The sequence below is a fragment of the Sporosarcina sp. genome (assembly GCF_029257255.1).
Classification (GTDB): Bacteria; Bacillota; Bacilli; order Bacillales_A; family Planococcaceae; genus Sporosarcina.
Genome location: NZ_JARICI010000009.1, coordinates 55,169 through 152,259, shown reverse-complemented (window position 1 = coordinate 152,259; position 97,091 = coordinate 55,169). Strand labels below are relative to the sequence as shown.

106 protein-coding genes, 4 pseudogenes, 3 riboswitches and 1 other annotated feature (1 of these 114 cut by a window edge) are annotated in these 97,091 nt (G+C 42.4%); of the genes and pseudogenes, 75 read left to right on the top strand and 35 right to left on the bottom strand.

The window, feature by feature from the left end:
- Positions 1 to 275: 275 nt before the first annotated feature.
- The 3 genes from Q1J64_RS02870 to hutG form a co-directional block, all read right to left on the bottom strand.
- On the bottom strand, positions 276 to 1,442 hold the full coding sequence (locus tag Q1J64_RS02870) for an IS256 family transposase (protein ID WP_301107587.1): 1,167 nt from the start codon (positions 1,440 to 1,442) through the stop codon (positions 276 to 278).
- A 138-nt stretch (positions 1,443 to 1,580) separates the two neighbouring features.
- The gene (gene gltS / locus Q1J64_RS02865; protein ID WP_301107586.1) at positions 1,581 to 2,771 is read right to left on the bottom strand and encodes a sodium/glutamate symporter; all 1,191 of its coding nucleotides are present in this window, start codon (positions 2,769 to 2,771) and stop codon (positions 1,581 to 1,583) included.
- Entirely contained in the window at positions 2,768 to 3,727 is a 960-nt protein-coding gene (hutG, locus tag Q1J64_RS02860; RefSeq protein WP_301107585.1) for a formimidoylglutamase, read from the bottom strand. The genes gltS and hutG overlap by 4 nt, the downstream gene beginning before the upstream one ends.
- A 147-nt stretch (positions 3,728 to 3,874) precedes the next feature.
- Here hutG and Q1J64_RS02855 point away from each other — a divergent pair, with 147 nt between their 5' ends.
- Positions 3,875 to 4,753 (top strand): DMT family transporter, encoded by an 879-nt coding sequence (locus Q1J64_RS02855; RefSeq protein ID WP_301107584.1) that lies wholly within the window; start codon positions 3,875 to 3,877, stop codon positions 4,751 to 4,753.
- Positions 4,754 to 4,820: 67 nt separating this feature from the next.
- On the opposite strand, the gene Q1J64_RS02850 is transcribed toward Q1J64_RS02855, so the two are convergent.
- Positions 4,821 to 5,042 carry a DUF2187 family protein gene (locus tag Q1J64_RS02850; RefSeq protein WP_301107583.1) on the bottom strand — a complete coding sequence of 74 codons (222 nt, stop codon included), beginning with the start codon at positions 5,040 to 5,042 and terminating at the stop codon, positions 4,821 to 4,823.
- A gap of 247 nt (positions 5,043 to 5,289) precedes the next feature.
- Here Q1J64_RS02850 and Q1J64_RS02845 point away from each other — a divergent pair, with 247 nt between their 5' ends.
- The 11 genes and pseudogenes from Q1J64_RS02845 to Q1J64_RS02795 all read left to right on the top strand — a co-directional run bounded on the left by Q1J64_RS02845 (position 5,290) and on the right by Q1J64_RS02795 (position 13,102).
- Positions 5,290 to 5,553 carry a metal-sensitive transcriptional regulator gene (locus tag Q1J64_RS02845; protein WP_301107582.1) on the top strand — a complete coding sequence of 88 codons (264 nt, stop codon included), beginning with the start codon at positions 5,290 to 5,292 and terminating at the stop codon, positions 5,551 to 5,553.
- Positions 5,554 to 6,108: 555 nt separating this feature from the next.
- Positions 6,109 to 6,585 carry a DsrE/DsrF/DrsH-like family protein gene (locus tag Q1J64_RS02840; RefSeq protein ID WP_301107581.1) on the top strand — a complete coding sequence of 159 codons (477 nt, stop codon included), beginning with the start codon at positions 6,109 to 6,111 and terminating at the stop codon, positions 6,583 to 6,585.
- Between the two features lie 11 nt (positions 6,586 to 6,596).
- Positions 6,597 to 6,893 (top strand): rhodanese-like domain-containing protein, encoded by a 297-nt coding sequence (locus Q1J64_RS02835; RefSeq protein WP_301107580.1) that lies wholly within the window; start codon positions 6,597 to 6,599, stop codon positions 6,891 to 6,893.
- Between the two features lie 46 nt (positions 6,894 to 6,939).
- The gene (locus Q1J64_RS02830) at positions 6,940 to 7,500 is read left to right on the top strand and encodes a sulfurtransferase TusA family protein (RefSeq protein ID WP_301107579.1); all 561 of its coding nucleotides are present in this window, start codon (positions 6,940 to 6,942) and stop codon (positions 7,498 to 7,500) included.
- A 13-nt stretch (positions 7,501 to 7,513) separates the two neighbouring features.
- Complete coding sequence (locus Q1J64_RS02825) at positions 7,514 to 7,909, top strand: DsrE/DsrF/DrsH-like family protein (RefSeq protein ID WP_301107578.1); 396 nt, start codon at positions 7,514 to 7,516, stop codon at positions 7,907 to 7,909.
- A 77-nt stretch (positions 7,910 to 7,986) separates the two neighbouring features.
- On the top strand, positions 7,987 to 9,114 hold the full coding sequence (locus Q1J64_RS02820; protein ID WP_301107577.1) for an MBL fold metallo-hydrolase: 1,128 nt from the start codon (positions 7,987 to 7,989) through the stop codon (positions 9,112 to 9,114).
- A gap of 58 nt (positions 9,115 to 9,172) precedes the next feature.
- Positions 9,173 to 9,400 (top strand): sulfurtransferase TusA family protein, encoded by a 228-nt coding sequence (locus Q1J64_RS02815; protein WP_301107576.1) that lies wholly within the window; start codon positions 9,173 to 9,175, stop codon positions 9,398 to 9,400.
- 65 nt (positions 9,401 to 9,465) lie between these two features.
- Entirely contained in the window at positions 9,466 to 10,245 is a 780-nt protein-coding gene (locus Q1J64_RS02810) for a sulfite exporter TauE/SafE family protein (RefSeq protein ID WP_301107575.1), read from the top strand.
- A gap of 27 nt (positions 10,246 to 10,272) precedes the next feature.
- Positions 10,273 to 10,500: a sulfurtransferase TusA family protein gene (locus Q1J64_RS02805; protein WP_301107574.1), complete on the top strand. Its 228-nt coding sequence runs from the start codon at positions 10,273 to 10,275 to the stop codon at positions 10,498 to 10,500.
- Between the two features lie 35 nt (positions 10,501 to 10,535).
- Positions 10,536 to 11,244 (top strand): annotated as a pseudogene (locus tag Q1J64_RS02800) (sulfite exporter TauE/SafE family protein).
- A gap of 96 nt (positions 11,245 to 11,340) precedes the next feature.
- Positions 11,341 to 11,449: riboswitch (SAM riboswitch) on the top strand.
- Between the two features lie 363 nt (positions 11,450 to 11,812).
- Positions 11,813 to 13,102: an O-acetylhomoserine aminocarboxypropyltransferase/cysteine synthase family protein gene (locus Q1J64_RS02795; protein WP_301107573.1), complete on the top strand. Its 1,290-nt coding sequence runs from the start codon at positions 11,813 to 11,815 to the stop codon at positions 13,100 to 13,102.
- A 48-nt stretch (positions 13,103 to 13,150) separates the two neighbouring features.
- On the opposite strand, the gene Q1J64_RS02790 is transcribed toward Q1J64_RS02795, so the two are convergent.
- Together Q1J64_RS02790 and Q1J64_RS02785 are read right to left on the bottom strand one after the other, a co-directional pair.
- Positions 13,151 to 14,641, bottom strand: coding sequence for a glycine betaine uptake BCCT transporter (locus Q1J64_RS02790; RefSeq protein WP_301107572.1), 1,491 nt, complete (start codon positions 14,639 to 14,641; stop codon positions 13,151 to 13,153).
- 201 nt (positions 14,642 to 14,842) lie between these two features.
- Positions 14,843 to 15,328, bottom strand: a complete 486-nt coding sequence (locus Q1J64_RS02785; protein WP_301107571.1) for a QueT transporter family protein — start codon at positions 15,326 to 15,328, stop codon at positions 14,843 to 14,845.
- Positions 15,329 to 15,487: 159 nt separating this feature from the next.
- Here Q1J64_RS02785 and Q1J64_RS02780 point away from each other — a divergent pair, with 159 nt between their 5' ends.
- From Q1J64_RS02780 to Q1J64_RS02720, 13 genes are all read left to right on the top strand, one after another.
- Positions 15,488 to 15,664: a phospholipase D-like domain-containing protein gene (locus Q1J64_RS02780; RefSeq protein ID WP_301107570.1), complete on the top strand. Its 177-nt coding sequence runs from the start codon at positions 15,488 to 15,490 to the stop codon at positions 15,662 to 15,664.
- A 210-nt stretch (positions 15,665 to 15,874) separates the two neighbouring features.
- Positions 15,875 to 16,063, top strand: a riboswitch (cobalamin riboswitch).
- A gap of 139 nt (positions 16,064 to 16,202) precedes the next feature.
- The gene (locus tag Q1J64_RS02775; protein ID WP_483315942.1) at positions 16,203 to 16,775 is read left to right on the top strand and encodes an ECF transporter S component; all 573 of its coding nucleotides are present in this window, start codon (positions 16,203 to 16,205) and stop codon (positions 16,773 to 16,775) included.
- Positions 16,776 to 17,417: 642 nt separating this feature from the next.
- A complete protein-coding gene (locus tag Q1J64_RS02770; RefSeq protein ID WP_301107569.1) occupies positions 17,418 to 18,023 on the top strand; it encodes a TerD family protein in 606 nt (201 codons plus the stop codon).
- A 31-nt stretch (positions 18,024 to 18,054) separates the two neighbouring features.
- Positions 18,055 to 18,633, top strand: a complete 579-nt coding sequence (locus Q1J64_RS02765; protein WP_301107568.1) for a TerD family protein — start codon at positions 18,055 to 18,057, stop codon at positions 18,631 to 18,633.
- 73 nt (positions 18,634 to 18,706) lie between these two features.
- Positions 18,707 to 19,285 (top strand): TerD family protein, encoded by a 579-nt coding sequence (locus Q1J64_RS02760; protein WP_301107567.1) that lies wholly within the window; start codon positions 18,707 to 18,709, stop codon positions 19,283 to 19,285.
- Positions 19,286 to 19,363: 78 nt separating this feature from the next.
- On the top strand, positions 19,364 to 20,125 hold the full coding sequence (locus tag Q1J64_RS02755; RefSeq protein WP_301107566.1) for a TerC family protein: 762 nt from the start codon (positions 19,364 to 19,366) through the stop codon (positions 20,123 to 20,125).
- Positions 20,126 to 20,199: 74 nt separating this feature from the next.
- Positions 20,200 to 21,390 (top strand): HpcH/HpaI aldolase/citrate lyase family protein, encoded by a 1,191-nt coding sequence (locus Q1J64_RS02750; RefSeq protein ID WP_301107565.1) that lies wholly within the window; start codon positions 20,200 to 20,202, stop codon positions 21,388 to 21,390.
- Positions 21,341 to 22,711 carry a phosphoribosyltransferase family protein gene (locus Q1J64_RS02745; RefSeq protein WP_301107564.1) on the top strand — a complete coding sequence of 457 codons (1,371 nt, stop codon included), beginning with the start codon at positions 21,341 to 21,343 and terminating at the stop codon, positions 22,709 to 22,711. The genes Q1J64_RS02750 and Q1J64_RS02745 overlap by 50 nt, the downstream gene beginning before the upstream one ends.
- A gap of 13 nt (positions 22,712 to 22,724) precedes the next feature.
- Positions 22,725 to 23,840, top strand: coding sequence for a cysteine protease StiP family protein (locus Q1J64_RS02740; RefSeq protein ID WP_483315941.1), 1,116 nt, complete (start codon positions 22,725 to 22,727; stop codon positions 23,838 to 23,840).
- A complete protein-coding gene (locus tag Q1J64_RS02735) occupies positions 23,837 to 24,643 on the top strand; it encodes an HAD hydrolase family protein (protein WP_301107563.1) in 807 nt (268 codons plus the stop codon). The genes Q1J64_RS02740 and Q1J64_RS02735 overlap by 4 nt, the downstream gene beginning before the upstream one ends.
- Before the next feature lie 56 nt (positions 24,644 to 24,699).
- A complete protein-coding gene (locus tag Q1J64_RS02730) occupies positions 24,700 to 26,328 on the top strand; it encodes a YceG family protein (RefSeq protein ID WP_301107562.1) in 1,629 nt (542 codons plus the stop codon).
- On the top strand, positions 26,325 to 27,404 hold the full coding sequence (locus tag Q1J64_RS02725; RefSeq protein ID WP_301107561.1) for a toxic anion resistance protein: 1,080 nt from the start codon (positions 26,325 to 26,327) through the stop codon (positions 27,402 to 27,404). The genes Q1J64_RS02730 and Q1J64_RS02725 overlap by 4 nt, the downstream gene beginning before the upstream one ends.
- Positions 27,405 to 27,426: 22 nt before the next feature.
- A complete protein-coding gene (locus tag Q1J64_RS02720) occupies positions 27,427 to 28,041 on the top strand; it encodes a TerD family protein (RefSeq protein WP_483315940.1) in 615 nt (204 codons plus the stop codon).
- 226 nt (positions 28,042 to 28,267) lie between these two features.
- On the opposite strand, the gene Q1J64_RS02715 is transcribed toward Q1J64_RS02720, so the two are convergent.
- From Q1J64_RS02715 to Q1J64_RS02705, 3 genes are all read right to left on the bottom strand, one after another.
- Positions 28,268 to 28,705, bottom strand: coding sequence for a hypothetical protein (locus Q1J64_RS02715; RefSeq protein ID WP_301107559.1), 438 nt, complete (start codon positions 28,703 to 28,705; stop codon positions 28,268 to 28,270).
- Positions 28,706 to 28,795: 90 nt separating this feature from the next.
- Entirely contained in the window at positions 28,796 to 29,239 is a 444-nt protein-coding gene (locus Q1J64_RS02710) for a GNAT family N-acetyltransferase (RefSeq protein ID WP_301107558.1), read from the bottom strand.
- A 101-nt stretch (positions 29,240 to 29,340) separates the two neighbouring features.
- Positions 29,341 to 29,526: a hypothetical protein gene (locus Q1J64_RS02705; protein ID WP_301107557.1), complete on the bottom strand. Its 186-nt coding sequence runs from the start codon at positions 29,524 to 29,526 to the stop codon at positions 29,341 to 29,343.
- Positions 29,527 to 29,799: 273 nt separating this feature from the next.
- Here Q1J64_RS02705 and Q1J64_RS02700 point away from each other — a divergent pair, with 273 nt between their 5' ends.
- From Q1J64_RS02700 to Q1J64_RS02655, 10 genes are all read left to right on the top strand, one after another.
- Complete coding sequence (locus Q1J64_RS02700; RefSeq protein WP_301107556.1) at positions 29,800 to 30,489, top strand: response regulator transcription factor; 690 nt, start codon at positions 29,800 to 29,802, stop codon at positions 30,487 to 30,489.
- A gap of 156 nt (positions 30,490 to 30,645) precedes the next feature.
- Complete coding sequence (locus Q1J64_RS02695; protein ID WP_301107555.1) at positions 30,646 to 32,847, top strand: sensor histidine kinase; 2,202 nt, start codon at positions 30,646 to 30,648, stop codon at positions 32,845 to 32,847.
- Between the two features lie 150 nt (positions 32,848 to 32,997).
- Positions 32,998 to 33,348 carry a hypothetical protein gene (locus tag Q1J64_RS02690; protein ID WP_301107554.1) on the top strand — a complete coding sequence of 117 codons (351 nt, stop codon included), beginning with the start codon at positions 32,998 to 33,000 and terminating at the stop codon, positions 33,346 to 33,348.
- A gap of 60 nt (positions 33,349 to 33,408) precedes the next feature.
- Positions 33,409 to 33,870, top strand: coding sequence for a DinB family protein (locus tag Q1J64_RS02685; RefSeq protein ID WP_301107553.1), 462 nt, complete (start codon positions 33,409 to 33,411; stop codon positions 33,868 to 33,870).
- A gap of 210 nt (positions 33,871 to 34,080) precedes the next feature.
- Complete coding sequence (locus Q1J64_RS02680) at positions 34,081 to 34,428, top strand: lmo0954 family membrane protein (protein ID WP_301107552.1); 348 nt, start codon at positions 34,081 to 34,083, stop codon at positions 34,426 to 34,428.
- 14 nt (positions 34,429 to 34,442) lie between these two features.
- Positions 34,443 to 35,078 (top strand): PspA/IM30 family protein, encoded by a 636-nt coding sequence (locus Q1J64_RS02675; RefSeq protein ID WP_301107551.1) that lies wholly within the window; start codon positions 34,443 to 34,445, stop codon positions 35,076 to 35,078.
- A 50-nt stretch (positions 35,079 to 35,128) separates the two neighbouring features.
- Entirely contained in the window at positions 35,129 to 35,830 is a 702-nt protein-coding gene (gene liaF / locus Q1J64_RS02670; RefSeq protein ID WP_301107550.1) for a cell wall-active antibiotics response protein LiaF, read from the top strand.
- A complete protein-coding gene (locus Q1J64_RS02665) occupies positions 35,827 to 36,870 on the top strand; it encodes a sensor histidine kinase (protein WP_301107549.1) in 1,044 nt (347 codons plus the stop codon). Before liaF ends, Q1J64_RS02665 begins: the two co-directional genes overlap by 4 nt.
- Complete coding sequence (locus tag Q1J64_RS02660; RefSeq protein ID WP_301107548.1) at positions 36,845 to 37,477, top strand: response regulator transcription factor; 633 nt, start codon at positions 36,845 to 36,847, stop codon at positions 37,475 to 37,477. The genes Q1J64_RS02665 and Q1J64_RS02660 overlap by 26 nt, the downstream gene beginning before the upstream one ends.
- Positions 37,478 to 37,746: 269 nt before the next feature.
- Positions 37,747 to 38,577 carry an undecaprenyl-diphosphate phosphatase gene (locus Q1J64_RS02655; protein WP_301107547.1) on the top strand — a complete coding sequence of 277 codons (831 nt, stop codon included), beginning with the start codon at positions 37,747 to 37,749 and terminating at the stop codon, positions 38,575 to 38,577.
- Positions 38,578 to 38,772: 195 nt separating this feature from the next.
- Here Q1J64_RS02655 and Q1J64_RS02650 read toward each other — a convergent pair whose 3' ends face one another.
- From Q1J64_RS02650 to Q1J64_RS02640, 3 genes are all read right to left on the bottom strand, one after another.
- Positions 38,773 to 39,507, bottom strand: a complete 735-nt coding sequence (locus Q1J64_RS02650; RefSeq protein WP_301107546.1) for an MBL fold metallo-hydrolase — start codon at positions 39,505 to 39,507, stop codon at positions 38,773 to 38,775.
- Positions 39,508 to 39,680: 173 nt separating this feature from the next.
- A complete protein-coding gene (locus Q1J64_RS02645; RefSeq protein ID WP_301107545.1) occupies positions 39,681 to 40,823 on the bottom strand; it encodes a YycP family beta-propeller protein in 1,143 nt (380 codons plus the stop codon).
- Positions 40,824 to 40,941: 118 nt separating this feature from the next.
- Positions 40,942 to 41,712, bottom strand: coding sequence for a YiiX/YebB-like N1pC/P60 family cysteine hydrolase (locus Q1J64_RS02640; RefSeq protein WP_301107544.1), 771 nt, complete (start codon positions 41,710 to 41,712; stop codon positions 40,942 to 40,944).
- Positions 41,713 to 41,918: 206 nt separating this feature from the next.
- Here Q1J64_RS02640 and Q1J64_RS02635 point away from each other — a divergent pair, with 206 nt between their 5' ends.
- The gene (locus Q1J64_RS02635) at positions 41,919 to 42,401 is read left to right on the top strand and encodes a helix-turn-helix domain-containing protein (RefSeq protein ID WP_301107543.1); all 483 of its coding nucleotides are present in this window, start codon (positions 41,919 to 41,921) and stop codon (positions 42,399 to 42,401) included.
- A gap of 1 nt (position 42,402) precedes the next feature.
- Here the strand turns inward: Q1J64_RS02635 and Q1J64_RS02630 are convergent, their stop codons facing one another.
- Positions 42,403 to 42,876 (bottom strand): DUF5626 family protein, encoded by a 474-nt coding sequence (locus Q1J64_RS02630; protein ID WP_301107542.1) that lies wholly within the window; start codon positions 42,874 to 42,876, stop codon positions 42,403 to 42,405.
- Positions 42,877 to 43,103: 227 nt separating this feature from the next.
- Here Q1J64_RS02630 and Q1J64_RS02625 point away from each other — a divergent pair, with 227 nt between their 5' ends.
- The 11 genes from Q1J64_RS02625 (at position 43,104) to Q1J64_RS02575 (ending at position 54,695) form a co-directional block, all read left to right on the top strand.
- The gene (locus Q1J64_RS02625; RefSeq protein WP_301107541.1) at positions 43,104 to 44,003 is read left to right on the top strand and encodes a PhzF family phenazine biosynthesis protein; all 900 of its coding nucleotides are present in this window, start codon (positions 43,104 to 43,106) and stop codon (positions 44,001 to 44,003) included.
- 339 nt (positions 44,004 to 44,342) lie between these two features.
- Positions 44,343 to 44,768 (top strand): type II 3-dehydroquinate dehydratase, encoded by a 426-nt coding sequence (locus tag Q1J64_RS02620; RefSeq protein WP_301107540.1) that lies wholly within the window; start codon positions 44,343 to 44,345, stop codon positions 44,766 to 44,768.
- A gap of 65 nt (positions 44,769 to 44,833) precedes the next feature.
- Positions 44,834 to 45,883: a TAXI family TRAP transporter solute-binding subunit gene (locus Q1J64_RS02615; RefSeq protein ID WP_301107539.1), complete on the top strand. Its 1,050-nt coding sequence runs from the start codon at positions 44,834 to 44,836 to the stop codon at positions 45,881 to 45,883.
- An 82-nt stretch (positions 45,884 to 45,965) separates the two neighbouring features.
- Positions 45,966 to 47,870, top strand: a complete 1,905-nt coding sequence (locus Q1J64_RS02610; RefSeq protein ID WP_301107538.1) for a TRAP transporter permease — start codon at positions 45,966 to 45,968, stop codon at positions 47,868 to 47,870.
- A gap of 37 nt (positions 47,871 to 47,907) precedes the next feature.
- The gene (gene eda, locus Q1J64_RS02605) at positions 47,908 to 48,966 is read left to right on the top strand and encodes a bifunctional 4-hydroxy-2-oxoglutarate aldolase/2-dehydro-3-deoxy-phosphogluconate aldolase (protein WP_301107537.1); all 1,059 of its coding nucleotides are present in this window, start codon (positions 47,908 to 47,910) and stop codon (positions 48,964 to 48,966) included.
- Between the two features lie 34 nt (positions 48,967 to 49,000).
- On the top strand, positions 49,001 to 50,008 hold the full coding sequence (locus Q1J64_RS02600; protein WP_301107536.1) for an NAD(P)-dependent oxidoreductase: 1,008 nt from the start codon (positions 49,001 to 49,003) through the stop codon (positions 50,006 to 50,008).
- 71 nt (positions 50,009 to 50,079) lie between these two features.
- Positions 50,080 to 50,532, top strand: coding sequence for an HIT family protein (locus tag Q1J64_RS02595; RefSeq protein ID WP_301107535.1), 453 nt, complete (start codon positions 50,080 to 50,082; stop codon positions 50,530 to 50,532).
- A gap of 38 nt (positions 50,533 to 50,570) precedes the next feature.
- The gene (locus Q1J64_RS02590) at positions 50,571 to 51,368 is read left to right on the top strand and encodes a 5-deoxy-glucuronate isomerase (RefSeq protein ID WP_301107534.1); all 798 of its coding nucleotides are present in this window, start codon (positions 50,571 to 50,573) and stop codon (positions 51,366 to 51,368) included.
- Between the two features lie 29 nt (positions 51,369 to 51,397).
- On the top strand, positions 51,398 to 52,156 hold the full coding sequence (locus Q1J64_RS02585) for an SDR family oxidoreductase (RefSeq protein ID WP_301107533.1): 759 nt from the start codon (positions 51,398 to 51,400) through the stop codon (positions 52,154 to 52,156).
- A gap of 48 nt (positions 52,157 to 52,204) precedes the next feature.
- Positions 52,205 to 53,620 (top strand): gluconokinase, encoded by a 1,416-nt coding sequence (locus tag Q1J64_RS02580; RefSeq protein ID WP_301107532.1) that lies wholly within the window; start codon positions 52,205 to 52,207, stop codon positions 53,618 to 53,620.
- Between the two features lie 124 nt (positions 53,621 to 53,744).
- Positions 53,745 to 54,695 carry a phosphoglycerate dehydrogenase gene (locus Q1J64_RS02575; RefSeq protein ID WP_301107531.1) on the top strand — a complete coding sequence of 317 codons (951 nt, stop codon included), beginning with the start codon at positions 53,745 to 53,747 and terminating at the stop codon, positions 54,693 to 54,695.
- 699 nt (positions 54,696 to 55,394) lie between these two features.
- On the opposite strand, the gene Q1J64_RS02570 is transcribed toward Q1J64_RS02575, so the two are convergent.
- The gene (locus Q1J64_RS02570; RefSeq protein WP_301107530.1) at positions 55,395 to 56,078 is read right to left on the bottom strand and encodes a GntR family transcriptional regulator; all 684 of its coding nucleotides are present in this window, start codon (positions 56,076 to 56,078) and stop codon (positions 55,395 to 55,397) included.
- A 424-nt stretch (positions 56,079 to 56,502) separates the two neighbouring features.
- On the opposite strand from Q1J64_RS02570, the gene Q1J64_RS02565 reads away from it, so the two are divergent.
- The 5 genes from Q1J64_RS02565 to Q1J64_RS02545 all read left to right on the top strand — a co-directional run bounded on the left by Q1J64_RS02565 (position 56,503) and on the right by Q1J64_RS02545 (position 62,056).
- On the top strand, positions 56,503 to 57,696 hold the full coding sequence (locus Q1J64_RS02565) for a class I SAM-dependent rRNA methyltransferase (protein WP_301107529.1): 1,194 nt from the start codon (positions 56,503 to 56,505) through the stop codon (positions 57,694 to 57,696).
- A 95-nt stretch (positions 57,697 to 57,791) separates the two neighbouring features.
- Entirely contained in the window at positions 57,792 to 58,178 is a 387-nt protein-coding gene (locus tag Q1J64_RS02560; RefSeq protein WP_301107528.1) for a hypothetical protein, read from the top strand.
- Between the two features lie 16 nt (positions 58,179 to 58,194).
- Entirely contained in the window at positions 58,195 to 58,689 is a 495-nt protein-coding gene (locus Q1J64_RS02555) for a DUF1648 domain-containing protein (RefSeq protein WP_301107527.1), read from the top strand.
- Positions 58,690 to 58,750: 61 nt separating this feature from the next.
- On the top strand, positions 58,751 to 60,448 hold the full coding sequence (locus Q1J64_RS02550; protein ID WP_301107526.1) for a DUF2207 domain-containing protein: 1,698 nt from the start codon (positions 58,751 to 58,753) through the stop codon (positions 60,446 to 60,448).
- Positions 60,449 to 60,643: 195 nt separating this feature from the next.
- A complete protein-coding gene (locus tag Q1J64_RS02545; RefSeq protein ID WP_301107525.1) occupies positions 60,644 to 62,056 on the top strand; it encodes a cryptochrome/photolyase family protein in 1,413 nt (470 codons plus the stop codon).
- Here Q1J64_RS02545 and Q1J64_RS02540 read toward each other — a convergent pair.
- Entirely contained in the window at positions 62,053 to 62,934 is an 882-nt protein-coding gene (locus Q1J64_RS02540; RefSeq protein ID WP_301107524.1) for a MerR family transcriptional regulator, read from the bottom strand. The genes Q1J64_RS02545 and Q1J64_RS02540 overlap by 4 nt on opposite strands.
- Before the next feature lie 130 nt (positions 62,935 to 63,064).
- On the opposite strand from Q1J64_RS02540, the gene Q1J64_RS02535 reads away from it, so the two are divergent.
- The 4 genes from Q1J64_RS02535 (at position 63,065) to Q1J64_RS02520 (ending at position 65,556) form a co-directional block, all read left to right on the top strand.
- Positions 63,065 to 63,511 (top strand): hypothetical protein, encoded by a 447-nt coding sequence (locus Q1J64_RS02535; protein ID WP_301107523.1) that lies wholly within the window; start codon positions 63,065 to 63,067, stop codon positions 63,509 to 63,511.
- 111 nt (positions 63,512 to 63,622) lie between these two features.
- A complete protein-coding gene (locus Q1J64_RS02530) occupies positions 63,623 to 63,778 on the top strand; it encodes a hypothetical protein (protein ID WP_301107522.1) in 156 nt (51 codons plus the stop codon).
- Between the two features lie 38 nt (positions 63,779 to 63,816).
- A complete protein-coding gene (locus Q1J64_RS02525) occupies positions 63,817 to 64,887 on the top strand; it encodes an ABC transporter permease (protein WP_301107521.1) in 1,071 nt (356 codons plus the stop codon).
- 3 nt (positions 64,888 to 64,890) lie between these two features.
- A complete protein-coding gene (locus tag Q1J64_RS02520) occupies positions 64,891 to 65,556 on the top strand; it encodes an ABC transporter ATP-binding protein (protein WP_301107520.1) in 666 nt (221 codons plus the stop codon).
- A gap of 221 nt (positions 65,557 to 65,777) precedes the next feature.
- Here Q1J64_RS02520 and Q1J64_RS02515 read toward each other — a convergent pair whose 3' ends face one another.
- The 9 genes and pseudogenes from Q1J64_RS02515 to Q1J64_RS02480 form a co-directional block, all read right to left on the bottom strand.
- A complete protein-coding gene (locus tag Q1J64_RS02515; protein WP_301107519.1) occupies positions 65,778 to 66,002 on the bottom strand; it encodes a hypothetical protein in 225 nt (74 codons plus the stop codon).
- A gap of 61 nt (positions 66,003 to 66,063) precedes the next feature.
- Positions 66,064 to 67,080 carry a ThiF family adenylyltransferase gene (locus Q1J64_RS02510; RefSeq protein ID WP_301107518.1) on the bottom strand — a complete coding sequence of 339 codons (1,017 nt, stop codon included), beginning with the start codon at positions 67,078 to 67,080 and terminating at the stop codon, positions 66,064 to 66,066.
- The gene (locus tag Q1J64_RS02505; protein WP_301107517.1) at positions 67,077 to 67,850 is read right to left on the bottom strand and encodes a thiazole synthase; all 774 of its coding nucleotides are present in this window, start codon (positions 67,848 to 67,850) and stop codon (positions 67,077 to 67,079) included. Before Q1J64_RS02505 ends, Q1J64_RS02510 begins: the two co-directional genes overlap by 4 nt.
- A complete protein-coding gene (gene thiS / locus Q1J64_RS02500) occupies positions 67,847 to 68,059 on the bottom strand; it encodes a sulfur carrier protein ThiS (RefSeq protein WP_301107516.1) in 213 nt (70 codons plus the stop codon). The genes Q1J64_RS02505 and thiS overlap by 4 nt, the downstream gene beginning before the upstream one ends.
- Positions 68,060 to 68,662, bottom strand: coding sequence for a thiamine phosphate synthase (locus Q1J64_RS02495; protein WP_301107515.1), 603 nt, complete (start codon positions 68,660 to 68,662; stop codon positions 68,060 to 68,062).
- An 86-nt stretch (positions 68,663 to 68,748) separates the two neighbouring features.
- Positions 68,749 to 68,857: riboswitch (TPP riboswitch) on the bottom strand.
- A 66-nt stretch (positions 68,858 to 68,923) separates the two neighbouring features.
- Positions 68,924 to 69,613 (bottom strand): Crp/Fnr family transcriptional regulator, encoded by a 690-nt coding sequence (locus tag Q1J64_RS02490; RefSeq protein ID WP_301107514.1) that lies wholly within the window; start codon positions 69,611 to 69,613, stop codon positions 68,924 to 68,926.
- Positions 69,591 to 71,117: pseudogene (locus tag Q1J64_RS02485) on the bottom strand (heavy metal translocating P-type ATPase); the annotation flags it as partial. The pseudogene Q1J64_RS02485 and the gene Q1J64_RS02490, both read right to left, overlap by 23 nt.
- A 12-nt stretch (positions 71,118 to 71,129) precedes the next feature.
- On the bottom strand, positions 71,130 to 71,492 hold the full coding sequence (locus Q1J64_RS16640; RefSeq protein WP_367183379.1) for a hypothetical protein: 363 nt from the start codon (positions 71,490 to 71,492) through the stop codon (positions 71,130 to 71,132).
- A gap of 14 nt (positions 71,493 to 71,506) precedes the next feature.
- Positions 71,507 to 71,728 carry a heavy-metal-associated domain-containing protein gene (locus Q1J64_RS02480; protein ID WP_301107513.1) on the bottom strand — a complete coding sequence of 74 codons (222 nt, stop codon included), beginning with the start codon at positions 71,726 to 71,728 and terminating at the stop codon, positions 71,507 to 71,509.
- 167 nt (positions 71,729 to 71,895) lie between these two features.
- On the opposite strand from Q1J64_RS02480, the gene Q1J64_RS02475 reads away from it, so the two are divergent.
- The 12 genes and pseudogenes from Q1J64_RS02475 (at position 71,896) to Q1J64_RS02420 (ending at position 80,229) form a co-directional block, all read left to right on the top strand.
- Positions 71,896 to 72,576 (top strand): phosphoribosylaminoimidazolesuccinocarboxamide synthase, encoded by a 681-nt coding sequence (locus tag Q1J64_RS02475; RefSeq protein WP_301107512.1) that lies wholly within the window; start codon positions 71,896 to 71,898, stop codon positions 72,574 to 72,576.
- A gap of 603 nt (positions 72,577 to 73,179) precedes the next feature.
- Entirely contained in the window at positions 73,180 to 73,704 is a 525-nt protein-coding gene (ectA, locus tag Q1J64_RS02470; protein WP_301107511.1) for a diaminobutyrate acetyltransferase, read from the top strand.
- 64 nt (positions 73,705 to 73,768) lie between these two features.
- A complete protein-coding gene (gene ectB / locus Q1J64_RS02465) occupies positions 73,769 to 75,049 on the top strand; it encodes a diaminobutyrate--2-oxoglutarate transaminase (protein WP_301107510.1) in 1,281 nt (426 codons plus the stop codon).
- Between the two features lie 12 nt (positions 75,050 to 75,061).
- On the top strand, positions 75,062 to 75,451 hold the full coding sequence (locus Q1J64_RS02460) for an ectoine synthase (RefSeq protein WP_301107509.1): 390 nt from the start codon (positions 75,062 to 75,064) through the stop codon (positions 75,449 to 75,451).
- Between the two features lie 322 nt (positions 75,452 to 75,773).
- Positions 75,774 to 76,364: a superoxide dismutase family protein gene (locus tag Q1J64_RS02455; protein WP_301107508.1), complete on the top strand. Its 591-nt coding sequence runs from the start codon at positions 75,774 to 75,776 to the stop codon at positions 76,362 to 76,364.
- A 201-nt stretch (positions 76,365 to 76,565) separates the two neighbouring features.
- A pseudogene (locus Q1J64_RS02450) lies at positions 76,566 to 76,706 on the top strand (phosphoribulokinase); the annotation flags it as partial.
- A gap of 75 nt (positions 76,707 to 76,781) precedes the next feature.
- Positions 76,782 to 77,540, top strand: coding sequence for a sulfite exporter TauE/SafE family protein (locus Q1J64_RS02445; protein ID WP_301107507.1), 759 nt, complete (start codon positions 76,782 to 76,784; stop codon positions 77,538 to 77,540).
- Between the two features lie 93 nt (positions 77,541 to 77,633).
- Positions 77,634 to 78,005 carry a VOC family protein gene (locus tag Q1J64_RS02440; RefSeq protein ID WP_301107506.1) on the top strand — a complete coding sequence of 124 codons (372 nt, stop codon included), beginning with the start codon at positions 77,634 to 77,636 and terminating at the stop codon, positions 78,003 to 78,005.
- A gap of 121 nt (positions 78,006 to 78,126) precedes the next feature.
- Positions 78,127 to 78,330, top strand: a pseudogene (locus Q1J64_RS02435) (cyanophycinase); the annotation flags it as partial.
- Positions 78,331 to 78,649: 319 nt separating this feature from the next.
- Complete coding sequence (locus Q1J64_RS02430) at positions 78,650 to 79,228, top strand: GNAT family N-acetyltransferase (RefSeq protein WP_301107505.1); 579 nt, start codon at positions 78,650 to 78,652, stop codon at positions 79,226 to 79,228.
- A 280-nt stretch (positions 79,229 to 79,508) separates the two neighbouring features.
- Entirely contained in the window at positions 79,509 to 79,757 is a 249-nt protein-coding gene (locus Q1J64_RS02425) for a hypothetical protein (protein ID WP_301107504.1), read from the top strand.
- The gene (locus tag Q1J64_RS02420; protein WP_301107503.1) at positions 79,744 to 80,229 is read left to right on the top strand and encodes a hypothetical protein; all 486 of its coding nucleotides are present in this window, start codon (positions 79,744 to 79,746) and stop codon (positions 80,227 to 80,229) included. Before Q1J64_RS02425 ends, Q1J64_RS02420 begins: the two co-directional genes overlap by 14 nt.
- Positions 80,230 to 80,250: 21 nt before the next feature.
- Here the strand turns inward: Q1J64_RS02420 and Q1J64_RS02415 are convergent, their stop codons facing one another.
- The 4 genes from Q1J64_RS02415 to Q1J64_RS02400 all read right to left on the bottom strand — a co-directional run bounded on the left by Q1J64_RS02415 (position 80,251) and on the right by Q1J64_RS02400 (position 82,673).
- Positions 80,251 to 80,523, bottom strand: a complete 273-nt coding sequence (locus tag Q1J64_RS02415) for a translation initiation factor 2 (RefSeq protein WP_301107502.1) — start codon at positions 80,521 to 80,523, stop codon at positions 80,251 to 80,253.
- A 203-nt stretch (positions 80,524 to 80,726) separates the two neighbouring features.
- Complete coding sequence (locus Q1J64_RS02410) at positions 80,727 to 81,017, bottom strand: DUF2653 family protein (protein WP_301107501.1); 291 nt, start codon at positions 81,015 to 81,017, stop codon at positions 80,727 to 80,729.
- Complete coding sequence (locus Q1J64_RS02405) at positions 81,002 to 81,448, bottom strand: hypothetical protein (protein WP_301107500.1); 447 nt, start codon at positions 81,446 to 81,448, stop codon at positions 81,002 to 81,004. The genes Q1J64_RS02410 and Q1J64_RS02405 overlap by 16 nt, the downstream gene beginning before the upstream one ends.
- A gap of 97 nt (positions 81,449 to 81,545) precedes the next feature.
- Positions 81,546 to 82,673, bottom strand: coding sequence for a CAP domain-containing protein (locus tag Q1J64_RS02400; RefSeq protein ID WP_301107499.1), 1,128 nt, complete (start codon positions 82,671 to 82,673; stop codon positions 81,546 to 81,548).
- A gap of 268 nt (positions 82,674 to 82,941) precedes the next feature.
- On the opposite strand from Q1J64_RS02400, the gene Q1J64_RS02395 reads away from it, so the two are divergent.
- Both Q1J64_RS02395 and Q1J64_RS02390 read left to right on the top strand, forming a co-directional pair.
- A complete protein-coding gene (locus Q1J64_RS02395) occupies positions 82,942 to 83,403 on the top strand; it encodes a hypothetical protein (RefSeq protein ID WP_301107498.1) in 462 nt (153 codons plus the stop codon).
- A 20-nt stretch (positions 83,404 to 83,423) separates the two neighbouring features.
- The gene (locus Q1J64_RS02390) at positions 83,424 to 83,597 is read left to right on the top strand and encodes a hypothetical protein (RefSeq protein ID WP_301107497.1); all 174 of its coding nucleotides are present in this window, start codon (positions 83,424 to 83,426) and stop codon (positions 83,595 to 83,597) included.
- Positions 83,598 to 83,649: 52 nt separating this feature from the next.
- On the opposite strand, the gene Q1J64_RS02385 is transcribed toward Q1J64_RS02390, so the two are convergent.
- From Q1J64_RS02385 to Q1J64_RS02355, 7 genes are all read right to left on the bottom strand, one after another.
- Positions 83,650 to 84,858 carry an MFS transporter gene (locus Q1J64_RS02385; protein ID WP_301107496.1) on the bottom strand — a complete coding sequence of 403 codons (1,209 nt, stop codon included), beginning with the start codon at positions 84,856 to 84,858 and terminating at the stop codon, positions 83,650 to 83,652.
- Positions 84,859 to 84,919: 61 nt separating this feature from the next.
- Positions 84,920 to 85,193 (bottom strand) — a binding site (T-box leader).
- A 117-nt stretch (positions 85,194 to 85,310) separates the two neighbouring features.
- Positions 85,311 to 86,027 carry a ferredoxin reductase domain-containing protein gene (locus tag Q1J64_RS02380; protein WP_301107495.1) on the bottom strand — a complete coding sequence of 239 codons (717 nt, stop codon included), beginning with the start codon at positions 86,025 to 86,027 and terminating at the stop codon, positions 85,311 to 85,313.
- 199 nt (positions 86,028 to 86,226) lie between these two features.
- Positions 86,227 to 86,529, bottom strand: a complete 303-nt coding sequence (locus Q1J64_RS02375) for an ATPase (RefSeq protein ID WP_301107494.1) — start codon at positions 86,527 to 86,529, stop codon at positions 86,227 to 86,229.
- A gap of 104 nt (positions 86,530 to 86,633) precedes the next feature.
- A complete protein-coding gene (locus Q1J64_RS02370) occupies positions 86,634 to 88,781 on the bottom strand; it encodes an MMPL family transporter (RefSeq protein ID WP_301107493.1) in 2,148 nt (715 codons plus the stop codon).
- Positions 88,782 to 89,087: 306 nt separating this feature from the next.
- Positions 89,088 to 89,288, bottom strand: coding sequence for a cold-shock protein (locus Q1J64_RS02365; protein WP_009766462.1), 201 nt, complete (start codon positions 89,286 to 89,288; stop codon positions 89,088 to 89,090).
- Positions 89,289 to 89,447: 159 nt separating this feature from the next.
- Entirely contained in the window at positions 89,448 to 90,446 is a 999-nt protein-coding gene (locus Q1J64_RS02360) for an inorganic phosphate transporter (protein WP_301107492.1), read from the bottom strand.
- Between the two features lie 13 nt (positions 90,447 to 90,459).
- Positions 90,460 to 91,080 (bottom strand): DUF47 domain-containing protein, encoded by a 621-nt coding sequence (locus Q1J64_RS02355; RefSeq protein WP_301107590.1) that lies wholly within the window; start codon positions 91,078 to 91,080, stop codon positions 90,460 to 90,462.
- A 242-nt stretch (positions 91,081 to 91,322) separates the two neighbouring features.
- Here Q1J64_RS02355 and Q1J64_RS02350 point away from each other — a divergent pair, with 242 nt between their 5' ends.
- The 5 genes from Q1J64_RS02350 to fumC all read left to right on the top strand — a co-directional run.
- Positions 91,323 to 92,021: an ABC transporter ATP-binding protein gene (locus Q1J64_RS02350; RefSeq protein ID WP_301107491.1), complete on the top strand. Its 699-nt coding sequence runs from the start codon at positions 91,323 to 91,325 to the stop codon at positions 92,019 to 92,021.
- The gene (locus tag Q1J64_RS02345) at positions 92,011 to 93,318 is read left to right on the top strand and encodes an ABC transporter permease (RefSeq protein ID WP_301107490.1); all 1,308 of its coding nucleotides are present in this window, start codon (positions 92,011 to 92,013) and stop codon (positions 93,316 to 93,318) included. The genes Q1J64_RS02350 and Q1J64_RS02345 overlap by 11 nt, the downstream gene beginning before the upstream one ends.
- A 148-nt stretch (positions 93,319 to 93,466) precedes the next feature.
- Complete coding sequence (gene chrA, locus Q1J64_RS02340) at positions 93,467 to 94,636, top strand: chromate efflux transporter (protein ID WP_301107489.1); 1,170 nt, start codon at positions 93,467 to 93,469, stop codon at positions 94,634 to 94,636.
- 72 nt (positions 94,637 to 94,708) lie between these two features.
- Positions 94,709 to 95,926: a multidrug effflux MFS transporter gene (locus tag Q1J64_RS02335; RefSeq protein ID WP_301107488.1), complete on the top strand. Its 1,218-nt coding sequence runs from the start codon at positions 94,709 to 94,711 to the stop codon at positions 95,924 to 95,926.
- Between the two features lie 208 nt (positions 95,927 to 96,134).
- A protein-coding gene (gene fumC / locus Q1J64_RS02330) for a class II fumarate hydratase (RefSeq protein ID WP_301107487.1) crosses the window boundary here: on the top strand, positions 96,135 to 97,091 show its 5' portion. The gene runs 429 nt beyond the window's last position; 957 of the gene's 1,386 nt are visible here — the first part of the coding sequence; it begins with the start codon at positions 96,135 to 96,137; the stop codon falls past the right edge of the window.

Sequence of the window (97,091 nt, the reverse complement as noted above, 5' to 3'; positions counted from 1 at the left end):
AAAAGTCAAGTCCTTGTTTATGTGTAAAAGATAATACAATGGTTTTCAAGTTAAAAATTATTACAAAATATTCCATTATAGATACATGTGAATGCCTAGGATCTATCTGAAGACTGTGGCGTGACCTAGAACTTCTTGTCCTCACATTTTTTCGGACCCATATCCATGAGTTAAATTCTCTGTATCCAGTGAAGGTTGTCAAGAGCGGGTTCCTCTTGACAACTTTCGCTGGATGCAGGACACTCCATGGATGGATATGGTTCTGAACCTCCAACTTAAAGACTATATCTCTTATTTTTTGTACGTAATTGTTTGTCGTACTCCATGAGCACCGCACCAATTAATCGAAAAGCAGATTGATGGTTCGGGAAGATCCGTATCACTCTTTCTCTTCTTCGTACCTCCTGATTAAGTCGTTCTAGAGAATTGGTGCTTCGGATATGAACACGCACCTTACTTGGGAAATTCATGAATTGTAGGGAATCTTCGAATCCTTCATCTAGAATCTTTAACCCCTTTTGATACTTAGGATCCTCTGAGAAGCTGTCGAAAAGCTCTTGCTTCAATGTACGCGCCTCTTCTGGTGTATCTGCATCAAAAATACGTTTTAACAGTTTCCGCGCCTCTGTCGAGTCCTTTTTAGGAAATGTAGTGACGATATTCCGCTTAAAATGAACGTTGCAGCGTTGCCAAGAAGTACCGATAAATTCTCTTTCAATTGCCTTCACCAGTCCTTTATGAGCGTCAGAAATAGTTAGTTTTGGTGAGGATAAACCTCTAGATTTCAGCAGTTGAAAAAACTTACTCCAACTTTCAAAACTCTCTACATGATCAATATGTAACCCAATCACATACCGATATCCTTGATCGTCTAGTGCTGTGGCAATGTAGACAGCTTTTGACACCACTTTATTGTATTCACGCACCTTAATGTACATCGCATCCACAAAAAGATACTCAAATACAAATGTATTCAGCGGGCGATTCACCCACTCATTCACCAGCGGATCCAATTTACTAGTCAGAGAAGATACGAACGATTTCGAGACGTCTTCTCCACAAAGAGTCTGGACGATCGCTGAAACTTTCCGAGTGGATACTCCATTTACAAACATTTCAAGCATAGAAAGAACCATCGCTTGATCGCAGCGGGCATACTTTTCGAAGATGGAAGGTGAAAAATCTCCAAACCGGGTTCTTGGAACCCGTAACCTGATCTTCCCAATACTGATCATAAGATCTCGTTCGTAATAGCCATTGCGGTAGTCCGTGCGTTCGATGGACCGTTCGTGCGATTGAACCTGTAAATAATCATCACGTTCTTTTTCCATGAATTCATTTAACACAAGAACCATGGCAGATTTCATCACATCGTCTAAATTGGATTTCATTAAAGAGTCTTTTAAAGTATCCATATTTAAGTTAAAATTAAGCTGGGTCATATTTACCTCTCCTTAGATGTTTATCGTGGTTGAAAACATTGTATCATGAGGGTAAATATTGGCCCTTTTTCTTTTTACACAATTATATGGACTTTATCATAAAAAAGCTGCCTGGATGTAATTCCAGGCAGCTTCATGTCAGCTAAATATATTAATCGTCGTGATGATAATCGGCATCGATACGACATCGATTAGGAATGCACCAACGATCGGTACAATTAAGAATGCTTTACGCGAAGGACCATAACGGCTGGTGACTGCGGCCATATTCGCCATCGCATTCGGTGTTGCACCAAGTCCGTGGCCTGCAAAACCCGCGATCATTACTGCTGCATCGTAATCTTTGCCGAGTAGACGGAACAAGACGAAAATCGAAAAGAGCACGACGAATATGACTTGCACGAAAACGATGATCAGCAATGGCAATGCTAAATCAGCGACTTCCCATAGCTTGATGCTCATGAGTGCCATTGATAAGAAAATCCCCAGCGATACATCGCCGATCAAATTGATACTCTTCATGTGCACAGCATCTTCTTTAACGCGGTCAACGACATTACGTACGATAACCGCAACAAACATCGCACCCACGTAGCCAGGCATGACAAAACCGGTCGCATCGGAGAACAGATCGCCGATGAACGTACCGCCTGCGATACAGAGCGTAATCAACAAAACTTGGGTCAAGAAGTTATCCGTGTGGATCGGTTCCTCAAGTGCCTCTGGAGAATATGCTTCCTCATGCTCGGTTTCCGTTGACTTCAAGTCATACTTGTTAATCAAGTATTTGACGATTGGACCACCGATCAGACCGCCCGCTACGAGTCCGAATGTAGCGGCTGCAATCCCGACGGACAGGGCCGAATCAATTCCGAGACTTTCAAGCGTTTCTCCGTAGGCTGTCGCACCGCCGTGACCGCCTTCCATCGAAACGGCTCCTGCCATCATTCCGATAAGCGGATGCAGATTAAACAGATAGGACATCGATACACCGATCGCGTTTTGAGCCAACGCCAAAAAACTACAGGCGACCCAATAAATGATCAGCAGTTTTCCGCCGAGACGAATAAGGCGGAAACTTGCACCTAAACCGACTGTAGTGAAGAACGTCAGCATGAATAGGTTTTGCAAAGATGTGTCTAATTTGAAGCTCACCAAATCGAAATACTTCAAAATAGTCGCTAAAAGGGCAAAAAGTAACCCGCCTACAACAGGGGCGGGTATACAGAATTTTTGGAGAACTCTGACTTTACGTACGAGGAGAGTTCCTATTGTCAGTAAAGCTAATGCCAGAAAAAGCGTAGTAATTTGATTTAACTCAAACGTCATGTGTTTCTTCCTCCCATCAATGCAACGATTGCTTCATTTGTTAAGTAGGCGCCCAGTTTGACCGTCTGATTGTGATGATCAAGTGCTGGATTTATTTCTGAGATGTCGAATGAAAGGGTTTTCTCGTGGGAAGCTACGGTTTGAATAAATGTTCGTACAATGAGCGGATCCAATCCAAATGGAGAAGGAGCACTCACACCTGGAGCTACTGCCGAATTCAATACATCTGAGCATAATGTTAACAAAACATAGTCCTGTTTATCAATGAAAAAACTGATTTTCTGCAAAGTTTCGTCCAATATACCTGATGTGATATCTTGTTCTAATACATAGGTTACACCTTTAGCATCAGCTTCATTAAATAGAATGTCAGTATTGCCAAACTCCTGAATACCGAGCACCAAGTATTCCACGTTTTGATCCGAATCGAGCATTTGCTTGAACATCGTGCCGGAAGAAGGCTGTTCTTCGTAGCTGCGCAAGTCAAAATGCGCATCGATATTTATTACACCAAGTTTTTTGTCGGGACCAATGAATTCGCGGACACCTAAGTAATGGCCGTAAGCAGTTTCATGACCACCGCCTAAAATAACGGGTTTACTCTGTTTTGACAGGCTGTCGCATACGGTAGCACCGAGCTCAGCCTGGGCCTGTTCAAGCTGATTGCCTTCACATACGACGGTGCCTGCGTCTATCAACTGACAGTCAGCTGGCATGCGCCAAGGCAGTTTTGCAAGCTCGCTGCGCAGAGCATTCGGGCCTTCTGCAGCACCCAGTCTGCCATTATTTCGACGTACACCTTCTTCAGATGAAAATCCAATTAATGTACAAGTTCTATTGGAAACGCTTTCCTTTGGAGCGGAAAGCTGTACAATTTGATGCATGCGAAATGCGGCTCTCTCCGTTTCGCTATCTGTCCGGCCTGACCAGAATTTTTCATTTGTTTGAATTAACAATATACTTCATCCTTTCAAGCATGATACTCTATATTGTAATGCTTTATATTTCGTAACTCTAATACTTCTTATTTATGGATTCATGCCTGAAAGTTATAGATAAGACAAAATTAGCGAGTTGTCGGTCATGGGAAAGGAAGTGAACATATGAATAAATTTTTATTTGGATTTCTGGTTATTGTGACGACAGCGCTGATGGGTTCGTCGTTTGCCGTCGGTAAAATCGGTCTCGAATATTCCTCACCGCTATTACTGGTGGCGCTTCGCTTTACAATTGCCGGCGTGATTATGGCGATTGTCGTCAAGATTTTGAAGAAGCCGCACCCTAAAAAGCTTGGAGAGTGGAAGTGGCTCGTCCTGATCGGCTCACTGCAGACGGCTGCCGTTATGGGCTGTATCTTTATCGCCTTGCGGACCATCACGTCTGGTGAAACATCTATATTGACGTTTACGAATCCTCTGCTGGTTGTCGTCATCGGCACACTTGTATTGCGCATACGCTATCGGCTGCAGCAATGGATCGGCGTAATCTGTGGACTTTTCGGCGTTTTCATTACGATGGGAGCGCATCTCGACCTGAGGATCGGGACAGTGCTGGGTTTTATGTCGGCTATTGCCTGGGCGTGCTCGACATTGATTGTCAAACTACACGGCTATCGTTTTGATACATGGGTGATGACCGCTTATCAGATGCTGTTCGGTGGTTTGATTCTATTTATCGCGAGCTTTTTATTGGAAGAACCATTCTTTGAAATGAATGCATTATCCCTTGGTATACTGGCCTGGTTGGCAATTGCGGCTTCAATTATTCAATTCTCAATTTGGTTTTATTTGCTGCAGACCGGCAATCCTGAGAGAACAAGTGCTTTTTTATTTCTGGCACCGTTTTTCGGCACGCTGAGCGGCTGGGTGCTGCTGGATGAAAAGCTATCCTATTCGCTGATTACAGGAGGACTGTTGATCAGCCTGGGTATATTCCTCGTTAATTGGCGAAGTAAACGGGAGCTCAGCCGGCTGCTTGTGTGAAACGCTCCATTCTGCCAGTTTTCTGCAAAAAAATAGCCCTGCAGACTGCTGCAAGGCATGTTGAGGGTTACATCACCGTATAATTTTTATGTGCGACAACAGTCATATTGGATGCTGCTCCAATTTGTTCTGCGTCTGAATCAGAAATCTTAACAATGACGGAGTTTTCGAGAATCTTGTGAATCGTTCCGGAAACCTCGTGTTCATTGCGGTTGAAGGAAATGACTTCATCTACATATCTTGAGGCCACGAAATCGGAAATCGGACGATCTTTGCGCGGAAATGCCAATCGAATCAACTCCTTCAGTAGTAATATCTCGTCAGTTTCACATGTTGCAGCGAAAAGACGGAAGACGTACAATAGCTTACTATAAGTAGTATAACATATATCGGGAAAAATTTCAGAATAGTAGAAACCTGTCGAATGGTAGGTGACTTCATATTGACATTAGATATAGCATATAGAGTCATGCAGTTGATTTGACAATATACCTCGTGGGGTATAATCTGGAGGTAATAAAAGGGCGGTGAAACTTATGGAATACGATGATAAAGTGAAGAATCGTTTGAAGCGTATTGATGGGCAGATTAAAGGTGTGCTGCGTATGATGGAAGAGGGCAAGGACTGTAAAGAAGTCATTACACAGCTGTCTGCAAGCCGTTCAGCCATTGACCGCACAATCGGCGTAATTGTCAGTTCCAATTTAATTGCGTGCATGGAAAACTTGGATGAAACAGACGACAAAACACATGAATCAATTATTAGCGAAGCGGTGGAATTGCTGGTAAAGAGTCGATAAGCATTTGTGCTTGACTCTTTTTTTATTCATTGCATTATACCCCGTTATGTATATAGAGTGGCGAGTTGAGAGTAAACGTTTGAACAGAAGAAATCAGTAAACGCAGTAATCAGTAGTGACTATGATAAAGCATTCGGCATGATACTACCTAGAGGTACTGGCGCCTGGAACTTGAAATATTTTTGCTAAAAGAGAGTAATCTTTCTAGTTGACTTTATACCCCTAGGGGTATAAAGTGTGAATAGTAACTGCAACGAAGAAGTTGACCAAATGATTACGAAGCGAAAACAAAAAGCCTTATTTAAGAGAGAGAAGGCTAATTGCGAGGGATTTTACGTCTCGTGGGAGAAGGAAAGAAATGTAAAGATTTCATTCCCGACATTCTTCTGCTCGTGCTGGTAAATCGTATAATCAGCGTCATCGTAAGTAGAATGTTAATAATACTCAAATCCATGAAACTGTAAATGTACTACTATGGAAAAGTCGCTAAAAGCAAGCGCTTAATATTGTTCAAAATAGAGTACCAATAGTATAGGTATTTAAAGGGAGACGAATATGGAAAAGAAAAGAACAACGATCGTTTTATTTAGCGGAGATTATGACAAGGCAATGGCAGCTTATATAATTGCTAATGGAGCGGCGGCTTATGATCATGAAGTAACCATCTTCCATACATTCTGGGGTATCAACGTCCTGCGTAAACAAGAGCCGGTAGTAGTGAAGAAAGGCATTCTTGAAAAATTGTTTGCCAAAATGATGCCGCGAGGGGCGGAACAGCTGGGCTTATCGAATATGCATATGGCTGGTATGGGACCAAAAATGATTAAACATGTAGTGACCAAGCACAATGCCCTAACGTTAACGCAACTAATTGACATGGCGCAGGAGCAAGAGGTTAAAATTGTGACATGTACAATGACAATGGATTTATTAGGCCTACAACAAGAAGAATTAGTAGATGGAATTGAATATGCTGGTGTGGCTGCTTATCTAGCTGACGCAGAGGATGGGAATGTGAATTTATTTATCTAGGAGGAGTAATGATGAAAGAAATTACAGCAAAAGCACTTCAAGAAAAAATAACAGCTGGTGAGCAAGTAAATGTAATCGATGTTCGTGAGGCAGCAGAAGTCTCAGAAGGTCATATCCCTGGTATTAACAATATTCCCCTGGGATTACTTGAATTTCGTATGCATGAATTAGATAAAAGTAAGCCCTACATCATGGTTTGCCGTTCGGGTGCCAGAAGTGGTCAAGCTACCAACTTTTTAACATCACATGGTTATGACGTAACAAACATGGTCGGCGGTATGTTGGATTGGGCTGGAGACGTACAATAAATTTTTAACTAAAAATATACCCCGTGTGGTATGAGGAGGAAGACCGTTGGTAGTAAAAGCAGATGTGCAACTAGATGCAAAGGGTTTAGCTTGTCCCATGCCGATCGTTAGAACAAAAAAAGCGATGAATGAGCTGGAAGAAGGTCAAGTATTAGAGGTACAAGCTACGGATAAAGGATCAAAAGCGGACTTAGCGGCTTGGGCAAAAACAGTGGGCCACCAATATATTGGGACATCGGAGGTAGGGGAAATTTTATTCCACTACATTCGTAAGTGCAATCCTGAGACGTCTGAGCAAGAGGAAAAAACATTTGAGGCAACCATTGCTAATGAAGAAATCGTAAATCGAGATGGACTTATTTTAGATGTCCGTGAAGCAGCAGAGTTCGCGTTTGGTCATGTGCCAGGTGCAAAATCCATACCAATGGGTGAATTAGAAATGCGCATGAAAGAACTGGATATGAATCAAGAGATTTACGTCATTTGTCGTACAGGTACGCGTTCTGATATGGCGGCCAAGACACTGGCTAAAGCCGGCTTCACAAAAGTATATAATGTTCTGCCTGGTATGACGGGCTGGACAGGCGAATTATCAAAAGAACTGTAATGGAGGAAATATCATGTCAAAAAAAGTAGCAATTATCGCATCAAACGGTGGATTATTCGACGCTTATAAAGTATTCAATATTGCAACAGCAGCAGCAGCTTCAGAGAAAGAAGTGGAAATTTTCTTCACATTTGAAGGCTTAAACTTAATTCATAAACAAGGCATGCAAGCATTAGAAATGCCGGCAGGGAGAGAACATTTCGCTGAAGGTTTTGCGAAAGCACAAATACCAACTATCCCCGAATTAGTGGAAATGGCGCAGGAGCTTGGTGTGAAATTCATTGCTTGTCAAATGACGATGGATGTGATGGGCTTAACTGAAGCTGATCTTGTAGAAGATATTGAAGTAGGCGGAGCTGTGACGTTCTTAGAATTTGCAAAAGACGCAGCACCAACATTAACGTTCTAACTTGCTTGTTTGGAGGGGTGATCCTCTCTGCCAAGAAAAAATTTTACACAATTATATACCTATGGGGGTAATTAGTGATGACAGTAAACATGTGGAAAGCGGCAGATGTAGCCCGAAAAGTAATCGATAATAAGGAATTATTCATTTTAGACGTACGTAACGCAGATGCATTTGAAGACTGGAAAATTGAAGGGCATCAATTCGATTACTTAAATATCCCGTATTTCGAGCTTTTAGACGGTGTAGAAGAAATTTTACCTCGAATTCCAACTGACAAAGACGTGTTAGTGGTTTGTGCCAAGGAAGGTTCATCCGTTATGGTAGCAGAAATGTTATCAGACGCGGGTCTAACGGTTGGCTACCTTGAAGGTGGCATGAAATCCTGGTCCATGTACTTAGAGCCGATTAAAGTAGGTGACCTAGCGGATGGGGGCGAGTTATACCAATTCGTGCGCTTGGGCAAAGGATGTCTATCTTATATGGTAGTTTCAGGAGACGAAGCAGCCATTATTGACGCGGTTCGATTCACAGAGGTCTTTACGAAGTTTGCGGAAGAAAAGAATATTACCATCAAACACGTATTTGATACGCACTTACACGCGGATCACATTTCAGGCGGACGTGCGATTGCTGCAGCAACGGGTGCAACGTATTATTTACCACCAAAAGATGCAGAAGAAGTAGTATACGACTATACGCCACTTGAAGATGGCTTAACAGTAAAAGTCGGTACATCTCAAATTAACGTCGGCGCTGTATATTCACCAGGTCATACAATTGGATCTACTTCATTCGTAGTAGACGGCAAATATCTTTTGACAGGTGATATCCTATTCATCGATTCGATCGGCCGTCCTGACTTAGCAGGTTTAGCAGAGGACTGGGTAGCAGATTTACGTGAATCATTATATGTTCGTTACCGTGCTTTAGCGGAAGACTTAATTGTTTGTCCGGCACACTTTATGATCATTGATGAATTAAATGAAGATGGTACTGTGGCTAAACGTTTAGGTGACTTATTTGCTGAAAACCACGGTTTAAATGTAGAAGACGAAAAGGTGTTCCGTTCAATGGTAACAGACAATTTACCACCGCAACCTCACGCATACCAAGAAATTCGCCATGTCAACATGGGTAAAATTATGCCTACGGATGAAGAACAAACGGAAATGGAAATTGGACCCAATCGTTGCGCAGTCCGTTAATCTAGTTACGGAAAAAGTATGCTTATACAAAAAAACATATTGAAAAGAGGACATAATCATGAACATTACAAAAACTTTAGATGCAAAAGGGTTAGCATGCCCAATGCCAATCGTACGTACAAAGAAAGCAATTGATACAATCCAGTCTGGGGAAATATTAGAAGTATTAACTACAGATAAGGGTTCGTTAAATGACATTAAAGCTTGGTCGGCAGCAGGGGGCCACACCGTTTTAGAACAAAAAGAAGAAGCGGGCGTACTGTACTTCTATATTCAAAAAGCATAAGACAATTAAATAACGAGTAGCGTGCATCTACTTGCCTTTCTTAATACAGAAAGAAGGAACGAACTATGGATTTACTATTTATACTTGTGATTTTTGGACTTGGATTTATCGGGTCATTTATTTCGGGCATGCTCGGAGTGGGTGGCTCGATTATTAAATACCCGATGCTGTTATACATTCCACAATTATTCGGATTAGCCGCATTTACAGCGCATGAAGTTTCAGGAATTAGTGCTGTACAGGTATTATTCGCTTCGATTGCAGGGGTTTGGGCCTATCGTAAAGGTGGCTATTTAAATAAATCACTCATTATCTACATGGGTGGGTCGATTCTAATCGGTAGCTTCATTGGTAGCTATGGTTCAAGGTTTTTATCGGAAGAGGGAGTCAACATTGTTTACGGAGTTCTCGCATTAATCGCGGCAGTGATGATGTTTATTCCGAAAAAGCAAGTCGATGATAAACCGCTGCATGAAGTAACGTTTAACAAGGGGTTAGCAGCTTCATTAGCTCTGATTGTCGGAGTTGGTTCAGGTATCGTAGGGGCAGCTGGTGGCTTTTTACTAGTGCCCATCATGCTTGTCGTCTTAAAAATTCCAACGCGAATGACGATTGCTACAAGTTTAGCTATTACCTTTATTTCATCGATTGGCAGCAGTTTCGGTAAACTGATGACGGGGCAAGTTGATTATTGGCCGGCATTTATTATGATTATCGCAAGTATCATCGCAGCACCACTAGGAGCAAAGATGGGGAAAGAGATGAATACGAAGGTGCTCCAAATCATTTTAGCTGTGCTGATTGGGGCAACGGCGATCAAAATTTGGGTCGACATTTTACTATAATTTTATACGCAAAAGGAGAAGATACACATGAGTTCAACAGTATTTTTAGATGCAAAGGCGCTGGCTTGTCCAATGCCTATCGTACGGGCGCGAAAAGCGATGAAAGATCTGCAGACAGGAGATATCCTCGAAGTTCATACGACTGATAAAGGGTCGGTCGCGGACTTTACTGCCTGGTCAGCGGCAAGTAACCATGTAATGAAAGACCAGCAACAAGAGGCAGATGTCTTTAAATTTTGGATTCAAAAAGGGTAAACTAAGCAAATAGAACAGGAAGAAGGAAGAAAGTCATGAGCTTACCATTCATCATCACGATCTTCCTCATTGGATTCGTCTGCTCATTTCTTTCCGGCATGATGGGTATGAGCAATTGTCAAATACCCTATGCTGTTATTTATTCCTGCCGTGCTAGGTTTTACTACTTTTTCACCGCATGAAGTATCAGGGATTACAGCGGTGGAAGTGTTCTTCTCTTCACTTTCGGGTGTATTAGCTTATCGAAATAGCAATTTAATCTTGAAGCCGCTTGTTTTGTACATGGGAATCAGTGTACTAACCGGAAGTGTTATCGGGGGAGCGGGTTCAAGCTATCTTTCTGAAGATGCCGTTAATATTGTTTATGGTGTGCTAGCTGTATTGGCAGCTATTATGATGTTCATTCCGAAAAAAGGGCTCGACGATCAGCCAATAGAAGAAATTACATTTACTAAATGGGTTGCTTCAATCGTTGCCTTTTTAGTGGGGTTAGCGGCTGGAATTGTCGGTGCCGGGGGCGCATTTATTCTAGTGCCGATTATGCTGGTCATATTGAAAATCCCGACGCGTGTGACGATTGCGACATCGTTGGCTATCACGCTATTGTCATCTGTAGGATCCGCTTCAGGAAAGATTTTTACCGGTCAAGTACCGTATATGCCTGCTCTAGTAATGATTACGGCAAGTATCCTGGCGGTCATGATCATGGGATCTGCGATCAAAATCTGGATAGATATATTTTAGAAAAAATGGTTATTTCCAAAGATTCTATTAATAATTCTTGCAATAGCAGAAAATTAGCTTTATACTATTTTTCAAGATGGAAAATGAATAGACGAACTCTTATCAAGAGCGGCGGAGGGATTAGGCCCTGTGATGCCCGGCAACCGGCTTAATAAGCAAAGGTGCTACTTCCTACAGACTGTTTTATCAGTTTGGAAGATAAGGGAGGAATACGCGAATTCTTGCGGGACCCCTCTTCTTATTTAGGAAGAGAGGCCCCGTTTTTGTATATTCAGACGCTTTTCATTGTCTAGCTGCAGAGGGCAGCTGCTCGGGACGTTTCGGTCTTGTCGAAAAGGTGAAGACCGCACCTTGTCGTCAAGCCTTCCAACGCCTGTCGCAGCAAACCGCCCTCTTTCGCTTTTCATTGTCTAGCTGCAGAGGGCAGCTGCTCGGACGTTTCAGTCTTGTCGAAAAGGTGAAGACTGCACCTTGTCGTCAAGCCTTCCAACGCCTGTCGCAGCACCCGGCCCTCTTTCGCTTTTCATTGTCCATTCACAGAAAATACATGTTGGAAGGGGAAATAGTAATGACGAATTTTCAGCCAGAAACAGTATTATTGCACGGAGGACAGCAACCTGATCCCGTAACCGGTTCACGTGCTTTGCCGATTCATCGTACGACTTCTTATGTATTCAGAGATACAGAACATGCACAGAATTTATTTGCTCTGCAAGAGGCGGGCAATATTTATACACGGATCACGAATCCGACAGTAGCCGTTTTTGAAGAGCGGATGGCGGAGCTTGAAGGAGGATCTGCTGCAGTGGCTTTATCTTCCGGAATGGCAGCCATTGCATTCTCTATCATGAATATCGCAGGCGCTGGAGATGAAATTGTAGCGGCAAGCAATCTATACGGCGGAACATACAATCTATTTGTCGTTACATTGCCGCGTTACGGCATCACAGTGAAATTCGTAGATGCATCCGATCCGAAGAATTTCGAAGCGGCGATTACAGATAAAACAAAAGCTTTATTTGCAGAAACTATCGGAAATCCAAGCCTGCAAGTGTTAGATATTGAAGCAGTAGCAAAAGTTGCGCATGATAACGGTCTGCCGCTACTAGTCGATAACACATTCCCGTCTCCATACGGTTTGAACCCGATTGAATTCGGAGCAGACGTGGTCATTCACTCTGCAACGAAATGGATTGGTGGACACGGAACGACAATTGGCGGAGTAGCGGTTGACGCGGGGAAATTTGACTGGACGCAGGGCAGATTCCCTGGATTCACGGAGCCTGATAATTCCTATCACGGATTGCGTTACGGAATTGACACAGCCGGCGCTGCATTTGCGACGAAGCTGCGTGTTCAGTTATTGCGTGATTTTGGGCCTTGTCTAGCACCTGATAGTGCATTCAACTTATTACAGGGACTGGAAACGCTTCATTTGCGTGTTCCTCGTCATAATGAAAACGCACAGAAAGTAGCCAATTTCCTGAAAGAACATCCGGGGGTAGAGTGGGTGACCTATACAGGACTGGAAGATCATCCGACACATGATCTCGCTCAGAAGTATTTGAAAAACGGATACGGATCAATTATCGTATTCGGCATCAAAGGCGGACGTGATGCAGGTCGTGAAGTAATTGATAACGTAAAAGTCTGGTCGCATGTTGCGAACGTAGGTGATGCGAAGTCGTTGATCATTCATCCGGCATCGACTACTCACCAGCAACTTTCTGCAGAGGACCTAAAGAACTCTGGTGTAAGTGAAGAGTTGATTCGTCTGTCTGTAGGATTGGAATCTGCAGATGATATTATTGCAGATCTGAAGCAGGCAATTGAGAAAGCTGTTAAGCAACCCGCATAATAAATAAAGAGGAGAACCATTTCAACTGCGGAATGGTTCTCCTCTTTTTTACGGCCTATTAATCCTCTTACGTTCTTCTTTCAACGATTTGAACAAGGAAACAATCATCATAATCAAAATGACGGAAAATGGTAGGGCTGCGATGATAATGACGTTTTGCAGTGCACCCAGACCGCCAACGAATAGCAGAATAATCGCTATAGATGACTGAATGATTCCCCAAACAATCTTCAGATTATTAGGTGGTGTCAACGATCCGTGGGAGGATTGCATACCAAGTACGAAGGTAGCTGAATCCGCGGATGTGATGAAAAATGAAATGATCAGCAAAACCGCAATCATGGAAATGGCGAATGACCACGGCAATCCGCTGAACATCTCAAAAATCGCCAACTCTGATGCCTTTGAAGCTAAATCAATAACGCCGGCTCTTTGAGTCTCGATTGCTGTCGTGCCAAACGCTGCGAACCAAATGGCACTCAATACTGTCGGCACAACTAGCACGCCGATCATGAATTCACGGATAGTCCGGCCTTTCGAGACACGCGCAATGAACATACCGACGAACGGTGACCAGGCTATCCACCAAGCCCAATAGAAAAGTGTCCAGTCGTTTAGCCATGAACGATTTTCTGGAGTCAGCGGCGCTGTCCGGAAGCTCATCCTGATCAGATTCTCTAAATAGCCGCCAATGGAATCCGTGAACATATTGAAAATCAGCAGTGTAGGACCGAGTGCAATGACGAAAAACAATAACGCGAGCGCCAGAACCATATTGGTGTTGGATAAAATTCGAATACCTTTACCCAGTCCGCTCCAAGCGGAGATTAAGAACAATACCGTTACAATCGCAATGATGACCAGCTGCGAAATGAAACCGACAGGGATGCCGAATAAGTAATGAAGCCCCGCATTAATCTGCACCGCCCCGAAGCCGAGCGAGGTAGCGACGCCGAATACTGTAGCGAAAATGGCGAATACGTCAATAACTGTTCCAAGGTGCCCATCTACTTTATTACCGAAGATCGGACGCAAGGTAGCGGATACTAACCCCGGCTGTCCTTTGCGGAACTGGAAATATGCAAGCGCGAGAGCAGTCATACCGTAAACAGCCCACGCATGGAAACCCCAGTGAAAAAATGTTGCCCGCATCGCTTCTTTATAAGCAGCTTTCGTTTCAGGAGCAGCGGTAGAAGGGGCAACTGCATAATGAGATAAAGGTTCTGCAGCTCCGTAGAACACTAAACCAATACCCATGCCTGCAGAGAATAGCATCGCAAGCCACGAAACCATGGAGAACTGTGGCCGGTCACTGTCTTTTCCTAAGCGTATTCTGCCAAGTGGGCTGAATATTAGAAAGACGGAAACAAAAAACAGCATGGAGACAGTCAGTAAATAATACCAGCCGAATGAATCTGCAATGAAGTTTTTGGCGGCTGTTGTAATTTCTTCAAAATGCTTTGGTGCAATTACGCCGTATCCAACAGCCAGGATGACGGCGGCAAGCGTAATATAAAATGTGTTAGATATCTTTTTCATATATCCTCCTGATCTGAATTACTTATGATAAACTGCTGGCATGAAATAGCCTGACTCAGCTACAGCAGATTATTGCGCATATACACTTGATTTTACCCAAGAATCACAAGTTACAAACGGCAACTCAGTTAGACAGCATAGTAAATTTCATTAAATAAAAAACAGAAGGAGTGTACCTCCAGTCTGTTCTGATCATAAACTTTAAATTAACCTAGCAAAATTCAATCGTTTATTCAGCGCCTTCATCACTGGAATTCCGATCGCCATGACAGCAAACTCTCCGATTGCCACGTAAAGCCAAGTTAGAAGAAACGGCAGGTGCAGCACGATATTTAATTCCCAGGCAATCAAGAACATCGTGGTGGTGAAAATGAATGTATTGAATACCATCCGCGCCATTGTATTAGAGACGTACCGGCAAAAAAGAATCGTCAGCGAAAGCGCGATGATAGATTGTCCCACACCAAATACGAGATCAATCGGTCCAAGCTCGGACAATAATAAATTGGAGACAAATACACCTACGACGATGCCGAAAATGTAACGGGGATTAAAAACGACCAGATGATTGAACATTTCAGATATCCGAAATTGAATATTAGTAAAGCCGAACGGAAGAATCGCCAGCGTGATAGCTGTATAGAGAGCTGCAATAATTCCGCTGATGGCCAGTGTTTTTACATTCATTGGGAAGACTCCTTTAAGAAAATATAGAAAACCTAGTACAGTATACACGAGTTAGGCCGATCGTTTCTACAGTAACGTTCTATTTCCATTGTTCACGTAATTATTCTAAGCGTCTGCGTGTTATACTATAGAAACAAACTTGATAAGGAGATGATTTTCATGCAATATTCACAGCCAAAAATGCTTCAGCTGGTAAAGGAAAGTCCTGAGTTGAACCGACAGTTAAAATCAATTATGAAAGAGCATGAACTGGAGAAGAGCTATGCTCTGAAAGCTCTGTATCATGCGGAAGTAAAAGACGGAGGTAAATATCAGCGGGATTATCAGGAATTGTGATGTGATTTCTGTAGTAGTACATTACCATTTCAAATATGAAGTCGGCTAACGCAATTTTATTGAAGAAGCCAATTCGCTAGATATTTATGGTTCTATAATAAAATAGACAATAAATCAGAAGGTTGATGAGTGGACATATTCATCAACCTTTTTTCCTATTCTTTTAAATAGTAAGAAATCTTATTTGACGCTGTGATATACTAGATTGAAAGTTTAATAGAATATTTTGGTTCTTTGTTTAATTTACAAAGATGAAAAAGGAAACAGGTGAAAATCCTGTACGGTCCGGCCACTGTAAATGGGGGACATCTTTAAAATTGCCACTGGTGAGTAACTGGGAAGGCGGAAGATGTGCTATTACCCATAAGTCAGGAGACTTGCAAAAATAACATGCGTAACGCCTTCCGGAGAAAGGTCTGCATAGTATATTGGATTATGTCCTTGATAAAATCTGCCTATACATAATGCCCTTGTCTCTTTTCGGAGGCGGGGGCTTTTTGTGTTCAATTAACGGCATCTAGGTGATGACAGCCTGACATTGATTCCATTCTTTGCGCGATTTGAATGGAAGGAAGTGGCGGGACGCGAAGTGGTGCTGCTCGCGATGCTTGCTGCGATTGCCGCAGTCGGCCGTGTGCCATTCGCAGGACTGCCGAGTGTCCAGCCTACTTCGTTTATCATCATTATGGCGGGATTGGTGTTTGGCGCGGAATCCGGCTTTATTGTTGGCGCCGTTGCTGCAATTGTCTCAAACTTCTTCCTTGGACAAGGTCCGTGGACGCCCTGGCAGATGTATGCATGGGGCATGATGGGGATGAGTGCGGGATTTTTGCACAATACATGGTGGATGAAAAAACTGTGGGGGAAACTGATCTTCGGCTTCATCTGGGGCTATTTATTCGGTTGGTTTATGAATATGTGGATCATCGTCAGTAACATGGAAGCATTATCATGGGAGTTTTTCGCAGGTATCTACATTTCGAGTATTTACTTCGATTTGGCGCATGCGCTGTCGAATGTATTTTTCCTACTTGTGTTTGGCGCCAGTTGGATTAAGATTCTGCAGCGGATCCAGCGAAAGTATGGATTGCTTGAACAGCGAACTGAATAAAAAGAGTAGCCAAAACTGGCTACTCTTTTTATGTCCATTAACCACTGCGGCGGCTTACTTTGATTCAATAGTTTAATAAGTGGTATGATGTTAGAATGAATAATTAGAACCTCTTCTTAACTTGATATGTATTAAGTTTTATAAGAAGTAAGACTTTACGGTTATAGATAAAATTCGGAAAGAAAGATAAGAAGCTTGTAATCAGTTGAATTAAATGGGGTTAAAATGAGTATATAGGTTTATATAATTAATAATTTATTGGTAATTTAGACATAAATGTGTCTGTAAAAATAAAACAGATAAGTTAATTTTGTTTTGTGATCTGTATATATATGTTGTATAATGTAGAAGAATGGCGGATTATTTGAGTTTATTGGAAAGTGACTATATTTATAATTTGAATTTAGGAATAGAAGATAGTCATGCTTCAGGGAAATTTGGTCTTTGCTATTCGATTAGATTCTAAACTATTTGTCTAATACAAATTAAAAATCAGGTGGATGCCATGGACTTTGAGAAGTATTAATTGAGCAGGCATATTCAGTTTCATTTAAGAACTTATCGTAGTCATACCGCTGAGTACTTAATGAAACAATAATAATAATAATAATAATCTTGTTAAATTGTGAAGGAGTGATTGATGTGGCAATTGTTTTACAGAAGGGTCAAAGAATTGATTTAACAAAAGGTAATCCTGGACTTCGGAAGATTGTTGTTGGTCTTGGTTGGGATCCAATCCAGAAAAAAGCAGGCGGGTTACTTGGTGGTCTTTTTGGTGGCGGAGGCGGCGCGAATATGGATATAGACGCTTCAGTGATCATGCTTCAGGATGATAGGTTTGTAAGTAATGATAACCTGATTTACTTTGGTAACTTAAAAAGCAAATGTCGGAGTGTACTACACACTGGAGATAATATTACGGGTGAAGGTGACGGAGATGATGAGCAGGTGATTGTCGAGTTGAACAAAGTACCCGAAAAGATTAATAAACTTATTTTTGTTGTTAATATCTATGATTGTATTAAGCGAAAGCAAGATTTTGGACAAGTAGAAAACGCATATATCCGTGTTGTAAATTCAGCGAGTAATGAAGAATTACTAAAATTTAACCTATCTGAAAACTATTCAGGTTCAACAAGTTTGACGGTAGCTGAAATTTATCGTCATGGCAGTGAATGGAAGTTTGGCGCACTTGGAGCAGGTTCAACAGATCCAGGTCTCAGTGAAATCGTTAGACGTTTTAACTAAAATTAAAAACATTAGAGAAGAGGTTGGCTAAATGGCTATTTCACTAAGCAAAGGTCAAAAGGTTGATTTAACAAAAAGTAACCCTGGACTAACAAATATCACGGTTGGTGTGGGTTGGGATACAAATAAATATGACGGCGGAAAAGATTTCGACTTGGATTCATCTGTATTTTTATTAAACGCAACAGGAAAATGTGAAACAGAAAAGGACTTTGTCTTCTTCAATAATCTTGAAGGTGGAAATGGTTCGGTTGTTCACACTGGGGATAACTTGACAGGCGAAGGTGATGGGGATGATGAGCAAGTGAAAATCAGCTTATCTACTGTGCCGGGCACTATTGATAAAATTGCATTTACGATTACCATACATGAAGCAGAAGAACGTAACCAAAATTTCGGACAAGTATCGAATAGCTATGTGCGTATTGTTAACGATGCATCGGGCGAAGAGCTAATTCGCTATGACCTTGGTGAAGATTTCTCCATTGAAACCGCTGTTGTTGTAGGAGAGCTATATAGACACGGAAACGAGTGGAAGTTCAATGCAATTGGTAGTGGTTATCAAGGTGGATTGGCTTCGCTTGTGAAAGATTATGGTCTGCAGGCTTAATTTTAAATGTTATTTGAAGGCTTTACGTCATTATTGACGTGCTGGTTCCAATAAATGAACAGGAGTGATTCAGTTGGCAATTACATTATCCAAAGGTCAGAAAATAGATTTAACTAAAACAAATCCTGCGATGGTTAGAGGAGTTATTGGACTTGGCTGGGATACAAATAAGTATTCGGGCGGACAAGAGTTTGACTTAGATGCTTCAGCGTTCTTGGTGGATGCGAACAATCGCTGTCAGAATGATCATGATTTTATTTTCTATAACAACTTAGAACATCCAAGCGGTGCTTTATTGCATACGGGCGATAATCGTACAGGGGAAGGTGACGGCGACGATGAGCAGGTAATTGTTGATTTCTCTAAAATACCTGCTTACGTTGATCGGATTGGCATTACGGTAACCATACATGACGCGGAGTCGCGAAGCCAGAACTTCGGCCAGGTATCGAATGCTTTTGTTCGATTGACGGATGAAGCAACAGGTGAAGAACTGCTTAGATTTGATCTGGGTGAAGACTTCTCAATTGAAACGGCTGTTGTGTTCTGTGAATTGTACAGACATGGTAACGAGTGGAAGTTTAATGCAATTGGCAGCGGGTTCTCGGGTGGCCTGGCAGCACTTTGCAAGAATTACGGATTGGAAGTTTAATATTTAATTTTATTTGATAATTTACGAGCTGCTAAAGGATAATTGTATCCTTTACTGTTTTAACAACAGGAGGAACAAATGGACATAATCAATGGAATATTAGATACGTATGCCGCTTTTTTTGACTGGGACATGTGGGCGCAAGTGTTAACCGATCCTGTTAGTTGGGGCTTGATTGGTACACTTATAATTCTTGAAGGATTATTATCAGCTGATAATGCACTTGTTCTTGCTGTTATGGTTAAACATTTACCGGATAAGCAACGGAAAAAAGCATTGTTCTACGGGTTACTGGGTGCCTATTTATTCCGCTTTCTTGCAATTGGTGTCGGTGTATTCCTCATTAAACTTTGGTGGGTCAAAATACTCGGTGCAGGCTATTTAGCTTGGTTGGCAATACAATACTTCATTCAGAAATCTCAGGGTGGAGACACAGAAGAAGAAATTGAAGATGTGAAAGCAAAAGGCGTATTAATCCGTATGTTTGGTACGTTCTGGGGAACAGTCATAGCCGTTGAGATTATGGATATCGCTTTCTCCGTTGATAGCGTCTTGGCCGCATTTGGTGTCAGTGAACAAATTTGGGTGCTTTTACTTGGTGGAATGCTCGGTGTCTTGATGATGCGTGGAATTGCAGGTGTGTTCTTAAGATTAATTGAACGTGTACCGGAATTAGAAACCACTGCGTATTTACTTATTGCGCTGATTGCAATAAAAATGGGTCTGAGTGTAATCGGATTTGATCTTGGTCACTTTACATTCTTTATCATTCTTATCGTTATGTTTATTGGGACATTTATTATCCACAATATTAACAATAAAAAGCCAGTCTATAATTAACAATAAAAAAGAAGGACGTGTCCTTCTTTTTTATTTACCCTTTTACCGAATAAACATTAGAAGTAGGTGACAGATTGAGGTATTTTAATGACTTTTCGACAGAACATAAAAAAGTTCTATTCTATAGCCAACCAAAAACTATTACAAAAAGAACGGATAAAAATTTGTTGTCCTATAGTCTAGGCGCTGTTTTGTATATGCCGGCGACACGATTAGATATAGCGGACTTGATTATTTCTACCAAATTCAAAGAGCTTGTGACATTAGTCATTTGTTTAGAGGACGCAGTCGGAGATTTAGAGGTAGAGCGAGCAGAAAAACTTCTTATTACACATATGAAAAATGTAAGTACTGCAATCACTGACGGCAGACTGACTGAAGAAATGACGCCGCTCATTTTTGTGCGCGTAAGAACAGCCGAACAAATGGCGGATATCGCTGAGAGGCTTGGCGATTCGCTCAATCATCTAGTTGGTTTTGTGTTTCCTAAGTTTTCATCGGAAAATGCACAAGACTTTCTATCGGAACTTCATCGTATAAATGAACAGGCAGAAACGGTTCTCTATGGCATGCCGATTCTTGAATCCCGACATGTATTGTATAAAGAACTTCGTATGGATGAGTTATTAAAACTAAAGAAGATTGTGGATCGCTATGCGGACAGTGTGTTGAATATTCGAATTGGTGCTACCGATTTGTGCGGTTTGTATGGGTTGAGACGTGATAGTGAAACGACGGTGTATGAAATTTCTATTGTTAATGAACTCATCACAGATATTGTCAATATTTTCAGTAGAGAACCAGAGGGGTATGTGGTATCAGGTCCTGTATGGGAACATTTTGCGTCAACCGATCGTGTATTGAAACCACAGTTACGCCAGACTCCGTTTCAAGAGCAATTTGGTTCAGAGGGAATTCTGCTTAGAAAAGAATTGATTCGCAAAGATTTTGACGGATTAATACGAGAAACGTTGTTGGATAAAGCAAACGGTTTGGTAGGGAAAACAATCATCCATCCAACACATCTATTGCCAGTTCAAGCATTACATGTAATATCAAAAGAAGAGTATTTGGATGCCCTGAGCATCGTCAATCAAGCAAATGGTGAAAAAGGCGTGTTCAAAAGCGAATTTAATAATAAAATGAACGAGATTAAGCCGCATTTAAACTGGGCAAAGAAAGTATTAATTAAGTCAGATATATACGGGGTGTATAATGAAAGCAACACATTCATCGATTTATTATCCGAAAAAGTACACACATGAAATCGGCGACTCCATGAAAGTGGAAGTACAAATAGATGCGAATCCATTGGGTTTATCATTAGAAACAATGTATGAGATGGCAGCGCGTATTAATAAAAAGCGTTCATTTCTATTTGTAAGCAAAGTACTGGGTAAACATATTCCCCTTCGACCCCATGTGCCTTTACTGGCGTCTGCATTACTCGCGGCTTGTTACTATGAAGAGAAGACAGCGACACAAGTGGCAGGTAAAGGTGTCTTGGTTGATGCTTTGATGGATACATCAGAAGGTAAATTGAAAAAGGCCTATTCGATTGTACAAAGTTGGCATTTTGGACTTGGAGAGCCAGGCGTGTTCATCGGATTTGCTGAGACTGCAACAGCACTTGGACACGGCGTTTTTGATTGCTTTTCAGATGCCGTATATATTCATTCAACTAGAGAAGTACTGGTCGATCAAGAAGTAACGTTGTTTTTTGAAGAAGAGCATTCTCACGCAACAGATCAGCGCTGCTATGTACCCGAACAGTATCTTGCAAATGAACACACCATATGCCTGGTGGATGATGAAATTACAACAGGCAAGACAGCGTTAAATATAATTGAATCTATTCAAAAACATTTTCCTCGAAAGAATTATGTTGTGTTATCGCTTTTGGATTGGCGCAGTGAAGAGGATTGCCGGAAACTGAAAGTATTTGAGCAAACACACGGCGTGAGTATTCAAACGTTTTCGCTACTGTCTGGTACGATCCAGGTTGAAGGAATACCAGATTTACCTTCAGCAACTAAAATTGAAGTGCCTGCTGAAAAGGTCAATTATCATACGATTAATCTCTCCTCGTTCCCTGCTCCATTTGAGAATAAGTCTTATGTATCTGTTGATGCGCTTGGCATTTTAAATAATGCACCTTATTCCCCGCTGACTGGAAGATTCGGTCTAACATCAGCTGCTAATGAACGGGTGGAAAACTACTGCGAACAAATAGGGAGTCATTTACAGACATTGCGAAAGGGCAAGAATACTCTATGTCTTGGAACAGGAGAATTCATGCATATACCGATGAAAGTTGCTGTCTATATGGGCGAAAGTGTATCTTTTCATTCCACAACACGTAGTCCGATCTTTCCGATGGATCAAGAAGGTTATCCTATAAGAAGCTGTTTCAGTTTTGAAAGTCCGGAAAATCTTGCGATTATGAATTACGCTTATAATATTACAGAAAAAGAATATGATGAAGTATTTCTGCTCTTCGAACGGCATATAGAAGCTGGCAGACTGGAGCCAATGTTACAACAGTTCAGTAGAATACCTGTTATTCACATTGTATTTTTTAGTTGAAAGGAATGGTTGTGTGCTGCAAAAAAAAGTACAAATGCTCACAGGTAGTTATGCGTCCGATGATGTCATTTTTTTATTAAAAGATCTTTCAGGTATTCATATTGAGAAAAGTTTGAATGAACGGGAGCAAGCCATTCAAAAGGGTGTTCATTATTCGGAAATGCTGCCTGTTGAATATGAACCATCTGCAGAGTATTTGGAGCTTTTCTATGAATCTCTACATTTATACAAACAAAAAGTAGCGGTGGCAGTTGGAACGGTTGCTGAACTTATAATCGAGAAGAAGGGACAAGATATCGTATTAGTTTCATTAGCAAGAGCAGGTACGCCAATCGGTATTCTTATCAAGCGATATCTTCAAATGAAATATAATCTGAGCGTACCTCACTATAGCATTTCCATTATTCGCGGGCGTGGCTTGGATGAAAATGCGATGATGCATATTGTGAATGCGCATCCTGAAAAACAAATTACTTTTATAGACGGCTGGACTGGAAAAGGGGCAATTTCTAGAGAACTTACGGAGTCGGTAAATATTTTCAATGAAAAACACGGCGATGTTCTGGATGATGAATTGGCTGTTTTGGCTGACCCGGGGCATTGTTCCTCTTTGTTTGGTACACGTGAAGATTTTTTAATACCAAGTGCTTGCTTGAATTCAACGGTATCTGGCTTAGTCAGCCGTACGGTCTTAAATAGTCAGTGGATTGGTGAAACGGATTTTCATGGAGCGAAAGTATACAATGAACTTCAAGACGAGGATGTATCCAATTATCATATTGATGAAATTGTATCTGAATTTGAAGCAGCCGTTCCGCTGGTTGCAGAAGCAAAACTTGTATTGAAAGAATCGGATATGACTCCTACTTGGAAAGGGTTGCATTCCATCCAATCTATTCAGGAAAATTTTGGTATTACAGATATAAACCTTGTTAAACCGGGCGTAGGTGAAACAACGCGTGTTTTATTGCGTCGGGTCCCGTGGAAGATTCTTGTGAAAGACATAGATAATCCGCGTTTAAAACATATTATTCAGTTGGCAAAAGAAAGACAAGTAGCTGTGGAGGTTTATGATCAAATGTCTTATACTTGTTGTGGACTTATTAAACCATTGGAGCCAAGCGTATGATGTTTGCAAGTGATTTAGATCGGACGCTGATTTATTCGCATAAGTTTTTTGAATCGGAACAAATTAGCGGGCATGTGCGCAATGTTGAAAAACTTAATGGTAAAGAAATCTCTTTTATGACAGAAAAAGCAATCGTTCTCTTACAAGAGTTAGCAAAGGAAATGATGTTCGTTCCTGTAACAACGAGGACAATCGAACAATATAATCGCGTCACACTGTTTCAGCACGAAATCCGCCCATTCTATGCGATTACATGTAACGGCGGAGTAGTATTGGAAAACGGTGAAGTTGATCGGTATTGGCAAGATCATATCAAGAATAAAATAAAGAACGGTGCAATTTCCGTAGAAGATGTCAAACGTAAAATAGAGGAAACATCAGACGCGTCGTGGCTGAAATCGATTCGTGTAGTGGATCAGTTTTTTGTTTATCTTGTGATAAATACTGAGTTAACTCCACACGAGCTGATGGGATATTATTCGAAATGGGCGGCAGAGCATGGGTGGATCTTTTCTTTACAGGGCAGAAAGGTGTATTTCATTCCATCGTTTATAAATAAATGGGATGCAACTCGATATGTGGCTGATAAAGAGGGGAAAAGTAGAGTCTATACAGCGGGGGACTCCAATTTGGATGTTTGCTTGATTGAGCAGGCGGACTTTGGAATAATTCCTCGGCACGGTGAAGCGGCTGTGGATTTCAGTCATCTAGAATTGACAAAGAAAACAGGTGTTTTAGCGTCGGAAGAAATTATTGAAACGATTCTTTCGAAGCGACGGAATTTAATTATGACTCACCGTTAACTAGATCTGCCCGACCTCCTTCCATGTGCGTAGAAATATGTAAAGGGGGTGCTGGGATGATAAGAAAACCGATACTAAAAACTATCGATTATACAAATTGGCACACTGAAATCATTAAGCCTATCACGGTACGTTCGGATTATCAGCTGGACAGCGGTAGTGTGCAGTATAGCCGTATGACAACTCGTGTACTCGGTACAGGATTTGACGAAACGGATTATTTGATGGAATTATATACAGTCAGTCAGGCGGCACATGTTTATGTGTTATCTGAAACACTGGATAAAACATTATCTTCTGAACGTTTTCAGGCGATCCAACAAATTTATACTCTTATTCAGGAGCAACCGAATCTATCTATTAATCGGTTTGTCGCATTTTTAGAGGGATCTCAGTTACTGCCTAAGTACGGAACAGATCCGGACCTTAATAGACTTATCCGTACAGCTCTTATTGAAGTGTTCGGATTATTTCAAAAAAATCATACGGGTGCATTCAACCATCCAGAGTTCCGGCGGGTTTTTCTCGATATCATTAAGTGGACTTGGAACCATCTGGATCCGTGGATGAATGAAATACCAATTGTTGAGGATATACCCCACATTTTGTGGTATGGGGATTTGAATAAAAGTCAGTTATACTTTTTATACTATTTGACTTTGTTGGGACTGGATGTTGTCATCCTTCATCCGGAAGGAAAAGACTATTTTAAGGAAATTGATCCTGAAAACATGTGGTCCACTGTAGTGAGCTATCCGACAACAATGAAAACTTTGCCTTTCCCAATAGATGAACCGCAGCGACAAGGGACAGTAGCGTATCGGGCATCGAAAGAAATCGATCACGTGCTGCATCATGAGGGATCTGCGTTTTATAAACCGTGGCAATTTAGAAATCACATTCCAATGCCTGTTACGTTAAAAACAACATATGATGAAATTTTCTTATTAGCGAAGGAAAAGGCACTCATCCGTCCCAACTTTTCTGCAAATGTAACGGAAGTAAAGATTCCTTCATTATTCGCGAAGATCTCTGGCGTGTCGACAGATAGAAAAGCCTATTGGGATAAAATGCACAGATTAATAAATCAACCGAATACGGTAATTGTGAAAAGCTTTCCTTTTATGCAGGAACAGAAGTCGAACAATCAGTTTCACTATCAGCATGCACTTGGAAAAGACGGGAAATTAGATCCGGAAAAAATGATGAAAGGTAACTGGTGGAAATACCAGAACCTTCATGATGGTTTACAAAAAGCAATTGCGTCAGCGATTTCAAGAATGTGCGTGAACGTGCGTATGAAAGCGCAGCATGAAGAAAGTAAGGAACAGGTTCGTTTGTATCTATTTACGCAAGCGACCACTATTCCAGATGTATTTCTCAATCTGATGCAGACATTTGATTACTCGCAAGAGATACCTAAGGTTATTTTATACAACAACGAAAATAATGGTACGCTATCTAAAGCAGATGCAGCGATCTTGCTGCTGTTAAATGAATTGGGCCTTGATATTGTTTTATATAATCCGCCTGGACACAATGATCTGGAACTTTTTATCGATAAAAAGGATTTCGATCATCATCTGTTGGAAGATATGGTATTCGACTTAGCGTTTCAAGAGCGAAAAAAAGACGGTTCAATAGTAAGTGGGTTTTTAAATCGATTTTTTAATGGGAAGGGATGAGTAGTTTGAATGAAATAAAAAATTACGATGTTGAAGTATTAACGGAGAATAAAGCGGAACAAATGCGTAACGAGCTAAGACAGAGTCCTGAGGTATTGAATCTGGTTCGTACGATTGATACAAGAAATCAAATGAGCCTGCTCGATTTTGGTAAAGAACCTGCAGTCGAGATTTCTACATTCGCAGACCGTATTTTATCTACAATGAGTTCATCAAGTGTTACCGATTCTGGTGAGATGCTCAGACAACTGGGTAAGACGATGGACAAGTTTGATAAAAATGATTTTGATGAGCCAAAAGGTTTCTTGGGAAAAATTTTCAAGCGTGGAGACAAGTTGATTGAAAAAGTGTTTGGTAAATATCAAACAATTGGTAAAGAGATTGAAGGGATACATATTGAAATATCCAAGTATAAAGATGAGATGATTCGTTCCACACACAATATGGATGAGATGTATGAACAAAACTTTAATTATTATATGGCTTTAGAAAAGTATGTAGTGGCCGGTCAAATAAAAGTAGAAGAGTTAAGAACACTGACACCAGCTCTTGAACAGCGTGCAACAAATGGTGATCAGTTGGCACAGATGGAATTAGATACAATGAATAATGCCATCCAGTCATTGGATGAGCGTATATATGACTTGGAAATGGCGCGTATGGTAGCATTACAAACGGCACCCCAACTGCGTTTATTACAACGAGGTAACACCAAACTTATCGGTAAAATTAACTCAGCCTTTATCATAACAATTCCTATCTTCAAAAACGGCATCATTCAGGCGGTAGCGGCGAAACGGCAGAAGTTGGTTGCTGACTCTATGAATGAGCTGGATAAGCGTACAAATGAAATGTTGCTTAGAAACTCGCAAAATATTGCTTCACAAAGTGCGGATATTGCTCGTCTGGCAGGCAGCCCGAGTATTAAGATTGAAACGATTGAAGAAAGCTGGAATACGATTGTAAAAGGGCTTGACGAAACAAGGGCAATTGAAGAGGAAAATAATCGTGCTAGACAGGACGGCATGAAACGGATTGCTCAATTGCAAGAGTCGATGAAAAACTACGGTAAATAACTAAATTGGGGGAATGAAGATTTTGATCGAACTTAAGAAAAAAGGACAATCCATCAATCTATCCAAAAAGGGTAATGATGTTGGTGAAATACTAGTTAACCTCAAATGGAATCAGCACACTAAAGCGGCTAAAAGTGGTGGGTTCTTATCTTCGTTATTTGGTGGTGCACCTAAGAATTTGGATCTGGATCTAGGATGTCTTTATGAAATGACATCTGGTGAAAAGGGCTGTGTACAAGCACTGGGCAATGCATTTGGTGCATCGAATAGTTACCCTTATATTCAGCTGGATCACGATGATCGTACAGGCGAATCTGCAGGTGGTGAAAATTTACGTATTAACGGTTCTAATATAAAGCATATTAAGCGTGTGCTCGTCTATGCATTCATTTACGAAGGAGCGGCAAATTGGTCAGAAGCGGATGGAATTGTGAAGCTTACGTATGGCGGCGGTGAAGATATCGTTGTAAAACTTGACGAACATCGAAATGGTAAGGTTATGTGTGCTATCGCTATGATTGAAAATATAAACAATGAAACCTTTAAAGTCCAAAGACTAGTCGAATATTACCAAGGGCATGCTCAGTTGGATAAAGCACATGGATGGGGGATTAGTTGGACAGCAGGTTCTAAGTAATTATAAAAATGATATCAATCTGAATCACTGTTAATGAAAAAGAGCAACCTAGACAAATTGTCCGGGCTGCTCCTTTTAGCATTTTATTATAAACGAATTGTCTTCACAGCACCTGTACGCTTCACAAGAATCGTTTTGTACTGTGTACGGTTTTTTGCGTCAGTGTATACAGTCACGCGTGTGTTGTAGTTATCAGAAACGACACGGGCTGTGTAGCTGCTTAAGTCTACTTTTGTAGTTGAAGGCTTAACGGATTGCACAGCTGGCTTACTTGGTTTCGCCTGTGCTGCAGGCTTTTCTTTGATGACTTGGTTGAACACCATGCCGCCTTTTGTATTGATGAATTTAGCTGTTTAGTATTTTTATTGTAGATTGTTTTGTACTGTGTACGTCCCTGCACGTCGTTCAACAGCATTTTACGGATGACCTTTTGATCTTCTTTAAAGTTGAATGAAGATACGTTTACTTTTGACGCAATCGTTGCATATTCAGGAAGTTTTGTAACATCAACTTTCACGGCTTGATTGTGCTGGGCGTCCTGGTAATGTGAAACAGACGCCTGATGGTTAGTTGTTGTACTCGGGCTTGCCTCCGCGCTAATTCCATGAAGCACACCTGTCGTCAGCATTAAAGCACCTAGTGTAGAAATGATTTGTTTTTTCATAATGAATCTCTCCTTCGGGAAAGGAGCAATTTTACAGGATACTGTGAGAAAAATGAGATTTTCATGAGAAGTTGGCGAACCGTTTCACATTTAGTAATCGTCTAGCTCTTTCTTGAATACATAACTGACACGCTTGTAGTCCATCTTATCTTCATAGAAGCGATGGGCATTATGCCGCTGGAGTCCTGAAGACAATGCGACGCTGACATAATTACGTTCTTTCGCCCAGTCGTGAATGAATGAAAGAAGTGTTTCACCGTATCCAGACGATCGTTTTGATTCGGCGGTCACCAAATCGCAGACCCAGACGGATCGGCCATAGTATAAGGTAATCATCGGTTTGAAGCCTGTGACAGCAACTATTTCATCTGCATCGTACAATGCAAACAGGTGATACTGGTCTTTATCGCGTGCTTCCGCGACTAATTGAAGATATTCTTCTTCCTTCAAATGTGTGCGCAACTGTTTCATAATCGGAAATGCGCTGAGTATTTCTGCTGCAGACTGAAGTTCCTTGATCGATAATGCTTCCAATGAAAGTCACCCTCTTTAGTTGTTTCCCTCATTATTCCACATCTAAAATACAATCTCCTTCTGTTGTTATGTAAAAGACCCGCGTGCGCAGGTCCGATAAATCAAGGATTTGTTGTGTAATCGTCACCGGTCTGCACACGCCTTTTGTCTTTTTGTGAATTGGCGTTATTTTTCTTGGCTGCATCATTTTGTCCGATCACATCAAGGTCATCGGGGCTGAGATCGTACCCAAACCCATACTCTTCGCGCATTTTTTCATTCTTTTTACGTTTGTCTTTATTCGGCATTGTCGTCACCTCCATTATAGAAGTGTGGCTCGTTTGCTTTAGATTATGAGGAGTGAGTCTGAAAACCTTAAGATTTTCTTCATACTTATAATGAATCTTTGTTAAGAGTTGGGTGGTAGAATGAAATTATCGGTATTCGGCAGGAGATATCAGCTTTATAAATGGGGGAATGAAAGTCAGCGGCTTTTCTTTTCAGCGGATTTATAAACGTATGCTGAATCCAGACGCAATCACGTCGAGACGTGATTGAACAAGTGAGACGGGGTGAAGGGAATGGCGGAATTTACAGTACTTGTGGCGGATGACGATAAGGAAATACGTGAGGGAATCGAGATTTATTTGAAAAATGAAGGGTATGACGTGCTAAAAGCGGAGGATGGACGGGAAGCGCTCGAACTGCTTGCTTCCAATGAAGTGCATTTGCTCATTTTAGATATTATGATGCCGAATATGGATGGCATTACGGCGACGTTCAAGATTCGGGAAGTGCAGAATATACCGATAATCATGCTCAGTGCCAAGGTTGAGGATTCAGATAAGATTCACGGATTGTCGGTGGGAGCTGACGACTATGTTACGAAACCGTTTCATCCGCTCGAGCTGATGGCGCGTGTGAAATCGCAGCTGCGGCGCTATGTGCAGCTCGGGACATATGAAGGGCAGAAAATGATCGAAGTCGATGGGCTCGTCCTGAATGAAGAGGCGAAGGAACTGACGGTGAATGGGACACCGGTTCGGCTCACCCCGATCGAATACAAGATCACAGAACTGCTCATGAAGCATCCCGGACGGGTATTTTCCATCAATGAAATTTATGAGCGCGTGTGGAATGAACAAGCGTATAATGCGGAAAACATCGTGGCTGTGCATATCCGTAAAATACGGGAGAAAATCGAAGCGGATCCGAAAAATCCAAGGTACGTGAAGGTGGTGTGGGGTGTTGGCTACAAAATCGAGAAATAAAAGTGGACTTGTCTGGTCACTAATCGCCATTGCCCTTGCCACTGTGAGCTTCATCTATTGTGCGTCGTTTGCTGTCGATCTATTTTCAAATGGATGGATCAGACTTCATAAGACAATTGGATATTTCAGCAGGATCATCACAGGAGGGAACATCTCATGAGAAAATATCTGAAAGTCTCGCTGTGGCCGGCTCTCGTTGTAATTGCAATAGTTGGAGTGTTGTCAGCTTTTTACTTAGGCCCAAAATATGTAGGGAAATCGTGGTTTGAAACAGATGAATTCTCCTGGCAGCTGGAAAGTCTCTACAGTGACTTAAGCGTCAATGAGCTGAATTCGATAGATCCGGATAAAGCGACAAAGAAGTTCAGTGTAACAGAGCGGGAAATTGAAGACTATCGTAATCATTACGGCACATTGCCGGAGCAGCTGGACAATATTGAGAGACAATACCGTACGCGTATTGCGGAAGCAAAAGAAAACAAAAATGAAACGCTGCTGATGGCTCTTGTCAAAGAGCGTAACGGTAAATTGGATGATATTAAAGAAAACTTTGAGAACACGGAGCATGTGGAGCAAAAGATATTGAAGGAAAAAGGCAGACAGCTGGCTGCTGTTTTAAAACAGCAATCGGAGAATGTGGCAAGGAACTTTGCGGTCAATTATGATTTCACAGATGTTGAGACCGGCGAGCATTTCACGAAAGGCGATGTTTCACAGCCTGCCGCTTTCAAAAAAGAGTTCAATGAAGTACACGGTTTGTTCTTTGCTCACTCGTTAACGGATGCCAGTCTGGATCAATACGTTCAATCAGACGCGGATGTGCCATTCCGATTGAACCATGAGGACTTACAGCAGGCGGAAATTCCGTTGCGGAAGCTTAAAGGAACGCTTACCATCCCGAAGGCTGCACTTGCCGGCGGGGCGCTGCAGGATAATGTGCGTGTTTTTAATGGTGAGAAAAAAATGTTGTACATGAGCTGGCTGATAGCGGCAATGGCCATTGCTGCGCTATTTACGGCCGTTAAATTCAAGAAAGAATGGGTGATCGGAACCAAAGAATCGGCAGCGTACAGAAAGTGGAAGTTCGATGTGCAGATTGCGGGACTCTTCTTTGCAGCTACAGTGTTCCTGTTATATGTACAGTCGGCAGCAAATACTATTCCCTATGCGGGATTGCGGCATCCGTCTTATTACACGATGAACCTGATAGAATTTATGCTGTTCGGGTACTTGCCTGCAGGATTGGTTGCCTTCCAGCTGGTCAATTTGACGGAACAGATAAAACAGCCGGGTTATTTGGATCGGGCGTTGAAGGATACGTTTGCTGTGTCGCTTGCCAGAAATATCCGGGATCTGTTCAGCAACTGGAAACTCGGAACGCAGTTTCTGTTACTACTGGTGATATTTTTCTTGGCTGGTATCGGTTTTGTTGGAATGTTTTTAGCTCCTGAACTCGCTGTCGTCTATGCTTTCTGTGTGGTGTTTATTGCACTCCCCGCGTTAATTTTATTCGTCCGCAGGGGCGCATATTTGAACAGGCTGTTTGCTGCAACTGAAGCGATGGCGGCGGGACAGCTGACGCAGGGAATCCCTGTGATAGGAAGATCTCCGCTTGCCAAACATGCGGCGAATCTGAATAATCTGCGTGACGGCGTCCGGGTTTCTGTCAATGAACAGGCGAAAAGTGAACGCTTGAAAACGGAGTTGATTACGAATGTCAGCCATGATCTGCGAACACCGCTCACTTCGATCATTACTTATACAGATTTGCTAAAAGATGACACGTTGTCTGCGGAAGAACGGACGAAGTATGTCGGGATTATCGATCAGAAATCACAGCGTCTGAAAACACTGATTGAAGATTTATTCGAAGTATCAAAAATGGCGAGTGGCAATCTGGAGCTGGTGAAACAGCATGTAGACTTGAACCAGTTGATGCAGCAGGCTTTGGCTGAACATGCGGATGATTTTACAGAATCCGGTTTGGACGTGCGGATTTCATTGCCTGAAGTCCCGGTATATGCACTTGTTGACGGTCAGAAATTATGGCGGGTTCTCGATAATTTGTTGATCAATGCATTGAAGTACTCGTTACCTGGAACGAGAATATATGTGAATCTGCAAAAGTCAGGAAATCAGGCACGGATCACCATGAAAAACATTGCGAAATATGAAATTGGTGATAACACTGATGAATTATTTGAACGTTTTAAACGCGGCGATGAATCAAGACAAACGGAAGGATCCGGCCTCGGCCTTGCCATCGCGCAATCGATTGTTGAACTGCATGGCGGCAGGATGGATGTAGAAGTTGACGGTGATTTATTCAAAGTGACCATTGATATAGCAGCTGGGTAAATGGGTTTAGAGCGAGATGGGAAAAATATCCTGTCTTTCTCTAAATTTTCATTTTTCAGGAGGAAGCTGTTTGCCAGATGTCGAATTAGGGTATGTATAAGGGGTGAGGTCTCTGTAAAAAGAGCATGCATGAAAGGGAGGAATGGTAAAATGACAATCATCGACGGTAAATACCCAAACAAGAAAGATTTAGAGCCTAAAGTAAAAGATACGCTAGATAAAAATAATAAGGCGGTCGAACCTGACGAACTTCCGTTGGCAGATCCCGCTGATTCGGATTCTTCAGTCGTATTCAGAGAGAATGCGCAGGATGAAACAGGCGAGCATAAGCCTTCTGCATACAGCCAGAATAAATCACCAAGCCAAAATTACCATGACCTGAAGCCTGGTGAGGAATTTCCTTATGGGAACCAGGAAGAGTATAACCGTACGTATAACCAGGAAGCACACGGTCAGTGGAATGAACATAAAAATATTGAGAAGCCGACAGACTTATCCTAATTACCAGCCCGCTTTCCCGCGTGGCTGTTTTTAGATGGAGAATATAAAGGGTGGGATGAAATGGGAGCAGTTCAACAGTTTTATTTGGCAAGGGGCTACACATTAAACTTGCTGAAAAAAATAGACGAAGACGCGTGGGACAGGCAGCCGGAAGGGTTTTCTAATACGATCCGCTGGAATGTAGGGCATGTCTATAATCTGGCGGAATATATTTTGAGTCTGGCTTTGGAGAGCTATGAAGTACAGCATCATGAATGGGCAAGTTTTTTCAAAGCAGGAACTAGCCCGTCTGATTGGGTGGAGATTCCGCCGGCTGAAGCAGAGTTGTTTGCGGCCATGAAAGATCAGGGGAAACTAATTTCAGAGCTGACAGATGAGCAGTTGGGACAGGCACTCGATACGCCTATTGAGATCGGCAAATTCATTACGTTGCATACGGTGGAAGATACATTGAACTTTCTTTCCTGGCATGAAGGGATTCATGCAGGACTGATCGACGGTTTGGCCAGAGTAAATAGATAGATAGATGAATGAATGCAGACAGTCAGAGCTAATCTGGCTGTTTTTTTGCGTACTTTTACACGCACCGCGCCAAAACCGCATAACACGGCACCAAAACAAGCCTTACACACCTCTCAGCCTTAAGTCTGAGAGGGAAATCCGCTATGCGACCGTCGGAGAAATCAAGTTTTCATTATAAACTTAGGTTACAAATGAAGGGAGGACATTAACATGAAAAAACTTGGACTTGTACTGCTGGGAATTGTGGCAGTGTTTATACTCGGAATAAATATAGGTCCGATGATCGCACTGGCGGTTTCGGGAGTGATCGCGTTTGTCAGTTTTCATTATTGGAGAAAGAGTGAATCTTCATTCGCTAAAGTATTCTGGCTGATCGTTTTGATTTTCAGCTTAATCAGCTCGGTTTCAAATATTCCGGCTTTCATCGGAATTATTGCTTTGATCGGGATCTACTATGTGTGGCGCAAATGGAATGAGCGCACAGTGAACCCGGATATCACGGATTCAAATGATCCATTCACAAATTTCGAACGCCAATGGAATGAAATGACTAAGTAAAGGAGAGATGGACAATGAATGCATTTTGGCATCGCTTGAAATATACGGTACAGGAAGATTTGAATACTTTGATGGACAAGAAGAAGGTCGGCAAAGAGAATCCGATTGAGCAGCTGAATCAATACTTTTTGGATGCGCAGCAGCAAACGGCGGAAATCGGTAAGCTGCTGGAGCGTCAGGGAAGATTGAAGCAGGAATTGGAGCAGGAGCGACAGGATGCTGAATTAATGGCAATGAAACGCCGTCGTCAGCTGGAATTGGCAGAAGCGACGGGTGAGGAAGAGCTGATTTCATTCGCGAAAGCGGAAACGGAAGCGTATGAAGGACGCGTCGCCAGATTGTCTGCGAGCATTCAGGAGGCGACGAATGAACTGCTTTCATTGGAGCATAAGTTTGAAGAAATGAAGCATCGTGTGAAAGATATGCGGGTTCGACAATTACAGTTGATGGGTAAGGAAAACGTCACACGGGCACAGGAGAAGATGGATCGATTTGCAGCTCCGGAGACTTTGTTCTCCACGCTTGACGATTTACATTCGTACATCGAAAATCTAGGCGGTTCGAAACGATCGGCACAATCTGCTTCTTCGATGGAACAACGTTTGGATTCATTGGAAAAAAGCAGCGCACGCAAAGAGGAAATTGTGTAAACTAGAGGAGGAAGCATAGTGCTTCCTTCTTCGAGAAGGGGGAGAATGAAATGAATGGCAATGGTTCGAATAAAGTTGCGATACTTGTGCTTGGTTTTCTGGCGCTTGTTTTAGCGGAAGCAGTGCTGTTCGGCAACGGTAATATTATTTTTCTCCTTCTCGGAGGAACTTTCTTCTATTATGGATACAAACAGCGTGAGAAATGGACGGTTATCATCGCAAGCATTTTCATCTTTTTTGCATTGATGAGTCTTTGGAGTCTGCGATTGCTTCTTCTCGCTGCCATTGTATATGTGCTCGTGAAGATGTGGAAAGGAACGCCTTCCAATGAAATCTTTGGTTCGCTGCGGACAGAGCGCGCAAAACGTTCCGAAGGCCTGTGGAAAAATCGTCTGTTTTCCGTCCAGTCCACTCCATTTTCTGCGTATGAATGGGAAGACGTGCATATGCAGGGGCTGTTCGGAAATATTCATGTGGATGTGACAGATACTGTGCTACCTAAAGGGGCATCCTTTATTTCGATTCGGCAGAGTGTCGGGAAAATTATAATTGATCTGCCGTACGATATTCCGGTGCGTTTCCATTACGCGACGCTATATGGGGAAGCGAAAGTGCTCGGCAATGCGCCGCGCCGCCTGCTGAATGAAACGATACGTGAACTAGACGGCTATGAAACAAAGCAGCCGAATGATCCGGAATTGATTATTTCCCTGTTTACGTGGATCGGTGATGTGGAGGTGCGGAGAAAATGAGAGTATTCATTAGCCGTACGATTCTTCTGACACTGACATTCAGCAGTTTGGTTGCTGTATTTTTCTATCTGTTTATCGATATGACGCTTGAAGGCTACGGCAAAATGCTGATGGAAACAGAGGCCGCAGAAATGCCGTTGGCTGCATGGCTGGTGCTGACTATTTTTGTGATCAGCCTGATCATTGCGGGCTGGATGACATCGAGCACCCGTACGAAAGAGCTTTTCATTAAGCAGAAGCTTGAAAACTTATATTCGAAACAGGAATTCATTCCATCGAAAAAGATGAATAAGCAGATGAATCATTCGATCGAGCAGTTGTATGAAGTGCTTCACGCGCAGCGCAACAGCCTGCGCCGTATGACGGATGAGCGTTCTGAAGCGCAGGATAAAGTTATTCAGGAACGAATTGTTCAGGAACGACAGCGTCTGGCGAGGGAACTTCATGACTCTGTTTCGCAGCAGTTGTTTGCGGCATCTATGCTGCTGTCTGCCATTGTGGAACAGGCGGATGAAGGGCCAATCCGCAAACCACTGCTGCAAGTGGAGAAAATGGTGCAGCAGGCGCAGCTTGAAATGCGTGCGCTCTTACTTCATTTGCGTCCGGCAGCTTTGCATAATCAGTCGCTTGCCAAGGGACTTGAAGAGTTGCTGAATGAGTTGAAGGAAAAAGTGACATTTGATATCAAGCATCGTTTAGAGGAAATTGAACTTTCAAAAGGTGCTGAAGACCATTTATTCCGGATTGCGCAGGAAACGTTGTCAAATACATTGAGGCATGCGAAAGCGACAGAAGTGGAAATGCTATTGATTGAGCGCGGGGGTCTGGCGATTTTGCGTGTGCAGGATAACGGTGTAGGATTTAAACAGGATGACGGAAAAGGCGGTTCCTATGGTCTGCAGAATGTGAAGGAACGGGCGATTGAGATCGGCGGCAGCTGTAAAATTGTGTCAGTGCCAGCGCAGGGGACAATTGTAGAAGTGCAGTTACCAATAGAGAGAGGAGTGAATGCTGATGATTCGGGTATTGTTAGTGGATGATCATGAAATGGTTCGTATCGGCGTATCGGCTTATTTGCAGATGCAGCCGGATATCGAAGTGATCGGAGAAGCGGAAAACGGCAAGATAGCCGTGGATAAGGCCCTCGAATTGCGTCCAGACATTATTTTGATGGATATGGTGATGCCCGAAATGAATGGTGCCGAAGCGACGGCCGCCATCATTGCAAAGTGGCCGGAAGCAAAAGTTATTATCGTGACGAGTTTTTTGGATGATGATAAACTGTATCCGGCACTTGAAGCAGGTGCAGTCAGTTATATTTTAAAGACGTCCAATGCCAAGCGTGTAGCGGATGCTATTCGCGAGACGATGCAGGGGCAGACCGTACTGGAGCCTGAAGTGACTTCAAAAATGATGACTAAAATGCGCAGCGGCCAAACTCATGAACTGCATGAAGATTTGACAGACCGGGAGCTTGAGGTGCTGTTGCTGCTCGCAAAAGGTAAGTCTAATCAGGAGATAGCGGATGAACTTTTCATTGCGGTGAAGACGGTGAAGACGCATGTCAGCAATATTTTATCGAAATTGGAAGTCCAAGACCGCACACAGGCGGTCATTTATGCGTTTCAGAAGAAGCTGGCGAATTAACGGGTTATCGTGTGCATATGCGTAATCCTTAGTACATATTGTGGATAAAGAAGGCTTCGTTTGTAGAATAGTCTGAAATTACGAACTTCTCCACAAACTATCCACTGACAATGTGCATAACTATTCAGTAAGCTATGAAAGATTTTCTTGTTCACATGTGGATAAGTGTTAGCCGGAAACTTATCCACTGAATAAGGCGTCATGATAGTATTGTTTGGCAACAGAAAAAAAGCATAGCTGAAGGGTATCCTTCGCGGAAAGAGAGTCTAATGGAATTATTTGATTTGATTAAAGCACTAATTTTAGGTTTCGTAGAAGGTATGACGGAGTTTGCTCCTGTTTCTTCTACAGGTCACCTCATTATTGTGGATGATATGTGGCTGAAAACGGAGGAGTTCTTAGGGAAGTATCCTGCAATTACATTTAAGATTGTCATTCAGCTCGGATCGATTTTGGCTGTTGTCGTGGTATTTTGGAAACGATTATTCAGTCTCGTCGGTTTGTATAAGGTAGATAGCGACGTGAAAATGAGCGAACGTTTCAATTTGCTTCATGTCATCGTTGGAATGCTGCCTGCTGTTATATTCGGTTTTGCGTTCAAGGATCTGATTGATGATTATTTATTTGGAGTGGAAACGGTCATTATTGCATTGGTGGCGGGGGCTTTACTGATGATCGCGGCAGATAAATTCGGGCCGAAAGAGCCTCGCGTGCAGACGCTCGATCAAATTACATACCGTCAGGCGTTCACAGTCGGACTTGTTCAGTGTCTGTCGCTGTGGCCGGGCTTCTCACGTTCAGGCGCAACGATTTCCGGCGGCGTGCTGTTCGGAATGAATCACCGGACGGCAGCGGATTTCACGTTTATCATGGCGGTGCCGATTATGATGGGCGCGAGTCTTGTGTCCGTGATGAAAAACTGGGAGTATATGTCGATGGACCATATTTCATTTTATGTGGTAGGTTTCTTGGCCGCGTTCGTGTTCTCGTTAATTTCGATCCGTTTCTTCCTGAAGCTTATTTCGAAAATTAAGCTGGTTCCGTTTGCGATTTATCGTATTGTGTTGGCAATAATTTTAGCGGTAATTGTATTTTTATAAGAATGTGGAACGACCTTGCCTTTTCGCGGCGAGGTCGTTTTTAATGTGGAATTCAAATGGAGCAGTCAGTATTGGATAGGGGATTTGCGCTCTAGGCGGACGCGGTGAACCCCCTAGTCGCTTCGCTCCTTATAAAGTTTATGAAAGAACATAGAAAGTCCAGTGTAGTTACTGTAAAGCTAAGCAGCTATTTTCTCATAGAGAATAAGTTTTCCCGACTACAGCAAGCTCTGCCGGCCCGTTAAATACGTTTTGAGCTTCGTGCAGGATATCCTGGATGTTTCCGTGATGCGGTAGGTGGGTGAGTATGAGTTGTCCTACATCCGCTTGTTTTGCTAGTTTTCCTGCCTGGCTGCCGGCTAGGTGTCCTGGGGATACTCCTATGTGTTCTTCGTATAGATTGGCTTCGCAAAACAGTAGGTCTGCGTCTTTTGCGAATGAAACGAGCGCATCGGTCCATTCGGTGTCTGCTGTGAAGACGACGGATTGATTTCTTATTGAAAATTTCATTGCGAGGCAATAGACAGGGTGGACGGTTGGACAGAAGCTAACGGTGAACGGGCCGATCTGTGTTGATTTGTCTTCTGAAATCTTGATACCCTGCGTCTGCTCTTTGTATGTTAATGTAGCAAATTTCTCGTCCTCTTGTGTGTGTCCGTAAATTGGCAGGGGAGGCGAAGGTTGTCCGAGATAATATTGGATTAAGCGGCTGTACTGCAAACTGCCGATATCAGCAATATGATCGGCGTGATAGTGACTGATGACGACTGCATCCAGTTCTTCGAGAGCGATATAGTTTTGCAGTGAAGACAGTACGCCGCTGCCGCAGTCCATTAGGCAATGAAATCCTTCATGCTCAATCAGAAATGATGATGTGGCGCTGTTGGCTTTTGGATAGCCGCCCCAGATACCGAGTGGAATGATGTTCATGGAATTCCTCCTGTTCAATTGGTTATGTACTGAATTGTAAATGAACAACGGGAAAAAGTCATAATGGGACAGTGTGATTAGGAGACATTTGTTTACGTACCAATCGTATGAAGAAAAAATCACCCCTCAGAAACAGCTGGATTCACTGTTTCTGAGGGGTGATTTGTTTTAGTTTAATCAACATGAATCGGTCGAACCGCAAAGCTGTTTTGAGTGGGAGTCAATGAAGCGCTGGAGAAAAGTTGAGAAAGTTTATCGCCTTTTGAAATCTCGACAGTTGTGTATGTTTCTGGCGATTTCACACTCGTTTTGATTAATCGCATTTTTGTCCCCGCAGAGTCAGATGAATTTCCCCACGTTGTATCATTGACCATCATGTGAATCTGATCGCCAACGAAACGGGCTGTGTAAAACATCTCGTCCTGTATATCCACATCATAGGATTGAATAAGGTCTGTTTGATTCGTATCAATGGATGTTTTCATTAATTCAGCGCGTTCATTAAACCAATACAGGTCATTGCCGATAAGTGCATCCTGATCTGTGTAGTACGAATACACACTGATCTCTCCGCTGAAATGATCGGTAGGAACAGCAATTCTGTCCAATTCAAATTCTCCATCATTAAGATTCCACTTCATCAGGTTCGTTTGAATGGTTTCTCCTTCAGATTCAGCTTCTCCGATCACATGAATAGTATCTCCTTTTTGTGCGACCTGTTGTGAAACAAGCGCGACATCCATTTCAGGTGTCGGCAGCGGATAAGAAGATAAAACGGTTGGCGTTAACTCTTCACCGACAAATTTAACCAGCCCAAACTGGCCGCCTTTATTGATTCCGTTTGGTAAATCAAAACTGGAAGTTACTCCGTAAAGCTCTGTACCGGCAGTGAAAAGATGACTGTATACGCCTTCCACAATCTTTTCCGTCCGCTTATCCTTGTTTTGATAAGTAAGGCGAGTATCATAACCATCGTCGCTGAAACCGACGTCGAACCAAGACCATACGCCATTCTCTTCATCAACAGAAGAACCGTCCTGTGCGGTAGCGTCTAATAATTCCGTTGTTCTTTCCGCTTTCTGAATCGTACCTTCATTGTTAATAAAATACTCATATTTGTAGTCTGAGAGATAAAGACCGTCTTTTGTCCAGTTAACGTTTGCACGATCAAGAAGATAGGTCGTATAGGCGTCCCATTTGCCTTTATCATCTACCAGCAGTAAGACATTTCTTCCAGCCTCCTGATCCGCTTTATGCCAGATATTTGCGGAGAAAATCATGGCGTATGATTTGTCTGTCAGGTCGATTTTATCCAATTCGAATAAATTACCCTTTGCCTCAGCATCGGCTTTTGAACAGCCCGATGCTAAGACAGCGATAATGAATAGAGAAAGAATACTAGTAAGCAGCTTCCAACTGGTGCAATGCTTCATTTTATTTGTATGCATAGGTTACGGTTTTGGATGAATCTCTGATATTGGATGGATACACGCCAGGTCCGCCATTTCCATCTAAGTCAACTTTAGCTGTTTTAATATATGCGTTCCATACCAAACCGGAACAGTTCAATTTAGTAGTAGTTTTTTTGTTGCTGGCAAAACTTTTATCATACGGTTTGTTTCTGAAATTAGTGTAGGCATAATCCGCTGCTTTGTTTCGGTTAGTTTGTGTGGTATCAACGTACTGAATTTGGATACCGTTCTTTAAGCCGATTTTATTATTGGCGCTTTCAGCTCTACTTTTCGAGCTGATGCCAGGTGCATGGACAACAGTGCTTTTCGTATAGTAAATCGCGCTGTGACCGTGATTAACTCCTGTCCAAGCCTTTGAATACATGACATCTCCTTTGTACCTTGATACTCCGGGTGCCTGATTTGCATTCGTGACACTCTGAACAGAATACTCGTCCTCTTCTGATGAAGGGAGATTATTATGTTTTTGCTCGATTTGCTGTACGAGCGCTTCCTCATAAAATGAATCAAGAGATTCAGATTCAGTGATACCTTCAGATAATGCATACTCTTGTACTAGTAAGTTAACTTCATCGATACTTAACTCCCGGTTAACACTTACAATAGTAGAAAGCTTTTTCTTACTCTTCAAATCTTCATTAGCTGATGCTGAAAGTGGAAATGCTCCTCCCGTTACCATCATGATTGCGATCAATCCGGCAGAACCTTTCTGTAACCATTTCTTTTTTCTCATCCAAATCGTTCCCTTCATAAATGTAATATGGTTTGTCCTTTACAAGCTCAGAGCAATAGAAACTTTCATTTCACACCTTTCAGTTTATTTTTTGTGCTATCTATACTTTCCATGATATTTTCATAGTTGAAAAGCAACTATTAGTTGCAAATGTAGTGTAAACTATTGGTTGCGGGCTTGATTATACAAGGATTTGAGGGATTTGCATGAATAATGATTTTACAGGTCGTTTAAAAGAGTTACGTCAAGAGCATGGCTTCTCCCAGCAGGATGTAGCTGGAATGTTAAACCTTTCCCGCCAGGCTGTCTCTAAGTGGGAAAATGGGAATAGTTATCCCGATATCGAAAATCTGCGTTTATTAAGTGATTTATATAGTGTCCCTCTGGATGATTTTTTTGAAGACCAACAAGCTGTTATTACTGAAACTGCCAGCGATGCTTCTATTAGTAAAGTCCGGACGAAAAGTTATCTATTATTGCTGGGCGGCATCATCAGTTATTTTATATCTCCTGCGGGTTTACTGACAATCCCTGTTATTCTTTACCTCACAAAAAAAGCAGACGGGTTACGCCTGCTGATTTTTACAGTTTCTATTATAGCTCTTGTCGCGAATGGCATCGATGCCTATTATATATGGCAGGAAAATATCGGTGGACGCCTAGTTGATGTTGAATTGATTGAGAAATAACTTATTCAATTATTAACTTTTTTCCTGATATTCGCGCGGTAATCTGCGAGGTAGTGGGAACTATCCCTATCTGGCGCTTCAAAGTGGCAGTAGCTTTTGTTTTCGAATGAACAAGGGAGCTGTTTTTCAGTTTCCCTTTCATGATGTTGATATATAAGTTATTTGCGCCAGTGATGAAGTAATTATTATCAATCGTCACATCATAGGTAACGGACCATTGTCTAGGGAGGGATGCAGTTATTTTATATGTCCCTTTTTTCGTTATGTCTATTGTCGATGAATAAGTCCCCATTTCAGTTATTTCCTCTATACGAACAGTGTAGGTCTCACCGTTTGCAGCTTTCACTTGTTGGGTGGTTGTCCCGCCCGTCTCCAATGAATAAGCTGGTTCCAGTTCATTGGCCGATGTACTATAGGGGGTGAAAATGACCAGCATCACCGCGAGACAGACGCCCATCATACATGATTTCTTCATAATAAATCACTCCTTCATTCCATTTATGAGTATCATACACACTATTCCCAATATATAACATAATGCATTCATACCCTTTACATAGAAGTGGCTTTATACATAGAAAATTATAATGAAATCAATTGGGAGTTAATCCGTGGTGTATTCTATTGGTATTTCTAACGACGAAGTTGTAGATAAGATCAGCGGTATGGATTGACGGGAGAAAATATTTGGAGGTCAATGAAATGAAATGGATAAAAGTTCATCATTATGATGCGTTCAGTAAATTGCCGAATAAAGGGAATCCCGCAGGTGTTGTTTTAAATGGTGGAGAATTATCAGATGAGGAGATGCAAGAAATTGCTTATAAAGCGGGTTTCAATGAAACAGCTTTTCTACTTAAATCTGAGGCGGCTGATCTAAAAATCCGCTTTTTTACGCCTGGACAAGAAATGAATTTATGCGGTCATGCAACGATGGCGACAATATATGCATTAAAAACTAAAGGGCTTTTAGGTAATAAAAAAGAATTTACACTAGAAACAAAAGCAGGGATCTTGCCAATTAAAATCAACACATCGCCCAAGAATGAAATCCTGATTACAATGAAACAGGCATCTCCCCAATTCAGAGAATTCAAAGGTTGTAAAGAAGCTCTAGCCAATTCAATCGGGTTGGCAGGATCAGATATTAATGACAGTCTTCCTATTTTATATGGGAGCACAGGTGCATGGACACTTTTGATTCCGATCAAAGAATTGGAAGCTTTTAAAAGAATGCGGCCTGATAATCAGCAGTTTCCTTCGATATTAAAAGAAATGCCAAAGGCCTCCCTACACCCGTTTTGTCTGCAAACCTATGATAAACAAGCTGATATGCACGCCAGACATTTTTCTTCGCCATATTCAGGGACTGTTGAAGACGCAGTTACGGGAACGGCATCGGGAGTGATAGGTGTTTATTTTATCGAGTATATAAAGCATGATAAGTTTGACGGAACTCTGGATCTTGTTGTGGAGCAAGGCTTAGAAATAGATAAAGACGGTAGAGTAATGGTCCGTGTTTCAAAAAGTGATGATTCTTATGATGTTGAAATAACAGGAAATGCTGTGTTTGTGAAAGATTTCGACGTTTTATTGGAGTGAAAATATTATAAAGGCGGTTGTATAGCTAAAGTTCCGAAGTGTGATCGAACGGAAAAGAAAGTTCTGTTAAAGGTGGCCTTCTAATAGCGCGACGCCTCACTTTTTCGTCATCCAGTTGCAAGGCGGCAGAGGCTTCTTTGTATAGTGGTCGGACAAGATTTAATATTAATGCAAAGCTAGTAATAGTTAAAAACTAATTCTTTTAAATTTATCGTCAATTCTATTGACACGCATTGTTAATTAATATAGTATAAGAATCAAATAAAATCTAAAATCCGATTAAATAGATTTTATGTTTTATAAGCCGATATTAAAATCTTGTATGAGAGGGGGGAAGATGTGAAAAAAATATTACTTATAAATGGAGCAAACATGAATCTTCTTGGTTTGAGGGAAACTAATACACTTGGAACGGCTACGTTAGAAGAGATCAACGAAGAAGTGATAGGTTACTCGGAAAAGTTTAGTATTGAAGTTAATACGTTTCAAAGCAACCATGAAGGAGACATAATCGATAGAATTCAGCAGGCTAACTTTGAGTATGCAGGTGTGATTATTAACCCGGGTTCATTTGGTCACTATAGTGTTGGTATAAAAGAAGCAATCAGTACATTATCAATTCCTTGCATAGAGGTTCATCTGTCCAACTTTTTTAGAAATCCAAAGAATCAATCTGCAATTGCTCCCGTATGTACTGGAATGATCACAGGTTTCGGAAAAAATAGTTATTTGGTTGCGATAGATGCAATAAAGAATATTGTATAAGTTAAATAATTCAAGGGTTTTAAATATGAACATACATTTTAAACAACTTAAAAGGGGGATTGAGTATGATTGGTAAAAAGAAAAAAAGTATTTTTTTATTTTTAACCTTAATGATAGCGCTTTCAATTATGACTGCATGTTCTGATGACCCTACTAGTGCTGAAGGTTCGGATAAAGCTGATAAGGTAAAGAACTTGGTGTTAACAACCCAAACTGTAGGGACAGCAGTATATTCTAGAGCCGCGGCTTTTAACGAAATTATTAATCCTATACTTCCCGAGGATTATCATATGGAAGTCCAGCCATCATCTACTGGAGGAGCGGCGACTATACTTCTTCTTGAGGAAAACAAGGCGCAAATAGGCACATCAAACAATGTTCCGGCAAAGAAGTTATTTGAAGGAACATATGATGAGAAGCGTCCACCTGTAGAAAATGTAGCTTCTATTTTAGGTGGTACAGACTTTACTTATATGACAATCATGTTTACTGATTCCTTTGTGAAAAAAACTGGTATTAAAACGTTTGAAGATATAATTGATCAAAAATATCCTGTGAAAGTCGTAACTAAGCAGGCAGGTAGTTTTGGAATCACTGGCGCAGAAGATCTCTTAGACACAATGGATGTAAAATTTGATGATATTAAATCTTGGGGTGGTGATGTGTTCCATATTGATCCTAGCCAAATGGTAGATATGTTGAAAGAAGGAAAGGCGGATATCTCAATAGACGTAGTAAGTCTGGGGCAGCCTGCATTCTCGGAACTTACAATGACAACGACTATGCACGTTATTGAACTAGCGCAAGAAACTAGAGATAAACTAAATGACTATGGTTATGCCAATAAAGTAATACCCGCTAAAAGTTGGGGTGGACAAGATAATGACATCCAAACTGTTGTAGGGACAGAATCCTTGGTCGTTAGGAAAGACGTTCCTGAAGAGATTGTATATGAAATAACAAAAGCAATTTCTGAAAATAAGGAAAAAATGGTGGAGCTGGTTCCTGTAATGGAAGACTTTGATCCGAAAACTGCAGGAAACTTAGAATACCTTGGAATACCGCTTCACCCAGGGGCCGAGAAATATTTTAAAGAAGTTGGATATCTACAATAGACCTAAATAATTTGGATTACATCAAAAACTATAAGATCGGATAAAATTTATCTTTTGTTTTATAGTCCGGAGGGATTTATTGATGGAGTTACAACTAAATAAAAAATCTCATTATATTAACATACTACTAGGAATAATTGCGCTAGGCTGGTTGCTTACACAACTATATTTCACACTATTTAAACCAATACACCCTATGATACTTAGTCCGATTTTCCTTTCTTTTGCCCTGTCCTTAGTTTTTATTAGCAAACCAATAAGTAAAAAGATTATCTGGCTACGGGTGATTGATTTCATTTTTGTAGGTATTTTGGTTGGAGTCGTAATTTTTTATATTGGTCATGAACAGCGTATCGTTAATAGAATTCCAAACATTGATCCCATTTTACCTGGCGATGTTGCTGTTACGTTAATTTTACTTGTGCTTTTGCTGGAAGCGGTTAGAAGAGTATTAGGGTTTAACTTATTGGTTTTTGTTTCAATATTTATTGCTTACGCATTTCTAGGACCGTATAGTTTCGGATTTACAAAGTTCGCGGGATTCTCACTGCTTCAATTTACTGAGATCATGACGTTGACGACGGAGGGGATATACGGAACACCCTTATCGGCAACAGCAAGTTTCATCTTCTACTTTATACTATTCGGTGTTATCTTCTCCGCTTGCGGAGGCGGGCAAGTATTGATCGATATAGGTTTAAAGTTAGGTAATCCTGAAACTGGAGGTCCTGCCAAAGCAGCTGTGATAAGTAGTGCACTTATGGGAATGATCAGTGGAAGCTCCGTTGCAAATGTAACTACTACAGGTGTTTTGACTATTCCCATGATGAAGAAGGTTGGTTATAAACCTGAACAAGCAGGTGCGATAGAGGCTGTTGCTTCTACAGGCGGACAAATAATGCCACCTATTATGGGAGTAGGAGCATTTATAATGGCGGAGTTGCTAGGTGTTAAATATGCCTCTATTGCACTGGCGGCTACAATTCCTGCTCTTGCATACTTTCTGTCTATCCTCCTTCTGGTAGGGTTTATTGCAAAAAGGAATAAGTATGAAAGTTCAAGAATGATTGATAATGAGAATATTAAATTTAAAACTCAGCCAATCTTACCAAGATTGTACTTGCTTTTCCCGGCGTTCGTATTACTTGGTATGGTCCTTTCCGGTCAATCTTTAAGAAGTGCTGCACTTTACAGCATTTTGGCAATACTGGTACTTAACGTTTTGGTGCCTGCTAACCGTAAAGGTATCAAGGAAATCTATGTAGCATTTATTGAAGGGATAAAGCAGGCGGCGAATATTACTCTTCCAATCGCAGCATGTGGAATTATAATAGGTGTCGTTATTCAATCCGGTCTGGCAAATAAATTTTCCGCAGTTGTAGCAGACGTTGGTGGAACAAGCCTATTGGCAGCCCTTTTAATTACTACCTTAGGTTGTATGTTACTTGGAATGGCTTTACCTACAGTAGCTGCATATCTGATCGGAGTTGTATTGTTTGTACCAATCTTAATAAAACTTGGTATTCCAATTTTGGTTGCACATATGTTTTGTTTTTACTTTGGGGTTATTGCTCAAATTACTCCACCCGTTTGCCTGGCATCCTTTACAGCGGCTGGTATTGCAGGGGCAAACCCCTGGAAGACAGGTTGGACGGGATTTGTTTATGCATCAGTGTCATTCTTAATCCCGTTTGTTTTTATTTATCAGCCTGCAATCCTTCTTATAGGATCGCCATTAGAAATATTCGTAGCTACCTTATTCCTTTATGCAGGTGTTTCTGCATTAGCCGCGGCTATTGCGGGTTATATGTTTGCGCCAATTCATAAGTTTGAACGGATATTAATGCTTACGGTTGCAATGCTTTTAATAGTTCCTGAGTTAGCAACTTCCTTAGTTGGCTTTATCTTACTCGGAATTTTGGTAGTGAGAAATATACAAAAGAAAAAAATTGGGCAACTTCCACAAATGGCATTAGACAAAAATTAAGTAAAAAGAATTTTAAAAAATATAGGCGGTGTAGAAAATGGAAAAAATATTAGTAGAGATTGATAATCAAAAAGTATTAAAACAAATTGAGGATTATGGTATTGTACCAGTAGTGAAAATTGAAGATGTTAAGGATGCTCTTCCACTTGCAAAGGCACTTATAGATGGAGGATTAAATCTAGCTGAAATCACATTTAGAACTAATTGTGCAGCTGACGTAATTAAAGAAATTACAAAGAAATATCCGGATATGCTCATAGGTGCAGGTACAATAAACTCAGTTGAACAGGTTAAGCAAGCAATGAGTGCAGGTGCAAAGTTTATTGTTTGTCCCGCGTTGATTGATGAAGTTGTAGATTACTGCATACAACATAACATCCTTGTGATACCTGGTTGTGCAACAGCATCAGATGTTCAAAAGGCAGTTTCATACGGGCTTACAAATTTGAAGTTCTTTCCAGCGAAATCGTCTGGAGGAATTCAGACAATAAAGGCTTTATGTTCCGTTTATAAAGATGTACGTTTCATGCCGACAGGTGGCATAGGTCTGGACAATATTAGTGAGTATGTCAATGATCCCAATGTAATTGCTTGTGGCGGTAGTTGGATGGTAAATACTGAATTAATTAGTTCCGGGAAATTTGATGAGATTAGAAAGCTCACACGCGATTCCATTTTCAAGATGCTGAATTTTGATTTTGCACATTTTGGCATCAACTGTGATACAGAAGAAGAAGGATACAAAAACATCTTTAAATTAGCGGATATGTTTGATTTAACACTAGGGGATACCGAGAGCTCAACATATGTAGGAAAAGATGTTGAAATTACAAAGCAACCTTTTAAGGTTAGGGGACCGCATGGTCATATTGGTTATCATACGGATAATTTAAAGAGAAGTATTTTCTATTTAGGTAACGCTGGTGTTGAGTTTAATACGGAACACATTAAATATCATGGCGATAAAATGTTCGTGATTTATTTAAAGGATTATCTAGCTGGCTTTGCTATTCATATTGAAGAAAGAAATGATCATAATCCGTCTTCGTGGGATCATCGCGATGATATTAAATCATTAATTGGTTGGAACAAATAATAGAAAACTAGTCACATCAAGGAGGAAAAACTTTATGGCGAAAAAAAAGATTATGGTACCGTTTCCTGTTTTTAAGGAGGGGTTAACAGAGTTATTTGAGAGGTATGATGTATATTATCCATCTGAGAAAGTTCCTAGAGAAGAAATACTGAAAATACTTCCTGAATATGATGCATTAATTTCTTGTGGTTTTAAACCAGACAAGGAAGCAATCGAACGTATGGATAATATTAAGATCATGAGTACGTATGGCGTAGGGTACGATAATGTAGATATAGAAACTATGAATGAAAAAGGAATTCTTGTTTGTAATCTACCGGATATTGTTACCGAATCTACCGCTGAATTTGGGATGGCACTCATGCTTTCCGTAATGAGAAGAGTAGCTGAAACTGATAGAAAGTTGCGCCTGGATCCAAATCTTCCATGGGGACCAATTGCAAATGTTGGCAGGGGGCTAAATGGGAAAAGATTAGGGATTGTAGGAATGGGTAATATCGGTAAAGCACTGGCTAGAAGAACAAGTGGCTTTATGATGGATGTAACATATCATAATAGAAATCGACTGTCAGAAAAGGTTGAGAAAGAATATAACGCTACTTATGTACCAACGCTTGAGCAGCTCTTAAAAGAATCGGACATTGTAATGATTAATACACCACTTACATCATCGACATATCATATGTTCGATACGCCGCAATTTGAAATGATGAAACAATCTGCCTTCTTAATAAATATTGGCAGGGGTCCTGTGGTGAATGAACAAGCTTTAATTAAGGCATTGCAAAATGGTGTGATTGCTGGAGCGGGCCTTGATGTATTTGAAAATGAGCCAAATATTCCTGATGCATTTAAGGCAATGGATAATGTAGTACTTGGCGCACACATGGCAACTGCAACAATTGAAACAAGAACAGAAATGGTTCGTTTGGCGGCTAAAAACATTATTGATTACTTGGAATATGGTAAACATCCCAACCTTGTTAATCAGGGAGCCCTTCAAAATGTCCGACCATTACATTCAAATGTCTCTGTTAAATAACTAGCGTTTAGTAGGATGGGCCTCTTCAAGGGGCTCACTTACTTAAAAACTATTCAGGAGGAGAGTTTACTATGGGTAAAGATTATGATTCGCAGTGTTTTTACTGTACAAAAAGTGAGCCTTTATCAACACTTATGACTGAGATATGCGTCTTGGATTCATCTACGGTTTACCTATTTCATGATCAAAAAAATCCTGGTAGATGTATAGTCGCTTCTAATGGACATAAAACAGAACTATTTGAGTTTAGTGCTCAAGAAAGAAATAACTTTTTCGAAGACGTATCTAATGTAGCAAAAGCAATACACGAACTTTATGGTGCGGATAAAATCAATTATGCCACCTATGGCGATCTGGCTCCGCATTTCCACGTACACTTGGTACCTAAAAAAGTGGATGGTGTCTCATGGGGAAATCCGTTTAGTGACGCACTTGAAAAAGTATATTTAACTGATGAAGATAAGACTCAATGGATTGCTACATTAAATCATCATATAAGAAAATGCGTAAAGCAAGAAATTTAAAATCAGATTTTAAATTCAATATATTGGAGGTTTCAATAATGACTAGTACATCCACACAGCAAACAATGAAAAATTGGCATCTTAAATCTACCGAGGAAGAAGGGTTTCATAAAGTTGTTGATCCAGGTAGAGAAGATTGTTCCGCTGTGCACATATTCCGATTAAATCTATCAGCTGGAAACAGCTATATGATAAACTCTTTAGATTTGGAAATGAATGGTGTTCTCTTGAAAGGTACAGCGAATATAAAATCCGAATGTATAGATCAAAAAATGTCAGTTTACGATAGCTTTTATATACCGGGTAATAGTTCTGTTAATGTTACCGCAATTGAAGACACAATCTTTTATATAGGTGGAGCATTATGTGAGGGGCATGGAAAAGAGTTCTACCGTGCATACAATAAAGATTTACCTTTAGGTGAAATTCACCAAATACACGGGGCCGGATCAGGGCAACGAGAAGTTCATTTTACTCTAAATCCTGAGGTCCCTGCCTCTAAATTAATATGTGGATTAACTTGGGGAGGCGATGGAACATGGACCAGTTGGCCACCCCACCAGCATGAAAATGATTTAGAAGAGGTTTATTGCTATTTTGATATGGATGAACCAAAGTTTGGATTGCATATTAGTTACTTGAAAACTCAAGAAACTGATAATTTGGTTGCACATCATGTTACTAGTGGTGACATGGTGCTAGTACCACGAGGATACCACCCTACTGTAGCGAGTCCAGGAACTAGAAATACTTACTTTTGGGTATTGGCAGCATTCTCGCATTCAAGCAGAAGGTATGATCTGGCTGTTTTCGATCCTACATTTGAAGACATGTAAATAAACTAATTAGATAAAGAGGTGTAGATATGAAATTATTCGATCTTACTGACAAGAAAGCTATTGTAACGGGTGCGGCCTCTGGGCTTGGTTTGGGTATGGCGGAGGGGTTAATGGAAGCAGGTGCTGAGGTTGTTATTTTAGATCTTTCACCAAATACTCCCAAGGTAGTAGAAGAATTACGAGAAAAAGGATTTAAAGTACATGGAATAGTAGCTAATTTAGGTGACAGGAAGGAATTGCAGTCTGCTTTTGACAATGCAATTGAAATTTTAGACGGAACTTTAGATATTCTAATTCCCGCAGCTGGTATTCAACGAAGACATAAAAGTGAGGAATTTCCAATAGAGGATTGGAATGCCGTAATGCATGTAAACCTTAACATTGTCTTTGAAATTAACCAACTTGCGGGAAAACTTATGTTAAAACAAGGTAAAGGGAAAATTATTAATATTGCCTCGATGTTAAGTTACTTTGGCGGATATACAGTTCCTGCATATGCAGCAAGTAAAGGTGCAGTTATGCAAATGACAAAAGCGTTATCAAATGAATGGGCAGGGCGGGGTGTAAATGTCAATGCCGTGGCCCCGGGATATATGGATACAGTAATGAACGTGAATATTATTAATGATAGTGAAAGAAATGAGGGTATTACAAAAAGAATACCGGCCGGTAGATGGGGTACTTCTGATGATATGAAAGGAGTAACAATTTTCCTTTCATCTGATGCTTCAAATTACTTAAATGGTGCCATTATTCCTGTTGATGGTGGTTATCTGGCAATGTGAAAATTTAATCTTCATTAGGATGAAAATACAGTAAAAGGGGTGAGGTAATTGTTGATCCTCGTTCTTGAAGCTAGTACTACGTCAGCAAAAGCTCTACTCTATGATGATAGTAAAGGAATTGTAGATATTATAAGTAAACCTTTTCCAAAAAGTATTAACGATGGTATTACACATGATACGGAAGGAATATACAGTGCTGTTATGGAGGTTGGAAGGAAAATAGCAGCACAAAAGGATATAGACGCTGTAGCACTTTGCAGTACGTGGCATAGCGTAGTGGTGTGTGATAGTAATATGAATCCACTTACCCGAACGTACTTGTGGGGACATACTGGTGCTTCAAACGAGGTGGCGGAGTTAAGAAAGGATCCTTACCAAGTTAAAAAAATGTATGAAAGAACAGGGTGTATGGTTCATGCTCTCTACCCGGCTTATAAGTTACTACACTTTAGAAATCAAGGATTGGATTTAAAGGATAAATATATCGCAGGTGAAGGCAGCTATTTATTTTACAGAATGACCGGAGAAAGAATGGTTACTAATAGTATGGCCTCTGGGTCAGGAATGTTTAATATTCATACACTTGATTATGATGAGAAAGCTTTAGAGATGGTTGATCTCAAGACAAGTCAACTCGGGGAATTGTGCACCTATCAGGATGCACGTCCTCTTTCTCTTGAGGCAGCAAATTCACTAGGTATAAGTCCAGGAATACCAGTAATACCTACTCATCCAGATGGTGCTTTGAATCAAGTAGGTGCCGGTGCTTTAAAGGAAGGCATTATGAGCCTTTCTGTTGGTACAAGCGCGGCACTGCGATTATCATCTTCAAAACCCATTGTATCTAAAGAGATGGGGACATGGTGCTATCTATCGCCTACATCTTGGCTCGCGGGAGCTGCTACTTCAGGAGCATGCAACTGTTTAGACTGGGGTAAGCAAACATTTTTTCCGAAATCGACATCATACCAGGAACTTGAAAATCAAAAGGTTGATATGAAGGAGATACCTGTTTTTCTACCCTTTATGTTTGGAGAAAGGTGTCCTGGATGGAAAGACGATAGATTGAGCGGTTTTCACGAATTGCGTTCAAACCATACAGCAGTAGATATGTATTTTGGCGTTTTAGAGGGTATTGTTATGAATATTAGACAATGTTTTGATCATATTACGAGTGAAATGGGAATACCCGAGAAGATTATGGTATCGGGTGGGATAAATAAATCCACGAAATGGCTGCAAATGATGAGTGACATCTTAGGTGAAAGGTTGTACTGCTCAGACAGTGAACAGGCATCTGTATTAGGTGGTGCTATACTAGCTAGGGCCTATTTGGACAGGACCTTTAATCCAAATGAATATACTGCGGAGGTTGGGAAAGTTATTTATCCAAATCCCAATATGTATGATCATTATAGTAATAGATATAATCGTTATCTCCATTGGTATGACAGGACATCTTAAACGTAAACAGTAACAAAATATTTGTCTATTAAATGGTATGAACAACTGAAATTGATATTACTACCCTATATTAGCGGATGGTTTTATATAGTCATGGATGGGATTATAGAAAGGAGGGGGATTAATGTATGAGGTAATTGTTACAGCTCGATCCTTTGGTAAAGGAAATGATGCACCTATTAAACTGCTAGAGAATAATAAGTGCAATGTTAAAAAGATAACAACTGATAGTCCTTTGACTTCGAATGAATTGATTAAGTACATTGAAAATGCCGATGCAGTTATAGCGGGTTTGGATGATTTTAATGCAGAGGTTATAGATGCAGGTAAAAAGTTAAAGGTGATTTCCAGATATGGAGTAGGCTACGATAAAGTAGACATTGAAGTGGCAACCAAAAAAGGAATAGCAGTTACTGTCACTCCAGGGGCAAATGAAAACTCGGTTGCCGACTTGGCGATAGGTTCGATGTTGTCTTGTGCTCGTTATATACCCCAGATGGATCAACGGATTAAAAGTCAACAGGAAGGCAGAACCCTCGGTTTTGAATTATGGGGAAAAACCTGTGGCATTATTGGTACAGGAAGAATAGGAAAAGGGGTTATTAAGCGACTTAGCGGATTTAATATGCGTATTTTATGCTATGATAAATATCCAAATGAAGAACTTATTATTGAATATGGCGTTACATATTGTGAATTGGAAGAACTTCTTACAGAATCTGATTTTGTATCAATTCATTGTCCGCTTACAGCAGAAACAAGCAATCTGATTGGTGAAAAGCAATTAAAAATGATGAAATGTTCTGCTGTTATAGTAAATACTGCACGTGGTGGAATAATTGATGAAGATGCTCTATATCATGCGCTCAAGGAAGGTAAAGTCGCTTCTGCCGCTCTTGATGCAACGTTGCAAGAACCATCTTTCGACAGTCCATTATTAACACTTCAAAATTGTTTGATTACTCCTCATATAGGTGGTTACACAATGGACGCAGTTTTAAATATGGGTATGTTGGCAGCTCAAAATGTCATTAGTATTTTAGATGACCAAAATTGCCCTTATAAAATTAATTAATAATCTACAAGTCCACATGGATCTAACTGATTATATATACTACGTGGTTGATTTTTTCATTCTGTTGTTAAAATCCTCAATAATAACGGCTCTAAATTCCTACGTTTTCACATCCGATCTATTTTTAATGATAATAGATCGAAGTGTAGGAAGAACGTTATTGTTGAAGATTTTATTATTTAATTAAAGATTTTATTGAAAAATCCAAAGAAAAAACAATCTCTTCCTACTCTTAAATATTTGCTGTGAGTATCGAAATGAATCAGATGATGTTCAAAATAATTCTTGGAGCAAAAAGGCTCTCTTGTCGTATAATGATTATAAGGAGTACTCCTCCAGTATTTTTGGAATGTTTCGATTACCATTATTAAAGACTTGGGGAGTTACTTCTTTTACGATGCCTTCAACCCCTTGGGAGACATGGGCTCAGAATTATTAAATTCATCCCACTGAGTAAAATGAATTTAATATAGATTAAATATAGAAAAAAAGAAAAAGAAAAAGAGAGCTGAAGCGCTCCCTTTGCCTTTGACTGTTGAATTTATGAAGTATGGGACACTAGCCGAGTCTTGTATTGACTAAATGGATAGAAATAATTATATACACTTGCGTCGCAGAAGCGCTGGACTCAAAAACTATTTTTTGGGGAACATCCTGAAAACATTGACGGAGATTTAATTTTAATTCGGTGCTAGTGAATTATATACTCTTTATTTTTATCATAAAACTAATATATTCTTTTGCATTATCAATATGCACCTTAATGGCTGTGGCTAAATCTGCGTAATCCCTTTTCTCCAAAGCATTACAAATGTCTTCATGTTCTTTTACACCACTAATTAACTTTTCTTTAGGCTTTTTACCATACAAAAAAGATGAAAATGAATGGCTCCCAATACTTTCGTAAATCTGTAGAATTTTTTTATTTCCCATACCCTTCATATACGTTAAGTGAAAATCATGATCAATTTTATATACTTCGAAAAAATCGTCAAGGGTTTCAATCTTTTCAATTGCTTCGTATTGTTGTTTAATGTTTTCTCTCATATCTTCAATAATTTTATTGTCAATGCTTACCGCATCAATTACTCTGGCCGCAAAGAAGGTTTCCAACATTAGTCGTACATCAAGCATTTCTTCAATATCTTCCCAATTTGCATCCTTGAAGCGCATACCACGTCTAGGGATATATTCAACTAGCCCCTCCGCAATTAATCGATTTAAAGCTTGTTTTATAGGTGTTTCACTGATGCCGTACCGATCAACCATATCTTTAATAATAATCTTCTCTCCAGGATTGACAACCCTAACAGAAAAGTCTTGTTTAATTTGATGATAGGCAATATCTACTAATGAGTCTGATCTTAAGCTATTCTTAATCAATAATAAACCTCTCCTTTTTTATATTTCCCTATATTAAGAATACTATGTTTAGATTTTTAAATCAAGATTTTAGATTTTAAATTCCCCCAAAAATTAACCGAGCACCTTTCGCTTTTGCCTATTGCAGTTGCAGGCGCCAGTTGCTCGGGACGTTTCAAAATTACCAAAAAGACAAAGAGCGTCATTCCGGTAATTCCTCCAATGCCTGTCGCAGCTACCGGGCGCCTGCCGCCTCTAAGCGCCACCTTTCACTTTTATGTCATCCAGCTACAGCGGCTAGGAGCTCGGGTCATAAGCCAGCCTGGACATGAGGCAAAAAGCGCCTCAGGTCCAGTCCGTCTTATGCCTGTCGCTCCTATCAAGCCGCTTTCGCTTTTGAGCTATCCATGCGATAATGTAGAAAATACATTCTAAGGATGACGATATGAGTAAATTAGTGGAGATACAGTTAAATGCACAGGGGACAGTGGCTTTGAAGAAGGGCTATCCGTTGATTTTAAAGGATGCCGTGATGAGTGATGTTCGTGTGGAAGAGGGCAGTTTAATTAAATTAACGGATCGCTATCATAAATTTTTGGCTAAGGGTTATTATGGCAAACAGAATAAAGGGATTGGCTGGGTGCTGACTTCAAATGAGCAGGAAGAGATTGATTTTGATTTCTTTGATCAGAAGATGTCTGCTGCATTTGATCGCCGTGATTTGCTTATGGAAGATCCGGATACTACGGCTTTCCGTTTGTTTAACGGCGAAGGGGACGGTATCGGGGGTCTGACGATCGATTATTTTGACGGCTATTATATGGTCAGTTGGTACAGCGAGGGCATCTATGCGTTCCGTCACCATGTGTACAATGTGCTTGATAAACGTGCAGACTATAAAGCGGTTTATGAAAAGAAGCGCTTTGATACACAGGGGCAATATGTGGAGCAGGATGATTTTGTTAAGGGGACGCCTGGAGATTTTCCAATCATCATCAAAGAAAATGGCATGCAGTTTGCAGTGGACTTGAATGACGGTGCGATGACAGGGATTTTCCTGGATCAGCGGGATGTGCGTGAAGCGATTCGTGATAATTATTCAGAAGGACGAGAAGTGTTGAACACATTCTCATATACAGGAGCGTTTTCAGTGGCGGCTGCTCTTGGCGGCGCTACGAAAACAACAAGCGTCGATTTGGCCAAGCGCAGTGTGGCGAAAACGATTGAACAGTTCAGTGTCAACGGCATTGACTATGAGCAGCAGGATATCAAGGTGATGGATGTCTTCGATTATTTCCGTTATGCCAAGCGTCATGACATGAAGTTCGGACTTGTCGTACTTGATCCGCCAAGCTTTGCTCGTTCAAAGAAATACACATTTAGTACAGCGAAAGATTATCCAATGCTAATGAAGGAAGCGATTGCGGTAACGGAGAAAAACGGTATTATCGTGGCATCCACAAACAACGCGAGCTTCAGCATGAAAAAGTTTAAAGGCTTCATTGAGCAGGCGTTCAAAGAAATGGATATTCGCTATAAAGTATTGGAAGAATCAACATTGCCAAAGGATTTCCGCACGCCGCGTGACTATCCAGAGTTTAATTATCTGAAAGTCGTGATCGTGAAGAAACTGAGATAATCGGTCTGAAGAAACCGTCACAGAAACGTCGGATGACAGTGACAATATTTCCTAGTACGCTTGGATTAACAAGTTGTGAAACGGGAGGTAATACTATGAAACAGTTGCTGGCGCTGTTGTCTGTAACGAGCTTGCTTCTTTTGGCGGGATGCTCCAATGTCTACAGTCAGGAAGACGGCTATCGTATGGCGGTCATCAATCAGGGATTTCCTGTGCCGAAAAATGCTTACGAAGTGAAGCCGGAAGAATGTACGGATGAAATTTCAAAGGCTGCAAAATATAAACTGCAGGGTATTGGAGATGAAGATGGAAATCCGCCGGACCATTATTTGCGCACGATCGAAGAATGGGGCTGGACGGAGCTCGTGGAAGACCGTAGAGGAGCCATTCACTTTTATGAAAAGAACGGCAAAATCATGTCGTTGAACATTCGCGAGAACGTCTTTGATGTTTTTGAAATGACAAGCGAAACTGCTTCATAAGTGAGGAGGTAAGGGTATGTTGACTGAAAAACCGAAACTGGATATAGCGAAACCGGTTTTTGCGAAAGTCTTCGATATTCTAATCATTGCGTTATTCGCCGCGTGCCTCGTCTACTTGTTTTTGCAGTGGAATCAGCTGCCTGAACGGATTCCTGCTCATTTCGTTGCCAATGGAGAAGTGGATCGGTTCGGTTCTAAATTCGAATTGTTGCTTTTGCCTGCAATTGCTATCGTGATGTGGATTGGACTGTGGTTTCTGGAAAAACGTCCGCATCTATACAATTACATCAACTTACAACCCGATAATATCGAAACTCAATACCGCTACGGCGTGGTTTTCATGAACGTCGTAAAGAATGTCAGTACGTTGCTCTTCATCTTCATTTTGTGGCAGATGACTGATATTGCGTTAGGGCGGACAGAGTCGATGAACATGCCCATTTTCATTGGGATTATGGTGATGCTTTTTGGTTCAATAAGCTATTATATATATCGTGTAATCAAGTTATAAACAGAATATTTGAAACCAACGCACGCCCCTAACCGTATATAAATGGTAAGGGGTGATTTTTATGAGGTGGAGACTTTTGGCAGTAGCGCTGCTGGCGTTCATATTATTCCCGACGCGGGCAGAAGCAGTTGACTTTAGCATACCGGACGTGCAAATCCATGCAGAGCTGCAGCCGGACGGCGTGGTACTGGTAAACGAGAAGCATACGTATGAATTTGATTCGAAATTTAAAGGGATTATACGGGAGATCACTCCCAAAAAAGGAGCAACGATTGAACGATTTGAGGCCTATGAAAATGGCAAGAAATTAGATATAGAGAGAAAGAATGACGAATATCATGCCCATCGAAAAGGGAAAAAAGGAACATATATCTTTGAACTGCGTTATGTAATTAAGGATGGCGTGACAAAATATGAGGACGGTGCTGATTTTTATTGGCCGTTTTTTGATAAACGTAATGAAACGGACTATGGCAATATGACAATTACGGTTACGCCGCCTGAGCGTGCCCATGATGTGCTGTTCGCGGGTTATGACAGTGCAGAAGAGAAGGGATCCCTGCAAGATGACGGTAGCGTAATATTTACGCTTGGTGAAGTGGCAGAAGGAACGAAAGGCGATATCCGTGTCGTATATGAACCTTCGCTGTTCCCTGCGATGACAGCGGTAGACAGTAAAGTGCGGCCTGCCGTTAGAGCGGATTTGCAGCTGCTGGAAATCGAACGTGCGCAATTTGCAGCCGATAAAAAGAAGACAAATTTTATAGGGGGCATTATCCTTGGAGTCAGTGCATTGGGTGTTGTGATGGTCAGCCTATTTGCCGACATCAGAAGAAAGCGTTTCATTCGGGAGGCAAAAGCTCAAATCGCGTCGAGCGGTTTCTTTGTTCCGTCATATGATATCAGTCTGCCTGCGACTGTCGTATTTAAAAAAGGGGCAGCGTCTGTTGAACTCATGTCAGCTGCGTTGCTGGATTTGGTCCGCAAAGGCAATGTGCGTCAGATTTCCGATGACGAATTCGAATTGATCGATGTCAATGCAGAGCTCGATCATGAACAGCAATTGATCAAGCTGCTGTTCTTCCAGATCGGTGATGGCGAGCGGTTTTCGCTGCCACAGCTAAAAGCGTACACGAATGAAGAAAAAAATTATGATGAGTGGTCAAAGTCCTTTGCTAAATGGGGAGAATTGTTGTTTAGCGAACGAAAGCAGTATGACTTAAAGGGACCAAGTGCTGGTATACGTTCTCTGTTTGTGGTCAGCACCTTGGCGGGTATCACGCTGACAATCTTTTTCGCGGTATACGAACTGTATATGCTGATGACGTTTGCGATCATACTAGCTGTGTATTCACTCCTGCTCGCAATTTTCTACAGTCCGCGCAGCTATGCAGGAACACTGATGCTTGCGGAATGGCAGCAAGTTGAAGATTGGATGACTGATATGGATCCGAATAAATGGGATGTACTGTCCACGGATGATCGTTTCCGTGTTCTGATCTATGGGGTGGGTATCCGACATCCTGAACTGGCATCGTATTACGAAGAGTTTGCCAAGGCACAAAAACAGCTGGCAGCACATCAACCGGTATCCAGCTGGGAATATAGTGGAGGTGATTCCCACGTGTACAATCCGGTCTTCCTGGCAGGTTCTTTCAACCAGGCTTTTTCGAATGTATCTTCCAACGCACCGAGCAGTTCTAGCAGCAGCGGCGGCGGGGGTACTGGCGGAGGTGGCGGAGGTTCAGGTGCTTTCTAATACAAAAGCGGAAAGTGCCGTTCAGGCTCGACCGGCGTTGGAGATCTTGCCAAAAAGGCGCTATTTGCCTTTATGGCAAGATTGAAACGACCCAAGAGCCTGGCACTAGCAGCTAGATAAAATAAAGGCGGAAAGTGCCGTTTAGGCTCGACCGGCGTTGAAGATCTTGCCAAATGCAAGTAAAGGAGAAAACACATGGGGAAAACAATTGTCTGGTTTCGAAATGATTTACGACTGCATGATCATCCGGCTTTAACAGAGGCGGCAGCACATGGTGAAGTGCTGCCGGTTTTCATTTTGCCTGAGATGCGCCATGCAGCTTCTGATTGGTGGCTTCATTACAGTCTTCTAGAGATGCAGCAGAAGTTTGCTGAACAAAATATTCAGTTCATTGTGCGAAAAGGTAATCCTGTGGAGCAGCTGCAAATCATTCAAAAAGAGAGCGAAGCCAATCAGGTCGTTTTTCATGAATTTTATGACGGGGACAGCAGAGAACAGGAACGTGAGCTGACAGCTGTTTTAGAAAAGAAAGAAGTGCAGGTGCGCTCATTCCAGGGACATTTACTTGTGCCGCCTGACGCAATCTTCAATAAGACCTACCAGCCGTATAAAGTATTTACTCCATTTTGGAAAAGTCTGAGGCAGGAACCGATTGCACAGCCGCTCCCTGTACCTGAATTAATTCCATCGTTAGTTCAACTGGATTCACTGGATGAAGATCAATGGAATCTGCTGCCTGACCGCGATTGGCCGAAAAAGTTTGCAAAACATTGGCAGCCGGGGGAAGACGCCGCAATAAAGGTCTGGCAGTTGTTCGAAAAGAAAGGACTGTCGTCTTATAAAGAAGGGCGAGATCTACCAGCAGAACCTTTTGTATCACGTCTGTCGCCTTACTTGGCAGCCGGCAATATCAGTGTTCGGTCACTTTGGTATGAAACACTTACTGCGGCAGAAAAAGTCGGTGATGAGCAGACAGAAGCATTTTTACGGCAGCTAGCCTGGCGGGATTTCGCTCATTATCAGCTGTTGTATTTTCCGAATATGCGGGAAAAACCGGTGCGTTTGGAATTTGAGCATTTTCCGTGGCTACCGCAAACGGAGCAGATACAAGCATGGAAAAAGGGTCAGACAGGCTATCCGATCGTTGATGCAGGTATGCGGGAACTTTGGGAAACAGGCATCATTCACAATCGTGTGCGAATGATTGTTGCTTCATTTCTAATTAAGCATTTATTGGTGGATTGGCGTGTTGGGCTGAAGTGGTTTGAACAGACGCTCGTGGATAGGGATGAAGCGAATAATGCGATGGGATGGCAGTGGGTGGCCGGCAGCGGATTTGATGCCTCTCCTTATTTCAGGGTATTCAACCCGATTTTGCAAGGAGAGAAATTCGATCCTTCAGCGAAGTATGCAAAGAAGTGGGTGCCTGAACTTGCCGAACTGCCGGAGAAATATGTATGGGAGCCTGCAAAAGCACCTGCAGATGTTTTGAAATCGGCAGGAGTGACAATTGGCAGCACCTATCCTTCTCCGATTGTCGATCACCGGGCTGCCCGCGAACGTGCATTGACAGCTTATGAGCAATGTAAGAAGCGAGCAGACTCTTAAATTTCGTCGATTGAACCCAGCAAACGTATATGTTGTAGCTCCAGCTGATCGGACCAAATTACTGATCCGTACCCGCCCAAATAAAATTCTGTGTTTGGGTGCTTTTCCGCAAAGTCATCCAGCTCTTTCATGAGAAACGGATTCTTTTCAAATGGAAGAGTAGTTGAAGCAGACAGCAGTACTTTGGTTGGGCGGATTTTTTCTACAAAAGACTGAATCGCTCCGGCGGCAGGTGATGAACCGATCATGGCAGTTCGCCAGCCTTTCAACATCAGTTGCAGCAAGATGATATGCACTGGAATTTCGTGCGATTCATGAGGCAGACAGGCACCAAGAAGTAAGGGAGCGTTATCACGATACTGGAAATTTCGTCGAATTTGTACGAGCTGATCACGCACAACCAGGCTCGCCAGCCCTTCCTGATATTCATCCCATTCACCTGTAGCCCAGTTATCGCCAACATTTTTCAGGAATGGAATGACGATTTCCGTAAGGTACTGTTCAAGCCCTAATCGGTGATAGGCTGCTTGCAATGAAAAGTTCAATTCCAATTCGTCGCAATTTTTTCCGTGGCGAAGCAACTCCTGCAAGATCTTATCGGCATAGGATTCCTCGGGTTCTGTAGATAAGTTGGAATGTTTCTGGGATTTGGCCATCTCGGAAGCTTGTGACAGCGCAAATCCCTCTTCGGCATAACGTTTCATCAGCAAAAAAAGCCGTATATCTTCGTTATGATAGATGCGATAGCCATTCTCCAAACGCTCTGGCACAACAATGTCGTAGCGTTCTTCCCATTTCCTCAAGACTTGCCTCGACAAGCCTGTTTGATCCGCAACCTGTTTAATCGTATAAGTAGGAGTTTCAGATGACGGCTTCACAGCAATCAACCTTTCTATACTAACTAATTTGTAGAACTTTTTCCGGCTAAGTTCTGAATGTCTAACATTATACATAGATTTGACGAGTCAAGTCAAACCTGTTATTTTTACTGTATAAGAAGGTGACTCAATGATTACTAAAATCATTTGGAAAGCCACGTGGATCGGTGTAATAACAGGGGGGATATTAGCGCTCTTTCTTAAAGGCGTGCAAGCAGTCACAGGGCGGAAAGTGTACACACTCCTGCTGAATGTCGATTACATTCCAATTGTAAAAGAGTATCAATTCCCAGAAATTATAGAAGTATCGTTCCACATTATCGTCTCAATTATTCTTTGTGTACTGCTGGCAATTCTGTATATGAGAAGCCTAGGTTTCATTAGGAAACAGATCCTTTGGATTTCGTTATTAGCAAATGTGATCATTGGCTTTTTACTGTACCCGACAACATCGTTTTCTAATCGTACACCAAGTGTCACAGACATGACTGCCCTTTTTTTATGGATAGTCGGGCATGCACTGTATGGGCTGTTGGTTGGCTGGATGTTACAAAGAATAGACAGGGAAAAGAATTAGGACCACATTGATATTTATCACTGGTATTCTCGACTGGTCATCTATATACTTAGCTTTAACAAACCTTATACAAGGTCTAAACGAACTGTGAATATCAGAATGAAATGTTAAGTGATTGTGTCAGATGAAGAAGAAGGAGAGTACGATTATGTGGATCACAAAAAACGCAAGACGACTTCATTCAGCCCGTTTCTTCGGCTACTGTTAACTGTTCATTTAATTGTCAATGATATTAATCTATTCTCGGATCATATGAATAATCTGTGAGAAGCAATCGATGTCTTATAAAAGGAAGTGAGTAATGGATGTTTTTGGCGTGGAGCGAAATTAAACGGAATAAATTACGATTTTTATTGATCACATCAATTTTATTGCTCGTATCATTCTTAGTGTTTTTCCTGTCGGGGCTGGCAAACGGCCTGGCGAGTATGAACAGGGAATCAGTGGATAAATGGGATGCAGATGCTATTTTGCTGACGGAGGAATCGGATAAGAGCCTTTATCAGTCCGCACTCGATAAAGCGGAGGCAGATGTACTTGGTGCTGATGAAACAGCGATAGTCGGTCAGATGGGTTCGATCGCAAATAATGGAGACGTCAAACAAAATGTTATTATGTTCGGAATAGATCCGGATGAATTCATTATGCCGAAAGTGACCGATGGAGACGCGGAGTTTACGGTGGAAAATGGAGTCATTGCAGCAGACGCGCTGAAAGATGACGGATTTAAGATTGGCGATATGCTTGAGTTATCTTCGAGTGATACGAAGCTTGAGATTGTCGGTTTTACTGACCAGGCAAGATTCAACGCGGCACCGGTTCTCTACATGAATCTAGAGGACCTGCAAAAGTTGAAGTTCGGCGATGCTGCGGAGATCAATGAGGATATTGTCAACGCGGTTGTGATTAAAGATAAGAACTGGAGCAGTCTGAAAGCACCGGATGATATGGAAATTATCGAAATGGAAACGTTCATTGAGAATTTACCGGGATATACGGAGCAGAATATGACGCTGACGTATATGATTTATTTCTTATTTGTTATTTCAGCGGCGATTGTGGCAATTTTCCTCTACGTTTTGACCGTACAGAAAATCAGCATGTTCGGTCTAATGAAGGCACAGGGGATTTCAAGCGGCTATTTAGCAAAATCCGTTGTTGCGCAGACATTCATTTTGGCGCTGATCGGAGTTGTGGTCGGATTTGGACTGACGCTGCTGGCGGGAAGTTTCCTGCCAAGTGCGGTACCTGTTCAATTTGATTTGCCGACAATGATTATTTACGGTCTGATTCTGATTGTGGTGGCCATTTTAGGGGCAGTCATTTCGGTATGGACGATCATCCGGATTGATCCGCTCGAAGCGATAGGAGGATAAACGATGGTATTGGAACTGCGAAATGCGAAGAAAACGTTTGGCGAAGGGAATACGCTGGTTGAAGCAATGAAGGAAACGAATTTCAAAGTCGAGCGCGGCGAGCTGGTTGCTATCATCGGTCCATCCGGTTCAGGAAAGAGTACGTTTCTGACGGTCGCAGGCGGATTACAGGCTCCGAGTGAAGGTCAAGTGATTATCAATGGGAACGAGCTGTCGAAGCTCAATGAAAAACAACGTTCAAAGATACGACTGCAGGAAATCGGTTTTATTTTACAGGCGTCGAATCTGGTGCCGTTCCTGTCAGTCGACGAGCAGATGGAACTTCTTAATAAAGTAAAGAAAAATAATATGCCGAAAGACGAGCAGAAGCAATTGTATGAAGACCTGGGCATCGCCAAGTTGCATAAAAAGTATCCTTCCGACTTGTCGGGAGGGGAGCGGCAGCGTGTGGCGATCGCCAAAGCACTGTTCAGCAATCCGGCTATTATTTTAGCGGATGAGCCGACTGCGTCACTGGACTCCGATCGTGCATTTGAAGTGATGGAGCTGCTGCGTGATGAGACCAAATCAAAGCAGACAGCGACCATTGTCGTGACGCATGATACACGGCTGATCAAGTATTTTGATAAGGTCTATCGAATGACTGATGGTGTGTTAGAACAAGAGTAGTGCCTGTGCAGCAAACAAACGTGAATGTTTAAACATTCACGTTTTTTATTAATCAATCTGTGTTTCTCCCAAAATAAAACTGTTATATGTATAGTGTAGTTTACAAAATGGTAAGTCAAGATAACATTGAAATTTTAATTATGTGCAAAGACGTTATAGAACTATTGCTTTTAATGACAAAAAAAGCACCTCATTCGAGATGCCGAAAGAACATATTATATCTATTTTTCTGCAGTCTTATTTGTCCGGTGATATTCTGAAATTTGCACAACACGCACATTGCGCGTATCCAGTTCATGATAGATGTCTCGGCTGTCATAGAATGAAACGTATTGTCCTCGTTCATCATATACAAGCTGCCGGACCTCTTCGAATGAATCCAAATGAACAAACCGCCTGATGTAGTGATTTTCGTCAAAGAAATAGGTGATCTTAAATTCCTTCATCATAACCGGCTCCTTTTCGGGCTAGTGTATCATGAGGAAATAAGAAATGACCAGTAAGAAGTTAGCCAAGCAGCCCGGCAGCAATTTTTCGCGCTTCCGTTACGTCTTTTGTTCCGTGCACAAGCATGCGGCCGTCGCAAAACAGGACGAGTCGGTGATTGTGATATTCACACGAAACCAAAAAAGGATTATGAACCAACTTTGACACCGTGCCTTTAATGGTCTCGGCGAAAACAGCAAGTTCGATCTGTCGGCTTTTCGGCCAGGTAAGCTGTACCGTGTCGCGTCCGCAGAGCACAGCAGTGCGGACCATTTCTGTCGCGGATAAAAACGGATATGATGGATTGTCTGAACAGCTCGGGCAGCTAGGCTTCTTCATGCTCTTGACGTTCATTGCGGCCCGTTCGCCTGTCCAGAGATCTGTCGATTCCAAACGCGGATTCATTTCTGCGCCTGTAATATATTTTAGAAGTTCTGCTGTTTGCCGTGCAGCCGTCGTGACGACGATCGGGCTGATGACACCGACTGTATCACAAGTGAGTGACTGTGGTGGAAGTGCTTCGAGCAGGCAGTGCAGGCAAGGCTGATCTTCCGCAACGCCGATCGGAAATGTCAGGCCGTAGCTACCGACGCAGGCTCCCATAAAGAACGGGAGACCCAGCTGCAGGCAGGCATCATTAGCTAGAAGACGTGTTTCGATATTGTCCGTTCCGTCGAGCACGAAATCATGGCCTTCGAATAGCTCCAGGACATTTCGAGGTGTTACGTCCGCTACGATGCCATTGATTTTCACATCGCTGTTGATTGCGCGCAACCGCTTTTCTGCGGCAGCTGCTTTTGGCAATTGGGCAACTACATCTTCTTCGGCGTACAGTTGCTGGCGGTGCAGATTGGTCCACTCCAAAATATCGCGGTCGACAATCGTAACTTCACCGACTCCCGCACGTACGAGCATTTCAGCCCCGGAAGAACCGAGCGCTCCTGCACCGAGAATGAATACTTTCGCCGCGCGAATTCGCTTCTGACCTTCTTTTCCAATTGGTGCAAACAGCTCCTGCCTAGAATATTTTTGGCTCAATTTGTAACGAGACCTTCGAGCGGGCTGCTTGCTACTCCATAATCACGTGCAGGCATGCGTCCTGCATGATATCCGAGGCGTCCTGCTTTGATTGCAAGTTTCATTGCTTCTGCCATCTTCACAGGGTCTGCAGCTTCCGAGACTGCAGTGTTTAAAAGGACACCGTCAGCCCCAAGTTCCATCGCATAGGCAGCATCTTTTGGCGAGCCGATCCCTGCATCAACAATTACCGGCACATCCGATTGCTCAATGATTAAGGATAAGTTCAACGGGTTCAGAATGCCTCTGCCTGAACCAATCGGTGCTGCACCCGGCATGATAGCATGTACGCCAAGCTCGCATAGTTTACGCGCAAGCACCACATCGTCAGACGTATATGGAAGTACAATGAAACCTTCTTCAAGCAACATTTCCGATGCGCGCAAAGTTTCGACAGGATCTGGCAGAAGCGAACGGCTACAGCCGATAATCTCCACTTTGACCATATCGCATAGTCCTGAAGCTTTTGCGAGCTTCGCGATATGCACTGCTTCTTCCGCTGTGCTTGCACCGGCAGTATTCGGCAGTAGGGTATAGCGAGTTAAATCTAATTGCTCCAGGAAATTCGGTTGTGAGTCTTCGAAAATATTCATGCGGCGCACTGCAAACGTCAGGATCTCTGCTTCCGACACAGCAACTGCTTCTTTTTGTGCTTCAAATGAAGGGTATTTTCCTGTCCCTAATAATAAACGTGAAGAAAACTTCTTATCTGCGATTTGTAACATCTTCATCCGCCTCCTACAAAGTGTATGATTTCAATTTGATCTCTGTCCATAATTGGTACGTCGTAGCTTTCCTTTTGCAGTATTTCTTTGTTCTTTTCGACAATTAAAATCCGGTCCCTGAGGTCCAGATGCTCGAGCAGTTGCTGGACGTTTTCTACTTCCTTTACGACAGAATAAGATTTGCCGTTCAAGTCAATGATTCGTTCCACTGTCATTCACTCCATTTCATTGTCTATCATATTTCTGTAGGCATTTACGGCAACCACTGCATTTTCACAGCTCAGCGGTGATAGAATTGCTGCACCTGCTACGCCGTTACTTCTCAAATCAGGCAGATGCCCCGGCTTGATTCCGCCGATAGCATAGACTGGCACAGTGCAGGAAGCGGCAATCGTGAAAAGTTCTTCCGTCCCGCGCGGATCCAGTCCTTCTTTTGACTGGGTTTCGTACACATGGCCGTAAAGCAGCCAGTCCGCGCCTTCTACTTCCGCCTGTTTAGCTTCCAGCAATGAATGTACAGAGCGCCCGAAGTGAATCGAAGGGAAGTGTGCCCGTGCATCTCGCAAAGACAGCCCATAGCCTGTCAGCTGAACATTTGATAGGAACAAGTAGCTTGCCAAGTCAGGTCTCGCATGCAGAATCAGTTTCTCCATTGGAAAATGAACGGTCTTCAGACGATTGATCAATTCCTTAATTTGTTCATCTGTTTTGGATTTCTCCCGCAGAATGAACGCATCGAAATATTGTTCAGTTTGCTGTAGCTTCATCAACAGGTCGTTGACGGTATGACGGTCATCCGTCACACCGATTAATTTCATTTGGCACTCCACCTCCACAACAAAAAACCACTTTCCTGAATCGGAAAGTGGTGGATCGGTCAATGAACGCCAAAAAAACTTAGAATGCGTCAGACTCGCCACTTCCCTCCGCAGGTACAAACCTGTTCAGGTAATAAGGGTTTCAGAGCCACACTCTTTTCTCAGTCCTTGTAAAGGATTCCCCTAATGGTCGAAATAGTTAGTTTCCTATTCAGCATAGCATTTACTGCCATGAAAGAAAAGAGCTTCATAAATTCTTTATCATACTAGCAGCAGCGCGTCCAAATCTACTATTTCTACTATCTTCATGCCTATCTGATGTATCCAACCCTGTTCTTCAAAACTGCTTAATTTACGGCTGATTGTCTCGGGTGTCGTGCCGAGGTGTGAAGCCAGATCTTTTCGGTTCATCGGCAGCTCTATAGTCAGGTTGTGCTGTTGTTCTGATAAATCTGCGAGATATAGTGCAACTCGTGTTTCAGCAGATTCCATGGCAATCCGCGCTGCCCGTTGTTCCGTATCAGCCAGCCGCGAAGAGAATTCTGCCAGCATTTTTAGTGAGATAGCTGGATGTTGCTGCAGAAGTTCCTGCATTTGATCGCGTTCAATCATACATATTTCAACCGCTTCCAATGTTTCCGCGAAAGCATCATGCGGTGTGTCATCAAATAATGAAAGTTCTCCCGTGAAATCTCCGGGTTCCAGTATCCGCACCAGCTGTTCTTTGCCGTTTTCAGAAAGCCGGTATACTTTGATTCGCCCTTTATGCAAGATATATAAACCCTCGGAACGTTCGCCTTGATGATAAATTGTTTCACCGCGTGGATGTGTGACGCTGTGTGCCAGCTGTATGACTTGATTCATCTGACTCTCGTCCAAATGATTGAAAAGGGGGACAAGTGACACGCAGGAGCGGTGATGATCTGTGTTACTCTGTGATTCCTGATTCATTAGTCAGCACCTCTTTTTGTTTACGGATAGATGGTTTGTCACTAGTATAGCGTATTAGACGTATGGCGTTTAGGATCACAAGAAGTACACTGACTTCGTGGATGAACATGCCGGACGCTAGGAACACCTTTCCGATCAGTACACCGAGCAGCAAGAAGAATACAGTTCCAACTGCGAAGAAAGTGTTTTGCTTCATATTCCGTACGGTTGCTTTTGCCAGCGCATGAGCATGGGCGAACTGATCAAGCCGGTCTGCCATTAGGACAACATCAGCAGTTTCCATCGCAATATCTGTTCCGCCATCTCCCATGGACAGACCAATATCCGCAGTGGCGATGGCGGGTGCATCGTTGATTCCGTCGCCAGCCATAGCAACGCGATGTCCCTGCTCTTTCAAAAGCTGGACAGCTGCCACTTTATCTTCAGGCAATAATTCCGAATACACGGCATCGAGACCAAGCTCCTCACTGACGAGTTCTGCCGTGTGACGGTTATCGCCGGTCAGCATGATAATTTGTTTCACGCCGTTCTTACGCAGTTTTTCAATGGCTTCTGCCGCTTCAGGACGAATTCTGTCGGTTATGGAAATAATCCCCGCAATTTCCCGGGAAATACTGACGAAAACTGCTGCATTTCCCTCCCTTTCGCGCTTAAGTGCATACATTTCCATTTCGGTATTGATCGAGATTCCTTCTGTATCCATCAGTTTTCTGTTGCCGACAGCGAGGTGATTTCCTTCTATTACAGCAAGTATGCCGTTTCCTTTTACCACTTCTGTTTGTTTCGGTTGGTTGAGGAGTGGAATATTACGTTTTTTCGCTTCCTTAACAATTGTCTGGCCGAGATGATGTTCGGAAATCATTTCGGCCTCAACTGTCAGACGCAGCAACTCTTCTTTCTTCATTCTAATTGAATGAATATCCGTTACCTCAGGTCGTCCGCGTGTCAAAGTGCCAGTTTTATCAAAGACAACCGTATCAATTTTTGCAAGTTGCTCCATCACTTCGCCGCCCTTTATCAGAACACCGTTTCTTGCTCCGTTGCCGATTCCTGCAACGATTGAAACAGGCGCGGAAATGACGAGTGCTCCTGGACAGGCAATCACGAGGAAAGTCAGCGTCATTTCAATATTTCTTGTGAATAGATAGACCAGCACTGCCAACACAACAATTGATGGTGTGTACATATTGGCGAAGTGTTCCAGAAACTTTTCTGTTTTGGACTTGGTTTCCTGTGCTTCTTCCACTAATTCGATAATACGAGAGAAAGTCGTATCATCGCCAACTCTTTCTGCCTGTACTTCAATATAGCCGTGATCTACGATAGTGCCGCTGAATACCTGATCATCGAGCGTTTTAGCGGCCAATACGGATTCACCTGTAATGGCTGCTTCATTCAGATTTGCGCTACCTAAAATAATGGCACCATCTACAGCAACTTTTTCACCTGAACGGATGATAATTCTGTCACCCATTTCCACTTCATCGACTGGGATAGTCAATAGTTCACCGTCCCGCTACACCCGAGCTTCAAGTGGTGCTAAATTAGTCAGTGCCTTGAGCGAGGAGCGTGTTTTTTCCATGGTTCGAATTTCGAGCATTGCACCGAATAAAAACAGGAATGTCACAGCTGCAGATTCCACGTACTCTCCAATAAGCATTGCCCTGATGACAGCAATCGTGACAAGCAGTTCTATACTGAACGTTTTCATTCGGGCGGTTTTGAACGCTTTACTGGCAATGGGTATTCCTGCAAGGAACGTGGAAGTAATCAGTGTCAGCTGGCGCGCATTATGCCAACCGACAATGTGAAAAACTATTGCAATTCCAAGAAGTATTGCAGAGATGGCGGTGATCTGTACGGTTCGTCTGGCATTCATGTAAATATCTCCTTTTAAGCGACCTTTTGACTGAGCACTGGATATCCGAGCTTTTCGACAAGTTCCTGCAATTCACCGGCTGACACGATTGCTTCATCAAACTGAATACGTACTTTATCCGAATGAAATAAAACTTTCACCTGTTGTACGCCTTTCGCTTTGAATAAAGCATTTTCTATTTTTTTGACACATGATGGGCAGCTGAACGGCTCCATTCGGAAAATGGCTTTTTTCATTGATCTCATCCTCTTTGTTTGTATTTGTTACGTTAAGTATAGGATGGTTTTAGAAATGATTCCTTGACCTGCATCAAGTTTTCTGTAATCCTTACTTTTTCTTCAGGACAAAATGCATTATACTTAAAAAGAAGAACATTATTCATGAAATGGGGAGAAACGTTCGTATGAAGCTAACATATTCTGGTAAGACAAAAGACGTCTATCGATTGGAAGACGGCCATGTGCTGTTGAAATTTAAGGATGATGTAACAGGAGAAGACGGCGTATTCGATCCAGGCGCCAATACAGTCGGCCTGACAATAGAAGGTGCAGGGAAATCGGGACTTCGCATGACGCAGTACTTTTTTGAAAAGCTGGCGGAGCAGCAAATTCCGACACATTATATTGCTGCTGATTTGGATGAAGTGACGATGACAGTCAAGCCTGCTACTGTTTTTGGGAATGGTTTAGAAGTTATTTGCCGATTCCGTGCAGTCGGAAGTTTCTTGCGCAGATACGGACAATACTGTGATGAGGGTCAGACGCTTGACGCATTTGTCGAAGTGACTCTGAAGGATGACGAGCGCCAGGATCCTCCGATTTCAGAAGATGCACTTGCCCAGCTTGGAATTCTGACGCATGAGGAATTTAAAAACTTACAAGAGTTAACGAAACGTATTTCTGAAGTAGTTAAGAATGAAATGGCTGAAAAAGGGTTAGACCTGTATGACATAAAATTGGAATTCGGACGCGATCCAGAAGGAAACATCATGCTGATCGATGAAATATCGGGCGGTAATATGCGTGTTTATCAAGGTGAAACCTATATTGCACCAATGAAATTAGAAAAGTTATTATTTTCATAAACAGCCGCCGGAAACTAAAAAAGTTTCCGGTTTTTTTTATTTCCGCTGAGGCCATACGCTGACTGTCTTGACAGCTCTTTATTTTTTCATCAAATAAATAAAATCATATATTTACTGTTGACAACGTTTTCATAGTTTCCTATAATTACAACCAGTCAGAGGAGACACGTAGTCAGCTTCTTCACCAGTGTATGAACGTTGGTCGGATGAATGCGTATGGCAGTAAATTCAAGATGATGAAAGTGTCTTTCATATCAGCGAATATCTAGCTGTTTTACATGAACAAAAGCTCCCCGCTTTTGTATAGGCGCTCTTTTTTGCTCTTCATACCGCAAGGCAGAAATTCAGCACCCAGTGGCCAGTAACAATCTCCATTTGGCTTTTCTACGTATGTACCCTTGCTAAATCCACCGGGCTCTTACAGGAGTCTGCCGAGTATCTATACTTGGTCTTTAAAAAACCTCACGATTATGACTATTTAATAAAACTTGTTTGAAATCACCGTACTCGCGGGTAAGAACAGTAATGAATCCATCTTTAGAAATTTTCAGAGAATGACCATTTGCGTCAATACGCAGATGATAAGACTTGGAGGGGAAATATTTGGAGAAACATCATAACTATACTATTGCAGGACACGATCCGAATGATCCGTACATTTTCCGCAGACCGACTGTGAAAGACGGGAAGCGAATTTGGCAGGTTATTAAAGATTCGAAAGTGCTTGACGTGAATTCTTCGTACAGTTATTTACTGTGGGTTGACCACTTCAGTGAAACGAGTATCACTGTGGAAGATCACGGGAAAGTGGTCGGTTTTATATCAGGCTTCATTCAGCCGAAATCACCGGATACGTTGTTTATCTGGCAGGTGGCGGTCGATGAGTCGGCACGTGGTAAAGGCTTGGCGTCCCGCATGCTGCATGCTATTCTGCAGGGTCAGGCATGCAAGAACGTAAAATATCTGGAAGCGACAGTTACGCCATCTAATGTCCCGTCCACTAAGCTGTTTAAAGGATTGGCGCGTGATTTGAATGCAGAATACCGGATTACAGACGGCTACACGGAAGATCTGTTTCCAGGCGGAGAACATGAAGCAGAAGAATTGTTCCGCATAGGGCCATTCTAAAATAGAGCCGGCTGCCGCACAGGTCATGCGAAAATACTAAATTTAACGGAGGAATTAATTACACATGGTACTGACAAAAAGTCAGAAGGTAATGGAAGTATTTGAGAATCGTGAGTCGCAAGTGAGAAGTTACAGCAGAAGTTTCCCTACAGTATTCGAGAGAGCAAAAGGCTACAAGATGTGGGACACAGAAGGTAAGGAGTATATTGATTTCTTTGCCGGCGCAGGTGCTTTGAACTACGGCCACAACAATGAAAAAATGAAGAAAAAATTAGTCGACTATATTATGGATGACGGTATTGCGCACAGTCTGGATATGGGTACGACAGTTCGAAAAGAGTTTCTTGAACGATTTAACGAAGTGATCTTGGAGCCTAGAAACATGAATTATAAAGTAATGTTTCCTGGACCTACAGGGACGAATACAGTGGAAAGTGCACTGAAAATCGCGCGCAAAGTGACAGGACGCCAGAACATTGTCAGCTTTACGAACGGTTTCCATGGTATGACGCTTGGTGCATTGTCGGTTACAGGCAATTCATACAACCGCGGCGGTGCAGGTGTGCCGTTGAATAATACAACATCTATGCCGTTTGATACGTTTTTAGATGAAGGCCAGTCACTGACTTTCCTGAAAAAGTATCTGGCTGATGCGAGCAGCGGTTTAGATTTGCCTGCTGCGATGATCCTGGAAACGGTTCAAGGTGAAGGCGGTATTAACCCTGCAAGCTTTGAATGGCTACGCGAAGTCGAGCGTCTCTGCCGCAACTACGATATTCTGCTAATTGTTGACGATGTGCAGGCAGGCTGCGGACGCACTGGAACATTTTTCAGTTTCGAACCGGCCGGTATCAAGCCCGATATCGTCTGTCTGTCTAAATCCATTGGAGGCTACGGATTGCCGCTTGCCTTGACGCTGATCAAACCGGAGTATGATAAATTCGGCCCTGCTGAGCATAACGGAACATTCCGCGGTAACAACATGGCGATTTTAACAGCTACAGAAGCTCTATCGTACTGGGAAACAGATGAATTCGCTAAATCGGTACAAGAAAAATCTAAGCTTATTACAGAGCGCATGGAAACAATTGTTGAAGACTATCCTGAGCTGAAGGCGACAACACGCGGACGCGGTTTTATGCAGGGTATTGTCTGTGGTGAGGGTAAGGAAGACTATGCAGATAAAATCTGTGAGAAAGCGTTTGAAAAAGGCTTGATCATTGAAACGTCCGGACCAGAAGGGGAAGTTGTGAAATTCCTCGGTTCATTGACTATGGATGAAAAGGGAATCCACAAAGGGTTCGATATTTTAGAAGAAGCAATTGAAGATATCGTTAAGAATTAAGGAGAGATACTTGTGATTGTACGTAATGTAGATGAGATTATTGGAAGCGAAAACGAAACAAAGGCAGAAACGTGGTCCAGCCGCCGCTTCTTACTGAAGAAAGATAATATGGGCTTTTCATTCCATGAAACGATTATTTATGCCGGAACGGAAACGCATATTCATTATCAAAACCATTTAGAAGCTGTTTATTGTGTTGCTGGAGATGGTGAAATTGAAACTACTTCGGACGGCAAAGTCTACCCGATCAAAAACGGTACGATGTATGCTTTGAATGAAAATGATGAGCATTACCTTCGTGGCGGCAAGGAAGATATGCGCTTAATCTGCGTATTCAATCCGCCGCTTGTAGGAACGGAAACTCATGACGAGAACGGTGTCTATCCATTGCTGGAAGACTGAATAACAAGTTAGAAGCTCCAAAGCGGAAAGTTTCCTGCTTTGGAGCTTTTTGTTGTGCGTGAAAATTTGGAAAAGATCCTGAACGCTCATAACTCTTGGCCCTCCGCTCATACCTCGGTGCCACGTGCTCATAGCCCTACGGAACATGCTCATAACCATTCCCGGTATGCTCATAAAGAACGTTTCTAAGCTCATAGCCATATTTTCGATTTCCTGAAATGTTAACTGAAAGGAAATCAGGGTATAGACAAATAGAGGTTCATTGAATATTTCCCAATGAACAGGAAAGAATGTACATAGCATTAATAAGGAGGCAGTAACTATGTGGAAATTACCTGGCATCGTACTGGGTGCTGTTTTATTGACGGCGGGCTGTAACACCGCCAAAGAAAAGGTGCCGGTCAGCGGCGGAGAAAGCGGTGTGGAGCAAGAGGAGACGGCTGCTTCGGAAATCACTGCACCAATTATCAACACAGATGGAGAAAACATTGGTTCAGCTGTAATTCGTGCTGAAAATGGCGGCGTGGCGATGGATATCACAGCAACGGGCCTTATACCAGGCAAGCACGGTATCCATATCCATGAAAATGGCGTATGTACGGCACCAGACTTCAAGGCATCTGCTGGCGGACATTTTAATCCTGAAGGTAAAGAGCACGGTTTCGATAATCCCAAAGGATACCATGCGGGAGATTTAGAAAATCTTGAAGCGGATGAAAACGGCAATGCAGAAGTCCATATCACAACAGATGCCGTGACACTGGATCTTGGTAAAGAGAATTCATTGATTGATGACGGCGGCACAGCACTTGTCATCCACGAAGGAGAAGACGATTATAAGACGGATCCGGCAGGGGATTCAGGTAAGCCATTTGCCTGTGCGGAAATCACTTCCGAAAACCTTTCTAAATAATGAAATGTATGCAGCTTCTCTTTGCGGAGAGGCTGTTTTTTGATTCGACAGGGTGCCTGTGCACCGTGCAATTCAGACGCTATTCAGAATAGTTTTGAAATCGTTTGGCACACAGGCACCTCTTGTCATACTAGTGTGATAAAATTAGAGTATTGATAACGTCATAGCAAACGCAAGAGAATATCTTAAAAGGAAAGAGTAATGGAGACGTTATTACAAGAGATCAAAGAGTGGATCAATGCGACTAATGAACAAATTATAATTGGTATTTCAGGACATGGTGCGGCAGGCAAAACAACGTTTTCCAAACAACTTGTCAGTTCCGACATACGAAAGCATTCTTGAGGGGATATGTATCGAAAAGTCATCTGTATTTTTAGAGGCAAATAAACTTTAGATAATGGAGTTATGATGGTAATGTCTGTTTCACTTATTATATTAGTGGTTATCGCAGTTTTTATCGGAGCGCTGTCACGTTCGACCTTTGGTTTCGGCGAAGCTGTTGTCAGTATGCCGCTTCTCGCGCTATTATCGCTAGACTTGCACATATCAATTTCCTTAATTGGATTAGTGGGACTGACTGTAGCTTTATTTACCGCTGTTTCAGGTTGGAGTTATGTAGACCGCCCGGCTTTAATTCGCCTGGTGATTGGTGCGCTAGCGGGGATCCCCTTAGGCATTTTACTTGTTGTAAAGCTCCCTGAAACGATCATCACTATTGCGCTTGGCTTCTTCTTACTTGTATATGGCACCTACTCATTTAGTAAACACTTATGTTCAAATGAACATATTCAGGCGAGACTAAAGAATAAATTTTGGGCACTGCCTGCTGGTTTAATTTCTGGGATTCTCGGCAGTGCCTATAATTCACACGGTGTTCCTGTTGTTGTATACGGAACGCTGCGGCGCTGGGAACCACAGCGTTTTCGGGGGACACTGCAAGCCCACTTTCTTATCTCGGGTATTTTCATTGTAGCTGGACAGGCACTCGGCGGCTTATGGACGAAAGAAGTATTTATACTATATGGCTATTCATTTCCTGTCATCGTGCACGCGACTGTGTTGGGTGTTTTTATACAGCGCCGTATTCCGAATGAAAAATTCGAACGCTATGTATTTCTCCTTCTTGTCGTACTTGGTACCGTCTTGCTGATGAACGGAGCGCAATCATTATGAGGGTTGCTGTGCACTGTATAATTAATGGACTATACTGAATAGTATTAAAGTTGTTTGGCGCACAGGCACCATTTTAAATGGAGGAGATATTATATGATTATCGGATTGCATCATGCACAGATTACTATTCCAGTGGGCACAGAAGAAGAAGGGAAACGGTTTTATTGTGGAATCTTGGGCTTAGCCGAAAAAGAAAAGCCTGAATCATTAAAGGGACGCGGCGGGTTTTGGCTAGAAGTTGGAGATCAAGAAGTTCATGTAGGTACAGAAGAGGGCTTTGATAGATTGACGACTAAAGCTCATTTAGCTTATCAGGTGGATGATATATCTCATTGGAGAAGTGTATTGGGCCGGCATGATATTCAAATTATTGAAGGCGTACCGATCCCCGGCTTTGACCGGTTCGAATTCCGTGATCCTTTTGGTAATCGGGTGGAGATGATTCAGAAGGTATCGGATGAATAAGGGAGTGCCTGTGTACCACACAACTCAAAGATGTGGGAGTGCCTGTGTACCACACAACTCAAACGCTATTCTGAATTGTTTATAAGTTGTTTGGCACACAGGCACTGTCGATGCTGTCGGTGATTTTTCTGTCCTGTCTCATTTTGATCTAGAAAATAATATGGAGCTTGTTCAAAACGAACTGTCTCCCTTATCGGAAGAAATGAATATTTATGCGTCAAACAAAGATTGCGCAGTACGTGTAAAGGGAGACAAAGTCGACATTTTTGGCAATGTATATTTAATTTCCCACTCAAAGATTCAGAAATTGCAGGAGACGCTCTAGTTGGGGTGAATGCTTTGGAATTTCTTTACGCAAGGGCTTCTATTTAAAACTTAGTTAAGGAGAGTCGTGCAGCGCAGAACAATGGTTTAATAGTAGTATGCTAATACTGAACAGGGATCTTGTATAATAAAAATTTACGAACCTCTGACATTGTTTGACTAATTGTAATAATCTGACCTATAATTAACAGATCATATGAAAAAGGAGATTGGCCTATGTTATCGAGCATTGTGGTAGACGTTTATAAAAGTACAGAGGAACAAAAAAACGTCGCAGGGGTACAGTAATTTCTCCCCTTTACTGCAACCCCTGCAAAAATATGGGGGAATCTAAGTTGATCAAGCAATATATAAAGAATTATTTAACTGGTGACCAAGTAACTTTGCGAAAAATTACAAAGGCAGATTACAAGTTTTATTCAAACATCGAGGATGTAATGGAAAGTCGTCTACTAATGAACGATGGAATACCATTCCCGCCTACTGATGCAGATCATGAAAAGTTTCTTGGTGAGATTAGTTCTGAGAAAGAAGACTACATGTTTGCTATTGAACTGAAAGATGAAAAAGTATTCATTGGAACTATTGCTGTTTATTTAGTTAACTGGAACAATAGCACTTGTCATGTTGGAATATCTGTTGGTCCTGATTATCAAGAAAAAGGTTATGGGACAGATGCAATGAAAGTTTTACTTGATTTCATTTTTGGTTATATGAATGTGAATAAAGTGAAACTTCAAGTCTTCAGTTATAATAAAAGGGCGGTTAGCTCTTATGAAAAGTGCGGATTTCACTTAGAAGGCACTTTAAGGGAAGAGCTTTTTAGATTCGGTAAGTACCATGATATTTTTGTTATGGGTTTGCTTAGAAAAGATTGGGAAATGAATTTGATAAAATGAAAGCAAAAGAGCAAACCAGTGTAATGGTTTGCTCTTTTTAAAATCAATCTTATACAACTAGGATGTGAGATGGAAAGGAGATTGGCCATGAATAAATGGAAAACAATAAAATCAACGTATTTGCATAAGAGTCCAATGAAGTTAACACGCAGCTATTTACTGCAAGCGCTTATTATATGGCTAAAAGTTTCATGACTGACGGCAGAATGAAGTTTTTAACTGAAGAGAGCAGTAAATGATATTTCACTAGAAAAAACTAATTGCTGGGAGGTGAATCCTATTGGAAAAACTATTAGTGAAAACTGGAATGTACAGTTTTGTTTTTTCGTTTTCATTCCTATTTATATTCTTTCCCAAACAGGAGCCAGAAATGATGATGGATCGCGCACTTTATTTTACAGAGAAGCCTTATTACGAATACTTCATCAGCATCTCCCGATATTCGCTGATTCTTTCGGCTGTAGCAGTCATCATAGTGGGTGTTGTGTATCTGGTTAATAATGGAGAGGTGACAAGTGGAGGTAGGTAATATACTATTCATCTTGTTATTCTATCTAACGGTTTTGCCACTGAGTACGTTGCTGCACGAGGTAGGTCATGGCCTGGGAGTCATAGCTACGTTCAGGTCCAGAGTAGATATTTACTTAGGGAGTAAAAGTGAGAAGAATATAGAAAATTTCAGGTTGGGAAGACTCCATTTTCATATCGTTTATTCCTTTGCAGGCTTTGTTTATTGGGAAGGGAATTTAAATAAGCGGCAGAGAGCGGCGGCTTTGGCTGGGGGACCTGTTATGTCGCTGACGCTGGTGTTTGTATTCGCAGGCATGGCCATGTCGGTGTCACATGGCGATTTCCGATCATTTTTTTGGGGGGCTTCAATAGCTAATCTTATTCAGTTCGTCAGCACCGTAATCCCAGTCACTTATCCACGTTGGATGGGTTCGTATGCAGGTCACAAGTCTGATGGGCTGCAACTGTGGCAGTTGTTAAAAAATAAATAAAGTCGAAAGCCAGTCTGAGACTCAAAACTGGCCGTAACTTCTGCGCTCCATGCTTTCTATTTTTCTTGTTAAGTAGTCCAGTTGTATTTGTATTTGTTCGAGCTGATTCGCTTGATCTGATGTTTGGCTGTCGTTCGTTGCATTTATCAATTCCTGCAGTGCAATTCCCGCAGCTAATGTTTGAAGACCATCGCCCAATGTGGAAAGGGCGGAACCGATAAATGAAAGTTTAGCCGCATAAATTTCTGCCGACTCCACTTTTTCCTCTGTCTGATTATTATCTTTTTTATTCATTCGCTCACATCCTCAATGATAAGATGGGTTGTTCTTATATATATATGAGGTAGTTAACAAAACCATACTTCAAATGATAAGAGGTGCCTGTGCATCACACAACTTAAACACTATTCTGAATTGTCCTGAAGTTGTGTGGCACACAGGCACCTTAAAGAAATCTAAAAAAGACGCCCCTCAACTGAGGTGGCGTCTTAAAAGTTTTATCGGACAATGGCAATGATGCCTTCTTCATCATCCAATTTCAATTGGATGCCGGCAGCCATTGGATCCATATCCAAGTACTGTTCAATCCATAAACGGAGTGCTTCGACAAGTCGTGTTGTATTTAGCTGATGAACCTGGCCGTTAAGCCCTGCTTCAGCAGAAAAACCTTCGTCATCGTCATAAGCAAGTTCAACTTCCACGTCGTCCGGCATGACGCGTGCTTCTTTGGCAATCAGCACACATACCGCATTCGCTACATCCTGTTCATAAATTATCTGCTGTTCCATTGATTCATATCCTCATTCTTCTTGCGTTCTTTTTCTTTGAAGATCGCAAAAATCTTTCGTACCAATGCAATGATCAAGACAATTGCAAGCACATTGACGATTAATCCAAGTAATGAGCCGAGCATACCCATGTTAGCGAATAGGCTTCCGAATAACAGACCTGCTAATCCACCGACTAACAAACCTTTCATCAGTCCGCCGCCCATACCAGGCTTCGCTGTTTTACCGGCAGCTGTTGTATTATTGTTTTGATTCGTTTGATCTTGTTTCTTTTCTGCTTTATTCGGCTGTACGCGGTTCGGCGTACTGAAACTTTTCTTTCCGGACTTATATCCGCGTGCTTCTGCTGTGATTTCGTCCTGGAAAACGATGTTCCCGATCGGCGATAGAATTAACGTCGCGGCCAAGAAAAATGCTGCAAATTTTTTCAATTCGTATTCTCCTTTAATGCTTTGTCAGGTCCTCCTGTTACGCGAAGGCCTTTCCTTTATTTTAATAGAAACACCTGCAGAATGAAAGTAAATCCACCTACTTAGAGAAGAAATTCTCTGTATAAAATGGCTGTTCTTTGTCATTGAAATCCACGCCAATGCCGAGGAACTGATAATCCCGGATTAAGATATTCTCGCGGTGGCCTTTCGAGTTCATCAGACCTTCATGGGCGAAGATGCTGCTCGACTGGCCGTACGCCAAATTTTCTCCGGCACTGACGAATTTCACGCCGTCTTTCTTCATCCGATCAAAAGGGGATTCGCCCTGCAGATTCTCATGACTGAAATAATCATGTACAGCCATATCTACGCTGTGCTTGCGGGCAGTCACAGATGCCAACTCGTCATATGTCAAAATGGAACGGCCGTGGCGGACTCTCGCCGCGTTCGTCAAATCAAAGAGCTGCATTTCAAAGCCTTTTCGCATAGCATCATTTTGCGGTGCATACAAAGCCGTTTTGCGCTGCTCTAATTTATCCGAAATCAGTTGAACAGCCGTCACCGTGTTATCCTTATGCAAATCATAAAAAACATACATATAAATGCCGTCCGAATGAAAAATATCCATACCTTCATCGGCCTGCAGCTTATAAATATTCGTACCTTTGCGGATTTCTGTGATCGGTTCACCTGCAATTTCACGTACTTCTGCTTTCGGCATGCCGTATTCAATACCTTTGGATGAAGAAATCAAACGGTCGTTTGTATAGATGGCATTCACACGGCGCTGAATGTCATAGGACAGCATGACGAAATTCTGGTAATTCTGATGAAACGTCAGCCACTCGGTGCCGTATTCATTGACAGATTTACGTGCAGGTTCACCGAGTTCGGCTTTGACATCGGCTTCCGTCATGCCGATTTGGATATTATGAATAGACAGGCTCCCTTGCGCCGGTGTTGCGAGCGTCGGATGGGCGACTTCTTCTGGCGCTCGGGATTCTGCTGTTTTATTGGAAACAAAAGATACAATAGTTGTAATGGATTGTTTTGTATAATCAAGTACAGATTCGACCATTTCTTCGTCGAGAACAGACTCTACACGCGCATCCAGCGGGTCAAGAAACGACAAGTCCACATATTTGGACATGGGACCTTCCCACAAGGGCTTCGCGGCGTACAGAATCACGATGAGAAACAGCAGTTGAAAAAGGCGTTTGAACATGTAACACTCACTCCTCTTTCACATTATACTCTCTAAGTGCTCTGGCAATACAGCGTAAACAGCCGAATTGTTGAAATTAATCGCCAGAACTAATAGAAAAAGGGTATACTGAAAGCAATGGAGAGTGGGGAAGGAGTGGATGGCATGTTCGGCGGAATTAGCAGTGTACCATCCTGGTTCTATATCGTCGCATTTGCAGTCGTCATATTACTCGTCCTGTTCATCGAATGGAAAACGAGATAACACAATAATGGAAAGTAGGAATAACATGTTAACATTTGAAGAGAAGCAGCAGATCATAGAGGGATTTCCGGAGTTAGTGAAAAAAGAAGTATCCATGAAGCGCCTGAACTATCATTACGAAGAATCACTTTTCGATAAGACTGTCGTCGTACAGCACTTGCATCCTAATGGCAATGGCTTTGTCTACGTGGCAGACGTCAAAGGTTATGAGCCTGACGATCGCGGACTGGTAAATATTCGTGAATTTACTGCAGATGAGTTACGTACCGTCATCAAAGCAGCGGTCGAAGCATTGGCTACAGAGCCAACAGAAGCAGAACCGCTATCTGAAACATGGCAGCATCCGAATGGATCGACACTGACAGTACTTGAAGAAGACGACTTTTTCAACGTTTACCACGGCGTGAACCTAGAAGAAGGCTTCGGCGCTTACGGAGAAGCTGTCAGCTATCTGAAAGAAGAAGGCTTTTCATTGAAAACGAAATGATGCAATAGGAGTGAAATGAAATGAAGGGTAAAACACTGGCGATCGGCTTAGCCATCTTTACGGTGCTTGTAGTGGCGGCTGTCTATTTCATGGTGACAGTTACTTTTAAAAACAACCCGACACAAAAGAATCCTCAATCGATGGGAACACCTTCTTATATGGGAACCGGCAGTTTTGGTTGGGAAATAGGATGATAAAAAAGTACCTGCATAAATTTTGCGCAGGTACTTTTTAATTGTCGTGATTTCAGTAATAGACGCTCTTAGTTTTATCCAAAACAGTTACACTGACAAGAAATCCTACTGCAAAAAAAATAAAAGAACCGATGATATAGACGGAGCGAATCCCGTAGACCTCAGCAAGAATGCCAATCGCAGCTGTAAAGGAAATAATTAGCAATGCCTCTACTATGCCAAAAACGCTTGAAAATCTCCCCATAATTGTGATGGGCACATTGTTTTGATAAAAAGTTAAGAATCCAATGTTTGCAAATGACAAGGCAAAGGTTAATGTGAAAAAGCCAATTGAAGCCCATATAAAGTTTTGGGAAAACGCAAAGATCAAATAGCCAAAGGGTGTAAAGACGGCTCCAAAACTGATCAGGAAATTCGTTTGTAAACGGCTGGCTAAAGCATTTGTCAAAGATCCTATTATAATTCCAATTCCCGCAACACTGACCAGAAACCCGTAAGTGCTATCAGACAGTAAGAGAACCCTTGTTGCAAAAGCGGCTTCCAGCGAGTCTAAACCAGTCATAAATACAGTAATTCCACTGAAAAGTACATACACCCAGGCGATATGCCGATTTGATTTACTGAAGCGGAGAACTTCTATCCAATCGTTTCTGATTACGCGGAGGCTCATTTTTTCTGGATTCCCAGCAGCGCTTTTTACGTTATCCAAATTAGGCAGTACCAAAATGATGGCTGCCGACATGCATAATGCCAGTGAATTTAATTGGATTGCAAGATACGGAGAGCCGATGATAAAGAGGAACCCTGCAATGGACGGCCCCAGTATAAAGCCGCTTGAATTAATAAAGTTTCTAAGGGCGTTAAATCTCTGTCTATTTGTCTTAGGTATTAGCTTGGTCATATAAACCATGGAGGTCGGCCCGAAAATAGAACTGGCCATATTGATAAGTAATACGCATAGATAAATGAATAGTAGTGAATCCATGAATGGCAGTAAAAATATAAAGAACGCTCTGAGTAAGTCAAGCAAGATCATTAATTTCCTTTTATTTACCCTGTCAATTAAGCTGCCGGACCAGAAATTTGTGCACAGGGCCGAGACGGGAATAAGGATATAAAGAATGGATACTGCGAATGGTGATCCTGTCATATCTAAAACAATCAGGTTAAGTGCAATCAAATAAACCCAGGCACCCAGATTCGACACACCAATTCCCAGCAGAAGTAATAAGGGGTTTTTCCAATTACTGATTTTCAACATTGCAGCCACTCCTACATTCATTTTTTGGAAACAAAAAAAGCCTCACCCTCATGTCAATAGACTTGAGGGCGAGACTTCCTGAATGTAGAAGTTCGCGGTGCCACCCCAGTTTGTTCCTGCGTCGCCGCAAAAACCTTTTCAAGTACGCCTGCAGTATGTAGCGCAGGGTAATACTCTATCTCGATAACGGGAGAACCCGGCACATAATCAATAATATGAATATCCTACGTGCAGCTCCGAGGCTTGTTTCTATGTGCATTTGCATACTCCTTCGCAGCTGCCGGAGCTCTCTGTCATGCCTGAAGCACATATACTTGTCTCTTCATCGCCTATTAATGTAAATCTTATATTACCACAATTCAATCAATTTGAAAGCACTATATTACTGAAGGTAGGAACCTTGCATAGTGATAGACGAGAAGCTCGTGTTTTCCATCAAAAAAATATCTCTATCAAACCGACAAATCAACTGCTAGAAATTCAGGAAGCGAGCGTTCATGTTTATCGAGCATAATCTGTTCAGGCTTGATACCTTGCCCGCGCAATACATCAATATTCTGCACAAGGAATTCATCACTGCCGACAACATAGAAGAGTCCATCCTTATCTGCAGCCAGGCTTTTCACTTCGTCATAGTAGTCTTTGCGGTTATCGACGAACTGTGAAGTGAATTTTTTGTCAGGTGCGGATTCAAAGATGTCGGTGAATAAGAAGTCTTTTGTTGAATCAATATTGAGCGAATGAATTTGATTGACGTTGTCTGCACGGTTGAAGTAATCCAGTACAAGCGGTCTGAAAGTAGCCAGCCCGACACCCGAGGACAGCAGGTACACATTTTTGTCTTGCCGTTTTAGCGGTACATTCGAATGCGTTTTAAAGATTGCCACGTCACCGCCGACCTCAAGATCTCTTAAAATTGTTTTGAATTCAGAACATTGCTCTCTGATGCGTGTGGTGATACCAATTGACTGTTCGTGCGGCAGAGTGGAGATCGACATATGGCGGATCAGGCTTCGGTTTGGCTTATCTCCGGCATTAAAACCTACCAGTGCAAAGTGGGTGTGAGAACCTTCTTCCCATGTAAAGTCTTCCGGACAGTCAAGCATGTACGTTTTAACCTCAGGTGTTTCTTCAATGATCTTATTTATTTTAGTCCAGTAGATTTGCAATATATATTCTCCTCACGTAATTAGTTGTAGCTCTACTATACATTAGTTGATAATGGTTCTCAATTAAAATTGTCGTTACATATACAGCTGATGAAGAAAGAAATGCGGCAACCTCGCCAGTTACTAGTGTTAAATTGCTTCAAGAATTCATTATATGATCAATAAAGATCTTGCAAAGGTTTGTTAAAATACTCTTGTATCAGGCCTCATGTCTCTTCCACATATAATAATTGTAGAGCAGCTGAATAATGTAGATGATAAGAACCGCCAGACCGAAGATGATATTAACTGATGTACTCCAGCCCGAATAGGTAAAAATAAAAATAAGTGCCAAAATAAATAGGGGAAGACTGGTTATATTTCGAATCATTTTTCGTCTGTATGATAACGTAAAGTAATTAAATTTGGTTCCTTTATCCACTTTTGCTGATCCTTTAAAAGCGATGGATAAAATCAAGGTAACAACTAAGGTAATGATGCCGGGAATTAGAAAGTTTGTCATAATCTCCTCTCCTTTACTATCCATACGTTCCCACCAGGTGTTTAGTTTCTTTTTTGGCAAATAAAAAGAGCACCGAAAAAGTTCGGTGCCCATTCGTGACTAAGTTATTTTCCTCCGTGATGCTGCTGACTTCGTGAACGATACAGCCCTTTACCAAACGGCAGCCACCAGTTCCACTTGCCGAACAGTTTCATTAGACTTGGCACGAGCAGGAGGCGGATGATCGTGGCATCAATTGCGACCGCAATCGCAATGCCGACACCGATCTGCTTCACCGGCATAACGTCCGTAAACGCGAAAGCACCTGTCAGAACAATCATAATCAGTGCGGCAGACGTAATGACTTTACTTGTCGTCGCAAGCCCTTCAACCGTAGATTTATCGTTATCGAATGAATGGGAGAATTCCTCCTGCATCCGCGAAATCAAGAACACTTCATAGTCCATGCTCAATCCGAATACCAGACTGAAGACGATGACCGGAATTATGAGCGCCACTGTTCCGGGGTGCAGACCGAAATGTCCGTACTGGAAAATGTAGACGAGTATACCGAATGTCGCTGACAGTCCGAGAATATTCATCAGGATCGCTTTTATTGGGATAATTAATGATCTGAAAGCGAACATCAAGATGAAGAACGTGGATACGACAATAATCAGTAGTACATAAACGATATGATCTGTAATTTCATCAAAGATTTCCTGATTAAAGCGCGGTTCGCCGCCAATCAATAAATTCCATTGCGTATCTTTTGCTGACCAGTCACGAACCCAGTCTTGCGCTTCATTGGAACTGCCTGATGCAGCAAGTGTCACGGGAATTAGTAGCCGATCGCCCTTTGCGAAGTTTTCAAGCACCGGATTCAGCCGTTCCTCCATACCCGGAGCGAGCAGAGACTGTTCCCATTGTTCAGGCGTTTTAATTCCGCTTGCTGTATAAATAGTGGAGACATCTTCCACCAATGAATCGTTCATTAGCTGATCTTCCAGCTTCTTCATATCCGAAAGTCCGTCCGTATCCTTCCAGCCGCCTTTCCGCTCTGCCAGCAGGAATACCGTACTTTCATCATCGAGTTTAAATGTATCCTGCATCTGCTCAAACGCAAGCCGCGTATCGAATGATTTAGGCAGGGAGTCGATCTGCGGAATTGTCAGTTCCATATTGCGTACAGGAATCAATGCGATTGCCAATAAAACGATGGCGACAATTGCGATGGTTACGGGACGCTTAATCACAGCGTTGGCAAACTTACGCCAGCCGTTCGCTTCTTCGCCACGGTCTTTCAGCAGCCGTCCTTTATGGATTCGGTCGCCAAGAAGCAGCAGGACAGAAGGGAGCAGGGTAAGTGATGAAATGACTGCCATACCGACGACGATCATGCCGCCAAGTGCGATGTTCATGAAAATATCCACTTTAATCAGCAACATGGCACCGAGTCCAATGAATACACAGACAGCCGAGAAGATAATCGAGCGTCCTGCTGTGCGGATGGTCCTGATGATGGAATCAGTGATGCTTTGTTTTTTCAATTCTTCACGGTAGCGGCTGATGAACAACAGCGCAAAGTCGATACTGAGCGCGAGTCCGAGCATCGGTACGATATTCAGTACGAAGATGGACAGATCCACAGTGTTGCCGAGCAGTGCCAGTACACCGAGTGAAGAAACAACCGTCCCAATTCCGACTACCAATGGAACGAATGAAGCAACAACGGTACCGAATGCAAACAGCAACACGACAATTGCAATCGGCAGACCGATGGCTTCCGCCGTCATCAGGTCGCGCTGGCTCGCTTTATTAATGTCATGCTCGAAAGCGCCCCCGCCTGTCAGTACAATGCCTTTTTCACCTTCGAATGATTCCCGGATATCGTCTACCACTTGCGGCATATCTTCCGGTTCTTCGCTGAACTGCAGCATCGCATAGGATAGGCCGTCCGTGTACTGATCTTTTTCATTCAGCGGTGACACAATCTCTGACGCAATTCCGAGAGAGTCCAGTTCGGAAAGGGTAGATTTGATTTCATTGTCGGATTTGCCATCAAATACTAAAAATAGTGTCTCTGCGGGCAAATCAAAATCCTCTGAGACAATCTTCATGACTTGTTCATGCTCACCATCTACGCGGAATCCGTCACCTGCGAGCAGGCCGGGCAGCTGGATGGCGAAGTAGGTCATGACGCTGAATAATAACATCCAAAACGCGAGAATCCATTTATATGAACGCGTCACAAATTTTGCGAAGTTGTGCAAGGGGTTTCCTCCTGTCTTAAGCGGGCTTTTTTAATTGAGATATGTCTCTATCATAACGAAGAATAGTGTGAAAGTCTTGCAGGAATAGAAAGGAAATGTGCGTTCAGAAGCTGTTTTGGTTCGTTGATCGAGCTGTTTGGTTCGTTGCTGACAGTGAAAGGTGCGTTGTAAGCGGTGGTTGGTTCGTTGAATTCCGTTATTGGCGCGGCAGGGGGATAGTTTGGTGCAGGTAATCGGACATCTAAACTGTTTATTTGAGCGCATAAAAAAACCACTTCCTAAAAGGAAGTGGTTTGTAAGGTTAAATTAGTTTTTTGTAACGTTAGTTGCTTGAAGTCCGCGTTGTCCTTGCTCGATTTCGAAAGACACGTCTTGACCTTCTTCAAGAGTTTTGAATCCGTCGCCTTGGATAGCGGAGAAGTGTACGAATACATCGTCGCCATCTTCACGTTCGATGAAGCCATAACCTTTTTCTGCGTTAAACCATTTTACTTTACCTTGTTCCATGTTTGTTTCCTCCTCGTGTACGGTTGTGTACACATTGTATTACTATCCTTGCTCAATTCTTGAAAACGGTCGAGATGAAATCGTCGGACCTTGCGTCGAACAAAAATAATTCTCCTTTATCATAACAACTATTGGCAGAGATTGCAAGTTGAAAAATTGTTACACAAATAAAGCCAGCGCCTTATAGACGATTGCTGCAATAATGGCAGATATTGGCATTGTGATCACCCATGTCAAAACGATAGTCTTCGCGACTCCCCATTTCACGCCTTTCAAACGCTGTGCTGACCCCACACCCATAATGGATGAAGAGATAACGTGCGTCGTGCTGACAGGCAGGTGGAGCAGTGTGGCACCGAAAATGATGGTAGCGGAATTCAAGTCTGCCGCAATGCCGTGAATTGGTCGAATCTTCATGATCTTGCCGCCAACTGTCTTAATAATTTTATAGCCTCCGATTGAAGTTCCGATTCCCATCGCAGTAGCCGCTGCAATCCGCACCCACAACTGAATATCATCAGTAGTCTGCAATTCAGCAGCGATAAGCGCCATCGTAATAATACCCATAGCCTTTTGCGCGTCATTCGTACCGTGCGTGAACGACTGGATCGCCGCTGTCCCGATCTGCATATAGCGGATGCGTTTATTCGCTTTGAAGAGATTTCGGTTTTTCAGAACGTTCTTTAAAATCGTCATGACGATGAAACCGCCGACTAGCGCAATGACTGGAGAAATCAAAAGTGCCTGGATAATCTTGATGAAACCACTATAGTTCAGAATGCCGAATCCCGCTGCAGCAATGGCGGCGCCGGCGATGGAGCCTATCAATGCATGTGACGAACTCGAAGGAATACCGAAATACCATGTCACCAAGTTCCAGATAATTGCAGAAACGAGAGCGGCCAAAATGACCAATGAACCATTTTCTAATAAAAAGGGATCGACGATGTCTTTTGTGATTGTTTTAGCAACGCCTGTAAAAGTCAGTGCCCCGATAAAGTTCATCGTGGCCGCCATCATAATCGCTGTCCGTGGTTTTAATGCACGCGTCGAGACAGACGTAGCGATGGCATTGGCTGTGTCGTGAAAACCATTGATGAAGTCGAATGCCAGGGCAAACACGACAACGAGAATGGTGAGTATGAGAATCGTTTCCATCAGCTGTTACTCCTTACGCGTTACGCATTATGATTGTTTCGATTGTATTGGCAACGTCTTGACAATAATCTGCGGTATCTTCGAGTAATTCGTATAGATCCTTCAGCTGAATGATTCGGATCGGGTCTTTTTCCCGAATGAACAATTGCTTAATGGATGTCCGCAGTACTTCGTCGCAAATTCGTTCGTACTCTTTAATTTGTACGGCATGTGTACGCATTTCCACAAGCTTCTTATTCGTTAACAACTCCATCGCCTTAACAATTTCATCCGTACTCTTGACGATGTTCGCCATGAACTTTCGCATGTATTCGTCTATTTCAATGAAAGAAAACATCTCCAGATTCCCAATGAAATGCTCGATTCCATCCAATATATCGTCCATTTTTATGGCCAACTGTAAAATATCTTCCCGTTCAATCGGTGTCATGAATGATGTGTTCAGTTTGGTGATTAATTCATGAATGAGCCGATCGCCTGAAGTCTCATAGGCTTTCATTTTGATGCTGATTTCCTTCAGGTCTGCCACTGTTTCTACTTTGAAATCATCTGCATAGTGCAACGATTCCTGCACGTGCTTGGCAATGTCCAATAAAGCAGTGAAAAACGGATCAGGTTTTCTTGGGCTTAGCATATATTTTCCTCCATCTATTGTTGGAATGGATAGTGTCTTTTCATTCAACTGTTTCCCCTAGATACACCTCAGCGTACGGGATTCATACATCATACCAAAATGTTTGTATAAAAAGATAGGGAATCTTGTAGAAATTTGATGGTTTTTGCGTATTAACTTCATAAAATCTTAAGAAACATCCTTAGGGTTCCTTAAGATGGCATTTGTATACTGAAGTTAATACAGTAGTGGGAGGAAAAGTATTGATTACAGTTGAAAATATAAACCATTCATTTTTAATTGGAAGAAAAGGTAAAGAAACCAATGTGCCTGTGTTGAAACGCGTTTCATTCTCGGTTCAGCAAGGGGAAATTGTGTCCATTGTCGGCCGGAGTGGCTCTGGGAAATCGACATTACTTCATATATTAGCCGGGTTTTTAAAGCCGGATAGCGGGAAGATACGAGTGAAGGATACGGTGACTTCAGCATTTACGGAACAGCAAAGTGCACAGTTCCGTCTAGAGAACTTCGGTTTCATTTTTCAAAATTTCCAGCTCATGCCTGGTCTGACGGCATTCGAGAATGTGGAATTGCCACTGAAGTTAAAGGGAATGAATCATCATCAGCGTAAAGATAAGGTCAATAAGCTGATGATGGAGGTTGGTTTGAATGCGGTGCAGGATCATTATCCGAATGAATTATCAGGAGGTCAGCAACAACGCGTCAGTATCGCACGAGCGCTCATAACAGACCCGCCGATTATTTTCGCAGATGAACCGACGGGCAGTCTGGATTCGGAAACGGAACAAGAAGTACTGCAGCTGATTCAAACGCTTAACAAAACACTTGGCATCACGTTTGTCATTATCACGCATGACGATGAAGTCGCACACAGGGCGAATCGGATATACCGAATGCACGACGGTAATTTGGCGGAAGAAGGTGCGATCCATGCAGTTTAAAGATCAGATCGATTTTATTCGGCAGCATATTAAGAAGAATAAATTACGTGTCTTCATGACGGTCCTTGCGGCAACAATGGGAACTGCATTCCTAATTGTACTGGCAAGCGTCGGCTTTGGAATTCACGATACGCTGCGCAGCGAAATTCTGGACAATCGACTGGTTACACAAATTGAAGTGTATTCTGGAGATCTCGATGTTAATAAAGCTGAGGGAATGAAAGACATCGACCACGTCAAAGCGGTGGTTGTACGTCAGAATATCAATGCGCCGCAGCAGGAGTCGCTTGGTCAATATTCAACATACGGGAATTTGCTTGTGACCGATTTCAATGAAGAAGCAAAAGTTGGCTTCGCTTTGGAGGAAGGAAGACTGCCAGAAACAGCTGATGAAGTGGTAGTGGGCAGCGGATTTGCTGAAAGTTTAATTGATCAGCAGGCTGCGGACAAGATAATGGAATCGAGGCCGGCAGATTCACAGGAAGAGCTCGAGATTCCTTCGTACGATGGAAATTTAATCGGGGAAAAGTTTGTTTATCAGCTTGGTGATTACGACACTGGAGACATGTATGAGGAGCAAACGGAATTGACGATTGTCGGCATTGCGGAAAAGCCGTCAAAAGACTGGCTGGTGGACAATAAAATTTACGCGGATGCGACGCTGATTCCTAAACTGGAGAAAATCTATCAGAAGCATGTGGAGGACTTGGAGAACAATCCGCTGCTCTCTAGTATGCTGTATGTTTACGCAGACGAACTGGAAAACGTCAAAACAGTCACGAATCAATTGAAAGACGATGGATACAATGTCTATTCCATCTCGGAAGAATTGGAACGCGTGGACGTATTTTTCTTGGCGTTGAAAGCGGGCTTGGTATTTGTCGGGACGATTGCAATCTTAATCTCTTCCATTGGAATCTTTAACACGATGACCATGGCCGTAACAGAACGTACACGTGAAATTGGTGTTATGAAGGCAATTGGAGCACAGCCAAAGCTGATTCAGCGTTTGTTCCTGATGGAAAGCGCGTGGATCGGGATTGTTGGGACTGTTTTAGCGCTTATCATTTCCTATGCGGTCAGCTTTGTTTCTAATTGGCTATTGCCAATTATTGTTGGCGCAGCAATGGGAGAAGAGGATTTTGCCGATTTGAATGTTACGTTTTCTATCATTCCGTGGCAGCTGATTGTTATTGCCTCGGCCATCAGTCTGACAGTCGCCGTTGTTTCGGGATGGAGACCGGCCAGGAAGGCTACGAAAATCGATGTGATTGATGCGTTGCGACGCGAGTTATAAGAGAAGCCAAGAGTCCCTTAGTTTTATAGGGATTCTTGGTTTTTTTCTGTAAGTGATTATTACGTTCATGCAAAGATTCTGTAAGTTTATTGAATATTGTTTCCGAGATGAGATGATAGGGGGAAATAAAGCTGGAGAGGAGTTCAAGATGAAACGATTACTTGAGATATTAATTGTCTCAACAAAACTCGGGTTGACTTCATTTGGCGGGCCGACTGCTCATTTAGGTTATTTCCATGAAGAGTATGTGCGCAGGCGCAAATGGATGGATGAAAAAAGTTATGCGGATTTAGTGGCTCTGGCGCAATTTTTGCCGGGACCTGCAAGCAGTCAGGTCGGCATCGGCGTAGGAATAGCACGGGCTGGTGTGTTAGGCGGACTCATTTCATTTATCGGATTTACTTTGCCTTCTGTTCTGGCTCTGATTGTATTCGCAATGCTTTTTATTGGTTCAGATATCAGCGGTACAGGCTGGCTGCATGGATTGAAGATTGTGGCCGTCGCTGTCGTTGCGCATGCAATTCTTGGCATGGCGAAGAATTTGACGCCGGATACTAAACGGAAAGCCATTGCGTTACTTGCGCTTGTTGCTGCTCTTTTATGGCAGACAGCATTTACGCAAGTCACGATTATTTTCTTGGCGGGTGTTGCGGGGCTTTTGCTGTTTCGGTCTGTCGAGAAGGGCAGTGAGAGTAGTCAATCGAAATTTCCTTTGTCTAAAAAAACGGGCGTGTTTTTCCTGACATTGTTTTTCGGACTCTTAGCTATTTTGCCGATTCTCCGCGAATGGACAGGCTCATACTGGGTAGCGGTGTTTGATAGTTTTTATAGGGCCGGTGCACTGGTATTTGGAGGTGGGCATGTAGTGCTTCCTTTATTGGAGCAGGAATTGGTGCCCATGGGCTGGATCAGTGATGAAGCATTCTTGGCGGGATACGGAGCGGCACAGGCGGTTCCAGGTCCGTTGTTCACGTTCGCTGCCTATTTGGGTGCGGTGATGAATGGCTGGCAGGGCGGTTTATTTGCGACTGCGGCGATATTTTTGCCGGCATTCCTGCTAATTGTAGGCGCTCTGCCTTTCTGGGATCTGTTGCGCAGCCGTCCACGTGTCAAAGGTGCTGTGATGGGTGTCAATGCAGCGGTGATCGGGATTTTATTGGCTGCATTATATAATCCGATTTGGACAAGTTCGATTGGAAAACCGGCTGATTTTGCACTGGCCGCCGTATTATTCAGTATGCTGGCTTTTTGGAAGGTGCCTCCGTGGATTGTCGTGCTGACAGGTGCTGCAGGCGGAATGTTAGTAGTAATAGTGTAGTAGGCAGCCTAACAGAAGGGCTGCTTCTTTGGTATACTGAATGAATTCTAACTGAGAAAAGGGTTTTGTCTAATGGATAATCAGCTTCAAAGAAAAGTTCCGTTGCCGACAGTATGGCTCGTGCTGCTACTGGGTTCGCTGACGGCATTCGGTCCGCTGTCGATGGATATGTATCTGCCTGGATTGCCGATTGTCGCGGAAGATATGAATGTATCGGCTTCGCTCGTCCAATTAAGCCTGACGGCGTGCCTGATCGGATTGGGCGTAGGGCAGCTTGTATTCGGCCCGTTGAGTGATATTTATGGAAGGCGGAAACCGCTCGTCATCACGCTAGTCGTCTATGCGGCCGCTTCCGTTATGTGTGCGTTTACGGTGAACATCTGGGCATTCGTCTTGCTGCGCTTCATTCAAGGTATGACAGGTGCTGCGGGTATTGTTATCGCGCGGGCGTGTGCGAGGGATTTGTACATAGGAAACGAATTAACAAAATTCATGGCGATGTTGTCGATCGTCAATGGGGCAGCACCGATCATGGCGCCGATTGCTGGCGGCGTGGTATTGAGCTTCGCATCGTGGCAAGTGGTGTTCTTCATTTTAGGAGGAATCGGCTTAGTGATGTTTCTCGCCACTTCTCTATTTTTACCTGACACCTTACCGGTTGAACAACGTGCAGAAGGCGGAATGCTCGCTGTCGTCAAAACATTCGGCGGCCTGCTGAAAGACAAATGGTTCATGGGCATCGCGTTGACACAAGGCTTCATCATGTCGAGCATGTTCGCGTATATCGCAGGATCACCGTTCGTCCTGCAAAACATCTATGGCGTATCACCGCAGCAATTCTCGCTGTTCTTCGCCCTCAACGGTGTAGGTATCATCATTGCTGCTCAAATTACGGGACGTCTCGCTGGCAAGATCCACGAAGTGAAGTTCCTGCGCACAGGCGTCATGATTTCATTCGCAGGAAGCATCCTTCTAGTACTGGCCGTCTGGAATGAATGGCCGCTAACGCTAATGGCCACTGCCTTATTCTTCGTCGTCTCAAGCGTCGGAATGGTCTCCACATCTGGATTTTCCTTAGCTATGCAAAGCCAGGGTAAATCAGCAGGAAGCGCAGCTGCATTCCTAGGACTACTACCGTTCATAGGCGGCGCAACAGTTTCACCACTAGTGGGCCTAGCGGGAGACTTCTCCGCCTGGCCAATGGGCATCACCATTTTGACCTGCAGCACCAGTGCACTGATTATTTATTTCACTGTCGTCAGAAAAGCGTTTCGTACGCAGGCTTTATAGGTTTAGTGATCTTTAAAGATGTTATATTTACTGCACAATTTTAGTTAGTTTATTGGATGCCAAGTTGATTGGAGTGGAAAGCTTCCGCCTGGAACGGAAATCAATGGCGATAAACCTCAACACCCAATCCTTTTTAATTCAAATTTCCGACTAAATAGGGCATGATAGAGTGAGAGCCTGATTACAATTTCGAGAGGTGGATGGAATAATGGAATATCGTATTGAGCATGACACATTTGGTGAAATTAAAGTACCTGCAGACAAACTGTGGGGTGCGCAGACACAGCGCAGCAAGCAGAACTTCAAGATCGGCGGCGAAAGAATACCGCTCGGTGTCATCCAGGCATTTGCCCATCTGAAAAAATCGGCTGCCATCGCAAGCCATTCATTCGGCAACTTATCCGAAGCCAAAATGAAAGCAATCAAAGCAGCAGCAGAAGAAGTTATCGAAGGCAAATGGGACGAGCATTTCCCGTTAGTCGTCTGGCAGACAGGAAGCGGCACGCAGTCCAACATGAATATGAACGAAGTACTGGCTAACCGCGGCAACCAATTGCTTGAGGAGTGGGGCGAGGAAGACCGCCTGCACCCGAACGATGACGTCAATAAATCCCAAAGCTCCAACGACACATTCCCGACAGCACTTCACGTGGCGGGTGTCATCGCAATCGAGCGCGAGGTATTACCGGCAATCGATAAGTTAAAAGAGACATTGCATCAGAAATCCGAAGACTTCATGGACATTATCAAAATTGGCCGTACGCACTTGCAGGACGCGACGCCATTGACGCTTGGACAGGAAATCAGCGGCTGGCACAAAATGCTAGAGAAGACGCGCGGTATGTTGGAAACTAGCGTCCAGTCAATGAAGGAACTGGCAATTGGTGGTACAGCAGTCGGTACAGGACTGAACGCACCTGCTGGATTCGGCGAGAAAGTGGCGGAAGTGATTTCGAAATCTGTCGGCATTGAATTCACGTCTGCTGAAAATAAGTTCCATGCATTAACGAGTTATGATGAAGTTGTCTACACTCACGGCGCGTTGAAAGCATTGGCTGCCGATTTGATGAAAGTAGCGAATGACGTGCGCTGGTTGGCGAGTGGTCCCCGTTCAGGTATCGGCGAAATTACGATTCCGGAAAACGAACCGGGCAGTTCCATCATG

Bases quoted from the DNA above. Each gene is read 5' to 3' on its own strand.
- Q1J64_RS02870 (WP_301107587.1), bottom strand. From the start codon at position 1,442: ATGACCCAGCTTAATTTTAACTTAAATATGGATACTTTAAAAGACTCT.
- gltS (WP_301107586.1), bottom strand. From the start codon at position 2,771: ATGACGTTTGAGTTAAATCAAATTACTACGCTTTTTCTGGCATTAGCT.
- Q1J64_RS02855 (WP_301107584.1), top strand. From the start codon at position 3,875: ATGAATAAATTTTTATTTGGATTTCTGGTTATTGTGACGACAGCGCTG.
- Q1J64_RS02845 (WP_301107582.1), top strand. From the start codon at position 5,290: ATGGAATACGATGATAAAGTGAAGAATCGTTTGAAGCGTATTGATGGG.
- Q1J64_RS02840 (WP_301107581.1), top strand. From the start codon at position 6,109: ATGGAAAAGAAAAGAACAACGATCGTTTTATTTAGCGGAGATTATGAC.
- Q1J64_RS02835 (WP_301107580.1), top strand. From the start codon at position 6,597: ATGAAAGAAATTACAGCAAAAGCACTTCAAGAAAAAATAACAGCTGGT.
- Q1J64_RS02825 (WP_301107578.1), top strand. From the start codon at position 7,514: ATGTCAAAAAAAGTAGCAATTATCGCATCAAACGGTGGATTATTCGAC.
- Q1J64_RS02820 (WP_301107577.1), top strand. From the start codon at position 7,987: ATGACAGTAAACATGTGGAAAGCGGCAGATGTAGCCCGAAAAGTAATC.
- Q1J64_RS02815 (WP_301107576.1), top strand. From the start codon at position 9,173: ATGAACATTACAAAAACTTTAGATGCAAAAGGGTTAGCATGCCCAATG.
- Q1J64_RS02810 (WP_301107575.1), top strand. From the start codon at position 9,466: ATGGATTTACTATTTATACTTGTGATTTTTGGACTTGGATTTATCGGG.
- Q1J64_RS02805 (WP_301107574.1), top strand. From the start codon at position 10,273: ATGAGTTCAACAGTATTTTTAGATGCAAAGGCGCTGGCTTGTCCAATG.
- Q1J64_RS02795 (WP_301107573.1), top strand. From the start codon at position 11,813: ATGACGAATTTTCAGCCAGAAACAGTATTATTGCACGGAGGACAGCAA.
- Q1J64_RS02790 (WP_301107572.1), bottom strand. From the start codon at position 14,641: ATGAAAAAGATATCTAACACATTTTATATTACGCTTGCCGCCGTCATC.
- Q1J64_RS02785 (WP_301107571.1), bottom strand. From the start codon at position 15,328: ATGAATGTAAAAACACTGGCCATCAGCGGAATTATTGCAGCTCTCTAT.
- Q1J64_RS02780 (WP_301107570.1), top strand. From the start codon at position 15,488: ATGCAATATTCACAGCCAAAAATGCTTCAGCTGGTAAAGGAAAGTCCT.
- Q1J64_RS02765 (WP_301107568.1), top strand. From the start codon at position 18,055: ATGGCTATTTCACTAAGCAAAGGTCAAAAGGTTGATTTAACAAAAAGT.
- Q1J64_RS02755 (WP_301107566.1), top strand. From the start codon at position 19,364: ATGGACATAATCAATGGAATATTAGATACGTATGCCGCTTTTTTTGAC.
- Q1J64_RS02745 (WP_301107564.1), top strand. From the start codon at position 21,341: ATGAAAGCAACACATTCATCGATTTATTATCCGAAAAAGTACACACAT.
- Q1J64_RS02735 (WP_301107563.1), top strand. From the start codon at position 23,837: ATGATGTTTGCAAGTGATTTAGATCGGACGCTGATTTATTCGCATAAG.
- Q1J64_RS02730 (WP_301107562.1), top strand. From the start codon at position 24,700: ATGATAAGAAAACCGATACTAAAAACTATCGATTATACAAATTGGCAC.
- Q1J64_RS02725 (WP_301107561.1), top strand. From the start codon at position 26,325: ATGAGTAGTTTGAATGAAATAAAAAATTACGATGTTGAAGTATTAACG.
- Q1J64_RS02715 (WP_301107559.1), bottom strand. From the start codon at position 28,705: ATGAAAAAACAAATCATTTCTACACTAGGTGCTTTAATGCTGACGACA.
- Q1J64_RS02705 (WP_301107557.1), bottom strand. From the start codon at position 29,526: ATGCCGAATAAAGACAAACGTAAAAAGAATGAAAAAATGCGCGAAGAG.
- Q1J64_RS02700 (WP_301107556.1), top strand. From the start codon at position 29,800: ATGGCGGAATTTACAGTACTTGTGGCGGATGACGATAAGGAAATACGT.
- Q1J64_RS02695 (WP_301107555.1), top strand. From the start codon at position 30,646: ATGAGAAAATATCTGAAAGTCTCGCTGTGGCCGGCTCTCGTTGTAATT.
- Q1J64_RS02690 (WP_301107554.1), top strand. From the start codon at position 32,998: ATGACAATCATCGACGGTAAATACCCAAACAAGAAAGATTTAGAGCCT.
- Q1J64_RS02685 (WP_301107553.1), top strand. From the start codon at position 33,409: ATGGGAGCAGTTCAACAGTTTTATTTGGCAAGGGGCTACACATTAAAC.
- Q1J64_RS02680 (WP_301107552.1), top strand. From the start codon at position 34,081: ATGAAAAAACTTGGACTTGTACTGCTGGGAATTGTGGCAGTGTTTATA.
- Q1J64_RS02675 (WP_301107551.1), top strand. From the start codon at position 34,443: ATGAATGCATTTTGGCATCGCTTGAAATATACGGTACAGGAAGATTTG.
- liaF (WP_301107550.1), top strand. From the start codon at position 35,129: ATGAATGGCAATGGTTCGAATAAAGTTGCGATACTTGTGCTTGGTTTT.
- Q1J64_RS02665 (WP_301107549.1), top strand. From the start codon at position 35,827: ATGAGAGTATTCATTAGCCGTACGATTCTTCTGACACTGACATTCAGC.
- Q1J64_RS02660 (WP_301107548.1), top strand. From the start codon at position 36,845: ATGATTCGGGTATTGTTAGTGGATGATCATGAAATGGTTCGTATCGGC.
- Q1J64_RS02655 (WP_301107547.1), top strand. From the start codon at position 37,747: ATGGAATTATTTGATTTGATTAAAGCACTAATTTTAGGTTTCGTAGAA.
- Q1J64_RS02650 (WP_301107546.1), bottom strand. From the start codon at position 39,507: ATGAACATCATTCCACTCGGTATCTGGGGCGGCTATCCAAAAGCCAAC.
- Q1J64_RS02640 (WP_301107544.1), bottom strand. From the start codon at position 41,712: ATGAGAAAAAAGAAATGGTTACAGAAAGGTTCTGCCGGATTGATCGCA.
- Q1J64_RS02635 (WP_301107543.1), top strand. From the start codon at position 41,919: ATGAATAATGATTTTACAGGTCGTTTAAAAGAGTTACGTCAAGAGCAT.
- Q1J64_RS02630 (WP_301107542.1), bottom strand. From the start codon at position 42,876: ATGAAGAAATCATGTATGATGGGCGTCTGTCTCGCGGTGATGCTGGTC.
- Q1J64_RS02625 (WP_301107541.1), top strand. From the start codon at position 43,104: ATGAAATGGATAAAAGTTCATCATTATGATGCGTTCAGTAAATTGCCG.
- Q1J64_RS02615 (WP_301107539.1), top strand. From the start codon at position 44,834: ATGATTGGTAAAAAGAAAAAAAGTATTTTTTTATTTTTAACCTTAATG.
- Q1J64_RS02610 (WP_301107538.1), top strand. From the start codon at position 45,966: ATGGAGTTACAACTAAATAAAAAATCTCATTATATTAACATACTACTA.
- eda (WP_301107537.1), top strand. From the start codon at position 47,908: ATGGAAAAAATATTAGTAGAGATTGATAATCAAAAAGTATTAAAACAA.
- Q1J64_RS02600 (WP_301107536.1), top strand. From the start codon at position 49,001: ATGGCGAAAAAAAAGATTATGGTACCGTTTCCTGTTTTTAAGGAGGGG.
- Q1J64_RS02595 (WP_301107535.1), top strand. From the start codon at position 50,080: ATGGGTAAAGATTATGATTCGCAGTGTTTTTACTGTACAAAAAGTGAG.
- Q1J64_RS02590 (WP_301107534.1), top strand. From the start codon at position 50,571: ATGACTAGTACATCCACACAGCAAACAATGAAAAATTGGCATCTTAAA.
- Q1J64_RS02585 (WP_301107533.1), top strand. From the start codon at position 51,398: ATGAAATTATTCGATCTTACTGACAAGAAAGCTATTGTAACGGGTGCG.
- Q1J64_RS02575 (WP_301107531.1), top strand. From the start codon at position 53,745: ATGTATGAGGTAATTGTTACAGCTCGATCCTTTGGTAAAGGAAATGAT.
- Q1J64_RS02565 (WP_301107529.1), top strand. From the start codon at position 56,503: ATGAGTAAATTAGTGGAGATACAGTTAAATGCACAGGGGACAGTGGCT.
- Q1J64_RS02560 (WP_301107528.1), top strand. From the start codon at position 57,792: ATGAAACAGTTGCTGGCGCTGTTGTCTGTAACGAGCTTGCTTCTTTTG.
- Q1J64_RS02555 (WP_301107527.1), top strand. From the start codon at position 58,195: ATGTTGACTGAAAAACCGAAACTGGATATAGCGAAACCGGTTTTTGCG.
- Q1J64_RS02550 (WP_301107526.1), top strand. From the start codon at position 58,751: ATGAGGTGGAGACTTTTGGCAGTAGCGCTGCTGGCGTTCATATTATTC.
- Q1J64_RS02545 (WP_301107525.1), top strand. From the start codon at position 60,644: ATGGGGAAAACAATTGTCTGGTTTCGAAATGATTTACGACTGCATGAT.
- Q1J64_RS02535 (WP_301107523.1), top strand. From the start codon at position 63,065: ATGATTACTAAAATCATTTGGAAAGCCACGTGGATCGGTGTAATAACA.
- Q1J64_RS02525 (WP_301107521.1), top strand. From the start codon at position 63,817: ATGTTTTTGGCGTGGAGCGAAATTAAACGGAATAAATTACGATTTTTA.
- Q1J64_RS02520 (WP_301107520.1), top strand. From the start codon at position 64,891: ATGGTATTGGAACTGCGAAATGCGAAGAAAACGTTTGGCGAAGGGAAT.
- Q1J64_RS02515 (WP_301107519.1), bottom strand. From the start codon at position 66,002: ATGAAGGAATTTAAGATCACCTATTTCTTTGACGAAAATCACTACATC.
- Q1J64_RS02505 (WP_301107517.1), bottom strand. From the start codon at position 67,850: ATGAAGATGTTACAAATCGCAGATAAGAAGTTTTCTTCACGTTTATTA.
- thiS (WP_301107516.1), bottom strand. From the start codon at position 68,059: ATGACAGTGGAACGAATCATTGACTTGAACGGCAAATCTTATTCTGTC.
- Q1J64_RS02495 (WP_301107515.1), bottom strand. From the start codon at position 68,662: ATGAAATTAATCGGTGTGACGGATGACCGTCATACCGTCAACGACCTG.
- Q1J64_RS02490 (WP_301107514.1), bottom strand. From the start codon at position 69,613: ATGAATCAGGAATCACAGAGTAACACAGATCATCACCGCTCCTGCGTG.
- Q1J64_RS16640 (WP_367183379.1), bottom strand. From the start codon at position 71,492: ATGAATGCCAGACGAACCGTACAGATCACCGCCATCTCTGCAATACTT.
- Q1J64_RS02480 (WP_301107513.1), bottom strand. From the start codon at position 71,728: ATGAAAAAAGCCATTTTCCGAATGGAGCCGTTCAGCTGCCCATCATGT.
- Q1J64_RS02475 (WP_301107512.1), top strand. From the start codon at position 71,896: ATGAAGCTAACATATTCTGGTAAGACAAAAGACGTCTATCGATTGGAA.
- ectB (WP_301107510.1), top strand. From the start codon at position 73,769: ATGGTACTGACAAAAAGTCAGAAGGTAATGGAAGTATTTGAGAATCGT.
- Q1J64_RS02455 (WP_301107508.1), top strand. From the start codon at position 75,774: ATGTGGAAATTACCTGGCATCGTACTGGGTGCTGTTTTATTGACGGCG.
- Q1J64_RS02445 (WP_301107507.1), top strand. From the start codon at position 76,782: ATGTCTGTTTCACTTATTATATTAGTGGTTATCGCAGTTTTTATCGGA.
- Q1J64_RS02440 (WP_301107506.1), top strand. From the start codon at position 77,634: ATGATTATCGGATTGCATCATGCACAGATTACTATTCCAGTGGGCACA.
- Q1J64_RS02430 (WP_301107505.1), top strand. From the start codon at position 78,650: ATGGGGGAATCTAAGTTGATCAAGCAATATATAAAGAATTATTTAACT.
- Q1J64_RS02415 (WP_301107502.1), bottom strand. From the start codon at position 80,523: ATGAATAAAAAAGATAATAATCAGACAGAGGAAAAAGTGGAGTCGGCA.
- Q1J64_RS02410 (WP_301107501.1), bottom strand. From the start codon at position 81,017: ATGGAACAGCAGATAATTTATGAACAGGATGTAGCGAATGCGGTATGT.
- Q1J64_RS02400 (WP_301107499.1), bottom strand. From the start codon at position 82,673: ATGTTCAAACGCCTTTTTCAACTGCTGTTTCTCATCGTGATTCTGTAC.
- Q1J64_RS02395 (WP_301107498.1), top strand. From the start codon at position 82,942: ATGTTAACATTTGAAGAGAAGCAGCAGATCATAGAGGGATTTCCGGAG.
- Q1J64_RS02390 (WP_301107497.1), top strand. From the start codon at position 83,424: ATGAAGGGTAAAACACTGGCGATCGGCTTAGCCATCTTTACGGTGCTT.
- Q1J64_RS02385 (WP_301107496.1), bottom strand. From the start codon at position 84,858: ATGTTGAAAATCAGTAATTGGAAAAACCCCTTATTACTTCTGCTGGGA.
- Q1J64_RS02375 (WP_301107494.1), bottom strand. From the start codon at position 86,529: ATGACAAACTTTCTAATTCCCGGCATCATTACCTTAGTTGTTACCTTG.
- Q1J64_RS02365 (WP_009766462.1), bottom strand. From the start codon at position 89,288: ATGGAACAAGGTAAAGTAAAATGGTTTAACGCAGAAAAAGGTTATGGC.
- Q1J64_RS02360 (WP_301107492.1), bottom strand. From the start codon at position 90,446: ATGGAAACGATTCTCATACTCACCATTCTCGTTGTCGTGTTTGCCCTG.
- Q1J64_RS02355 (WP_301107590.1), bottom strand. From the start codon at position 91,080: ATGCTAAGCCCAAGAAAACCTGATCCGTTTTTCACTGCTTTATTGGAC.
- Q1J64_RS02345 (WP_301107490.1), top strand. From the start codon at position 92,011: ATGCAGTTTAAAGATCAGATCGATTTTATTCGGCAGCATATTAAGAAG.
- chrA (WP_301107489.1), top strand. From the start codon at position 93,467: ATGAAACGATTACTTGAGATATTAATTGTCTCAACAAAACTCGGGTTG.
- Q1J64_RS02335 (WP_301107488.1), top strand. From the start codon at position 94,709: ATGGATAATCAGCTTCAAAGAAAAGTTCCGTTGCCGACAGTATGGCTC.